This is a genomic window from Pseudoalteromonas sp. J2K-J979 (assembly GCF_058169715.2).
On record NZ_CM200281.1, the window covers coordinates 2,877,398 to 2,992,740 of the forward strand.

Here is a 115,343-nt window from a genome sequence, read left to right on the forward strand (position 1 = left end):
CCCTGCTATAGTATCCGACTGAGTGATTGATATAAATTCATTCTTGCTAAAGACTATATCTAGCGCAATATCGTGCCATTTATACCCTTTAGGGATGACAATTCTGTACTCTTGACTATCACTTTTGATGATGAGAGATACTTCCTTCCCTGTCCATACTCCAGCTTTTAAGAATAACGTTGCTAATTGACTTTTACCTGTGGAGTTAAGTTTAAAACTCAAGCTATTTTTATGACTAAACTCCACTGCAGCATACCCACCAGCAATAACATTTCCTTCATAAAGAAACTGAAAATCTTCAATGTTTGGGATCGTCAATGCCCCCTCTTTTATAATAAAATTAATGTCATCGATTGAAGAAACTGGATTATTATCATTAAAGGGAAGCCCACTTTTAAAGCTATAAAGTGAATTGTTAAATATTTCGACATTGGAGACATTCGTTATAAACTGGTGCGAAAATCGGACTTCTGGTGATTCTGGTTCTGGGCTTCCTGGCGTTACAAGATCGATACAAGACTGTGGAGAAAACACTTGGCCTGCGGCGTTAAAAACACCCACTTTATAACAGTAACTACCTGATTCTGTTACCTCTTGATCGAGATAGCTCTCTGAACCCTGAGGTAAAACAGCTATTGTTTTATACTTGTTCAACTCCTCATCTATTGCTTTTTTTTGGACAATAAATCCACTTTCATTTTCAGAGTTATCTTTCCAAACTAAGTTTATAGCCGCCAATAAATTGAAAGCAAAAAGTAAGCTAAGAACATAAAAAATATAGAGTATTTTTTTATACATTTTTATCCACTCCATTTATTCTCAAAATTCTTCCTATTAAAAAGAAGCATAAAATAAATATCACACTAAAGATAAAGACAAACACTAACCACTTGAATTTAAATGTTAAAAATATAAATTCACCCTTACACCTATTAAAAGTGATTCCGCACTATAGTGAATAAAATTTTTGACCACAAGCCACCAAAAATAATAAACACTGAAGAATTAAGCAATTATTTAAATTTTATCAACAAGTTAAATAGTTTTTCATACTATGGCAGCCTCATTTTCCGGCTTGTTTAACTTCCCAAATTAATATTGTCGAAAAAACATACAAAAATAAGGCGTAATTGCAATTAAATACCACAGTTGATTGTTTTATATACATATAAATTACTGGCTTGTTATATGCAAATAAAAATATGCCTAGGAAGTTAGGGCATCAACTTAATGTTTAATTTTTAATAAAGGAATAACATGAAAAATTTAACTAAAGCGATTACCTGTATTACAGGACTACTCTCTGCAAGTGCATTTGCAAGCCCACTCTCTACTCCTCTTCAGGATATAACAGGTCAAATTGATTTTACTGGAGGAGCTTTTATTACCCTACACAACGGTTCTATAACTGAGATTGATTTCATAACACCAACCGTTGAGGGTTCAACCACTTCCGGATCTTTTCTAAGTACCATAGGTCAAGCAGTAAGCTTTATCGATCCATTTTCTGTCTCAGCCCCAACTTCACAGTTATGGAGTGTGGGTGTATTCTCTTTTGATTTATTGAACATTGTTTCCAATCAAGTTGTCGATTTTAATAATGATGGAAATATAGATTATGCATTTATTCAAGGAACAGGAACCATAAATGGTACAGGATATAACTCAACTGAAGGACAATGGAGCTTTTCTACTCAAGGTTATAAATTAGGTGAAGGTGGTAAGTTCAGTTTTTCTTCATCAACAATACCTGAGCCCGCCACTATCGCATTATTCGGGATTGGATTAATTGGTTTTGGAGCTATAAGACGCAATCCTAAACAGGTATAAATAAAACCTAGAATAATATAGGGTAAGAAATATCTGCTTTTATTCTGTTCTTTTTTACCCTTTATCATGAACTCGACATTAAAAATGTGTATCGAAAATGTCGAACAAACTTACACCCTCATTAAATAACATAAAAAAACCCATAAAAAACAACACACTAAAAGTTGGCACAGGTATTGCTTGTACAGGGGGAAATTAATCTAGACGTACTTTAAGGGAATTAAATGAAAAACTTATTTACTACAATCGCAGCTTCTGCAACTTTACTATTTGCCTCTTCTGCATTTGCAAACCCAGTTTCAACGCCTTTGCAAGCCATTACGGGTCAAATTGACTTCACAGGTGGTGCTATTGTAAAACTTAGCGGTGGCTCAATTACTGAAATTGACTTTTTTAATCCGCAAGTTGAAGCTTCAACAACATCAGGTTCATTCTCTAGCGCTATCGGTCAAACGGTTGACTTTATAGATCCTTTTGTTGTAGCTACGCCTACAACTCAATTGTGGACAGTGGCTGGTTTTAGTTTTGATCTACTGGATATCTTAGTTAATAAAGAGGTTGACTTTGATAATAACGGGAAAGCTGACTATGCCATTATTCAAGGTTCAGGTATGATCCACGGTAATGGTTATGAATCAACTTCAGGTCAGTGGAGCTTCTCAACTCAAGGATTTAATGGTTTAGGTCAAGGTGGAAAATTTAGCTTTTCTTCTTCGACTATTCCTGAGCCAGCGACTATCGCTTTATTAGGTCTTGGTTTAGTTGGTTTTGGCGCGGCTCGTCGTAACAAAAAAGCTTAAACCGAACCTTAGTAAGCAATAAAAAAACCCGCTTTTAGCGGGTTTTTTTTATTCAAATTCATTACTGTAAAGCAATTCCTGCAAATGCAACTTGACTATAACCTTCAATATTTCCAACTGGTTTTATTAAAATCTCTGCATTTCCTTCAAATTCAACATCGAGCTTTATATAGTACCACCTATTGTTTTTCGGTAACTCAATCAATTCATCTACTCCATTAATACTCACGGTGAATGAACCTGAATTATCTGAATAGGCTCCAGCAAAAATATATACACTAGCAAAATTTACTTGATTTAATTCACTAGAAAGTTGGATTGATGTTTCATTCTCGACATTCCAGTCCATACTCCAATGCTCTAGAGCTGATATTTCATCACCACTTTGTATGCTAAAGTAACTATTTCTTAGCTTTCCTTCTCCTTCATAGTTAATTGAATTAACTTGAGCTAATGAGTCGGATTCATTTAATACATGACCTGAAGCTGTTACGTATTTAGACCCTTCGATGCTAATCACTTTATTAGTTAACAAATCGACTGATTGAAGAGAAGCATATGAGTAATCTGGTGCAGTGGCACCACTAGATTCGTTATTTAAAACAATTCCAGCAAACATTACACTACTATAACCACCAACTGAAGTATCTGGATTAACTTTAACTGTGACCGTTTCTTTATATTCAAATTGCACGGCCACGTAATACCACCGATACCCTTTCGGTATCTCTATTTTCGTTGTTTCTGAGCCAGCAGTCACACTAAAACTTGTCACTTCAGAATCCCAAACACCTGCCATCATATAAAGTGTTGCCGTCTGAGAAGCTCCATTTCCTGTAAGTGTAAACTCTAGTGAATTATCAATATGAAACGGCATGTGAGCATAGCCATTTTCTAATTCACTCCCATGATCCTTAAAGATAAAAAAGTCTTTATCATAACGTTTCAATGAGCCACTATTTATATCAAAAGCCACGTTATCAATAGCCTCACTACTATATTCTGAGTTATATGTATAACCACTTTTAAAACTATAAAATTCCTTACCTGATAATTCGATCGCTTCAGGTTTAGAGATTAGCTCATAGGAAACGGCTGCAATCCCCCCCCCTTCTACAGGTGGCAAGGTTGGATCAATTGGTGCTTCTGATGAAGATGCCTCAGCGCACATTTCATCAGAAATAGCTTGCCCAGCTTGATTGTAAGCACTAACTCTGTAGCAGTAAGTCTCACCTTCAACAACTTCAGTGTCTTTAAAGGCTGATGTATTATCAGGTAACTGGACTAGGGTCTGATAAATAGAGTCGGACTCTAATTTTCTGTCTATTATGAATCCAACTTCATTATCTGAGTTATCAAACCAAGAAATTGTTAACTCCGTTGCAAATGCATTAGTAAAAGGAGCAGCTGCAAGTAATGTAAAAGTTGGTAAATAACGAGAAATAGCTTTTGGTAAGAAAATCATTTTGTACCTCCACAAAATTGATAATTCAGAAGCCATCTCAATATTGAAATTATACGAATAGGTGGAGGAGTGAGTATGTTCATCGCCTCGGCAACCCCGCTGCCTTGGATAAAAATCTTTAGGCCGGTAGCTTTGCGTATTAAAGTTTCCTTTAACTTGCCCTTTTCTAGCTCACAATATATAGACTCTGAATTATTTACTTAACGAATATACTCTTAGTAAATTCGCTCTGTTAGTAACTAATCATTAGTTTCTGAGACAACTTTATTACAACAAAAGGATTAGCGCAAGTGCAAAATTAAACTTTTTTACTAGTATTTTAGTCTGGGATTACAAAAAAAGATCTAAGTACTTTTTAGGTTTAACTTTTTTAATTTGAGGGCATCACTAAATTAAGCTTTTTAATCGGTGTTAAGCGAGACAAATGTGGAGAATATATTTTTGCGCCTTTTAATAACTCATAATTGGTTTCCTAAAAACTGAATAGTGAAAAGAGAACCAGAGGCGACTACTAAATATTTGAGAGCTAAAAGGGTGCAGATAGAGCGCCCTTCTTTTTAAAAATACATTACCAATCAAGTTGCTTTGAACAAACAAAGCCGCAAAAAAGCAGATGTTTCATATAAACTCGGACGTAATTTAACGCCAGTAAGGAGCTTGCTTTTGTGTAACCAACCGACTTTGCTCCATTGCGGCTATTAGGTTATCTGTTTTTTGCCCAAGCCATGTTTGAATTTGTAATAAGTCATCATCTTCTTGCTGATCACATAACTGCTTTAAATAATCTAATGTACTTAATTCATCAATTCCTTCGATGATATCAAACCAAGGACTGCGAAACTCATCGCGATTTTGTTTTGAAAATAGTGCACCTAAGCATGCACCACTGAGTAAATTACGTTGTAAATGCTGTTTTTGCGCTAAGTAATCTTGAGAAGTAAACTCATCACTAGCAGGAAATAGCGTATTCATTTCTTGCCAATCTTTTTCAAATAACCGTGCGGCAATATCGGCCACTTTTTCTTGTGCTGCTAGTTCTTGGCCCGCTGACCACGTTTGTCGCCACTTCCGATCCACTAAAAATGTCGTTAAATCGAGAATCAAATTGTTATAACGTGGAGATTGAAAAATTGCTTTGATGGCTGCAATTCGCGGTCGTTGTTGTCTTAAATCAGTGATCATACTCTCAAGGGTCGGAGCTTTACTTATTTTTTTATAAAAAACATGCTTCTTTGATGTGAATGTCTTAATTTGAATCGCCGTTTCAACCCATGAAAAGCTGTGTAACAGCCATTTTAATTCTTGACGTAAATGTTCAGTGCTGTGCTTATCAACAACACCTTCAAACAACCAAAATGCATGGCGAATTAAGCTGATACCATCAATCATGCGTTTTAAAGTTTTAAACTTGGCATCCTCGAAATAACACTGCTCGTGTTTTTGCACAAAGGCTATCGCATAGTTTAAACACGCGCTAAACGCCTGCTCTTGATTCATATCTGACTTCAAAGGCACAAAATTGATGTACTTATCTGCTTTTAGGGGCTTTTTGTCTGCAAGCATATATCCCCGCGCAGCTTTACTATATAAACCTAACCGCACTTCTTGACAGTTAATCAGCTGTTTAGCAAGAGCAAACACATCACTGCGTTGACCCTTTTTAAGTTCCATTTCAACTTCGCAAATTGCTTCTATTTGACCACTAGCATTAATCTCACCTTTGTCTAACACCACCTCTATTTCCGAACCATTGTCTGTTTCGATCAGCCACGTTCGACGAATAAAGTGAGTACTAAAAATCGGGTACAAACTAGGGTTAATCGACTTAACTTGCATACCATGCGGCCAAATTGACTCAGGAAAAGCCTGTAAATCTGGGCGTTTATTTTCTAATGGAAGGTTATACTCTGGCCGTTGATGCAAGCCTCCAACAACTTGCCCTGCTAGTTTGATGGTTTGCTCGCACTCATCATCACAACAGCGTGTACGTAGGCCAATATCCAATGCGCGAAGCTCTCTGCTAGGAGTATCAAAGTACGCATTCAGTAAATTGCGAGCGGGGTAATTCGTTACTTTTTTGGAAAACTGAGTAATTAACGCGGGTAATTGGGTTATCACTTTTTCTGAAACGAGAAATTTCAGTTCTATCTCTGTATCCATAGAGGTTAGATAGCTTTTTATTAATTCATAGAAGTGTTCAAAATAACTATCCCGATGGCAGATTGCAAATTTTTTACTTAAATTGCCTTCAAACGAGACTCATTGCTTCGATAACTTGCTATTACAGTGGGAAATTCATACTATTTGTTTGCTAACAATCATAATTAATTATCAAAGGTTTGGGATGTTTAAACATTTATTATTTATTGCCGCATTAACCATAACACCATGGGCTACGCAAGCAGAAACAGACGCAGAAAACACTCCCACAGACCAAAGCGTTTATATTATTGATGATTTATATGTGTATATGCATGCAGGTGCAGGTAAAAACTTTCGGATCTTAGGATCAATTACAGCAGGAACTAAAGTGAGCCAGTTGGCACTTGAAGAAGGTTATGCACAAGTTAAAGATGACAAAGGTCGCACAGGATGGGTCGATCAGCGTTTTATTACCAAGCAACCCGGTATGAGCGTTGAAATTGTGGCGTTAAAAGATAAGCTAATGACCAATGAGCAGTTACTTGCTAGCAATGCTGATATCGTTCCGCAATTACAAGAAGCCAATACACAGCTTGAGCAACAAAATGCACAACTCAGACAAAAACTAACCGATGCACTGGCACAAAATCAGCAGCATTCACAACAACAAATACAAAATAGCGAAAAAGAGAAAAAAGAATTATTAATGTATGGTGCGGCGATTGCTTTTACTGGACTATTGTTTGGTATCATTATTACGCTTATTTTATCACGTCGCAGACGTCACGATGGCTGGGCATAAAAGTCATTTATTCCAATAAAAAAGCGCCGCTGGTGCTTTTTTATTTTGGTTTACAACAATAGACCGGCATCTTTTTTGACTTTTTCAATAATCATATATGTGTAGTTTGTCGCCACACCTGGGATATCAACTAATTTACCCAATACCTCTCGATATTGCGCCATATCCGCAACCCGTATCTTTAACAAATAATCAAATCCACCTGCAACCATGTCACACTCAGCGACTTCTGGAATTGTGAGTATATGTTTTTTAAAGTCTTTGAACACATCGGTGGTTGATTTAGCTAAAGTGATTTGGACATGGGCCATTAAACCTTGATTAAGTTTTTCAGCATTTAAAACCGCGCGATAGCTTTCAATAAACCCGTCTTTTTCAAGGCGTTTAACTCGATCTAAACATGGACTCGGACTCAAATTAACTTCTTTTGCCAAGTTCACATTTGATAATTTTCCGTTTTTTTGTAACGCGTCTAAAATAGCGAGGTCTATGCGATCTAATGCACGGCTGACTTTCGGTTGGCTCATGGCAGTATTTTATGCTGTTAAAAACTAAATATGCGCTGTAATTTACGGTATTTTGGCAAAATTAACCAGCATGTTCTGATGTATATTATATAGAATGCGGCTTTAATTTGTTTGGCTCCATTTTTGATTTTTGAGGGTTTGCAATGCTTTATAACGGTGATTTAACTACACAGTGTCCGATCAGACAGAAGATCCGCGACTTCTATCGCATCGATGAAAATGAAGTAATTGATTATATTTTACCACTTGCAGAAGTGGGTGTGACGGCTCGAAGCCGTGCCTGGGAGCGCGCCCGACAACTTGTTGTCAATATTCGTGAAGATCAAGAAGGACAAGGCGGTGTTGACGCCCTGCTCAATGAGTTTTCTTTATCTTCCGAAGAAGGGGTTGTATTAATGTGTTTAGCCGAAGCATTGCTTCGAGTGCCAGACAAACAAACTCAAGAAAGCCTAATTCGCGATAAATTAGCGAATGGTGATTGGAGCTCTCATTTAGGCAACAGTGAATCATTATTTGTTAATGCTTCAAGCTGGGGATTACTATTCACTGGTAAAATGGTCAACTACTCAGATAAAAGCAAAGATGATCAATTTGGTGTTTTGAAAAAAACACTGGGTCGTTTAGGTGAGCCTGTCATTCGTAAGTCTGTTCAGTACGCAATGAAAATCATGGGTAAGCAGTTCGTAATGGGCCGCACCATTGATGAAGCGATTGAGCGTGCGATTGAAAAAGAACAAAAAGGCTATGTTTATTCATACGACATGCTAGGTGAAGGTGCCCGTACTCAAGCGGATGCTGATCGTTATTATCAAAGTTATGTCAATGCAATTCACGCCATCGGTAAAGCTGCGAATAAACGCGGCCCGATTAAAAGCCCAGGTATTTCTGTTAAATTATCTGCTATTCACCCCCGTTATGAATTCACTCACAAAGAGCGTGTCATTACAGAACTAGTACCAAAATTAAAAGCCTTAGCCTTAATAGCTAAAGACTACGACATTGGTTTTACAGTCGATGCCGAAGAAGCAGAACGTTTAGATATATCATTAGACATTATCGAAGCTGTCTTCTCTGATCCAGATTTAGGCACTTGGAATGGCTTTGGTTTAGCCGTTCAAGCTTACCAAAAACGTGCCACATTTGTGATTGAATGGTTAGTTGATTTGGCCCAACGTGTTGGACGCAAACTGATGGTCCGTCTTGTTAAAGGTGCCTATTGGGATAGCGAAATCAAAAACAGCCAAAAAGATGGCTTAGAGCATTTCCCTGTTTTTACACGTAAGGCAACCACTGACGTATCTTACAAAGCGTGCGCAATGAAATTAATGGCAGCTCGCGATGTGATTTTCCCTCAGTTCGCGACACACAATGCATATACAGCAGCGACAATTTTAGAAGTGGCTAAAGGCGACTGCGAAGGGTTTGAGTTCCAACGTTTACATGGCATGGGTGAATCACTCTTCGACCAGATTGTGACACAAGATAAAGTACAATGTCGCGTGTATGCGCCTGTCGGTCAGCATGAAGACTTACTTGCTTATTTAGTCCGCCGTTTACTTGAGAATGGCGCTAACTCATCGTTTGTTAATGCCATCGTTGATGAAAGCAAACCTGTTGAATCATTATTACCAGATCCGGTTGAAACCCTGCAAGGCTTAAGCAATAAATACAATGGTCAAATTTCTTTACCTATTAACATTTTTGGTGATGAACGAGCGAACTCTAAAGGCATTGACCTAACTGATATTAACCATATCACACCGTTCAAAGCGAATTTAGATCAATGGTTAAGCGACAACTTGATCAGCGAACAAAGTATTCCAGCTGGTGCACTACCAGTTAAAAACCCGGCAAATCACAACGAAATCATTGGCCATATTGCATTGCAAGATGAGACTCAAATGCGCCAATTAATCGAAAAGGCCGAGGCTCAACTTGCTGACTGGTCTGAAACTCCAGTTCAAGAGCGAGCAGACATTCTGCGCCGCACAGCCGATATCCTTGAACGTCATCGTGATGAACTGATCGCTATTTGTATTAAAGAAGCCGGTAAAATTCCTCAAGACGGTGTAGATGAAGTTCGTGAAGCCGTTGATTTTTGTCGTTATTATGCTGCTCGCGTTGAAGAGTTAGCCAAAGACGAGCGTTTTGAAGCCCGCGGTGTCATTTTATGTATCAGCCCGTGGAACTTCCCTCTTGCCATCTTCTTAGGCCAAGTTGCTGCGGCAATTGTGACGGGGAATGTCGTCATTGCCAAACCCGCAGAACAAACAAGTTTAATCGCCTTACGTGCCATTGAATTAATGCAGACAGTTGGTTTACCAAAAGATGTTGTCCAAGCAGTGATCGCAAGAGGCTCTGAGGTAGGTAAAGTGATCGTGCCAGATCCGCGTATTCAGGCCGTGATGTTTACTGGCTCAACAGAAACAGGCACGCGCATTTCACAAACTCTTGCTGAGCGAGATGACATTCAGGTACCACTTATCGCCGAAACTGGCGGTCAAAACTGTATGATTGTTGACTCGACAGCTTTACCTGAACAAGTCGTTGATGATGTGATTGCATCAGGGTTCCAAAGTGCTGGTCAGCGCTGTTCTGCATTACGTGTTTTATTTATTCAAGAAGAAATTGCAGATAATGTGATTCGCATGATCAAAGGTGCAATGAGTGAACTTCATGTCGGTGATCCTGCCATGCTTTCAACTGATGTTGGCCCTGTTATCGATCAAAAAGCCCTGAACGCGCTCAACGAGCATGTAGAATACCTAAAAGGTCGTGCAACGCTGCATTATCAGTGTGAATTACCTGAAATGGGCGAAACCGGCCACTATTTCTTCGCGCCTCGTTTATATGAAATCAGCGATTTATCAGTGCTGAAAAAAGAAGTATTTGGTCCATGTGTGCATGTGATTCGATTCAAAGGCGAAGAGTTAGATAATGTTATTGATCAAGTCAATGCCACTGGCTTTGGCTTAACGATGGGCATTCACACGCGTATCGAAGCGCGAGCTGAATACTTAGCAAAAATGTCGCGTGCAGGTAATATCTATGTAAACCGTAATATGATTGGTGCGGTCGTTGGTGTGCAGCCGTTTGGTGGCCGTGGATTATCTGGTACTGGCCCTAAAGCTGGCGGTCCTAACTATTTAACCCGTCTTGTCAAAGAAAAAGCATCGCCAGTTAACGTTCAAATGACTGATTTAACAGCTGATGAGTTGGAAACGCATCACTTCCCTGGTGCCATTGAGCAAGTCAATCAAATCATGCAGAAATCACTCCGCGATGAGAAAATTTGGCGTGCAACCCCATTAAATGACCGTATCTCAGTGGTCCGTCAATTATTAGCAAAAGTCGCCACGGTTGACATCGTAAATGAGCTTGCCGATGACTTAGCAGCCACTCTTGCCGATGCTCGTAGCCAGCTTAATCGTGTTGAAAAGCGCATGAAGAAAGCAAAAGTATTGCCAGGGCCTACAGGTGAATCAAATATTCTGTATTTAGAGCCTCGTGGTTGTGTTGTGTGCTACGCCGATAAGAGTACTTCATTTAATTTCTGGGTCTTATCAATCATCACCGCTCTTGCTGCAGGTAATACGGTTATCACTGTGGCTTCTGAGCTGTTTTATGATGAAGCATCAGCTTTCAAAGATAAGTTTATTTCTACAGGTGTTGCCGAAGGTGTTTTCCAAGTTGCTAAACCTAATCAGTTACAAGCAATTTTGGCACATAGTCACTTAGCTGGTGCGGTTGTTGCGGCTCGTTCGTCTCGCTTGGGATATTTTAGTAAGCAGCTAGCAGCCAGAACCGGTGCAATTCTGCCAGTGATCAGTAGCGAATATTATGACACGCTAATTTCTCGTCTGATTACTGAGAAAACAATCAGCATTGATACTACAGCATCAGGCGGGAACACCTCGTTAATGACGCTAGCTGTTGATGATGATGAATAATTAACTTACTGAGTTAGTAAGCTAAAGGGTGCATTTGCGCCCTTTTTTATTGCCCATTTACCATTTTAATTTTTTAAAGCCCTAGGTTTATCTGAGGTTTATTGCTAATTTTAAATGACTATCTGTTTTAAGTTTGAAGTGATGATTAAGAAAATTGCCATTAAAAATCTAACTCCTGGCATGTTTGTCCACAGTGTGACTAAACAACAAGGGCAGTTTAAAATTAAAAATCAGGGCTGGGTACGCACCCCTGAGGCGATTGCTCAATTACACAAAGCCGGCATATTAGAAATTGAAATAGATACAGACAAAACATTACCTACACACTCACAAGAAGCAACACCGACTTTATCAGAAGAACAAACATCCAAAGAGAGTCAACGCTACGACCCCACACAGTTTAGTGTCAGTGTCTCAAGCGAGCTTAGCAAAGCTGAAAAACTTTATACCGAGGCTAAATCGCTACAAAAAAAAGCCATCAAATCCATCAAAGCAGGCAAAAAAATCGCTCTTGGCCCATTTGAAGAAGTTGCGGATGGGTTTATTGATTCTGTGTTTCGAAATCAAGATGCGCTTGCTTGCATGACCCGTATCAGAGAAAAAGATGCGTACCTTCTAGAGCACTCAATTAATGTATCGGTTCTAATGACTATTTTTGCCAAGCATCTGCATATTGATCGTGACATCATGCATCAATTGGCGACTGGAGCTCTGCTTCACGATATTGGTAAAATTAAAATTCAAGATGAAATTCTCAATAAACCAGGTAAGTTTACTGATGATGAGTACACACTCATGAAAGAGCATGCTCGCTTTAGCAAAGAAATTCTTGAAGAGTCGGGTTTATCAGGTATTGCTGTGGACATTGCAGCTTACCATCATGAACGTTTAGATGGACTTGGTTACCCATTTGGACTCAAAGGAGACGATATCCCTCAGCATGTCCGCATGATTGCCATTGTTGATGTATATGATGCCTTAACTGCAAAACGTGTCTACAAAGACGGTATGAACCCCATCAATGCATTCAAAATCATAAAAGATGACTCGCCTCACTGTTTTGATACCGACCTTGCCAATCAATTTATTAAATGCATTGGCATTCACCCTGTGGGCACCTTGGTAAAATTAAAAAGCCAGAAACTTGGCATTGTATCGCAAAGCAACTTCGATAACCCCCTTAAGCCATGGGTTAAAACATTTTACAGCGCAAAACACCATCATCACACTGAAGTAAAAGACATTAATTTAGCTGATAAACATAACCAAGATGAGTTAGAATCAGCGATTAAACCTGAAGATTTCGCAATTGATTTAATGCGATTTTTTAGGAACTCCATCTTAAGCTAACAGTGTAAACCCATGAACTCATTCGAACGCGTATCCATCACTAAATTAACCGTAGGTAGTTATGTTGAAAAAGTCACCAAGCAGTTAGGTGATATTCGGGTCGTGCAAACGGGCTGGGTAAGAGATAAAAAAGCAATTAAAGATTTGCAACAAAAAGGGGTCATCGAGGTACTCGTTGACCCCTTTCGCGCTTTAAAAGAGCAAGAAAAATCGCGAGCACCAGTGATTGAAAAAGCACCGAAATCTAAACATCACCATTTCAGTGACGAGTACCCCCATGCGCACAGTATTTATGTTCATTTAGAGCAAGCTATGCTCAACCTAGAAGAGCGCGTGTTATCTTTTCAACCAATCAACATTGCTCAATTAGCTCTGCTTGCTGAGCAAATAAATGAATCAATCACACGCCAACCCAGCACCTTGTTATGTATCGCGAACATCTGCTCTGTACCTAATTCAATCATAGGACACAGTATTCGTGTCGCGATTTTAGCGATGGTCTGCGCTAAGCTGTTAAAGCGACCTAATAACGAAGTTCAAGCACTATTTATGGCGGGCTTACTTCATGATTTAGGCAAATATAAACTTGCCGAACAATTTCAGCGCCAAGATCACTTGCTCAACCCATATTTAAAAATTCAGCGTCACAAGTATTGCCAGTATACCCTCCACATACTCAACTCCAGCGGTGGTGCATGTGAGATCACTCTGTCACTATGCCAACAACAGCTTGAAAGAGAAGACGGCTCAGGGGTCCCTGAGCATTTTAAAAACAATCAACTTAGTACAGCACAAAAGCTCTTTGCTATATGCGACACATTTGACTCTCTGCATTTTGGTTTTGAAGGAGAAAAGCCATTCCCAACCCCTACAGTCTTTAAATATTTATTAAAACATGCGCCGAGTTTATTTTCTGACATCTTGGTCAAAAAAATTATCCAAGCCATCGGCTTTTACCCTCCAGGATCCTTAGTCCAACTAAAGTCCGGTAAAGTGGGTTATGTGAAATCGTTTAAAGAAAACAATCCCCTACAACCTATCGTACATTGCTTTTATAACAGTAAAGGGAAACATTACACGCAAGTTCACGACGTCATCATCGCCAAAGAGTTCAGTGACGATTTAATACAAAGCAATATTTTTGCCCAAAACTTGAATATCAAACTTTCTGATCATTTATAAACATCAAGCCAGTGTAACCCCTATAAGGTTAACGAAAATCCTGCATCGCAGCTAAGCTAAATTGGTAACCATCCATGCTCATTACGGTTTGCTCTGGTGCGATTTCAATAATTGTTAGGTTATCGAACACATCCCCCTCATAGAGATCATGGTTATTGATTCTGATCCAACGCTTATCTGCTTGCGTCGCATAGATATGAGCTTGATAACGAAGAGCTGGAACACGAGCCAAAATCACATCGGGAAGTAACTCCAGAGGCTGAACCCTTGATGAGGTAGTGCTAGCTTGCGTTACATCATACGCTGGTTGATTTTCTGTTTGTGCAACCGCTTGAGCAAATGCCGCTTTCAAAGTATCAGGTATCGCCGCTAATTCTTCTGCAGGGACGCTCGAAGGTTGTTCAAGCGGTTTACCGACCACTTTATATTGACTGTAATCTTCTTCAGGCTCTTCAGGCTGCTTGATTGGCTGCGCAACTATTTCACGTTGAATTTCTGGTTCCGGATTAAGCTCAGGAGCTTTTTGTTCCATTATTGACTCGACATGAGCCACCGTCGAGGATGGAGTCAAATCAGCGCGTGTCGGGGCAATTATCGGTTTATCTTCTAAAGCTTGCCGACTCATCGACCACTCTTGGTACCATTTACCTGCTAAAAAACCTACGATGAGTGTCAGCAGCAAACCTAATGCAACAACTAAACGGCGGTAAAATTGCAAATCTTTTTGTTGCGAGTATTGCGCTTGAGCCGCCAACCCCACTTGCGCGCCACCTTGTTCATGGCTCGATTGTTTGAGCGCATCTAATAAATAAGACATAAAAACCTTTCGTTAAATAACAAATGACAAAACAAACCCACAGGCCGCAACAATACTAAACCACAGCGCCCAAATTAGTGTGCGACTCGATGTTTTCTTCGGTGCGGAGAGTTGCTCTGGAAGGACTTCTTTGGCTGATAGCAACACAATTTTTTTATTCACACAAGGTAACTGAGCAGAATAAGCCCCCATCAAAGCTCGATCACATAGCAAATTAATCAGTCGTGGGATCCCAGCAGTTAATTGATGGATTAATTTAATCGAATTCATTTCAAATAGCGACGCTTGGCACCCAGCTTTTTGTAAACGATGTTGTATATAAGCAAAAACTTGTGCTTCATTGAGAGGCAAAAGGTGATAACGCGCCGTAATACGCTGTGCCAACTGTCTTAAATCATTTCGCTTTAATAGTTGTTGCAATTCGGGTTGTCCGACTAAAATGATTTGTAGTAACTTTTTAGTATTGGTTTCAAGGTTAGTTAACAATCGCAACTGCTCTAACACTGCAGCCGACAAATGCTGCGCCTCGTCAATAATGAGCATAGTATGGCGACCCGCTTGATGATTTTTAACCAAGCGATTTTTTATTTTATCGGTCAAATCTTTCAAACTCGTGTCCGATTTTTTATAACGAATCTTCAGCTCATCGCAAATACTCGCCAGCAGCTCGAGTTCATTTAAAGTGGGGTTTAGGATGAAGGCCACTTGAGTCGTATCCGTCAGCTGAGACAACATGCAGCGTGTCACTGTTGTTTTTCCCGTCCCTACTTCACCCGTTAATAATACAAATCCACCTGCATCCCCAAGCCCAAAAGTTAAATGGGCGAGCGCTTCTTTATGACGATCACTCAAAAACAAATAATCTGGGTTTGGCGCGATTGAAAATGGCTTTTCGGTTAACCCAAAATAGCTTAAATACACCTCATTTATCCCCTAAAATATCAACGCTCTTATGATGGCAAAAAAATCACCAAGTTAAAACCAATAACACTATGTTAAAATATGGTCATGATTGAAAAGTAATAAGAATATTATGCAGATTTACTTAGTCGGAGGTGCGGTACGCGACAACCTACTCAACCGCCCTGTGACAGAACGAGATTATGTCGTCGTTGGCGCGACAGCCGATGAAATGCTAAAACAAGGCTTTACGCAAGTTGGCCGTGACTTTCCGGTATTTCTTCATCCAAAAACAAAAGAAGAATACGCACTCGCGCGAACGGAACGTAAAAAAGGCCAAGGTTATACAGGTTTTATTTGTGACTTTACGCCCAACATAACCTTAGAAGAAGATTTGATCCGTCGCGACCTCACCGTCAATGCCATCGCGCAAGCACCTGATGGCCAACTGATTGATCCCTATAATGGACAAGCTGATTTAAACAACCGCATTTTACGTCATGTATCTAGCGCTTTTGCCGAAGATCCGCTGCGTATTTTACGTGTTGCCCGCTTTGCCGCCCGTTATCATTATTTAGGTTTTACCGTCGCACCTGAAACAATGTACTTAATGCAACAGATGGTCAACCAAGGTGAAATTGCTACATTAACACCTGAACGAGTGTGGATTGAGTGGGAAAAATCCCTAAAAGAAGGCGCGTTCCCGATTTTTTTATCTGCTTTAAAACAAACCGGGGCACTCGCTGTAATCTCCCCTGCTTTAGACTGCTTTTGGAACCTTGAACAAGAACGCCACTTCATGGAAAAAATACAAAACAGCCAACAGTCAATCGCTCCCGAGCAGCTATTTTCATCGATTACCTGCATACTGACGGCTGATGAATTATCTCAATTAAAGCAGGCACTGAAGCTACCAAATAGTTTCTATGAGCTCACTGCTCTTGCTCATCAGTTTGAGTCGATTTTTGAAAGTACTTCTCCTAGTCCTGAGCACGTACTGACTTTTTTTAATACGATTGATTTATGGCGAAAACCAGAGCGATTGAGTTATTTAGTGGCTGTTTTTAAACTCAAAGCCACGACACCTAGCCCCCATTTTGAACAATTACAAGCAGCAGCTATAGCTGCGCGTAATATCAATGCCCAATACTTCATCCAACAAGGGATCACTGGCGCAGCAATCAAACCTGCGATGGAAACCGCTAGATTATCAATTATTAAGAATGCATAAAAAAAGCCTGCAAGACATCACTTGCAGGCCTTAACCTATTCACAAAGGGTTATCAAGTTGAAAAATATAAAAAACCAAACAAGCCCACACCCAGTACTAAACGGTAAATAACAAATGGCAGCATGCCCATCCGCTCAATCACTTTCAAGAAGAAATATATACACGCATAGGCGGCCACAAAAGAGAGCACTGCACCTAATACAATTGCCGTCCAATCAATCACGTCATCGCCGGTTGAAAGCTTATAGATATAATAAGAGCCTGCAGCAGCAATAACAGGAATAGACATCAAGAATGAAAAACGGGCCGCACTTTGCTTGTTTAACCCAAGTAATAAACCAACCGTCATCGTGATACCTGAACGTGATGTACCAGGGAATACCATTGCAACCACTTGTGATAAACCAATTAAAAGCGCACTCATCCAATTAAGTTGGTAAATTGATTTTATCTGCTTGCCTTTAGCATCGGCGTACCAAAGCAATAAACCAAACACAATAGTTGTAGTAGCAATGATCCAAGCGTTACGCGAGTAGCTTTCAACAAAATCTTTAAAAAAGTAACCAATAACCAGCGCAGGGATCGTGGCAATAATGATCCACCACCCCAACTTGCTATCATCTGTTTTTCCTTGTGCGCCAAACGATTTAAACCACGCACCTAAGATATCAACGACTTCTTTACGAAAGTAAATAACAACCGCTATAAGTGTCCCCACATGCACCGCAACATCAAACGCGGTTCCTTGGTCTTGCCTTCCTAAAATTTGCGAAGGCAAAATGAGATGAGCAGAGCTCGATATAGGTAAAAACTCAGTTAATCCTTGCACTAATGCTAAGACAATGATTTCAATAATACTCATACTGCAGGTAACTCCACTTTCCATAGTTTTTGTTGTGTTTTATCGTATGCCTGCCAAATGTCGGCTATACGTTGCTTTACAACAGGGTGAATAAATTCTGGTGCGACTTCGGCCAGCGGCCATAAAACAAAGGCATTTTTAGTGATTTCATCGCGCGGTAATTGCGCCGGGGAAGAGCAAATAACATCATCATAAAAAAGCAAATCAAGGTCGAGTGTCCGTGGACTAAACTTTTTATCGTTTTCAGTCCGGCCATGATCACGTTCGATTTGTTTTAGCAGCCGACATACTTCGTGTAACGTCAACTCAGTAGTTGCGCCAATCACAGAATTGTAAAAGTTGTTACCACAAAAACCGATAGACTCACTTTCGAACACAGAAGAATAGACCAAATCATGAAAATGCTTATTAAGCACTGCGTTTGCTGAGCGGATATAATGCGCTTTATTAATATTAGAGCCTAAGCTTATAAAAATAGCGGCCATTTAAGCAGGCCTAAAACGCGTAATTTCAACACCAACCGTTTGCGCAGCTTGAACGGCTGCCGGTTTGCTCACTCGGATTGTCACCTGCTGCACATTGAATTCAGTTAAAATAATGTTCGCCAGCTGTTCAACTAAAGTTTCGAGTAACTCAACAGGCTTTGCTGTAGTATGGGCGATAATTCGCTCACTCACGACAGCGTAGTCAACAGCATCATCAATATTATCAGACTGCGCAGCTGTGCGAATATCGGTCAGCATCTCAACATCAAAAAATAAATCCTGTTTACTTTCTTTTTCAAAATCGTAGACACCAATGATAGTGTTTACTTGCAATTGCGATATAAATACTTTATCCATAGTAAAGATGCTCGAACTTGTTGCTGGTCGGATACCTAATTGAAAAAAAAACCAGTACCCTTCACCGGAATAATATCAGCGGCAGATAATAGCCCAATTTTGCTGATTAAAAAATAAGGATCACAGTGTTAACAGGTGTAATGCTCATATTTGCCTATTTATTTGGCTCAATCTCTTCTGCAGTCTTAATAAGTCGTGTTTGTTCTTTACCTGATCCCAGAGAATTTGGTTCAAAAAACCCTGGTGCAACAAATGTATTACGTCTTGGGGGGAAACTCCCTGCTGCGCTTGTGCTTATTTTCGATATATTAAAAGGCACAATTCCCGTTTGGGGCGCTTACTTTTTAAAAATAGAACCGCTAATGCTCGGACTGATTGGCGTCGCAGCCTGTTTAGGTCACATCTACCCAATCTTTTTTCACTTTAAGGGCGGCAAAGCTGTCGCGACAGCCTTTGGTACTTTACTGCCAATAGGGCTATCCCTTGCTGGTCTATTAATTACGACTTGGATAGCAATTGTCTGGCTGACACGATATTCATCTTTAGCAGCTTTAATTACCGTGAGTCTCGCTCCATTTTATACTTGGCTAATAAAACCGCTTTACACTGTACCGGTCACCATGCTGGCTATTTTAATCGTGTTTAGGCACAGCGCTAACATTCTTCGTTTAGTCAAAGGTACCGAGCCAAAAATTGGACATAAAAAAGCTAACTGACTGTTAGCTTTTTTATGTTTCCGGTTTTTAAAGAGGAGGGAGTTCTTCTATTGACCAACGCGGCTTCACTTTGGTGTCTAATTCAGAAAACTGCCCAGCCTTGAAACGCTGCATCCCCGCATAAGCAATCATGGCTCCATTATCTGTACAAAATTCAGTTCTAGGATAAAAAACTTCACCTTGCATGCCTTGCATAATTTTAGCAAATTGCTCACGTAAATACGTATTAGCACTGACACCGCCAGCAATCACTAAACGCTTAATTCCTGTCTGCTTTAATGCTCTTTTACACTTAATAGCCAGAGTATCTATGACCGCTGTTTGAAACGCATGAGCAATATCAGCCTTGGTTTGCATATCATCGCCTTCAGAACGAATGGTATTAGCCGCAAACGTTTTTAAACCACTAAAGCTAAAATCCAAGCCCGGGCGGTCTGTCATCGGTCTTGGAAAAATATACCTTTTTGGTGTTCCCTGTTCAGCTAACTTAGCCAATAAAGGGCCTCCAGGGTAATCGAGCCCCAATAACTTAGCCGTTTTATCAAATGCTTCACCAGCTGCGTCATCAATTGACTCCCCCAAAATTTCGTATTCACCGATGCCAGCCACTTTAACAAGCAATGTATGTCCGCCAGAAACCAATAAAGCGACAAACGGAAACTCAGGGCGGTTTTCCTCAAGCATAGGTGCCAGCAAGTGCCCTTCCATATGGTGAACTGCAACTGCTGGGATCCCCCACCCGAACGAGAGTGCACGACCAATCGAAGACCCAACAAGCAGCGCCCCGACTAAGCCTGGTCCAGCAGTATATGCAATAGCATCTATATCAGTCGCAGTACATTGTGCTTCATTTAAAGCTGCCGTTATTAAAGGCAACGTTTTACGGACATGATCTCTTGAAGCGAGTTCAGGTACCACCCCGCCATAATCAGCGTGTAGCTTTACTTGGCTGTAAAGTTGATGCGCTAATAACCCTTGTTCATCGTCATAAATTGCAATGCCTGTTTCATCACAGGAAGATTCAATTCCTAAAATACGCATCAATAAAACTCCTAAACAACCCGATTAAATGCTTACACATGGTTAAAATATGGTATTTTACGCATAGAATCGTAAAACAGAGCGCCAATTTTACTGACTTGGCGGAATTTTACTAGCTTTGTTATAATTATTCTTTACATTGCGGCTTGCTTCGGATTACAATGCCGCACCATTTTTGAACTAGACGGCCAATTGTTGGCCACATGAGTCAAACTCATTTAGTTAGTAGGTGATTTTTTAATGCCAGTAATCAAAGTAAGAGAAAACGAACCGTTTGACGTGGCTTTACGTCGTTTCAAGCGTTCATGTGAAAAAGCAGGTATCCTTTCTGAAGTTCGTAGCCGCGAATTTTATGAAAAGCCAACAGCAGAGCGTAAACGTAAGAAAGCAGCGGCAGTAAAACGCCACATGAAAAAGCTTTCTCGCGATAACGCACGTCGCGTTAAACTTTACTAATTTAGTCAGGTCTTGTATTTAATGAGTCTATTGACCCAATTAAAAGACGCACAAAAAGATGCAATGCGTGCTAAGGATAAAATTACCCTTGGCACTATTCGTATGGCATTAGCTGAAATCAAACAACGCGAAATTGATAATCAGATAACTTTAGATGAAGCTGCTATAACTTCAGTTATTGTGAAAATGGTGAAACAACGTCGCGATGCTCACGACCAATATATAAATGCTGGACGTGAAGATTTAGCACAAACTGAAGCAAGTGAAATCAGTGTACTCGAAGGCTTTTTACCAAAACCTTTAAGTGAAGAAGAAATTCTTCAGCTAATTGACCAAGCAATTTCAGATTGCGGTGCATCCGGAATGCAAGACATGGGTAAAGTTATGGGCTTAATCAAAAGCCAAGCCGAAGGTAAAGCCGATATCGGTAAAATCTCAGGCTTAATCAAGCAACGATTAAACACATAATAAAGTAGCGATACTGTTACTGAACCGAGCCTAGTGCTCGGTTTCTTCGTTTTAGGCTCTTGTAGATCCCAATCTCAAATTCCGTTATTCTTGCAACCAACTTCATTTGACTGAAACTTCTATGGCCGGAAAAATCCCACGTAGCTTTATTGATGATCTACTCGCACGAACAGATATTATCGATTTAATCGATGGTAAAGTCGGTCTAAAAAAAGCGGGTAAAGATTACCAAGCGTGCTGCCCATTCCATAATGAAAAAAGCCCCTCTTTCACTGTTTCACAAGATAAGCAGTTTTATCATTGTTTTGGTTGTGGTGCGCATGGTAATGCAATTTCGTTTATGATGGATTACGAAAAACTTGACTTTGTTGATGCCATTGAAGAGTTAGCATCCATGTTGCATATGGAAGTTCCGCGAGAAAACACCCATGGGCAAAGTAACAAACCACATGTCAGTGCAGAACAAAAGCGCTCTGATTATGATCTCATGTTACAAACGAGTCAATTTTACGAGCATCAACTTAAACGTCATGAGAATTCAAAGACCGTCATTGAGTACTTAAAAGGGCGCGGGCTTTCTGGTCAAACAGTCAAAAAATTTATGATTGGCTACGCCCCCAGTGAGTGGAATGGGCTGTGTAAACATTTAGGCCGGACGACTTCACAAAAAAAGCAACTCGTTGAGTTGAAACTGGCAAGTGAAAAAACACCAGGCCGACAGTTTGACTTTTTCCGTGATCGCCTAATGTTTCCTATCCGTGACAAGCGCGGGCGAGTGATTGCATTTGGTGGCCGTATTTTACAAGGCGATAACGGTCCTAAATACTTGAACTCACCTGAAACGCGCATTTTTCACAAAGGCTTTGAACTTTACGGGCTGTATGAAGCAAAACAAGCATTTAAAAAACTAACACAAGTCATGGTTGTTGAGGGCTATATGGACGTAGTTGCCCTTTCTGAACAAGGGATCGAATATGCAGTTGCAGCACTGGGTACTGCAACAACGAGCGAACATATGCAGACTTTATTTCGTACCACAGACAAAGTCATCTGTTGTTATGATGGCGATCGAGCCGGTAAAGATGCTGCATGGCGTGCACTTGAAAATGCCCTGCCTTATTTAAACAACGGCAAAGCACTGCAATTTGTTTTTTTACCTGATGGTGAAGATCCGGACTCCTTAGTTCAAAAAGAAGGTAAAGAATTATTTGAACAACGTTTAGCGCAAGCATCCGACTTTAGCAAAGTGTTGTTTGAACGACTCAGCTCTGACATTGATATTGCCACCGATGCGGGTAAAGCAAAGCTAATGAGCTTAGCCCTTCCCCTGATTGAAAAAGTTCCCAGTGACTTTTATCAAGAGAACTTACTTGAGAAACTCGCTCGCTTGATTGGTAGAACGCGTGAGCAACTCAATCAAAAGCTTAATAACCCGCGTCAGCAACAATCCGTACAAAGTAAGTTTAAAATGACACCAATGCGCATTGCCATCGGACTATTGCTTCAACACCCACATTTGGCCAAAACAATTCCCCACTCGCCTGAATTAGTTGAGCTAAATTTGCCTGGCTTAGCTTTATTTAAAAGCCTACAAGCGCTTTGTTTAAAACACACACACATCAACACCGGTCAAATCTTAGAGTTGCACCGTGATACACCGGAATTTAAAGCCTTATCACGCTTAGCCGGATGGCAACATCAAATTGCAGAAGAGCAATTGGCAACTTATTTTCAAAATACATTTAAATTTATTGAAGATCAGTGTTTAAATCATCGCCTCGAGACCTTATTAATAAAAGATAAAACGCAAGGACTGAATAAAGAAGAGCGACTCGAATACTCGCTATTAACCCAAGCGCTTAAAGGCGCTTAAAAAAACTAACAGCAACCGGTGAGCTAGCCAGAAAAAATACTTCGTGTTATAATGCTCTATTCATCGCGTCGCACTTGAACTAATTTCCGAGCTGACGCCTGCAGTGTCAACTTTTCAAAGTGGAAGAGAACATCTCTATGGAGCAAACTCCTCAGTCACAACTAAAACTCCTGATTCAAAAAGGTAAAGAGCAAGGCTATTTGACGTTCGCTGAAGTGAACGACCACCTTCCACAAGACATTATTGATTCAGACCAAGTTGAAGATATCATCAGTATGATCAACGATATGGGTATTCAGGTTAGCGAAAATGCACCTGATGCCGATGAGTTGATGATGCAAGAAACAACAACTGATGAAGATGCAGCAGAAGCTGCTGCAGCAGCACTTGCTACTGTAGAAAAAGAAATCGGTCGTACTACCGATCCTGTGCGCATGTATATGCGTGAAATGGGCACCGTTGAGCTTCTAACCCGTGAAGGCGAAATCCAAATAGCCAAACGGATAGAAGAAGGCATTAACCAAGTACAAATTTCCGTCGCTGAATACCCTGAAGCTATCACCTACCTTCTTGAACAATGGGATAAATACGAAGCTGAAGAGATTCGACTAAGCGATATTATCTCAGGGTTTTTCGACCCTGATGAAGAACAAATCCCAATTGCAGCCACTCATATCGGTTCTGAACTAAATGCAGAACAGCTTAAAGATGAAGATGCGGATCTTGATAGCGATGACGATGACGATGACGATGAAGAAGAAGTCGACACAGGTCCAGATCCTGAGGAAGCGCGTGAAAACTTCGAAAAACTGCGTGAGCTATACAATAAAGCACGTGATATCTTCGAAGTTAAAGGGCGTACTCACCCTGATGCAAAAGAAGCGATCACAGAAATTGGAGAGCTTTTCCGTACATTCAAATTAATGCCTAAGCAATTTGATCGTATGGTCAATAACATGCGTGAAATGATGGACCGCGTTCGTGTACAAGAGCGTTTAATCATGAAGCAAGCATGCCAAATAGCCAAACTTCCAAAGAAAACCTTCATTAAACATTTCGCGAATAATGAAAGCAACGGTGAATGGCTAGAAATCGAAATCAACGCTGGTGAAAAGTACTCTGCCAAACTTGAAGAATGTCGCCCAGAAATAGAGCGTAGCCTAAATAAACTGCGTAGCATGGAACAAACCACCGGTTTAAGCATTGAGCGCATTAAAGATATCAATCGTCGAATGAGCATCGGTGAAGCGAAAGCCCGCCGTGCAAAAAAAGAAATGGTTGAAGCGAATTTACGTCTAGTAATTTCAATTGCAAAAAAATACACCAATCGAGGCCTACAATTCTTAGATTTGATTCAAGAAGGTAATATAGGCTTGATGAAGGCGGTGGATAAATTTGAATACCGCCGAGGTTACAAATTCTCGACGTATGCAACTTGGTGGATCCGTCAAGCTATAACCCGCTCTATCGCGGACCAAGCACGTACTATTCGTATCCCTGTGCATATGATTGAAACGATCAATAAACTGAATCGTATTTCTCGCCAAATGCTTCAAGAGATGGGTCGTGAGCCTAATCCTGAAGAGCTCGCTGAGCGTATGATGATGCCTGAAGATAAGATCCGTAAGGTATTAAAAATTGCAAAAGAGCCAATATCAATGGAAACCCCGATCGGTGATGATGAAGATTCTCACTTAGGTGATTTCATTGAAGATAGTACCATCGAGTCACCCATTGATTCGGCAACGATGGAAAGCTTAAAGGGCGCCACTCACGAAGTATTAGCCGGTTTAACTGCTCGTGAAGCAAAAGTATTAAGAATGCGCTTTGGTATCGACATGAACACTGACCACACATTAGAAGAAGTGGGTAAACAGTTTGATGTAACTCGTGAGCGTATTCGTCAGATAGAAGCAAAAGCGTTACGTAAATTACGCCACCCTTCTCGTTCTGATTTATTAAAGAGCTTCCTAGATTTTAAATAAATCGCCTAGCTCAACACTGATTATAAAAGGCCGCTTTGCGGCCTTTTTACTTCATTCATTTTTTAAAAGGTCACCCACATGGCTTGGATCCAAATTCGTATCAATGCAAATAAAGAAAACGCCGATAAGATCAGCGATTATTTAATGGAATGTGGTAGCGCTTCTGTCACTTTCATTGACGCTAAAGACACTCCCATTTATGAGCCTCCGCTTGGCGAAGTCACATTATGGGCAGATACGACAGTGATCGGTTTGTTTGATGCCAGCGAAGACATGCAAGCTGTAGTTGGCTTTTTATCAACACAACCTGAGTTATCAGAGCAGTTTGTTTATAAAATTGAACAATTAGAAGATAAAGATTGGGAACGGGAATGGATGGATAACTTCCACCCGATCAAGTTTGGCGAACGCTTATGGATTTGCCCAAGTTGGCGCGATATTCCCGACCCGACTGCGGTCAACGTATTACTGGATCCGGGTCTGGCTTTTGGCACAGGAACACATGCCACCACCGCATTATGCCTTGAATGGCTTGAAAGCCAAGACTTAACCGGTAAAACAGTTGTCGACTTTGGCTGCGGTTCAGGCATTTTAGGCATCGCAGCTATTAAGCTTGGTGCTAAACGCGTTATTGGCATTGATATTGACCCACAAGCATTAGCAGCAAGCATCGATAATGCTGAACGAAATAATGTCGCCGAACAACTCGAAGTCTATTTACCGCAAGATCAGCCTGAATTTACTGCTGATATCATGGTTGCAAATATTCTAGCGGCTCCATTACGCGATCTCCATACGGTCATTTTAAGCTTGCTAAAAGCTGGAGGTGGCCTAGCACTATCTGGAATCCTTAATGAGCAAAGCCAATCCGTTGTTGACGTGTATCAAGAACATTGTCAGTTAGACCCTGTGGCAGGAAAAGGTGAGTGGGTTAGAGTCAGCGGTCGCAAACACTAAATAGGCTTTTAATGCCGACTTTGCTTAATTCAGTAACAGGTCGGCATTTCCTTATCGTATTTTTTTTAACCATAAAAATGAATCTCTCAACCGGTTAGAAAAAGTCAATACATAAAGTTTAAAAAAAAACACTTTTGTTCAATTTATAGCCTTTGATTTTTGCGAAAAAAAACGTAAACTTAGCGCCCCTTAAATAGAGGCCTTTTAAAGCTGTGCGTATCGGTCCGTATCAATTAGAAAACAATGTGATTGTAGCGCCTATGGCGGGCATCACTGACAGACCATTTCGTCAACTATGTCGTCGCTTAGGTGCAGGCTTAGCAGTGTCTGAGATGCTGTCTTCTAATCCAGATGTGTGGAAAACTGAAAAATCGATGAGCCGAATGGATCATTCTGGCGAAACCGGTATTCGGTCGGTGCAGATCGCGGGTGCTGATCCGGCACTCATGGCACAAGCAGCTCAATTTAATGTGGCTAATGGCGCTCAAATTGTTGATATCAACATGGGATGCCCAGCTAAGAAAGTGAATAAAAAACTTGCAGGTTCTGCATTGTTACAATACCCGGATTTAGTAGAGGAAATAGTTCAAGCTGTCATCGGTGCAGTGGATGTTCCTGTTACGCTTAAAATTCGCACCGGTTGGGATACCGATAATCGTAATGGTGTTGAGATTGCAAGAATAGCTGAACGCAATGGTATTGCTTCACTGGCTGTTCATGGGCGCACAAAAGCGTGTATGTACAAAGGTGAGGCTGAATATCAAACCATCAGGGATATTAAGCGTTCAGTGTCTATACCAATTGTTGCCAATGGAGATATTACATCACCAGAGAAAGCAAAACAGGTATTAGACTACACGGGCGCAGATGCCATCATGATTGGAAGAGCAGCACAGGGTCGTCCTTGGATTTTTAGGGAGACCGCTCATTATCTGAAAACAGGCGAATTACTCCCTACTCCTGAAATAGCAGAAGTAAGAAGTATTTTGATGGAACACATTGCAAATTTGCATGAGTTCTATGGTTCAGTAATGGGGCCGCGCATAGCTCGAAAACATGTGTCCTGGTATTTGCAAGCTCATGATAAGGAAGGACAGTTTAGGCGAGTATTTAATGCACTTGAAACAATTAACCAGCAAGTTTCAGCATTAGACCAATACTTTGAAACACTAGCAGCAAATTAAGAAAGAGAAAGAATACAATGTTCGAACAAAATGTGACTTCTCCATTTATCACAAACCCACATGTTCAGTCACACGAAAAACCGCAACCATTACGCGATGCAGTTAAAAAAGCTGTGCATCACTACTTGAAACAGCTTAATGGCCAAGACGTGCAAGACGTTTATGACCTTGTTCTTTCTGAGCTTGAAGCGCCATTACTTGAAGAAGTAATGACTTATACCCGCGGTAACCAAACTCGTGCGGCGATTTTATTAGGCATTAACCGTGGCACACTTCGCAAGAAGTTAAAAAAATACGGCATGAACTAATCACCCAGCAGCTTAGGCTGCATAAAAAGCACCCTCGGGTGCTTTTTTGTTACACAGATTTATACTTGTTCAAAAAGACCAGCGCTACTGGAAACAACTGTTAATGTTTAGCTTTTTTTGCTAACTCTATAATTTGAGGTAATCAAAACTACAATGGATACACTTCGTCCTATTCGCCGCGCACTCTTAAGCGTGTCAGACAAAACCGGTATTGTTGAATTCGCACGCGCACTTGCTGCTAAAGGTGTTGATATTTTATCAACTGGCGGAACCTGTAAGCTTTTAGCCGATAACGGCATTCAAGTCACAGAAGTATCTGATTACACAGGTCACCCTGAAATCATGGATGGTCGTGTTAAAACGCTTCACCCAAAAATTCACGGTGGCATCTTAGCTCGTCGTGGTACAGACGAAGAAGTGATGGCACAAAACAACATTTCAGAAATTGATATGGTTGTTGTCAACCTTTACCCATTTGCAGCAACAGTTGCTAAAGAAGGGTGTAGTTTAGAAGACGCGATCGAAAACATCGATATTGGCGGCCCTACAATGGTACGTGCTGCAGCTAAAAATAATAAAGATGTCACTATCATTGTAAATGCTGGCGATTATGACCGTGTCTTAGCCGAAATGGACGCTAATAACGGCGCAACAACATACAATACTCGGTTTGATTTAGCCATTGCAGCATTTGAACATACAGCGCAATACGACGGTATGATCGCCAATTATTTTGGTACTAAAGTGCCTGATTACAGCGAAAATGCCGCCGAGCATCCAGATTCTGCGTTCCCTCGCACTATCAATTTCCAATTCAAGAAAAAGCAAGACATGCGTTACGGTGAAAACTCTCATCAAAATGCTGCATTTTATGTTGAAAATGATGTTGCGGAAGCCTCTGTTGCGACCGCAAAACAATTACAAGGCAAAGCGCTTTCTTACAACAACATCGCCGACACTGATGCCGCGCTTGAATGCGTAAAAGAGTTTGCAGAGCCAGCATGTGTTATCGTAAAACATGCCAATCCTTGTGGTGTATCTGTGGGTGGTACTATTTTAGAAGCTTATGAGCGCGCTTTTAAAACAGACCCTACATCTGCATTCGGTGGCATAATTGCCTTTAACCAAGAATTAGATGCTGATACTGCAGAAGCGATTGTGTCTCGTCAATTTGTTGAAGTGATTATCGCCCCTAGCGTCTCTGAAGAAGCGGCACAAATTGTCGCTGCAAAACAAAATGTACGCTTATTAGAGTGTGGTCAATGGTCAGGTAAAACAGCTGGTCACGACATCAAACGTGTTAATGGTGGCATTCTTGTTCAAGACCGTGACCTCGGCATGGTGACACAAGGCGAATTAACGGTTGTTTCTAAACGCCAGCCAACAGAACAAGAATTAAAAGATCTGATGTTTAGTTGGAAAGTAGCTAAATTTGTTAAATCAAACGCAATTATTTATGCACGTGATGGCATGACTATTGGTGTAGGCGCGGGTCAAATGAGCCGTGTTTATTCAGCTAAAATCGCTGGTATTAAAGCGGCTGATGAAAGCTTGGAAGTAAAAGGGTCGGTGATGGCATCTGATGCCTTCTTCCCATTCCGTGATGGTATTGATGCAGCAGCTGATGCAGGTATCACAGCCGTTATTCAACCAGGTGGTTCAATGCGCGATGATGAAGTAATTGCTGCAGCTGATGAGCATGGTATGGCCATGGTCTTCACTGGTATGCGCCATTTCCGTCACTAATCGACAATCGAACATGGAAAGCTGGGCATTGCTCAGCTTTTCATTATCATAAGTTATTCGTTTAAACACTGTTCGAAAAAGTGATAGCCTGTAAAGTTTTTTCTGCTATTTTTGTTAGCATAAAAATGATAACAATTGAGAGTTCCAATGATGTTACGCTTTAACACAGCGCTTAGTGCAACATTCGCTTTAGTTTTAACAGCTTGTGCCAGTACAGATATCAATACCTTACTCACCGATGCAAGCCAAGATAATACACTTCGAAGTAGCGAGAATCGTGCTCGTGATAAATACCGTCACCCAATCGAAACACTGACATTTTTTGGCTTACAACCAACAATGACAGTGGTTGAAATTTGGCCTGGGGGAGGGTGGTATACAGATATTCTTGCTCCAACCCTTAAAGGACACGGCCAGTATTACGCAGCGCACTTTCCTGCTGATTCGCAAGTGAAATTTTATCAACGCGCATTACAAAACTTTGATGATAAGCTCAGAAGTAATCAAGCTTTTAGCAGTGTTAATGTTTCTGAGTTTTACCCTGGCACTCACCATTCCATTGCCCCTGCTGGCAGTGCGGATATGGTGCTGACATTTAGAAACTTACACAATTGGTATATGCAACGTGATTTAGAAGGCGTCAATAACGCATTCCAAGCTTTTTACACGGCGTTAAAACCGGGTGGAATTCTTGGAGTAGTCGATCATCGCTTACCTGAAGAACGAGATGAAAAAAGAGCAAAACGCTCTGGCTATGTTAAAGAAAGCTGGGTTATTGCCCTTGCAGAACAAGCCGGCTTTGAACTTATCGATAAAAGTGAAATTAACGCAAATCCACTTGATACTGCAGATCATGAAAAAGGGGTATGGACCTTACCTCCCCGCCTAGCGCTTGGCGAGCAAGATGCCGAAAAATACCGCGCGATAGGTGAAAGTGATCGCATGACACTCAAATTTAGAAAACCAGATAACAAATAGGGATCTCCTTGTGAATGTACTTGTAATTGGTAGTGGTGGTCGTGAACATGCACTGGCATGGAAAGCGGCACAATCAACAAAAGTAAATAAAGTATTCGTTGCTCCTGGCAATGCAGGCACTGCGCTTGAATCAAAGTTAGAGAACGTTGCAATTGCTGTTGAAGACTTAGACGGATTGCTCGCCTTTGCTCAAAAAAATGCAGTTGCATTAACAATTGTCGGCCCAGAAGTGCCATTGGTGATGGGTGTGGTTGATAAGTTCCGCGCCGCAGATATGGCTATCTTTGGTCCAACGGCAGGGGCTGCACAACTTGAAGGCTCAAAATCTTTTACAAAGGACTTTTTAGCTCGCCATAACATTCCAACGGCTGACTACCAAACGTTTGAGCAAATCGAACCTGCTTTGGCATATTTAGCTGAAAAAGGCGCACCTATCGTAATCAAAGCCGATGGTTTAGCCGCTGGTAAAGGTGTGATTGTTGCGATGACCGAAGCAGAGGCGGAAGAAGCAATTCGCGATATGTTAGCTGGTAATGCATTTGGTGAAGCAGGAAGCCGAGTTGTCATTGAAGAGTTTTTGACTGGTGAAGAAGCCTCATTCATTGTGATGGTGGATGGTAAAAATGTATTACCATTTGCGACGTCACAAGATCACAAGCGCGCGTATAACCAAGATCAAGGTCCAAATACAGGTGGCATGGGTGCGTATTCTCCTGCGCCTGTCGTAACAGATGAAATCCACCAGCGCATTATGAATGAAGTTATTCATCCAACTGTTGAAGGAATGGCTGCAGAAGGCTACCCTTATACAGGCTTTTTATATGCAGGTTTAATGATTGATGCAGATGGCACACCTAAAGTGATTGAATACAATTGTCGCTTTGGCGATCCTGAAACTCAGCCTATGATGCTTCGTTTACAGTCAGATCTAGTTGAGTTGATAGAAGCTGCTAATCGTGTTGAGCTCGATAAAACGACCATTGAATTTGACTCTCGTGCTGCTGTAGGGGTTGTCTTAGCTGCTGCGGGTTATCCTGGTGACTATCCTAAAGGTGATGTTATCTCTGGACTAAAAGTTGACTATGCAGATGGCCACAAAGTCTTCCATGCTGGCACCAAGCAAATCGGCGAAGACGTAGTCACCGCAGGCGGTCGCGTATTGTGTGCGACAGCACTTGGTCATACCGTGACACAAGCACAGCAAGCAGCTTATGAGCTCGTAAAAGAAATTAACTGGCCGGGCGTCGAATACCGCACAGATATCGCTTATCGTGCCATTGAGCGTGAAAGAAGCTAAAAGCCAAATAACAAGCTTTTATTAGGGTGCTGCCAGGCACCCTTTTTTTATCACAGCCCTTTCCTATTGTCATTTCAGTCTGTACCCGTCTACACTTGGCATTGCTATTCATGTAAATGTTAACGTTAGAGTTTTAATGCCATTATCCAATTTGACTAAATACATAGTCCCTACAGGGATCCTCTTTACCTTGTGTATGTTAATAAGTGTCATGGTCGGACATATCGGTGATCCAACTCAGCGTACTATTAACCGCACCCAAATCATTTATACACAAACAGCCTTTCATATTGATTCAGACAATAAACTGAGCCTTAATGATCATCTAAATGATCCTTGGTTAATGGTAAAAGATGACTGGCAGAACATTCCTTGGAGCTTTGAACAGCACACATACTGGCTAAAAATAACACTAACCAGTCGTGATAAAATTGATACACTCTTATTTGCACACTTTGATAACCCCATGCTTGATGAACTTGATGTCTACCAGATAGATGAACATAAAAATATCATCAAACATGTGGAATTAGGAGACATACGCCAAGGACTTACACTTGCACAGCGCAGTATTCCAACATTTGACTTCCTGTTACCTACCGACAGCAGTACTGATTTATACATCCGTATTAAAACCACAGGGATTGCCAAGACACCAATTAAAATTTACAACCAAGATGAATATGTACGCTTAAAAGAAAAAATTCACTTAATTTGGGGGATTTTTATTGGTATTTGCGTGATGATTGCGTTGTATAACCTCGTACTCTTTTTTGCCATAAAAGACACCGTTTATCTATTTTATATCGGCTACATCATCTCAGTATTAGTTTTAATGGGTGTTGTATTAGGGTTTGGCCACTATATTTGGCCTGCCCCAATCATGGCGTTTATCCATCAATATGTCATCGCCAGTAATTTTTCCATTGCCATCTTCTCATTATTATTTGCCCTATCCTTCTTGCGTTATCACAGTCACAAAGGCCGCCTTTACCAGATATCACGTGGATTTTTAATCATTATGGGATTATTAACTCTGCTATCTTTTTGGTTGCCTGAATATCAAGCTGCCCCCTTATTTTTTAGCTGCTTGGGTATTTTATACTTTTTAAGTTTTACTTTGATAGGCTATAAAATCAGACTTGGATTCCGATGGGCTAAGTTTTACATTATTTCGTGGATCCCGTTAATCTGCACCGCTCCGATTCAGCCATTGATGCTCACTGGTAAAATTGAATACACCTTTTTGACCAGTTACGCTTTTTTAATTGGTGTGTTACTCGAAATTATTTTAATGGCGATGGCACTAGCAGACAGAATGCGACACCAAAAAGAAAAAGCTCTTTTCAATGCGACGCACGAAATCACCACTGGTCTACCCAATCTAAATCAGTTAGAGATCACTCTTGAGTCTTTGCAATCTGAACAGAGAAAATTCAGTCTATGTGTAATTGAAATTTCAAACTTCAACTCTATAGCTCCCTATATCAGCAATCAGGAAACCGATAAATTAGTACTTAAAGTGGTGGATGATATCAGTGCACAAATTAACTTAGATCGCCGTTTTATCCCATTTGAGCATAAACATGGCCACCCAATAAAAGTCGCCAAAGCTCGCGATGGGGTGCTCGCTATATTGGCACACCGCTTTATTAACCTTCAAGCATTACAATTACAACTTGAAAAAATGCAGCTGACAATCAACAAAGATCTCACTCTCAGTGGGTTATTTATCAATCTTGATACCCACATAGGTGTTTGTGACCACCCAGCGTCCGAAACCTTAGTTTCGCACATTATTAGCCAAAGTTTTCAGGCTCTTGCACAAGGAAAAAGAGCCGGTAAAGAAATTTGTATTTATGCCGAAGATGAACACTTTAATGTTGCCCAGCGACTTACATTAGCAACCGATTTACAGCAAGCTATCCGAAATAATCAACTCGAACTCTATCACCAGCCACAAATTAACCTGAGTAACAACACAGTTGCAGGCTCTGAAGTCTTGCTACGCTGGCAGCACCCAACTTTAGGCTTTGTGCCTCCTGATCAGTTTATTCGCATAGCTGAAGATACAGGCGTAATAAATGAGCTCAGCTTATGGGTCCTTGGCACGACATTTAAACAACTAAAAGAGCTTATCTCACATGGCTTCAACGCTCACAAAATTTCAATTAATATCAGCGGGAAAGACATCACGATGCGTGGTTTTCTTACCAAAGTGACCAATCTAATGGCCGAACACGATATTCCAGCCCATTTGATCAACTTGGAGCTGACTGAATCTGTGATGGTCAGCGATTTCGAATTACTCAGTGAGTTAATGAAAGCCTTTGCAAATATGGGCGTCAATGTATCTGTTGATGATTATGGAACAGGTTATTCTTCGTTAGCGTATATTTCGCAACTGCCATTCAATGAACTTAAAATTGATAAGAGCTTCATTATCGATCTAGTTGAGTCTCCTAGAAATCTAACCATAGTCAAAAATACAATTGATATGGCCAAGCACTTAAACCTCACCGTTGTCGCTGAAGGAGTGGAATCACATTTAGTTGAGCAAAAGCTCAGAGATTTTAATTGCGACATCGTACAAGGCTATCACTACAGTAAACCGCTGCCATTTCTGGACTATCTCGCTTGGTTAGACAACTATCGAAAGCACGCAATAAACCAAGTTTATTAATCGAGAATTTGCTAGTATGGTTGCTTGATTAAAAGGGGCCAATCAATGCAAGGTACATTAAGAAAACTCAAATCCAGTTTAACAACACCTATCCAATACCAACTACCTATCGGTGAACAATTCGTCGATTTAAATCCTTTAATTGGTAAACCGCTCACATTAAGCTTTACTGGCAATATTTATTGCAGTCATTGCGCCAAAAAAACGAAAAAGAGCTATGCGCAAGGGCATTGTTTTGTCTGTATGCGTAAACTGGCCAGCTGTGATATGTGCATTATGAAACCAGAAACATGTCATCATGCACAAGGCACATGCAAAGAGCCGCAATGGGGCGAAGAAAACTGCATGATCCCACATTATGTATATTTAGCGAATACATCAGGCTTAAAAGTCGGAATTACTCGCCATACCCAGATCCCGACACGTTGGATTGACCAAGGCGCCACACAAGCACTACCTATCTTCAAAGTGCAAACTCGCTTACAGTCGGGTTTAGTCGAGGTCGCGTTAGCAGAGTTTATCGCGGACAAAACTAATTGGCGAAATATGCTTAAAGGCCAAAATGATGTCATTGACTTAAAGGCTGCCGCCAATGAATTAATCCCACAAATTCAAGACAAATTAGACGAACTCGCCCAACTATTTGGTGCAACTGCGATAGAAGTGCTTGATGAAAACGTAGTTGATTTAAACTACCCTGTTCAAGTTTACCCTAAGAAAATTAGCTCATTTAATTTTGATAAAGATCCAAGTATTTCAGCGGTATTACACGGAATTAAAGGCCAATACCTAATTTTTGATACCGGTGTAATAAATATCCGCAAGTTCACATCTTATGAAGTCAGTATCGACTATTAATTGCAATACTTTGCACCTGAGTGAACTAACTAGCGCTCACTCAGGTGCAAACACTTAAAACGATGATGATTATCACCCGTATCGCGATCTCCCAATTAGTACAGAGCCGATGCCGATATTAAGGTACTGCCATCAAGTTTAAGCAAAAAAACATGGCTAACTTTTGCAAAATTGACGTATAGTAAATTGAATAAACCTAATCTTTTTCTCTATTTACTATCGCGAATCGTACTAACAGGAGTATTCATGCCCAGCTTTCCAATATTATGTTTTACTGTCGGCTTTGATGAAATTAGCTATTTTGCAAAACAGACTACGCTGAATGAATACCTAGAAAGTCTACCAAGGAGCATGCACCTAGATTTACGCTTAGTTTGTCAAAATGGGATGGAATACGATGGTGAATTTAATCCTCTTGGACTGGTGCCTCTTGAAGACTTTAGTCATAAAGTCAAACACACCTTAGTTTTAGAAGGTCAATGCTGCATTGATAAAGTGAAGCTCAATGATTACGACCAAGGCTTTGCGCTCTTAGCTGAGTTTGCCCAATAATAATCACCCGTGCGCCAGAGTTTTTATATGCTCCGTCACACTACGACCTAGAGAAGATAAATCATAACCGCCTTCAAGCATTGATATTACCCCTTTACTGGCACAGGTTTTACTCAGTTGTATGACTTGTTCTGTAAACCAAGTATAGTCAGCTTCAACCAGGGTCAACCCCCCCATATCGTCTTCTAAATGAGCGTCAAAACCAGCACTGATAAAAATAAGCTCAGGACGGAATAACGTTAGCGCTGGCAACCAGCTTTGTGTCATGACCATACGTAATTCATCCCCCCCTTGGCCTGCAGTTAATGGGGCATTGAGGATATGTGTCGTACTATCTATTGCGGTATTCGGATAAAAAGGATGTTGAAACCACGAGCAAAACATCACTCGTTCATCTCCAACAAAAATATCTTGTGTACCATTCCCATGATGAACATCAATATCTAAAATTGCGATACGTTCAATACCTGCATTAAGTGCATATTGAGCCGCTATCGCCAGATTATTCACCACACAAAACCCCGATGAGGCGTCTTTATTTGCATGATGCCCAGGCGGTCTAACAGAACAAAAAGCAGCATCAAGTTGGCCTGACAACACTTCATCGACAGCTAAAATTCCCGCTCCTACAGCTCGCTCTATTGCTTTAAAGCTATCAGGGCATAACCATGTGTCTCCATCTAAGTCTTGTAAGCCATCAAGGGGGATATTAGCCATAATATGCTTGATATGATCATCACTATGCACAAGCCCGATATGTTCCAAAGTACCTTTAGGCGCCAGTTTATGCTGCACCTCTAGATCAACACCTGACGCTAACAGTCGATCAGAAATAGCATCTAGCCGTTCTGGGCATTCTGGATGATCTGCTGTCATTTTATGTTTTCGGCAAGCTGGATGAGAAATGATCGCAGTACGCATGATGATTCCCTAAAGAAAGTTGAATTATGAGACATGCAGTTAATGATCAACATCTAAACTGAGATAAACACAGTGAAAACATTGAATATCTACTTGTTAAAGAGTAACAAAGCCATCATAAGATGGCTTTGCTACTTTGGTCGGTTATTAATTGCTTTATTTGGATTTTACTTTTAAGCGCAAATTATGAAAATCAAAGCTGAAATCAGTAACTGCAGGTGCGACAGCACGCATTGTAACGCCTTTTACCGTGTTATCCGCATTCAGTTGAAACTCTACAAACGCATCAGCTTCTAGTAGTTTCTCATCCCAACGAGCAATGAACGCATTGCCATTATAATGCTCCAAAGTGCCCTTTAAACGCGCGGTATGAGTGAAATCAATTCTCAAGCCGCCTGTTTCATCGGTAATCGTTACATCACCATACCAAGCATCATGATAGGTATTCGCGTAAATAGCATTAGGCAAGGCTGCTTGTTTGTCTTTCACTGCAGCTAATTGAGATTTGGCATAGGCTTTTTCTTTACCCTCAAAATGTTTTACTGCGAGTTCTTCAACCCAGTCTTTATCTTCTAACCCTAGCGCATCTTCAAGAACTTCATGAGTAATTGCAGATAGCGCGCTAAACGCCTGTTGATTTGATAATATGACAATCCCAAGCTCTTTTTCAGGTAATAGCGTCACTTGTGAGACCATCCCTAAGATCCCGCCGCCATGGGCCATTTTTTTATAGCCATGATAATCTTCTATGCTCCAGCCCAGCCCATATCCTCGAAACTGCTGTCGATACGCATCAAATGCTTTCTGCGACGCCTTACTGGTAATATGTAGATGCCACATTTCTTGTTGTGATTTTTCACTAAACAACGCTTCACCACTGGGTAGCTTCCCTTCATTAAGCTGCACACGTAACCAATGACTCATATCAGCAACACTGGATGCAATCGCGCCAGCACCACGAAAGTCTTCAAGGTAATTAACAAAAAATGGTGTTAACTTCCCCTCCATCGGAATATGTCCAGTCGCCCAATTACCATTGCTTTTTGGAATACGTGAAAAGCCCGCTTTTGAGTCATTCATCGCCAAAGGTGCCAGTATGCTTTGCTCGATAAAATCTTGCCAAGGCAACCCTGATACACGTGCAACCACTTCACCAGCGGTCACAAACATCAAATTGTTATAAGCATACTGGCTTCGAAAGCTTGAATCAGGCTGTAAATGCTGCATCCCCGCTAGGATTTCATTGACCGTCTTATCGGTATCAGGCCAAATGAGTAGATCGCCCTCGCCTAACCCTAAGCCACTGCGGTGGCTTAATAAGTCCCGAATCCGCATTTCACGGGTCACATATGGATCAGCTAAACGAAATTCAGGAAGATGATCAATAACACGGTCATCCCAGCTCAGTTTTCCTTGTTCAATCAACATCGCCAACGCAGCACTTGTGAATGCTTTCGTATTTGAGGCAATACCAAATAAAGTATGTTTAGTAACCGCTTTTTTTGTATCTATATGCGCTACACCAAACCCTTTAGCCAAAATAACCTGATCATTTTGTACGACAGCAACGGCCATTCCCGGAACATTAAAACGCGCCATTGATTTTTCAATCACTGCTGAAATTTTATCTGCATCGACCTGCGCAGCACTATTGAAAGACAGCAATCCAAAGCCAATAGCTACGGCTAAGAAACATCGTTTCATGGTATTTCCTTATTTTTTATTTTTATGAATGGAAAACTCTCGTTCTGCACGACCTTCATCAGGATCTGATTTGACCGGCTGACGTTTTATGTTCGCAATATACTCTGCGGGTAGCTTGGCTTCTTCTGCCCCTGCAACTACGTGCTGTAAGTACCAATCGTAAGGTCGCAGCGAATTATCCAACGTATTTGCCACATAACAATACGCATCAAACTCTTGATTGTTATGTATGGCCGTTATTCGTGCTTGAGAGTAACGCGCTCCCTCGATTCCATCAAGGACCGCTTTTTCATCCTCGTTAATCTCATATAACACCCCGTACAGAATATCCTGAGCATTACCAGTATAAAATGCATCACACTTCCCCGAATCATCAACCCCCATTTTATGATAAGCCAATTGATAACCTGTAACAGTCGCAACCCCTATATGAGTTGCATTAGGCAAACGAGCAAATAAACGCTTGGTTGACATATTGGAACCATATGCCAAGTTATAATAGGTTTTCATGACCACACAACCCTTACAGCTAACACTAATAGAATTACGCCGATTGCACGATCAAACCAATGACCACTGCGCAAAAAAAACCGACGTACGGCTGACTTACTTAATACCAAAGATAAACCTGAAAACCACACCCATGTTGCAAAAGCCATATACACACCATAAGTAGCCTGAACAGTGACAGGTGTCGTCGATTCAATCCCCAAAGTAAATAACGACAAGAAAAAAAGCGTTGCTTTTGGGTTTAACGCATTGGTTAAAAAGCCCTTTATAAAAGAGCGCTTCACTGAGTCAATTTGTAATACGGGGGCTCCTTCTTCATCCAACTGAGTCTTTGCCGTTGCTTGTAATGCTTGAACAGCCATAAAGGCCAAATAGGCCGCTGCGAGGTATTTCAGCCAATTAAAAAGCGTTTCGGATTGCGCAATAACAAACGCGACACCTAATAGGCAATAAGTTACATGGACTAAAATACCTAGCCCAACGCCAGCACTGGCAAATAAAGCGTTGCGCCTCCCATAACTGATACTTTGCTTTAAAATAATCGCAAAATCAGGCCCTGGACTGGCGACAGCAAAAAAATGCGCTAACGCAATTAAAATAAATTCATCAAGATACGCCATGCGCACTCACTTTATCTAATAAAGCTAAAAATACTGGCTCTGGACTTTGCGCTAACCGACCTTCAATTTGTTTCATCGCTCTTTTATACTGGCCGCGCAGATGAGGCTTTAATTGTGCTGCCACTTTACGCTCATCAACCCCTTTGAGCGTCGACACTAACGCTAAACACATCAAGTTCTCTGTTTCTGGTAAACTCGCTTGCCTATTCGCATACGGGTTATAACAAGAGCCACACCCACCTTTAAATTGATATGCGGTATTACTGAGCATCACGCCAAAACCTAAGAAATGAGCTAATAAGTCAGTCGCTTGAGGTAAAAATGCTTCGCCTCCGGGCGGCAATACACCTTTTTGCTTAATTAAAATCATAGCCATCGCCTGCGCAAAACTAGCGACCAAATCTTGAGGTTGATTTATCTGCTGAGGGTTAAACGAAATTAGAATAGGCTGATTGACTGGCACGACTAATTGGGCAAAATCCCCTCTACTTGCGCCAACAAAGTGCATTTTCGGGAACGCATTAGGTACCATTTGATTCGGCGCAACCAAACGCAGCGGCCAATGCTGCATTCCCGAATACTTTACTACTTGAGCAAACACTTGCTGTGCCATGGCATCGATTGAACTGACTTGACCAGGAAAATATTGATTAGTCGGCAAGACCACTTGCGTTTGTTCAATAAAAAAATGACCATCAAAATGCTCAAAGGCCCAAACAAATGTATCCATTATCCATTGAGCTTCATTCTCACTGAGTAACGGTTTTGATTTAAAGGTATCGGTTAAAAAAGACAGCATGATTTCCAACTATTAAAAACTTTAAGGATGGCAGTACTACGTATCAACAATTAAAAAGTATACGATTGTATCATGACTATTGTTGATTAACCTGATGCGCCTGCGCCCATTGCCATGCCTGTGTGTTGTACAAAGGCACAGTCGATAACGCATGATGATGACTGCCACTGGACTCTTTGGTTGAATACGATAAATACATCAACGTCCGACTTGGCGAATCATAGATACGGCGCACCTTTAGACTTTTAAATAAAATACTTTTAGACTCTTTAAAGACAATTTCTCCGTCTTTTGAAAAATCGATTTTAGCCATTTGCTCAGCAGTGATCGGCCCTGTTTGGCGACAGGCAATCGACATATCTGAAGGATCAGCAAAATCTAAGTCCGCTTCTATATGACTAATGTGGCAGGTGATACCTGGCAGTTTAGGGTCTGTTTTAGCTTTAATCACTACATCTTTAGTGGTAAACAACCCCAAACTGACTTTTCCAGCATCGTCAGCGCACCCAGCGACTGATAACAGCACCCCACCTAATGCCAGTAATTTCACTTTCATATGTTAGTACCCTTTATAGAAAAATAATCCAGATAGAGCATCATAAAGAGGAAACACTGTAAAAATCAATAAAGATTAGTTAAATAGCGCCAAAGCAAGTAAAAAAGTATGGAGCACACCATTAAAAGCTAGATTTTGCCGAGAAGGTGCCTTGAAGAATAAACAGTGAACAAATCAACTTCTTTATAGTAATAATGTAAACGGTCACAAAATTTAGGCATAAAAAAACCTAGCCTTAGCTAGGTTTTTTCTTCAAAGATAAAAATCAATTACTTGATTTTAGCTTCTTTGAAAACAACGTGCTTACGGATTTTTGGATCAAACTTTTTGATTTCCATTTTTTCCGGCATGTTGCGCTTGTTTTTGTCGGTAGTGTAGAAATAACCAGTACCAGCAGTAGAAACTAAACGGATTTTATCACGCATGACTCAATCTCCTTAAATTTTTTCGCCACGAGCACGGATTTCGGTAAGAACCGCATCAATGCCTTTTTTATCAATAATACGCATACCTTTAGTGGTAAGACGTAATTTTACAAAACGGTTTTCGCTTTCAACCCAAAAACGGTGAGTTTGTAGGTTAGGTAGGAAACGACGTTTAGTTGCATTTCGTGCGTGTGAACGGTTGTTACCAACCACTGGACGCTTACCTGTAACTTGACATACTTTAGACATGTCTATATATCTCCAAAACTTTGCTCGAGCTAGATTTCCCTTAGGCCTTAAACGTATTATGCCCTGAGATAAATCGAAGGGCGCTCTTTATATAGCAAATACAGGCAAAGATCAAGGAAAGATATCTATCGACGCTCATATGTGTAAATTTGATAGCGGCCAATTATAGTGATCCAATGACCGAAGTGAAAGCAAAAACTGCAGTTAATTTAAACTAATTTAAAAAAAAGATGAAAAATCACAACTTGAAGCTCATTCACAGTAGAGTTTAGCGATTAAAAAAGCAACTATTCGATTTTCAGACCATCAAAAACCACTTAATCCGGCTTTAAATGTTCAAAAAACAAACACCGAAAATCATCTAACCTACTATTTATATTTCCCTAAAAACTAAAAAAGTGGCCTAAGCCACTTCTCTTTGTAATCCGAAACTAATTTTAACTTGATGTGCCTCTTGCAGCACTTGCTGAGCATGACACACACATTTACCGCACTGACTTCCGACACCCAAACAATTGCGTAATTCGCGCATTGATTGCACCCCGTCATGGACTGCTTGGTTAATTTTTTTGTCTGTGACCGCATGGCAAATACAAACGTACATAAAATTCTCAGCAAGATTAATTTCCAGCTTTAAATTTTAGTTTAAATGACAATGATTTTCAATAACATTAAGATCCAATAAAACAAACAGTTAAAACTTTGTCTATTTTTACCTCTTCTAATCGAGCTTTAAAAGTCAAATTAACCCTCGTTCAGCAAAAGAAATCACCGATACATCAGCCACAATAAGGTGGTCTAATACCGGCACATCAATTAATGCTAATGCTGAGACTAATTTTCGCGTAATCGCTTTATCTGCTTCACTGGGCTCTGCCAATCCTGAAGGATGATTGTGGGCAAAAATAACAGCGGCCGCATTCTGCTGTAACACCGCTTTAACTACCTCTCTTGGATAAACGCTGGCACTATTAATCGTGCCATAAAATAAAATCTCTTGATGAATCAATCTATTTTGATTATCAAGAAACAGCACCATAAATACTTCTTGTTGACGAGACTTAAGCTCCAAAGACAAATAGTGGCGCACATGTTCAGGCGAATTAAATACAGTATTACGCTGACATGATTCCTGTAAAAACCGCTTAGCTAATTCCAAAACAGCCTGAAGCTGCACATATTTAGCCTCTCCTAACCCCTTAACTTGGCAAAAATCCACTAACGAGGCATTAAAAAGTCGTTGCAAACTTTGATGCGTGCATAATGTTGCTTCTGCTAATTCGATTGCATTCATTCCTGCAATGCCCGTGCGAAAAAAAATTGCCAGTAATTCAGCATCACTTAATGCTTGAGGGCCTTGTTGCAATAATTTTTCGCGAGGACGTTGTTCGGACGGTAATTGAGTAATTTGCATAATCAGTCCTTGAAAAAGATCACGATTCCTACCTGTTTTAAAACGCATTGCCAATAAAACGATTTAATACATTCAGTTTAGTGATAAATTTGCTTGCTGTCGCAAGCAAACGTAAGATTATGCTAAGTGATGTCTCGCACTGACTTTTCAGTTGCCAATAAATAAAAGTAACCCTATGAGCCATAAAAAAATTCTTCTTGCCATCACCGGTGGTATTGCTGCTTATAAATGTGCGGAGTTAGTGCGTCGTTTAAAAGACCACCAGCATAATGTGAAAGTTGTTATGACCCAATCAGCCCATGCGTTTATTACACCTCTGACCTTACAAGCTGTGTCAGGCAACCCTGTTTCAGATTCATTGCTCGACCCCAGTGTAGAAGCAGCAATGGGGCATATTGAATTAGCAAAATGGGCCGATCTTATTTTAGTCGCGCCAGCGACCGCCAATACCATCGCCAAAATGGCTGCAGGTCTTGCTGACGACTTGCTCAGTACTTTGTTACTTGCCACACCCAATCCTGTTGCAATTGCACCCGCGATGAATCAGCAAATGTGGGCACACAGTGCAACACAAGCAAATTTAATGACGCTTAAGCAGCGCGGCATTTCTATTTGGGGGCCCGCAAGTGGTGAGCAAGCTTGTGGTGATATCGGCTCCGGACGAATGTTAGAACCCAATGAGTTAGTTGAACTGTGTAATCAAGCCCTCTGTCCCGAGCAAAAACACCCACCTATTCTTGCTGGAAAAACAGTCACGATTACTGCAGGTCCAACCCGAGAGGCACTTGATCCGGTGCGCTTTATTAGCAATCACAGTTCAGGAAAAATGGGCTACGCTCTGGCTAATGCTGCACTACAACTCGGAGCCAAAGTTAATTTAATCTCTGGGCCAGTCAATATTCAGGCGCCACAGCATGCAAAGTTATTTCACGTAGAAAGTGCGCTAGAAATGCATCAATTTGCACTCAAATTAGCCACAGAGTCAGATATTTTTATAGGCTGTGCCGCTGTCGCTGATTATCGTTCTGCGGATTTACAAACACAAAAAATCAAAAAGCAAGGCGATGAAATGACTCTGACTTTAGTAAAAAACCCAGACATTATTGCTGATGTAGCAGGACTTACTCATTCACGCCCTTTTACTGTCGGTTTTGCTGCTGAAACCCAAAATGTAGCTGAATATGCACGCGGTAAACTTACCAATAAAAAGCTCGACATGATTTGTGCAAACGATGTGTCAAATCAAGCCATCGGTTTCAATTCCGATCATAATGCCTTAACAGTGTACTGGTTTAATGGTCAGCAAAACCTTGGTCTACATAGTAAAGAAGCGCTTTCATTATCAATTATGAACCTAATTTCCAGCCGACTAAAAGGTTAGGCAATTACAGCACACAAGGCTGGAAACCAGCGCGATAAACAATTACTATGCTGGAACAAAAATGCGTTTGAACAGCAAAATAATTATAAGAAGTAAGGGATAGAGCATGCCTGCAACAAAGCGTAGCAATCGGAAAGAGCAAATCCTTCAAGCATTAGCACAAATGCTTGAAACAAGCCCAGGCCAGCGGATCACGACGGCAAAACTCGCCGCTGAAGTGGGCGTCTCTGAAGCCGCTCTTTATCGCCATTTTCCAAGTAAAGCTCGGATGTTTGAAGGGTTAATTGAATTCATTGAAGATACACTGCTTTCACGTATCAACATTATTTTAGACAATGAAAAAGATACACAAGGCCGCATTTATAACATCGTATTATTGCTCCTTAATTTTGCAGAAAAAAACCCTGGCATCACCCGTATTTTAACGGGTGATGCGTTACAAGGTGAGCAAGAACGTTTGCGTGAACGAATTCAAAGCTTATTCGAAAAACTTGAAACTCAGCTAAAACAAGTTCTTCGAGAGCGAAAATTACGTGAAGGTAAAACCTTTAGTATCGATGAAGCGCATTTAGCCAATTTAATGCTCGCGTTTGTCGAAGGAAAAATGAATCAGTTTGTCCGCTCTGATTTTAAAGCTAAACCAAGTAGCCAATTTGACAGCCAGTGGTCACAACTTTCCCTCGCCTGGCACTAGTTAATTAAGTGCGCATCTTACCTTCTAAGGTGCGCTTCCCACTCTTTATCGTAAAAAATTGCTGCCTATCGCTTTAACGAATATGCTGAGCTGACTCCTTGATATGGTTCATCATAACGTTTTTAAACAGGTAACAGTATGAAAAGAATGGTTTCCCTTATGACTGCGGCGGTCATAACCAGCATCAGCGCACCCGCATTCGCACAAAAAACCCTGAGCTTTACAGATGTATTTGATTTCAAAAAAGGCAAACACCTCACTTTGAGTGAAAACGGAGAGTTTGCCGCTTTGAGCGCAACCCCTTATCGAGGCGATGCGGCCGGTCATCTTTACCAACTCAGTACCAACACACTTATTGCTGACATTCCAAATGGTACAAAACCGCAATTTAGCAAAAATGGCCTATGGGTTGGGTTTACTGTACAGCCTGATTTATTAACAAAAGAAACGTCGAGCGCAAAAGAAAAAAAGACTCTCAAAAATCAGTTAGTCCTCATCAACACTCAGACTCAACAACAGCTGCGCTTTGAAAATGTGACAGACTTCACCCTTAGCGATAACGGCCAATGGTTGGCTTTTCGTCAAGACTCTCCTGAAGACGAAAAACAAGCTGACCAAGATGAAATCAAAGACACTCTAGCCTTTGACATCGATGCAGAGCAAACATCTACTGCCCAAATAAAGCCCGATAAAAAAGATAAATCGTTTGTACTTAAACTCGTTAATTTAAGTAACCAAACAACCCACACTATCGATTCAGTGTTTAGTTATGCACTCTCTCCAAAAGACAATGGTATTTTAGTAAGTCAAGTTAATAAAAATGGTGAGAGTAATCAAATTGCCTACTTGGAATTAGGCGAACACCTAACGCAACATGCCCTGATGACAGAACCTGGTATCGTCGCAACACAAATTAAGTGGCACCCAACAGCTAACCACGTCGCTTTTTATGCAGGAAACTATGTCAATGATGATCAGCGCCGCCGACAACATTTGTTATACCTCTGGCAGCAACAGAGCAACCAGCTCACGACCATCAAACAGACGGAAAACTGGTTTAGTGGAAAAACAGCTTCATTAGAATGGTCTGAACACGGCGATCGCCTCTATTTTGAAAACCGCCCTAACTTAGCACAAAAAAAACCTGAAAAAGAATATAAAACAGCCGAGGACTTACGTGATTTTGACACTATTCGCGCGCAAAAAGGGCTCAAAGTTTGGCATCATCAAGATGAGCAGATAAAAACGCGCGAAAAAATTCAGTGGGATAAAGAAAACAAAAACCGGCACTACCAAGCTGTCTATCACCTAAATGGCCAAAAAGTTGTCCAACTGAGTTCTCCATCACTTGAAGATCTGAGCTTGCATACAGAAAAAGAGTTCTTACTAGCATCAAGTAGCACACCGTATCTCAATAAAGTGATGTTTGATGGGTTTTATGCCGATTACTACGCTATTGATACCAAAAACGGTCAACAACGCGCTATTGTAAAACAAAGTAGGACGCGTCCCACTCTAGCGCCTAATGGACAGTTTGCTGCATATTTTCAAAATGGTGATATACAACTTAAACAGTTAACAAAACAATCTGTTACTAACTTAACGCAAAATATCGACACTACGTTTGCAGATGATCAACATGACTACCCAACCCCTGTACCGGGCTACGGTTTTGCAGGTTGGTCGGCAGATAGCAGTCAAGTACTTGCCTATGGGAAATATGATATTTGGGCCTTTGATGTCAATACGCAGCAAGGTCAGCGCCTCACGCAAGGTTATAAAACTAATACTCGTTACCGTGTGGTGAACTTAGATAAAAGCCAAGTCGGCTTTAACCCAGATCAAACCTTGGTACTCAGTGCACATAACCTCAACACCAAAGAAACAGCGATTGCGACTCTGAATTTACAAGACCAAACATTCAAAACAGTCCTAAGCGGAAAAAAACGTTTTGATGTGGTAAAAAAAGCAAAAACCGCTGACACCTTATTGTTTACTCAGCAGACTTATCATCAGTTCCCTGATTTATGGCAAACAAACTTGGCGTTTAATAAACCCAAACAACTGACTAACCTCAATCCGCAACAAGCGCAATTTGCATGGGGAGAAAAACCAGAATTAGTGCAATACAAAGGCTTTGATGGTGAAGATTTACAAGGTGTGCTGATTAAACCTGCGGGCTATAAAAAAGGCGACAAAGTACCGGTAGTAATTTACTTCTACCGTTACATGAGTCAGCGTATGTATGATTTCCCTGCAATGGAGCTCAATCACCGCCCAAATTTCCCGATGTTTACATCAAATGGATATGCCGTTTTCTTACCTGATATCCGCTTTGAATTGGGTCATCCAGGAAAATCGTCTACCCAAACGATGATCAATGCCGCACAAAAATTAATTGATATCGGTGTGGCTCATCCCGATAAAATTGGCTTACAAGGTCACTCTTGGGCGGGCTACCAAAGTGCATTTATGATTACTCAAACAGATATGTTTAAAGCCGTTGTTTCCGGTGCCCCCGTTTCTAACATGACCAGTGCCTATAGCGGTATTCGTTTAAAATCGGGTTTAGCCAGACAATTTCAGTATGAAACCGGACAAAGTCGCATAGGCAAAAGCTTATTTGAAGGGCTTGATTTATACATTGAGAACTCACCGGTCTTTTTTGCAGATAAGGTCAATACCCCCATTTTAATGATGTTTGGTGATAAAGATGATGCGGTTCCATGGCATGAAGGCGTGCAATATTATTTAGCACTGCGCCGTGCAGAAAAAGACGTAATATTTTTACAGTACGAAGGCGAGCCACATCACTTAAAACAATTTCCTAACCAAGTGGACTTCTCTATTCGCATGATGGAGTATTTTGATCACCACCTAAAAGGAAAACCTGCACCACAGTGGATGGTAAGAGGTGAAGCCTACACTCCTGAATAATAAACACCTCAAATAAAAAATGCCGCATCAAGCGGCATTTTTTATTTCTATTTAACCTCAGATCTGCATAAGAATTAAAGCCGAGTCACTTTTATACTCGGCTTTTTAGTCTGAAAAGTATAGGCAATTAATCCAGCCATTAAATTAACCATAAATGAGATGCAGCTGCGGTGCCTTGTGTGGTCTATTTGAGCCATATTTTTCAGCTGGTCGAAAACTGTTTCAATGATGAAACGCTTTGATAACATCGCTCTATCCCAAGATGATATTGGCTGACGTTTCATATTACTTCGTTGACCTGTAATAAAATCAATGCCTTGCTCAGCAAGTTCCGCTTTTAAGTTTGCAGATACATAACCTTTATCAGCGTATAAACTACCTGTAACATTATCAACCATATCTAATACCGGCTGTCTATCATCAACATTCCCAGCTGTCACTTTTACAGCTAATAAACCCCCTTCATCATTCATGATGAGGTGAAGTTTAAAGCCATAAAACCAGCCCATTGTTCCTTTGCCTCGTTTGGCTTCTCCCGCGAAAACTTGGTGACGAGGAATACGCATGTTGTGACACACCTTGAGAGAAGTGGAATCGATAAATGCAATGCCTGTTGGTTTATCAAAGCGCTGCTTCAGATAGCTACACAGAGCAGGTAACGTGGCCTGAAGTAACTTCAACATACGTGTATAACTGACTAAATCAGGAAAATAATGTCGCCAATACTGACAAACAAATTTGGTGTAGTAAGTTTTAAAATCGCGATAACCTGATTGATGAAAAGCAATTAATATAGTCATCACTTCGCTAGAGGATAGTCGAGATGGCTTAATGCGTTGCTTTTCACCTGATTCTATTAGGTGTTTAAGCCATTGAGGTTCAAACAATAAACAAAAATCATCGACATCTACGTAAATTGCATCTAAGTTATTCATGCCCTTGCCTCGGTAATCTTATGTTTCTTGGTCGAAAGATCTGATCACCGCAAGGGCATTTAGTTCCATTTCTTATGTGCAGCTCAGGTTATTTAAGCAACCTCTTACTTAGCTCGTTGACGATTATCACCGACTCGAGGTTTGGTATTGGCTTTTTTAAACTGACTAAAGCCCGTATGGCGGGTAAGCGCTGGCCGACCTTTTGAATTGGCTTTTGCTTTACCTGATTTACCGTTTTGCATTTTCTCTTGACGGCTTTCTTCTGGCACAAGGCAGTGCGGACCATTTCCTATCAGCTTAGCTTTACCCATTGCACGTAATGCTTCTCGGATCATCAGCCAGCCAGCAGGATCATGGTAACGAAGGATCGCTTTATGTAAACGTCGTTGTCTCGCTCCTTTTGGCACCGCGACCACATCTTTGTTATTTTTGATGTTTCGTAGTGAATTCATTTCTGTATGGTAAATAGTGGTTGCATTTGCCATCGGTGATGGGTAAAAGTTTTGCACCTGATCAAGCTTGAAGTCATTTGATTTTAGCCAAAGCGCCATATTGACCATGTCTTCATCTGTGGTTCCTGGATGAGCCGAAATAAAATAGGGGATCAAATACTGTTTTTTACCCGCCTCTTTGGAGTACTTATCAAAGAGCTCTTTAAATTTATCGTAAGCCCCCATACCCGGCTTCATCATTTTCGATAACGGTCCATCTTCAGTATGTTCTGGTGCAATTTTTAAATACCCACCGACATGATGACTCACCAATTCTTTAACGTAACGCGGATCTTCTACTGCTAAATCGTAGCGCACGCCCGAGGCTATTAATATTTTCTTTACACCTTCGACGTCTCGCGCTTTACGATACAAATCAATGGTTGGCGTGTGGTCAGTATCCATATGTTTACAAATATCAGGGTAAACACACGATAAACGCCGACAGGTACTTTCTGCTTTTTTGCTCTTACAACGCAACTTATACATATTGGCTGTCGGACCGCCTAAATCAGAAATGACCCCCGTAAAGCCCGGCACTTTATCGCGAATTTGCTCGATCTCATTAATGATCGATTCTTCTGAACGACTTTGAATAATGCGACCTTCATGCTCAGTGATCGAGCAAAAGCTGCACCCACCAAAACAGCCTCGCATAATATTGACTGAGGTTTTAATCATTTCATACGCAGGGATTTTTGCATCACCATAGCTTGGGTGTGGAATTCGCTGATAGGCCAAACCAAACACTTCATCCATTTCAGCTGTTTCAAGTGGGAAAGCCGGAGGGTTGACCCAAATAGAACGATCGCCATGACGTTGGAATAACGCACGAGCACAACCTGGGTTGGTTTCTTGATGCAAAATACGTGATGCATGTGCGTACAAAGGCTTGTTAACGCTGACTTGCTCAAAAGCAGGCAGTTTAACATAGGTTTTTTCCCAAGGTTTAGGCCGGGCTGGCTGAACAATAATAGGCTTAGCTGCTTCTTGCTTTAAATCGATGCCCGCTTGCTTAAATTCAGATTTACTACACCCCACATCATCCGCACCGTAAGGATTCGGAATAGGGTCAATTTTACCAACCTTATCTATTGCCGTTGAATCAGACCCTCGCCAACCTGGCAAAGGTTCTTTGCGAATAACCGCAGTACCACGGACATCTTGAATATCAGCAATAACCTCGCCTTTTGCGATGCGGTGCGCGACTTCAACTAATGGGCGTTCTGCATTTCCGTAAATAAGAATATCGGCTTTAGCATCAAAAATGATGCTGCGGCGCACTTTTTCAGACCAGTAATCATAATGAGCAATGCGGCGTAAGCTCGCTTCAATACCTCCAATCACAACCGGCACATCTTTATAGGCTTCTTTACAGCGCTGAGTGTAAACCAGCACAGCTCTGTCTGGGCGTTTTCCACCAATATTACCTGGTGTATAAGCATCATCATGACGCATACGTTTTTCTGCGGTGTAACGGTTAATCATCGAATCCATGTTACCCGCGCTGACGCCGTAAAATAAATTAGGCTTCCCCAAACTCATAAATGCATCTTTAGAATTCCAATCTGGCTGCGCAATAATACCAACTCGAAAGCCTTGCGCTTCAAGTACTCGACCAATCACTGCCATACCAAAACTAGGATGATCGACGTAGGCATCACCGGTCACTAGCACAACGTCACAACTATCCCACCCTAGTGCATCCATTTCAGCTCGAGAGGTTGGTAAAAAGTCAGCTGTGCCATAGCATTCAGCCCAATATTTAGGATAGGAAAAGAGTCCGCGTTCAGCAGAAAGTGCAGCCATAAAAGCCCCTGAAACAAAGAAAAAAGCGCTCTAACAATATTAAATACACTCACACTTAATCTGCATTAAGTGATGAGTTAAACATCCATTTAAATATTTAAGAGAGAGTCAGAAACAAGCCGAAAATAAGAGGCGGGATTATACCTGAGTTTAACACCAATTAAAATTGATTAAATATTAAACACTCGTTTTATAAAGTCGTTACTTACAGTTTTTGATAAATTGGTGCAATTGAGTTGCGGGTAGCGGTTTTGAATACATAAAGCCTTGTGCTTCTTCACAGCCAGCTTGGATAAGGTAGTCAGCTTGTTGCTGCGTTTCAATTCCTTCGGCAATAGTATTGAGGTTCATTTTCTTACCGAGTGCAATAATCAGTTCTGCGATTGCACCTGCATCTGGATTTGGAATATCTTTGATAAATGCGCGATCTATCTTAATGCGATCAAGAGGGAGTTTTTGTAAATAGCTCAGTGAAGAAAAACCAGTGCCAAAATCATCAATCGCGATTTCAATCCCTAATTCTTTGAGCTCTGTCAGTACTGCAATAACAGCGCCTGGGTCATCCATCACGATGCTTTCCGTTACTTCTAACTCCAAAAAACCTGGTTCAATTTGATGATCATCAAGAATGTTTTTTACTTGTTTGACAAAGTCTATGTTTCTAAATTGCGGTACCGACACATTAACAGCCATACGAATTTTCGTGCCTAATGCCTCTAGATGTTTTTGTTGTTTGCATGCCTGCTCAAGCACCCACTGACCTATATCAACGATTAAACCTGAGTATTCTGCTAAAGGAACAAACACTGCAGGTGAAATAAACTGACCATCATCGGTAGGCCAGCGCAATAAGGCTTCACAGCCTATAATTTTAGACGTCGACAGTTCGATCTGGGGTTGATACCAAACTTGCAATTTTCCTTCTGAAAAGTCTTGCCTTAATTGACGAATGATCCCTAACCGCCAAGTCATTTGCTCTTCCATCTCAGGCAAGTAAAACTCGTAATTAAACTGTGCCTGTTTCTTGGCTAAGTTTAAGGCGATATAGACACTTTTTAATGTTTGCAAGCCAGAAACATTAAAATGCTCTTCATCACAGATACCTAAGCTAAAGCTGACCGGCAAGAGGTGTTCTCCGGCTCGAAATGGTAAGCTTAACAATTGATTAATGTATTGAGGGGTAATAACTTGATGCTCAATCACAATTGCAAAAACATCCGCACCGATACGTGCAATAATATCCGCCTGAGGCAACTCCATTTTTAAACGAGTAGCAACCGCTTCAAGCAGCATGTTACCAACATCTTGCCCTAGCCCATTATTGATGTCCGAAAACTTTTCAATATCAATTAAATATAAACGGTGGCCGCAGCTTTTACGTTCAGCAAAGCGTCCTATTTTCTCAACAAAATCTGTGCGGTTAGATAAACCAGTTAAACCATCTGTGTAAGCTGCATCCCTTAAGCGGTTAAATAATTTAACATTATCAAAACCGACGCTTACATTAGTTAAAAATATTTCTGCTAATTGCAATTGAGCTTGGCTTGGCGGCACCGACACTTCGATGTAAATAGCTGCATTTCGACCACTACAGGGGGTTAAAAACGTGATATCAAATTCAGTTTGTTGATGCGCAGCATGTAATAAACAATTTTGAACTTGATGAATAATTCGGCCGTTATCTAGCTGTTCAATACCTTGCGAAAAATAGTTTTCGTATTCACTCGAACCACCTAATACAGTGACTTCATTTCCGTTACTCAGCTTGCCACATAACACTCCCGAAGCAGGAGTATTAAAAATGACGGATATTTGTTCAATCACTGCGCTTGAAAACGCTTCTATATCGTTTATTCCTAGAATAGCCTTAGAAGCAACGATTACTTGCTGTAAACCATCACTTTGCTTGGCCATTTCACAAAGTTGCTGATACGAACGAATTGCCGTAATAAGTGATGTAACAAGCTTACTGCGTGTTAATTCTGTTTTTGTTTTATAGTCGTTAATATCATATTCACGAATCACACTTTCTTCAGGCGCATACCCTGGTTGGCCTGTACGTAAAATAATGCGTACATTGTGATTATTGAGTTCTTGCCTAATTTTTTTTACAGCGATTAAACCTGCATCATCCGACTCCATAACCACATCGAGCAGAATAACGGCAATATGAGAGTTTTGTTCTAAAAAGCTAACAGCCTCAACACCGGAATAGGCATGATGAAAACGTAGAGGTTTATCCCAAAAAAGAACGCCTGATAACGCAAGTTGTGTGACAGAGTGAATTTCAGGATCATCATCAACAATCAATACATCCCAATACTCAGAATGTAGTATTTCTTGCTCAGGTTCATCTTCGCTTAGAAATAAAAATCCTTCGTGTTCAGTCTGAGTCATAGCGCTCCTAGGCACAAAATTTTACTATAGCAGTAACTAGAATAAAGCCAGTAATAGATCGTAGTAAGTATATTAATATGATAGATAAAGGTTATCTGCAATCATTATAGTTGAATCTCAATAAAAAAAAGCGGATAACTTAAAACTAAGTTGGATTAATTATCTCTAATCAACTTTTTATACACAAAACCTGTAAAAGGATGTAATTTCTGCTCATAAATAAAACAATAAGGCTGCCACTAAACAATGCTTAAAAAGACCCTCCGTTTTGGAACAATCTTGATCATTGTCGTATTAGTTGTTGGTTTTTTTTTACCCACCCAGTACGCCATCAAGCAAGATATTACTATCAACGCTAACCCATCATCAGTTCATTACTGGACAGATGATTTAAAGCAATGGCCAAACTGGCAGGCATGGCATATTCTTACGCCACAGTTAGCGTTTATATATGGTGAAAAAACAAAAGGGGTTGGAGCCTTCCTAGCTTGGCAAGGTAAACAAGTCGAAGGTGAGCTAACAATCTCACGTATTAATAGCCAGCAGATTGACTATAATATGCTGTTTAATAATGAACATTTAGCTTTTAGCCAGTTAAATTTCTCAATTGTAGGCCCTACAAAAATGAATGTTTCTTGGTCTATCAGGGGAGAAATTAACACCCCGATTTTGGCTGGCTACTTAACTTTATATTACCAAATTGCGCTGGCACAGGCACTTGAATTAGGGTTACGAAATTTAAAAGCTCAAGCAGAAATAACCCAAAGTGAACTCACTCGCACAAGCAACATAAAACCTTAAAACCGGATGAATTATGAAAATATCTGCGGCCAACGACACGCTCGCCCATATTATTAAACGTAAACTTGGAAATCCGATAGTTAAAAATAAATCAGCGGCTTCGCAATCACAAGCAACATCACCTAACTCAGTCGGTCAACGCCAAGGCGTCATCCCTCAGTACAGTATAAACACCCAAGAAACATTACAACAAAGAGCCGCAAAAAGACGTCAATTGACTTTACTTAGGCAACAGCAAAACATCGAAACAATCATGGCTCTCGCTATTGAATATTGCCCACATGTAAGTAGTGATAGTGAGCCAGACCCTGATTGGATAGAACGCTTTATCGGACTTGCTGAAGATACATCAAACCAAGCGATGCAAATTTTGTGGGCTAAAATTCTAGCCGGAGAAACAGTTAAACCTGGGACATTTTCTTATAAAAGTTTACTAACACTGAAACAAATGACACAAAAAGAAGCTGATGCCTTACAAAAAGCAACCAGTCTAGCAGGCCGTTCTCCGATAGATAACAGCAGCTTAATCTTACTTGGCTATTACAACCGCCCAAGTTTACTCAACCTATTTAAGTTAAAAAGCAACGCGCACTTAAACCTCAGCAAATGTGGTTTAAGCTTCCCTAATGTGCTGACTTTAATGGATATTGATGTTTTATATCAACAAGAAATCGAAAGTACAGAGCTCAATATTGGCCAAAATTACCAACTGATTTTTAAAAATTCAGAGTTAACGCTAAAAGCAAAACGCAATGGGTTAATTTTAAACTACTATAAACTCACTCAAACTGGAGAAGAATTAACCACACTCTCTCAAGTTCATCTCAACCCACAATATAAACTCCAGTTGGAACAAGTTCTAAATAGTGACTTTGAAGTCTGTTGGGAGAAATAAAGTCACAATAACTGGCAATAAAAAAGCTGCCGTAGCAGATTTTTAGATATGATTTGTGCTCAAATTATTTAAAAATGCACTTGAAGACCCGCAAAAGGACCCTTTACTTCAAAATCAGTATAGATATCATCAAGATCGTCAAGTTCAAGCACTAATGAGCGGTAGCCGACTTTAACCGCCACATCAACCGCCATACTGTCAATAAACTCCCAGGCAACCCCAAATTGATAATCCTGCACTTTACTATCGCCAACAGAGAGTAAACTACCTTCTGCGAACACAAATAAACCTGTAAATGGTAAGCCTACTTCCGCTGCAGCATATGCCATAGGCACATAACCTGAAAAATCAACTGTTTCACTGACGATACCCAATGATTGCTCTTGACCTGAGACCACAAGAGAGCCATCAAATTGTTTAGCATTCAAACCTAAATCAATCGCGACTAAATCATTATCGAATATCTCGTAATACAAAATAAGGTCATTGTGCGTCAAGTCAGCGACTGTATTTGCCTTTGTGCCTACTTGGAAAACAGTGTCACCAAATTCAAACCCTGACGTTAAAATAGTACTTCCCATTACCTCAAGTTCATTATGTTTGATTTTGATATTCGGTATCAGTGGGATTGGATGCTCTAATGCGACATAAAAATTAGTGAGCGTTTCATCTTCAAAAGTGAAATTCTGTAAATCACTATTTTGTGAAAAACCCCCCGTAGTTTCAGCTTGCCACACTTCAGCGCCCGCATAAATACCAAAAATCATGTCGGCGTGAGCGAGAGGCGCAACACTTGCTAATGCTAAGGCTGCGGTTATAAGTCGTTTTTTCATTCTTTTATCCCTGGGCTAAAAGCTCGGTAAGTTCAATTAATGCAGCATTAGCGCGTGAAATATAATTAGCCATAACCAACGAATGATTAGCCACAAGACCAAAACCACTACCATTTAAAATCATAGGGCTCCAAACCGTCTCTTGCGTAGCTTCAAGTTCACGAATAATTTGCTGTAAGCTAATCTTAGCATTTTTCTTTTCTAAAACATCAGCAAAATCATACTCTACCGCTTGCAAAAAATGCAATAAAGCCCATGAAGCACCGCGAGATTCATAAAAAACATCATCGATTTCCCACCATGAAGTTTTTATCTGGTTAGCTTGAGGCGAAAACGTTGCCTGCTTTGCTGCGCTATCTCCAGCTAAGTCAGTATTTAAACGGTCTTGTCCCACACTCGCACTCAAACGCTGACTTAAACTTCCCAAGCGCTTTTCGGCTTCTTTTAACCAACCTCTTAAATTGTCCGCTCGGGCGTAAAATTGAGCATTAGAATTGCTCGTATTAGCTATATCGCTACGATATTGCGCCAGAAAATTAATCCCCTTTCGATATTCGCTCTCTGCACTTGGCCATGCCCAAGCATCTGAATTGATATTAAATTGTGGCTGAGCCTGTTTTAGCATTGGGTGTTCTGTCGATTGTGATTGTGATCGACTAAGATCCTTACGCATTGAAAGCGCCAAGTCTCGACTCATTTCTAACGCACCGTACTCCCAAGCTGGAATATTATCCATCAACACAGAGGGGGGCATAATATCATTTGATAAATAGCCGCCAGGCTTTTCAAGTAATGTATTCATCACTTCAATTAATGCTGTTGTCGTCGTATAACCAACCACCAGCCGCTCATTGTTGATTGCAGCTTGCTCTGTCGCTATGGCTTTAATATCAATGTGTTCAGGTTCAAAACTCCAATAGACTGCAACGGCATAATTTAAAATCAAGAAAGCTAGAATAGCGGCTATGATTTTCCCTTTATGTTGATTCATACACACTCCTAATGATGATGACTGTGATCGTGAGTCTCACGCATCAAAGAAACCACTTGCCCTTGTGAGGATAAATGCTCACCATTTTTAAAAATAAATACCACTGTTTTCTGCTCAGCTGAGTTAACCTTCTTTTCTGGCTCAAACAGCATTAAATGTAGACCACCTGGCTCGAATGTAACACTTTGCCCTGCAGGTATTTCAAGTGACGCTAATTGCGACATTTTCATCATTCCATCTATCAATTGATGCTGATGAAGCTCAGTGCGACCAATGCCTTCTATTTTCACACTGACCAAAATACGCGGTATTTCACTTTTATTGCTCAAAGTAAAATACGCGACACTACTACTAGCACCCGGAATAAATTCCCTTAATTTAAGATCGGTGACATCTATCGTACTGGCTTGAACGTGACTCACAAACAAAAAGCTACAAATCAAAGTGATTAATTTCATTAGAATTCCCTCTTTTTTGAAGCTGTTATCATACAACAGCATCATGAAAGCTGCATCTAACAGTTATACTCTTTGTGGCTTTTTCTCAGCAACTAATAACCAAATAACGATTCCAAACAATATAAAAGGCCAAAATATAGCAACACCACTTATTAACAATGCTAAGCCCACAACAAAAATACTAGCGCAGACAATACCTATGACTCCAACTGTAAAAAACACCCCCAGTGCAATCACAGCAAAAACAATCCCGATGATTACAACGAGACCCCACATTGACTCAAAGAAACCGTGATGCAAAAAATGATCATCAACCTGCCAAGCCCAAGAGTAATCATTGAACACAACTTCGGTCCCATTAAACAATAAAAATAACGCTAAACAACCAATAATAAATAATAACTTCATTACGCCTCCTCATTTCATCCTTGGATAAATCAAGGATGAAATCATGGCTAGCCATTAATAATAACGCGCTGGCAATATCATTGCTGCGACGAAATAAGCAATTAGTACAGGTACAGGGAACACAAAAAATAAAATTAAGGCTACTAAGCGTGTTGACCAAACAGGCAAATCATGACCATTCGCTAATCCAGCACAGACCCCTGATATTTTTTTATTTAACCGATCTTTATAAAATGCACTTGAGCTCTCAAACCTATTCATACTCTTTCTCCTTTAAATGAGCGGCTTATTTAGCCGCTTTTTTACTCTTTAACTGAGCCAACTCGTTTTCAATATCTTCATTGATGCTAAGTTCGTTAAACTGCTGAGCTAATGTCGCACTCGAACCTAATTCATATGATTCGACCTTGGCCTCTATCTCATCCACCTTGCGTTCAATCACATCAAATCGCGATAACGCATCAGCGACTTTGTCACTTTGAAGTTGAGATTTGACTTTTAAACGCGAAGACAACATCTGTTCGCGTTGCTGAAACGAATCTCGCTTAACTTTTGCTTGAGCAAGCTTTTCATTTAGTCGAGTACAGTCAGCAGTTAGCTTTTCTAAGCTTTCATCAAGACGTGATAATTCACTTGAGAGCCCTTCAAATTTCATTGTAACTTGCTGCTTTTCAATTAATGCCGCTTTAGCCAAGTCATCACGGCCCTTATCAACCGCCAACTCAGCTTTTTCTTGCCAATAACCTTCTTGTTTTTGGTAATATTGTTCTTTACGTTGTAATTCTTTTTTCTCAGCTAACAGCTTCGCTGAAGTACTTCTCACTTCAACGAGTGTTTCTTCCATTTCTTGGATCATCAAGTTCACCAACTTTTCTGGATTTTCAGCTTTGTCCAGTGCAGCAACTACATTCGCTTGTACAATATCGGTAATACGAGTAAAGACACCCATAGTGTTCTCCTTAATTTAATGTCGTTTAATTGTCTTACTCCATAACACTTACAATCGATATGCCAACACTCAAAATATATTTTAATTGCTTTAAAAACATAAAGTTAAGAATGTTTGACTTTTATCTAAAAATATTAAAAATAAAATAAAAACCAAAAAATAGTCTTTTTGACCAATCAAAACATAAATTAACTAAATCAAAATTGATGATGAATTTGAAGGGTTTAACCGATTGGAATTTACAAAACGCAATAAATGAACAAGAGGAAGATGATAGCTATAAGTAGAAATTGGAGGGAAGCATGAGCCTGTTAAACCTGAAGCAAAATAATAACAGGTTAATAATGTTAATTTTTATCGAAAAAGGACGTAGACTGAAAAACATTTACCCCAATAAAAGTAAGCATCAAACTAATAACGGGTAACAGAAATAACATAAATAAAGGGATTTGATACATGATGACAACCAATTTATTAACTCTTTGAGCTAACATAATTGATTTTTTCATTCGATTTCTATCATTATGACCAGCGGTCAATTTCAGTGATAAGCGGTTAATTAGTACGAGAAATGCCGTTCATAAGCAAATAAATATAACGACTAAACTGCACACCAAAAAAAGTGATCAATAAACTCAAAACAGGGATCAGCAGTATATTCAATAAAAACAATGGCTGGATCATGCGTCTTCTCCTTCTGAATTATTATTGTCGATTCGACTTACTTGCTTACATGACGAGCTCGGTTCAGAAGAATGGTTTTCAAAAGATTGAATGAGTGAAGGTGCCGGAAAACCAGCTAGCGCAAACACATTTGACGCAATAAGAGTAAGCAGTGCAATAATATGAGTTAACTTAAACATCCTTATCTCCAAAAATTAAGTATCAATGTTAATGAAGATGTTTATTACAAGTCATATGCCAAGTTTAGGGATACAACCCAACCAATTGATAGTAAATGATTTTATAAGTTAAGAATAAAAAAACAGACTAGTTTGAAACAAAAAATAACAACTATTTTATCAATTTGACTAATAATTTGGTATTTTCACACCCTGCTCATCCCGAAATCGGGAGGCACAAATCCCGATTTCAGAACAGCTAAAATAAATTAAGTTTCGCTCACAAAAGCCAAAGCCTGTTCCATAACTTCAATCCCAGCTTCCTTTTTATGGCCATTTTCAGATAAATGTCGACGAAATGCCCGGCCTCCCGGCACCCCTTGGAAAATACCTAGCATATGCCTTGCTATATGCCAAAAATTGGCTCCTTGGGTCATTTCATCCTCAAAATAATCATACATAGCCCTAACCGATTGGTGACGGGTAATCACCTCTTTAGGTTCATCACCATAGATCAGGTGATCCACTTGTGTTAATAAGTAGGGATTAGCATAAGCCTCCCGACCCATCATCACACCATCGATGTGTTTCAAGTGTTCTAGACTTTGTTCGAGTGTTTTCACGCCACCATTGATAGAAATGTGGGCTTGCGGATAATCGTGTTTAAGCTGGTAAACACGTTCGTAGTCAAGCGGTGGAATATCGCGGTTTTCTTTAGGGCTTAATCCATTTAACCATGCTTTACGCGCATGAATAATGAAATCTAAACAACCGACTTCAATATTGGCTTCGATCAATTTGCATAAAAATTCATACGAGTCTTGCTCATCAATACCAATCCGTGTTTTAACCGTAACCGGTACCTGAGTATGTTCCTTCATTGCAGCTACGCAATCGGCGACCAAACTAGGTTCAGCCATCAAACACGCACCAAAACGTCCATTTTGGACACGATCGGATGGGCAGCCTACATTCAAGTTTATTTCTTGATAACCTCGTTCATCAGCCCGCTTAGCACATTCAGCCAACGCGTGCGGATCTGAACCACCCAACTGCAACGCAACAGGTTGTTCATTTTGATTAAAATGTAAGTAATCTCCGCGACCATGTATAATCGCCCCTGTCGTGACCATCTCAGTATACAAAACCGTATGTTGTGTCAATTTACGATGAAATGTACGGCAGTGTCTATCAGTCCAATCTAACATGGGCGCAACGGAGAATCTGCGATTTAATTTTTTTTCAGCCAAAACAACAAACCTTTATATAAGATCATAAGCTTACAGATTTTTATATAAATTAATCCACTCGCCCAAAATTAGGATAATTAGCCCTAACGAACTGTACATGTCTTCTTAGGTGAAACAACCTCCCCTGATAAGACACCCACTAATTAGGAATAAAGCACCTTATTATATCACCTCCAAATAGACAAAGAGAAATTGAATTAGAGGTCTCGTGCTTACTGGGGCGTAAGGATTTGCCGTTGGTGAATTGATTAACAGTAAACGTATGGGTTTGATACATTAAATGAATCCAGACCAAAGCCTGTTGGCTCATTGATTTTCGTTAATCCGCTAACAAAACCTTCTTTTGAAGGTACTCAAAGGTTTTTGATCTAAACGACTAGACTACAAAACCGCACTAAACATGTTTATGCTGAGCGTACAATCTTGCATTATTAGTTTTTATGTTAAAAAAAATAAAAACAATCAATTAAAATAAAAAGCGCAGCAAGGTCTGCTGCGCTATTAGCTATTTATAACTCATTTAAGTTATTAAATATTGTGTAAAAGAAGGCGATTGATTTGGCGTATTCATCAACTAAAATTCGCTCATTTACTCCATGAAAGCCTTTAAACTCTTCGGTGTTTTCTAACTGAATTGCTGTGATTGTATAAACATCTGGTGCAAAATCACGCGCTTGGAAATGCTTAGAGTCAGAACCTCCCACGACAAAGAATGGTGAAACAATTAAATCATTCCCCCATGTTTGGCGGATCGTTTTTTCAAGCATTTTGTATCCAGGGCCGTCCGCATCTGCAATATTAGTCGCAGGTGTAGAGGCTGAGATATCCTTTATTTTGATTCGATCATCGCCAATCGCTTTTTGGATATGTTCAATAATCACTTCTGGAGTATCCCCAGGCATCGGTCGGAAATTAACCACTGCGCTTGCTGAAGGCGGTAAGACATTATCTTTTATACCTGCATTAAACATCGTTACCGCTATGGTTGTATGAAGCATTGCACGCGTCACTTCATTCCCCGCCATTAAATCGATAAACTTTTTCTCAAGCTCGGTGATTTCACCATCTTTACCAAACGCAACTGCTGAATACAGCGGATGATGCTCTTCATCTAATTCTGGTCCCATGTACTCGTATTGCGCTCTGACTGCAGGGTGAATTCGATAAGGGAACTGTGCTTTTTCTAATTTAGTGATCGCTTCTGCAAGAATGCCAATATTAGATTCTTCAAGCGGCATTGAAGAATGCCCACCAATGCCATGAATTGAAAGCTCTAGACTCACAAAACCTTTTTGCGCAATACCTATAAGGGCTGTATTTTCTTTAATACCAGGGAAAATACCTGGTGTTAAAGGAGCAGATTCATCCATCACAAATGCAAATCGTTCGATGCCTCGCTTTTCTAGCACATCTGCAATATGTTTAGCCCCCTCAGGACCACCAACTTCTTCATCGTGTCCAAATACAAAATAAAGAGTTCGCGAGGGTTTCCAGCCTTCTTTAATACGCATTTCAGCTGCTTCAAAGATTGCATGTATTTGATTTTTATCATCTAAAACACCACGTCCCCAAATATACCCATCTTTAATCGTGCCAGCCCATGGATCTTCACTCCATTCATGGCGAGACTCTTCTGGCACAGGCACAACATCCATATGCGCATAAAACAGTGCAGGTTGTAATGATGGGTCGGTCCCTTCCCACTTATACAATAAACTGAATGGACGTGGCTCACCTAGCACTTCACGTTTTAAGTTTTTGTGAACATTTGGGTAAGTTGACTCTAGGTAAGAGTGATAATCTAGAAATGCTTTTTTATCAAAGTCATCACGATCTTGGTTTGAAATAGTCTTAAATGTCACTGCTTTTGATAAACGTTTTGCTGCAGCATCAATATCGACCTTAACCTCGATTTGTTCAACACCGGTCATTTGTTTCGATGTAAACGCTTTTTTTTCATCAGCACACGCTGATACACTGACCGACAGCGCGATTGCTGAAAATAAACTAGTGACTAATTTAGTGTGTTTATACATGGTAGCTCCTTGTTTTCCTTTTTCATAACGATTAAGTCCCAATTACAAGTTATGCTTATCTAAAAATTTCATTCATTAAAAAGTATAACGTAACATGGCTTGAACTCGCCTTGCATCACCTTCTAACTCATTGATATTAAAGCGATCACCCCACATATACTCGATCCCCATATCAATATACTTATCATATTGATATATCAAGTTAACATGCGCTATCGCACTTTTTTCAATATCACTTCCGCTCCGTTGATATGAGGGAGTAACATCAAGCCAAGCATAACCAAGCGTACTATTGAGCGATGGTGTGAAATGATGGGTATAACTGCCTGCAAGCGTTAAATGTTTGTCGGTATTAATTTTACCATCACGGGATAAGTTAGCTCCCGAACCTTTTCCGGCAAGGCCCAAAACGCCTTTTGCTGAACCATCACCATGGGTAATCGCTACACGCAAGTTATGCTGATCAAATATTTTATAATGCCCAGAAAGGGATAGTACCCACCCGAACGCCGAGTCATCGTCAATATTTTCTTTACCATCCCAATAAAGCTCCATCGCCTCGCCAGCGAAATTAATGTGCCCATTTTCATGACGATAACTTAGCCTAGAGGTCAAAACTGGCAGCTTATTCTTTTCGGAACCTGCAAGATTGTATGGATTATCTATATTCGTATCGGTTGGTGCTTCAATAGAAGCGGCATATTCTAAAGAGCTAGATATAGTTTTTGTCCAACGCACTTGATTTCGACGCCCACCATAAAGAGCCTCACCAAATGCAAAATCAACAAAATAAGGTATAGCGCTTAAATCGGTTATATTCGTCCAATATTGGCCAACAATAAACTCATCTTTTTCAAAGAAAAAATGCCTCAAACGGGGTGCGTTATTACTTTCATCGTAGAAATCCATTTCAATATGAAAGCGCTGTACTGAGTCACTGACATTTCGCTTAACATCAATAAAGAAGCGACTTTCTTTACCATGCATCGAAAAATAACTACTGGAGTTAAAGTCAGAATCACCTTCAACAGGAATACCCGACATTAAAAATTGGTGTTTATTTCGGGTACCATCAAGGTCGTAAATTAGGTCAAGCTTTGCATACCCCCCCATAGTAACCTGGTAAGGTGCATCTGCATTTGTCAGTGAAATATCCGCTAATGCAGGTATAGAGACACTTGCTATTAAAGGGATTAAAAACCGTTTTTTCATTTTAATATCCTTTGTTACCAAGGTAATGGAACAACAGGTGCTATTTGGAAGCGGATTTGGAATTGAGGACCAAACGCATCGGGTTGTTCAACATAATGCCAATACTGCAAACTAAACTTCCATGGCGTACTATCTAGCACCATTGTTTTTGATAAGCCAATACCTACAGGAAAGGTAAGTCCTTGACCACTTTCAGCATTATGATTATAAGTCCAAGTTGGTTGCGCTTGAACTTGCCAGCCATCTTGAAGGTTTACCGTATAGAAATATTGCCCACCTGTAATGCTAGTATCAAATGAGTCCTCACCTGCAACATCCCATTGATGAGTTACTAGCGCACCAACAACAAACTTTTCGCTTGCATAACCAAGTAAAAATTCAGGCCCAAGTAAGGTTTGGTCGAGTGACAAATTGTCTTCTGTTGCTGTAGGTAAAGTACCAACTATTCCACCGATTGCCATCACACCATTTGAAAACGTTTTTCCCACTGCCACATCAAATGAAATATCACCTAATTCAACACCTTCATTTGAAAACGACAATTGTTGATTATCATCCATCCCAAATACTGGCTGTTTAAAAATTACAGGCACCAATGGCCTAAAAAACAAATTCATTGAATCATTGATTTTATAAGGTAAAGAAGGTTGAAAGCTAAGCTTTACTGCAGACTGACTATCCGCATTTGGCAAATCACCTTTATAGTTGATGTAGTCTAGAGGAAATGCCAAGACCCCGAGGGTAGTATTGGGATTGGCTAATTCTTTGGCTATTTCTTCAGCAGTTGGTTTTTTTGCTTGCTCACCAGCAAAAAGTGAGCTGCTAAGCCCCAGCGCTAAACAGATACCCATTTTCGTAAATTTCATGATAGCTCCTTTTATAAAAAACTCACAAATATAATAACATACAATATAATATATACAGGTTTCATTACTGATAAATTAATCGTTTTATTCTAAGTTGTTAGAACAAAAGACACCTGTTTCAGCTTTGTCATACAATAAATCAAAATGCAGCGCTTGCTAGTTTACTTATTTAAGCCTATTAAATACGCCAGTTATTACACGATACACCGACATCGTAACTGATACATTGACTTGAATCAGATATTAGAGCTACATAGCTGTCGTGTTGAAACCTTAGTGCTGAGCATCTAAAAAACCAGTGCGTCTGCATTGATTGACTAACCGCGACTCATCTCCCAAAATTTTTAATCCTTTTAAACCAGTAGAGAACCGGCAAGATCACCATATAAAAGCACATTCATAAACGATAATCATTTTTATTGGTTGAAAATTATCAACCCTATCACGTATTTTTCCTCGATTAGAAAGCCTCAATATCCACTATCTATAAACCTAACATTATTGCTAGGAACGCCATCAGCCTATGTCGTTACATTGAAGCGAATAGGTGTTGTTATGCACTTTCTGAATAGCGCATTGTCATCTTTCTTTTCTCTGCATCGTCTTCTGATTCGTGCAAAAAGGTGACCCATTGCACTATGCCCACCTTTTAATTAAGGTTAAATTCAGGTTTAGATGAAAATTAGGTACAACAAATACCCCCTTGCAGGGCCCATAATGTAGGGTTGATACATCAAATTCACCATCAAATGGGTCTATTAATTGGGAAATCACTGGAGCAGCACAAAACACAGATGTGTAGATAATAAATGCAGACAAAGTAAATTTTTGTGCAAAAAAATACATTAGATCAATCCATTGAGCTTGATAACTCCCATCCTACCCTATGTAAACTCGCTTCAGCAAGTCCATTTAGTTCGAAAAATAAGCTCTAGCGCAACTTTTATTCGTGATTGAGGTTAGTTTTTAATAGTGCAATACAAGACTAATAAAAATTCTATGTTAATATAAAAATCTGAGTTTAAGGATGTTTAATGATGGCAATAGAAAGCTTAGTTAATAAAGCAAAACAAGTCTGTGAGAATAAAAGTACCCGCTTCACGCCTATCCGCGAAAAAGTGTTTCGCCTGTTAGCAGAAACACAAGGAGGAGTTGGCGCTTATGATTTGTTAGAGCAGTTAAAAACTACTGAAGCAAATGCAAAACCTGCTACTATTTATAGAGCGCTGGATTTTTTAGCCGATATGGGTTTCATTCACAAGATCGAAAGTACCAATGCGTTTATGCTTTGCCATCACTTTGATCACATTCACCCGGTACAATTACTTATTTGCGAGCAATGCGGGCATGTTGAAGAACTTCATTCAACAGTCATTTCGCATGAATTAAACAGCCAAGCAGTTGAGTTCGGTTTCAAAGTTAATGCTCAAACCATAGAAGCTCGTGGAACATGTAAAAACTGTTCAGCATTATAAATCAGCTATTTAGATTTGCATTACGCTTATTTTGAGTTAAAAATATAACTGTTGCCTTTGGATAAATTTAAAAATTAATTGGATTTCATATGAACGTAGAATTCATCAACCCCTTTTTAGCTTCATTAATGAATGTTTTAAGCACCATGGCACAAACAGAATTAAAACCAGGTAAACCGCAAAGAAAGCAAGGTGAAGTTGCTCAAGGTGATGTCTCAGGATTAATTGGTATGGTTGGCGCACAAACAAAAGGTTCATTCTCAATAACTTTTGATGAAGGGCTAGCGTTAACAATAATGGAACGCATGCTTGGAGAGCGACCTGATAGCATCAATGAAGAAGTTACAGACATGGTTGGCGAAATCACCAATATGGTGACTGGCGGTGCAAAAAACTTACTCGGCGAAAAAGGCTACGAGTTTGATATGGCGACACCAATTGTTGTATCCGGAAGCAATCATACGATCACGCATAAATGTGATGGTCCTAAAGTATTGATCCCATTCACTTCAGATGCAGGCAATGCCAATATAGAAGTATGCTTCGATAAAATATAATTTAGTATTACGATGTCATGGTTTGAAAAAACAGTCATTCTTAAGCCCCGGGCTAGGGGCTTTCATTTAGTTACTGACGAATTACTCAATCAACTCCCCGAGTTAAACAAATATAAAATAGGCTTAGCTCACTTTTTTATCCAGCATACATCAGCCAGTTTAACAATTAATGAAAATGCCGATCCTACTGTGAGAATAGATCTCGAAAGTCATTTCAATCATTTCGTACCTGAAAGAGCAAGTTATTATCGCCATGATTACGAAGGTGATGATGATATGCCAGCACATATTAAAGCAAGCTTATTAGGCGCTAGTGTATCAATTCCAATAAAGGACGGGCAATTACAGCTAGGGATGTGGCAAGGGATAGTGTTGGGAGAACATCGTGATTGTGCCGGTCAACGCCGTATTGTTATTACTCTAAATGGCCAGTGACTCAGCAATAAAATAATCGTGTAAAAATAGAAAAAGCCAGTAAAATAATTTACTGGCTTTTTAATTGATAGTTATTTTTTACTGTGCATTTTAGAGATGCGCTTTCGTTGCCTTTGCTGAGACAGTGTCATTTTATTAATGCGACCAGCAAACGGGTTATCCCCTTCTCTAAACTCAATCTTAATCGGCGTCCCCATAATTTTTAACGCTTTACGATAGTAATTCATTAAGTAACGTTTATAGGAATCTGGTAAGTCATGTACTTGGTTACCATGGATAACGATGATTGGTGGATTATAACCGCCTGCATGGGCATACTTCAGTTTAACACGACGACCGCGAACTAGTGGCGGCTGGTGATCAGCCTGCGCCATATCCATAATGCGTCGTAGCATTGCTGTCGAAATACGTTTAGTCGCTGATTCATATGCTTCGTTGACCGAATCAAATAAATGACCCACTCCGGTACCATGAAGAGCCGAAATAAAGTGGATGCGCGCAAAGTCAATAAACCCTAAACGACGATCGAGTTCTGTTTTGATGCGTGTTTTGACGTACTCATCGAGCCCATCCCATTTATTCACCGCAAGAACAATAGAGCGCCCAGCATTAAGTGCAAAGCCCAATAAACTCAGATCTTGATCACTGATCCCGTCTCGAGCATCTACGACGATTAACACGACGTTTGCATCTTCAATCGCTTTTAATGTCTTAATAACCGAAAATTTCTCAACAACATCACTGACTTTTTTACGCTTACGAACACCCGCGGTATCAATTAAAACGTACTCTTTTTCATTGCGAGTCATCGGAATATAAATTGAATCTCGTGTCGTTCCTGGCATATCGTACACAATTACACGTTCTTCACCCAAAATGCGATTGGTCAAGGTCGACTTACCAACATTTGGACGACCTATGATCGCCAGTTTTATCGGCTTGTCTGCAAATTCATGATGAATATCGGGTTCTTGCCCTTCTTCATAAAACTCATCGAAGTGCTCAAGCTCGGGCTCTTCTTCTTCAACGCCATGAATTCGCGCAAACTCTTCAATCACAGGCTGTAAGGCTGTTTCAAGTAACTGAGTCACGCCTCGGCCATGAGAAGCTGCAATTTGATGAACTTCACCTAAAGCTAATTGATAAAATTCGGCACAGCTTGAGTCTGCATCTAAACCGTCAATTTTATTGGCAACCAAAAAAATGCTTTTCTCTTGCTTACGAAGGTGGTTCGCGATTGCTTGATCTGCAACGGTCATCCCAGCGCGGGCATCAACAAGAAATAAAACAACGTCGGCCTCTTCTATCGCTAACAGCGATTGATCAGCCATTTCTGTTTCTATTCCCTCTTCTGAACCGTCAATTCCGCCAGTATCCACGACGATAAACTCGTATTCATCATACTTTGCTTGGCCATATTTACGATCACGAGTTAGACCTGGAAAATCCGCTACAAGCGCATCACGAGTACGAGTTAAACGATTAAATAATGTGGATTTACCAACATTTGGTCGCCCCACTAGAGCGATCACCGGAAGCATAAACAACCCCTTATAAAAACAACAAAAGGCTTCGCGACGCGAAGCCTAACATACCAATCACTTTAACTAAGTTAGCAATAACTGCTATTTGCTATTAAATGTGATTGGTATCAACATAATAACAACTTAACTTTATGGCGCTGAAATGGCGCTAACTTCACCGTCACGGGTATAGATAATTAACTTATCTTGCGCGACTAATGGCTCGATAAAAAAGCCTGAGCTATCAAATTCAGCTCGAGACACTAGCTCACCAGTTTGCTTATTAAGCCAGTGCAAATTACCTTCTTGATCACCGAGCACCAAATAATTACCAAATACTGCTGGGCCGGTTAAATACCAACCATTCAGTGCTGGCTGACTCCAACGTTCAATCCCTGATGATTTATCAAGAGCATACACAGAACCATTGCTATCAACTAAATATATATTTTGTAAATCAACGGCAAGCTCTCTGTAGCCGCTGTATTCGCGCTTCCAAACCACATTGCCTGAGCGAATATCAATTGCTGCTAAATTACCATTATAGGCGAGTGAGAAAACTTGGCTGCCCACAACAACTGGCTGTGTATCCACATCGACTAAACGTTCGAATTCAGATGCACCTTTGGCTATTGCTACATCCGCTTTCCAAGCAGCAAAACCGCTTTCAGAAATCAAAACAGACAATTTACCACTTTCTTCACCGACCAAGACACCACCATTAGCAGCGACTGGCGAACTCATTCCACGAAGTGTTAAAGCTGGAACCTCTTGCTCATAACTCCAACGTAACTCACCGGTGTCAGGGTGGAGTGCCACCAATTTACCTGAGCCTAAATTTACAAAAATTAAACCATCTCCGGCTGCAGGGCGAGATAACGCTTCACCCGGCACTTTTACTCGCCAAGCGATATCGCCCGTTTCACGATCAAGCGCGATTACTTCACCATGTTCAGAGCCAATAAAGACTTTACCGTAAGCTTGTAAAATTCCACCTGACAACTTGGCACTGTCATCATCTTCCCACGGCCAAAATGCAATATTTTTTCGTGCATCTTGCTGCCATTTAACTTGACCATCAGCAAGCGATAATGCACGAATTTGCCCATAACGAGCAGCAACATACACAGTATCTTGGTAGCTTGCAGGAGACAAGCGAGAGAAATAATGCTCTACACCATCTCCGACTGTGGTTTGCCATACAACATTGGTTTCAAATTGATTGACGATTTCAGGTAAAACCAACTCTTCTTCATCATCACTCGATGAGCAACCCATTAATGACGCCATGCACAATGCAAGAGTCGCCATGGTAATTTTTTTCATGGCACGTACCTTAGGCTGCTGGTGCAGCAGCTAAATCATCCAATTTCATTTGTAATGTGGCGTTATTAGTCAATCCACCTGCATCTGCCGCACTTTGATAAGCGGCACGAGCTTGGTCTTTATCACCTTGGGCTAAATACACATCCCCTTTTAATTCAGCAACGGCTGCATTAAAGGCTTCTGGCAGCACTGTTGATAATGTTTTTAATGCCGCATCGTACTCTTTTAACTCAAGCTCAATTCGGGCAATGCGGGTAGTTGCAATAGCGGTTAATTCCGCGTTTTTACTATTGGTGGTGATCCACGATAGTTTTTCTTTTGCAGTTGAAAAATCAGCGTTTTCTACCGCTTCTTTAGCTGCAACAAACGCCGCTAATACTGCATAGCTAGAATCTTGATGGTTTTTAATAAACTCATCTGCACCCGCTAATACATTGGTCTTTTGTTCAGCATCCGCTTGCACTAACTGAGTAAATGCATCTGATGCAGCTTCAGCTGTGGTCACTTGATTTTGGTTATATGCTTTCCAGCCATAAAGGCCACCTAAACCTAGCACGACACCTAAAACTAACGCAGTACCGTTATCACGAAAAAAACTCTTGATCGCTTCTGCTTGTTGTTCTTCTGTTGAATAAATTTCCATTTTTCACCTCTTATATCAGGTCGGCTAATAAAGTAATGGCTTGGCTTAACTCTAAAGTTTGTTGGTCTTTGTGTTCTCGTAAATATTTGACCGTTACAACACCCTGAGCTAACTCATCATCACCTAAGATTAGGGCAACAACTGCATCACTTTTATCAGCACGTTTTAATTGTTTTTTGAAATTACCACCACCTGCATGCACCATAATGCGAATGCCCGGTATTTGTTCTCTTAATTGTTCAGCTATCACAGGCGCTTGAATGCTTGCTTTGTCACCCATAGCTGCTAAATATACATCAGCGTTACGACGCACCTCACCGACACAATTGAGCTCTTGAAGTAACAAAACTAAACGTTCCATTCCCATTGCAAAGCCAACAGCTGGTGTTGCTTTGCCACCTAATTGCTCGACTAACCCATCATAACGACCACCGGCGCAAACTGTACCTTGCGCACCTAAGCTGTCAGTCACCCATTCAAAAACAGTACGGTTATAATAATCTAATCCACGCACTAGCTTTTCATTAACCTGATATTCGACGCCAGCCGCATCTAAACGTTCACATAAATTTGCAAAGTGTTCAGCAGACTCTGTGTCTAAATTTTCAGATAACTTAGGAGCATCAACTAAAATGGCTTGAACTTGAGGATTTTTACTATCGAGTACGCGCAGTGGATTTGAATACATGCGACGCTTAGAATCTTCATCTAAGTGCTCTTGATGCGCTTCTAAATACGCAATCAAGGTTTGACGATATTGTTCTCGCGCCTCATTAGAGCCCAATGAATTGAGTTCTAAACGAACATAGTTAGAAAGGCCAAATGCTTTCCATAGTCGAGCAGTCAGTAAAATCACTTCGGCATCAATATCAGCCGTGGCAATACCAAAAGCTTCTAAGCCAAACTGATGAAATTGACGATAACGGCCTTTTTGAGGGCGTTCATGACGAAACATCGGGCCCATATACCAAAGACGTTGCTCTTGGTTATACAGTAAACCATTTTCATTGCCAGCTCGTACGCAAACCGCGGTCCCTTCGGGACGTAATGTTAAACTGTCACCATTTCGATCTTCGAAGGTGTACATTTCTTTTTCAACGATATCGGTCACTTCACCGATCGAACGTTTAAATAAATCTGTTGATTCAACAATCGGAAAGCGGATCTCTTGATAACCAAAAGAGGCGACTGTTTCACGTAACGTTGCTTCTACCTTCTGCCATACTTGGGTATCACCTGGCAGGCAGTCGTTCATCCCTCGGATTGCTTGAATTTGTTTGGCCACAGATTGTCCTATGAATTACTTGTTAACTCGATTACACGCCAAGACAAGGTTAATTTTTGCGCTTACTGCGACAACTTGCCTTCGCTCAAAGTAGAGAATTATAACGATCTAGACTAAAACGTAAACGACAAAGCTCGCCTTTGTCGTTTTATTTGCGTTTTACTCGACGATTTTGATATCAATTGGGCTTTGCTGCTCTTTTTTAGCTAAATACGCTCGTACTTTCTGCTCTAGTTGCTCTGCTGCATTGTCATTATCAATGCGTTCTTTTTGTCGCTCACCATTTATATACAAACCAGAACGACGATTGGCTCCCGCTAATCCGACATCACTAATCAATGCTTCACCTGGGCCATTTACTACGCAGCCAATCACAGACACTGTAATTGGGGTTATAACATCTTCTAAGCGCTCTTCTAATTTATTCATTGTCGCGACCACATCAAACTCTTGACGGGAGCAGCTAGGGCAAGCAATAAAGTTAATGCCACGAGAACGGATCCGCAGTGACTTTAAAATGTCAAAACCCACTTTGATTTCTTGTACCGGATCAGCCGCTAACGAAACGCGTAGTGTATCGCCAATCCCTTCAGCTAATAACATCCCAAGTCCAACAGCCGATTTGACAGAGCCTGATCTGAACCCACCCGCTTCAGTAATCCCTAAATGTAACGGTTGATCGATTTCTTTCGCAAGTAAACGGTATGCACCCACAGCTAAAAAAACATCCGATGCCTTCACGGACACTTTAAAATTATCAAATTTTAAACGCTGCAAAATATTCACATGTCGCATCGCTGATTCAAGTAAGGCTTCTGGTGTGGGCTCACCATATTTTTCTTGCAAATCTCGCTCTAAAGAGCCGCCATTGACACCGATACGGATAGGGATATTGCGTTCACCCGCCGCATCAACTACCGCTTTAATCCGATCTTCACTGCCAATATTACCTGGATTAATTCGCAAACAATCAACGCCATATTCAGCCACTTTTAAGGCAATACGGTAATCAAAATGAATATCTGCCACGAGTGGAATATCCACTTGCTGCTTAATTTTACGAAATGCTTCTGCGGCATCCATTGTCGGTACGGACACACGTACAATATCAGCTCCAGCAGCTTGTATTGCTTGGATTTGTTTAACCGTAGCATCCACATTCAACGTGTCAGTATTAGTCATGGACTGAACGGCTATAGGCGCACCATCACCAATTGGTACATCACCGACATAAATGCGGCGCGATTTTCGTCTAATAATCGGAGACTCTGAAAACATAGCAACTACTCGGTTAAAGGGAGATTAAACTTAGCAAGTCGGTTTGTTGGAAAATCCGAAATATCAACCGCTTGACCATTTAATTCAATATCGACTAGGTGATGTTTGCCTAACACCACCGAAAAAGGGGCTTCGCCAGTCACCGTCATGGTGTAACCTGCTTTCTTCACTCCAAAAGCGACTCTCGCAGCTGAGGCATCAAAAATTTCGACCCAGCTATCCCCTCGAAAATGCATCACGATTTGGCTTAAGTCATCATCTTGTTCAACGGAATCGCTTGTTTGAGGAGCTGTAGTGACTGATTGTACAGCAATGATTTCAGCCGGTTTGGCTTCTAGCGTTACAGGCTTTGAAGAACTAAATGCTTCATCACGGGCATTAATAATATCATCCGGTACTTTCGCCGAAGGATCGACAAGTAGCTTTTGCTCTACCGTATCTTGTTCTTCTTCAACTAACGACTCATCTAAGATTTCATCGTCACTTTCAGATGTTTCAACAACGCTTTCAATCTGCTCAGCCGTCGCTGGCAGTTCAACTGGTTGAGCTGGTTCTCTATTTTGCCACCACCATAAAACCGTTAATCCAATGACTAACACTAACACAGCGTAACTGACAAACATTAAGCGGTTATCGTGCGCTTCTTTTTCTGTTCGACGGGAAAAACTTTGCATTTTGGTTGCGGCAGGTACACCAATTTGCGCTTCATATAGGGTCAGAAGGTAGCTCTCATCTAAATCTAAAAATTTACAATAAGATTTAATGTATCCCTTTATGAATATCGCAGGCCCCAAACTATGCAGTTCGTTATTTTCGAGTGCAACAAGCTGAGCTGATGTTAAATTCAACCGTTTAGCAAAATCACTTACCGAGATGCCCGCAGCTTCTCGCCCTTCAATTAAAAATTGCCCAACCAATGGTAAGTTAGGTTCAATGTCTTTGTGTTCAGCTACTTCTTTTTCTTTCATAATGAGTAAGTTTTAGGATCCACTAATAAAATTTTTCGCCCCGGAGTAAGGTGCTCTTCAAAGCTTAATTCATTCCACTCCAATAGCTTTTTCATCAAAATATTGTACTTAACTGAAATGCCAAATAAAGTATCTCCTTCTACAACACGGTGATAGACATTTGGATCATTAAGGTACACTCTCGTTCCTGCGTTGACTTGATCACCTTGTGTTAAGCCATTCCATTCGAGCAGTTTTTGTAATTTAACATTATATCGCACTGAAATACTGAATAGCGTCTCGCCTTTTTTAACTTCGTGGAATGGTAACTCAATAAGTCCGAGTGCTTTTCTATCGGCAATCGTTTGCTCAATCACCGGGTTGCTAATAGCTGGAAGAGCTACAGGGGTTACCACTAATTCTTTATCATCGAGCTCTTGAGAGTGCTCAACTTCCTGCAGTTGCGCTTCAATAAAGGGCTGCAACGGCTCTTTCGCTATCGCATCCACTTTGATTAAAGGGGCATTAACAGGTGTAGGCTGATCAGATGACTCAACCTGCGTTTCATCTGGAATTGGAGATTTACGCTTAATAATCTTAATTTTTGGCTGCTCAACCTGACGGACCACTGTTTTTTGAATCTTACGTAGTTCGCTCTTACGATATTGCTGGCGTAATTGCTCAAACTCACTGTCTTCGACTTTATTTTCACGCACGATCAAGGCTTCACGTGACGAGAAATAAGTTTGCTGCAATGTCCTAGCGGTGGTTTCTGCCTTTTGAATATGCCCCATTTTATTGTCAATTAAATAAGACAATAATAACGAGCGTGAAGATACACGGCCGGCATCTTCATATCGAGCTAATAAATCTTGCGCCTTAATTAAGTCACTTTTTGCATAATACAGCGCAGATAAATTGATTAAAGATGAGCTACGCAGTGGGCTGTGTTTAACCGATGATTCTAAATACTCTTGCGCATCCGAAAATTCATCGTTTTCGATCGCACACAACGCTAAATTTTCATAACTTTCAGCCACTCGGATATAACTTGGAATTGCGATAGCAGCTAATAAATACTCTTGTGCTTCATCATATTGACCATTCCCACATAAAAAGACCCCGTAATTATTCAGCGTATTAGGGTCATTTGGTGCAAGGTCAATTGCACGTAAGTAACTTTTTTTCGCTAGTTCAATTTCACCTACAGCCGAATAATAATATGCTGTGGAGTAATGAACCTCTGGTAATTTAGGCGCAAAAACAGCTGCACGCTCAAGGTTATACTTGGCCTGTGAGCTATCACCCGTTGATAAATATTTGAGCGCTAAAGAGATCCGTGTTCTGGCCGCATCCTCATTATTAATCCGTTTTTCCACAACGGGTTTATCACTGCCTAAGTAAACACTTTCAGTTACACATCCTGTCATTGCTAGCATGCCAGCAACTATTAATAAATGTCGCATTACCTATCTCTTTTATTTAGCCGAAGCTTAAGTTTAACCTAATCGCTTCTGTATTCATCTATTTATTTGCAAATAGCTTGGAGTATCATTAGCTTAAAAAGTTCGATATTAGTGTTTAGGATCAGAAACTAGGTTAACCGAAATCGCATTATCTTGTTGGATTTTACGTTTTGCTAAACGCTTTGTTCTATCAACCACATCACCCACCAGTTGACCACAAGCAGCATCGATGTCATCACCTCGCGTTCTGCGAACGATACAGGTAATGCCTGCCGCCTGTAAAATTTTCGAAAAACGATCAATACGGCTATTACTAGAGCGACCATATTCGTTTCCTGGGAAAGGATTAAATGGGATCAAATTTACTTTTGAAGGCGTCCCTTTAAGGGTTTCGACCAGCTGATGCGCTTGCTCCATACTATCATTGATGCCATCAAGCATCACATATTCAATGGTGACATCTTTATTGGCTTTAGAACCATCAATATAACGACGACACGCCGCTAAAAACTCTTCTATTGGGTATTTTTTATTAATCGGCACAAGTACATCACGTAGCGCGTTATCAGGAGCATGCAGTGAAATCGCAAGCGCTACATCAATTTTTTCTTTTAAAATATCCAATGCAGGCACGACGCCTGAGGTACTGAGCGTGACACGACGTTTTGATAAACCAAATGCCCAATCATCCATCATTAACTCCATGGCCGGCACCACGTTATTAATGTTAAGCAAAGGCTCACCCATCCCCATCATCACCACATTGGTAACAGGTCGACGCGTGCTATCGCCATAAAGGCCAATATCTTTGGCGACACGCCACACTTGACCGATGATTTCAGAAACTTTGAGATTACGGTTAAAGCCTTGTTGAGCTGTTGAGCAGAACGTACATTCTAGTGCGCAACCCACTTGTGATGACACACATAATGTCGCGCGCTCTTTTTCTGGGATCCATACAGTTTCGACTTCTTGACCACCATCGAGAATCAAGGCGTATTTAATGGTGCCATCGGAGGCCACTTGCTTGGCTGATATTTCAGGTGCGCGAATTTCACATTCGCGATGTAAGCGGGCTTTGAGCTTCTTATTGATGTTGCTCATATCATCAAAGTTATCGACGCCAAAATGGTAAATCCATTTCATTACTTGATCACCACGAAATGGCTTTTCGCCAAACGAGACAAATAGCTCGCGGATCCCTTCGCGATTTAAATCAAGTAAATTAATTTTTTTAACTGTCGCACTTTGCGTTGCAACAGGAACCACTTTTTCAGCTTCGCTCATTAAAGAGACCTCGACCACTTTGATAATACGTAATGCTAGCTCACACAAGCATCTTGATAACACTGCAATGTGCTTAACTAAGTGTACGGATTAGATACAATTACTTAAGCATACTGACAAGAAAAGGGCGCGAGGCCCTTTTCATACTGCTTTATATCGCAACAATTTGATTAAATGGAATAAATTCCAATCAAATATTAACGAGTACGTGGGCAGATTTCTTCGTCAGAGAAGAAGTATGCGATTTCACGTGCTGCAGACTCAACCGCATCTGAACCGTGAACAGCATTTTCATCGATGCTATCTGCGTAATCTGCACGTAAAGTACCCGCTAACGCTTCAGCTGGGTTAGTTGCACCCATGATTTCACGGTTTTTAAGAACAGCGTTTTCGCCTTCTAAAACTTGAACCATAACTGGACCAGAAGTCATGAAAGAAACTAAAGCACCAAAGAAAGGACGCTCGCTGTGCTCAGCGTAGAAACCTTCAGCTTTCTCTTGAGAAAGGTGAACCATTTTAGATGCAACGATTTTAAGACCTGCAGACTCAAAACGGTTATAGATTGCACCGATGTGGTTTTTAGCAACTGCGTCAGGTTTGATGATTGAGAAAGTACGCTCTAAAGCCATCTTTATGCTCCAAATTAATTGTGTAAATAGTTTAAATTCAACGGCGGCGGATTATACGCTTTTTCTTTACAAAAGCCTATTAAAATCGCGCAATAAAGATCCAAATGATCTGCCGCAACAGTCTAAACACCGCCAATGACATTTTTGTGGATCCCGCCAAAGGCACCGAAGATTGATCTCAATCAACAAATCTCAACGCCGGTTTTGCTACATTCGCCCCCTTTTAACCACCCATGCCTTGTGGCGCACTTTTAATCATGCAACTGACCAAGACTCAGTTCGATGTATGAGGAATGACCATGTCATCAATTTTAACCCCAGGGTTTACCCCAGAATTACTCTCACCTGCGGGCAGCCTAAAAAACATGCGCTACGCGTTCGCTTATGGTTCAGATGCCGTTTATGCCGGACAGCCCCGTTATAGTTTGCGGGTACGCAATAATGAATTTGATTTAGATAATTTGGCATTGGGAATTAAAGAAGCGCACCAACAGAATAAAAAGCTCTATGTGGTCTCTAACATTGCCTCTCATAACGCCAAAGTAAATACCTATTTGCGCGATATTGAGCCCGTTATAGCGATGAAACCCGATGCATTGATTATGTCTGATCCCGGTTTGATCATGCTGGTGCGTGAAAAATGGCCTGACATGCCTATTCACTTATCTGTCCAAGCGAACGCGGTTAACTTTGCCACAGTGAAATTTTGGGCCAAACAAGGCATTGAGCGCGTAATTTTGTCTCGCGAATTGTCTTTAGAAGAAATCGGCGAAATCCGCACCCTTTGCCCTGAAACAGAGCTTGAAGTCTTTGTTCATGGCGCATTATGCATGGCGTATTCAGGGCGTTGTTTGCTCTCTGGTTACATCAATAAACGCGATCCTAATCAAGGCACTTGTACCAATGCCTGCCGCTGGGAGTACGATGTAAAGCCAGGTAAAGAAACCGAAACGGGCGAAATGGTGCATCAGTTTGATCCCAAACAAATTATTCCAACCTTGGGTACTGGCGAACCTAGCAAAGAAATTTTTATGCTTGAAGAGCAAGGTCGCCCAGGTGAATACATGCCAGCGTTTGAAGATGAACATGGTACCTATATCATGAATTCAAAAGATCTCCGTGCCGTGCAATATGTTGAGCAACTCACCAAAATGGGTGTGCATAGTTTGAAAATCGAAGGCCGCACCAAATCATTTTATTACGTTGCCCGCACTGCACAGGTGTATCGTAAAGCCATAGATGACGCGGTCGCAGGTCGTCCGTTTGATATGAATTTACTAGGCAGTTTAGAGAATTTAGCCCATCGCGGTTACACTGAAGGATTTTTAAAACGCCACAATCACCAAGCGTATCAAAACTATGAGTACGGCCATTCTGTTTCAGATCAGCAGCAATTTGTGGGTGAAATACTTGGCCGAAACCAACACGGCTTAGTCGAAATTGATGTTAAAAATAAGTTCTGCACTGGCCACTCACTTGAGTTAATGACACCGCAAGGGAATATAAACTTTACTCTTGAGCATATGGAAAACAAAAAAGGCGAGCGTATAAACGATGCCAAAGGATCGGGCCATATCGTGCAGATCCCTCTTCCTGAAGACATTGATTTAAGTCATGCTTTGCTAATGCGTAATCTGGACGAAAATCAAGATACACGTAACCCATTTAACACACACGCAATCAGTGTCTAACGATGGCGCTTTTAATCAATACTAAATGCATCAACTGTGATATGTGTGTGCCTGAATGCCCTAATGAAGCCATTTATATGGGCAAAAAAATTTATCAGATTAACCCTTCAAAATGCACAGAATGTGTCGGCCATTACGATACGCCGACGTGTGTTAGCGTCTGTCCGATTGATTGCATTAAACCCGATCCAGCTCACCGAGAATCCCTCGATGAGCTAGCGCAAAAATTTGTTGCGTTAACAACAGACTAAAAACGCTCCAAAGAATATAGCATTCCTGCTCGCCCATCATCCAGTGGCGCGATCAAACAACGTATTGCGATAAAAAGCAATCCGACCAAGCAGCTTTTTAAGAAGCCTAAAAACAAAAAAGTCAGCCTTCTTAACAAGATGGCTGACTTTTATCAGACTTAGGTTAAATGATCATCTATTTAAATAAAATAGCCTGTAAAGTCTCGGTTTTTTCTACTAAATCTCGGTACAACGTAAATTGGTTGCGGGCACGATCGAGGTTATGGCTGTCATACTTAGTGCTAAAGTAATTATCACCATCGATAAAATCAGTCAAAAAGCGCACGCCTATCATAAATGTCATGACTTTAGCGCCAAGCCAAAAACTTTGCTTTTCTTGCTCAGTGATAATGCCATCTAGAGGCGCAACATAGCCATCGACAATTGCTTGGAAAATTTCTTCACGCACTTTGACTCGATCAAGATTCGTTGAATCTTCAGCCTCTGGTGAACAGAAAGTCCGTACCATATCACCAAAATCAAACATCCAATAACCCGGCATACATGTATCTAAATCAATCACAGCTTTTGCTTGTTGTGTTTGATTACAAAACAACATGTTGTTTATTTTCGTATCGTTATGACAGGCTCGAACAGGTAAAATATCGACCAATTCAGCAAGCTCACTTAACAATTGTGACTGCGCTAAGCAAAAATCCACTTCTTGCTGACAAGACACTAACCGGCCAACCGGATCAGCATTGACGACACGTTTCAGTGCATCTAAACGCATTGTTAAGTTATGAAAATCAGGAATGACTGAATGTAAATTACTAGCATCAAAGTCTTCTAATGCAGCAGCAAATTGACCAAATGCATTAGCTGCTATTTCAGCTTGCTCTTGGTTGGCCACTACATCTTCTGAATAACTGCGGCCGATAAATTCCAGCGCCCGCCAGCTCTCACCTTCAATTTCAACTACGTAGTCTTCTTTAGTTGTTGGTACGTGCTTAATAATCTCTAACTGATATGCCTGTTGATCTTTTTTATCACTTAAGTGAATTTCGATCTGACGAGCGTTATTGACCAGTGCGATGGGGTCTGGAAAAACATGTGTATTGAGCTTTTGTACCACGATATTTTTTTCAGGAGACTTTAACAAAAGAGTCGTGTTAATGTGGCCATTGCCAATCGGTTTAATACTGACATCATCTTGACTGAGACCAAAATGTTTTGAAAGGATTGTTGCTTGTTTTTGATACATCGTGTTGTTCTCTTTTTTTTCAGTTGTTAACAACTGAATCCCTGAATAGATATTCTAGCTGAGCACTGACAGCCGCTAATTCATCCCGATAAGTCACCCCGAGCCACTTATCTTGCGCAGTCAGCACATTCACCTTTTTACGGCGGTGCGAGAGCGCATATTGAATTTGATCGGGCAGATAATACTCGCTTTTGACAGCGTTGTCAGCAACTAGTAAGAAGGTATTAAAATTTTCATCCAATATCGCGAAAATCTCGTCATTCACAGCCCAGCATGTCATTGAAACCAGTGCCGATACATTAAGCTCAGTTCTGACTCCTTGCGGGCTAATCCCACTCAGTTTTGTTTTTTGCAATGTAATGTCGAGGTATTCATCCACTTGATTTAAGTAACCCGCTTCATCAAGTTGACATACTCCACGATTGACGCCGCCCTGATTCGACAAAGTATGCATTATCGGATACGCGAGCATCGCCCAATCTTCAGAGCCTTGCGCATGTAGAGCAAGTTGTTTAAACGCATTTGGACCATAATAATCATCGGCGGTAATGATGATCATCTTTCCAGTGACGAATGGCCGTGCTGCCAATAACGCATGGCCTGTACCCCATGGCTTCTGGCGGTTAAAGCTCAACTCCACGAATTGCTTCGGCACATCTGTAATCGCTTGAATGGCTATTTCGACCAGTAAATGCTCAGGTAACCGCGGGATAATTTGGCTCTCAATTAAGGGCTTTATCTGCTGATTAACAACTAACACCACCTTATGAATATACGGTGCCGCATCAACGATGCTTAGCTCCATAATGGTGCGATTTAACCCCTCAATTTCGGCGAGCTGTTTTGCGCCACCAAAGCGCGTCCCCAAACCAGCAGCAAGTATAACTAAGGTAAGTTCTGAGTGTTGTTGCATGATGACCTTTGACGACCCAAACGTCTAAGCTGAGGAAATAAGGGCAATTATTGTACGCATCTTTACAACAATATACTATTTTTAGTTAGTCTAAAAAGACAACATTTTGATTTAAAATAAATTTAAGTAATATTTAAACACAGATATTTAACTTGTAGGTATTCATCTAACCCCATTTGGCCACCTTCACGGCCAATCCCTGAGTGTTTGATCCCGCCAAACGGAGCGATTGGATTTGATATTAACCCTTCGTTAATACCGACCATGCCAAAATCAAGCCCCTCAGAAACACGTTGCATCTGATTGATATTCTCAGTATAGAAGTAAGCCGCTAAACCATAATCGGTTTCATTGGCCATGGCCAGCGCTTGAGCCTCACTTTCAAAGGTACTCAAAAGCACTACGGGTCCAAATAATTCCTGATGATAAATCGCCATATTTGGGCTGATATTACCAAGCACCACAACCGGAAAAAAGTGATTCGCTTGCTGTTTAGCCTGTTCAAACTCAGCTTGACCAAACACAAAGCATCCGCCTTCATTAAGGGCTTGTTCTACTGTGCTGATAAGTCGCTGTTTAGCTGCTGTGGAAATCAACGGCCCAATGTGGTTGCTCGGCTCAAAGCCTGATCCAACCCGCAATTTAGCCACTTCTGGCAAAAGTTGTTTTAGAAATTCAGCATAAATTGACTTAGCTACTAATACGCGATTTGTCGCGACACAGGTTTGCCCTGCATTACGCAACTTACTCGCCAATAATCCTGTGATAGCGTTTGCTAAGTTCGCAGTTTCAAACACTATAAATGGTGCATTGCCGCCTAACTCCATTGATGAGCGCTTCACTGAGGCTGCAGCCTGTTCCAATAACACTTTACCAACCAGAGTAGAACCGGTAAATGTGACTTTCTTAACCCGAGGATCAGCCAGTAATTGGCTGACAACCTCAGGGGCTTGTTGAGTCAATAACACATTAAATGCCCCAGCAGGGAAACCCGCCTCTATTGCTAAGTGCGCTAATGCCAGTGCCGACAAAGGAGTCAGTTCAGATGGTTTTAAAATAAAACTGCAACCGGCCGCAATCGCAGGCGCCACTTTTCGAGTAATCATTGCAACCGGAAAATTCCAAGGCGTAATCCCTAACACCACCCCGACAGGCTGTTTAATGGTGCTGAGCCGCTGATGCTGATTATTGCTAGGGATCACTTGCCCATAACTGCGCTTTGCTTCTTCTGCAAACCAACGGATAAACTCAGCCCCATATGTGACTTCACCTTTCGCTTCTACCAAAGGTTTTCCTTGCTCTAAAGTCATTAACTCTGCCAACGCATCACTGTGGGACATCACTAGTTGATACCAGCGCATAAGTAGATCACTGCGCGCTTGGCTATGCATTACTTTTAGTTCTTCAAACGCCGTCTGCGCTGATTCAAGGGCTAATAAAATACCTTGCTGATCGACACTGCTAACATTCGCTACCACTTTATCAGTGGCGGGATCGGTCACGGAAAATGCTTTATCGCTACTATATGCTTGATTGACAATAATCGAATCGGTATATATTAAAGACTGACAGAGGTTGTAAGGTATATGTAAGTTCATTTTCTGAGCGAGTATTTGGATTGAAGCTGACTGTATAATAATCACAAATAGCAAGGTGTAAACTAAAAACACCCTATTAATTTATATTCTTAACGTTAAATTAGTATTGAATACTGCATTCAGTAGCCCATCACTCGAACGATTATTTCTGGCGGTATAGCATCACTTTATAAAAAAAGCTGGGACTAAAACGAACCCAGCTTTTAATTATTTGTTCAGAAATAGTTACTTTTCATTCAGATTGGACTTTAATTGTTTACTGAATAAAAGCCTTAGTATAAACCAAGTCATTAAGGTTATAGCAAATATGATCACATCGATCTCAGGTGGAGCAGATAAACAGAACCAAAAAAGAATGAAGAATGTAACCCCCCAAGAAACTCTAGTGATTGGTATCACTTCAATCTCAAAAATTCGGTATAATTTCACTAACAAAAAGTCAATTATCAGCAAACCTAAATTGACGCCTAATGAAATTAATATCCATTTCTCAAGCATGATTCTAATTTGCCCAACATACTTGCTGAGCAACTAAGTTGCCTGCAGAGCCCGTATAAACGGTTTTACATATTTTTCCAGATCCACCGCTCCCTGCTCCAGCACCAGAATTTGCATTTCCACTAGTCCCTCCTTCACTTGAGTTACCTGAACTAGAAGATGATGAACCTGAACGGGAGACAGAGATAAGTTCACCAGCCTTAAGGGTAACAGTATCACCAGCCTTTAAACCACCACTTTTTATTAAGTCAGATATTTGTTTACCAACAGGAAAAAGGCCCCCAGCTGTAAGCAAGCCTGCTATGTATTCATTGGTAAATTTTGTAAATAATCCAGCAAACTTAACTGAAGGTATTGCTAAAAGCAGAGTTACTGTGAAATCTATACTTGTATTTTTTAAGTCGATAGCGGATTGAGATACTTGATACGAAATTTCCATATTATTTAGGTATTTTGATAACTCCGCTAATTCTCTTTTTTCTTGCCATTCCTCACAAGTAAAATCTCTATCCGCTTCACAAGTAAGCGACCCATCCATCACATTATTCAACTCAGTATTGAGCGGTTTTGGTGCGACTTCTTGGGCTGCTAAATAGTCATAAATAGTGGTTTCAAGTACAGAATCCCCATTGAACAACACTGTGATCTTTTGGTATTGATGCGCAAAAAGTGTACGCTGCGCTAGATATTTTCGAATCGTTAACTCTGGTTGTTCGCAGTCTTCAAAGCACACTAAAGTGATATCTTGGTTTAATAACTCATGCTGAGTTTGAGCATTAACAAAAGGAGATAAAAGTAAGGCCAAAGGTAAGAATAATTTTTTCATTTTCATTTTCATTTTAATTGGATATTAATTGAAATATCCCCCACAAAAATAGTACCCCTTTTACACCGATTATAGAAACTAAAAAAAGATTCATTGTAAATAATTGTTAATACTAATAAAAAACCGCTTTGCAGCGGTTTTTTATTAGCATCATTTAAATCGATAAATTTAATGATCTTCGTTAACAATATTTAAATTGTATTTAGGAATTTCGACCACTAAATCTTCGTCTGCAATAACGGCTTGGCAGCCTAAACGCGATTCAGGCTCTAAGCCCCATGCTTTATCAAGCATATCATCTTCAAGCTCATCACTTTCTTCAAGTGAATCAAACCCTTCACGCACAACAATATGGCAAGTGGTGCACGCACATGACTTTTCACACGCATGAGGAATTGAAATTTTATTTTTAAGTGCAACATCAAGCACTGTTTGTCCACTCTCAGCTTGGATCACTGCACCATCTGGGCATAACTCACCATGAGGAAGGAAAATAATTTGTGGCATATTAAACCTCGTCTACCGACTGCCCTTGCAGTGCTTTTTTAATGGATGCATCCATACGTAATGATGCAAAATCTGAACTAGCTTTATCTACTTTTTCTATCGCATTTTTAAGCGCATCTGGTGTTGTGGCTGTTTCGTAACATGTGACCAACTCTGCTATTTCACTTCGAAGTGCTGCTAAATCAGTTTCATTGAGTAAGCCACTGTCTTCTTCCAGTGAGGCATTTAACGATTCAATCACTCGAAGCGCTTCGACCTGTTGCTCTTTTAACATACGCGCTTGCATGTCTTCTTTAGCGAAACTCATCGAATCTTTTAGCATTTTGGTGACTTGATCATCCGATAAACCAAACGAGGGTTTCACTTGGATATCAGCTTGCACACCCGATGATTTTTCCATGGCTGAAACACTTAAAATACCATCCGCATCAACCTTAAACGTCACACGAATATGCGCCGCACCCGCTGTCATGGGTGGAATGCCTTTTAGGCTGAATTTAGCAAGCGAGCGGCAGTCAGTCACCAACTCTCGCTCTCCTTGCAATACATGCAATGACATCGCAGTTTGGCCATCTTTAAATGTTGTGAACTCTTGTGCTCGTGCCACAGGGATAGTGGTGTTACGCGGAATAATTTTTTCAACTAATCCTCCCATTGTCTCAAGCCCCAGAGATAAAGGTAAGACATCTAGTAACAACATGTCAGAGTCAGGCTTATTGCCAACTAACACATCCGCTTGAATCGCGGCACCAATAGCGACAACGCGATCAGGGTCTATTGATGTGAGTGGCTCTTTATCAAAAAATGCGCCGATTTGCTCTCGCACAATCGGCATACGGGTCGAACCACCGACCATCACAACCTGAAGGATCTCTTCTTTTTCTACATCAGCATCTTTCAAAGCGCGGCGACAAGCACGTAAAGTTTGTTTAACTAAAGGCATCGCAAGCTCATTGAATAATGGCTTATCCACCACGACTACATGCGATTGACCATTAAACTCAAGCCCAACATTAATGGAATTGTAGTTGGTAAGCGCTTCTTTACAGGCGCGCGCTTTGTTACTAAATAAACGTGATGTTTTTGCATCAAGCTCTGTTACACCGGTTTGTTGCTTAAAATGCTCAACCAACAGGGCATCAAAATCATCTCCCCCTAGGCTTGAATCTCCACCTGTTGCAAGGACTTCAAAAATCCCTTTATGGAGGCGCAAAATAGAGATATCAAACGTACCGCCGCCTAAATCATAAACGGCAATCAATCCTTCTTGACCTGAATCTAATCCATAGGCTACGGCCGCTGCTGTTGGTTCATTTAATAAACGTAAAACGTTCAGACCGGCTAATTCAGCCGCATCTTTAGTGCCTTGGCGTTGTGCATCATCAAAATATGCAGGAACAGTAATCACCGCCCCTAAAATATCATCACCAGCAAATGAATCGGTGGCGCGTTGCTTCAATACTTTTAAAATTTCACTTGATACTTGAATGGGATTGACGTCACCTTGGCGTGTATGAATCGCTAAACTCCCTTGCTGCTCAGATAACTGATAAGGCAACTCTGGGTAGCGAGCTTGAACATCTGCCAGTGATTTTCCTAAAAAGCGTTTAATTGAATACAAGGTATTTTCAGGATCGGTAACCGAGTGTTGCTGCGCTGTCGCGCCCACTAAAATCCCTTGTTCACTGTACGCCACCACTGAAGGCAACATACTTGAGCCTGTCAGATCAGATAAAACTTTTGCCTGACCGCTTTGAACTGTTGCCACTAAAGAGTTAGTAGTACCTAAGTCAATACCTATTGCTAATTTATGTTCGTGAGGTGCCGCGCTCTGCCCCGGCTCAGCTATCTGCAATAATGCCATAATGTATTTTTACTCTTTAGTCTTCAAATAATGAATCTTCAATGCGTGCTAATTCGTCTTTCAATTTATATATAAACTTTAATTTACGTACCACATCTGCAGCCTGCTCGAGATCATTTAATTCAGTGCTGTTGATTAATGCAAGTAACTGCTGATTCAATTCGACCTTTAAAATTTTAATGTCATTTTCGAATGCAGTAATGGCAGCATCAGGATCGGTGGCTGTGGGTAAATCTTCAAGCGCCTCGCGTAATTCCATTTGCTGCATTAAAAACAACGGATCTTGGAGTGTTTGCTGCTCTGCTCGAATATCCACACCGCGTTCAGCCAGCATGTACTCTGCGCGTTTGAGCGGATGCTTTAAGGTCTGCAGTGCGTCGTTAACTTCGGCCGCTTTTTGCACCGCTAATCGCTGCTCTTTTTCACTATGATTGGCGAACTTATCTGGGTGGATCACTTTTTGAAGTTCGAGGTAATGAGCATTTAACACGGTTAAATCAATTTGATAATTAACAGGTAATGAAAAGAGTTCAAAATAACGCATTAACTTTATTACTTCCTATTTCAAAAAGGACAAAGCCCTAACCTTAGGGTGAGGGCTTAATGACATTGGCTGTTGATTAGGTCAATTTAAACAGTGAAACTTTCACCACAACCACACTCACCGCTTTGATTTGGGTTATTAAACTTAAACCCTTCATTGAGGCCTTCTTTGACAAAGTCGAGCTCAGTGCCATCGATATAAACAAGGCTTTTAGCATCAACAATCACAGTCACACCATCTTTTTCAAATACTTCGTCGCCTTCGGCTAATTCATCTACGAACTCAAGTACATAAGCCAGACCTGAACAGCCTGTCGTCTTGATCCCAACTCGTAAACCAATCCCTTTGCCACGGTTTTCTAAAAAAGTGCGAACGCGGTTAACCGCTGAATCTGTTAGTGTGATTGCCATAAAAATCTCTTATTTACCGTGCTTACTTTTGTAATCTGAAATTGCTGCTTGAATGGCATCTTCAGCCAAAATCGAACAGTGAATTTTTACTGGTGGTAGCTCTAATTCAGCGCTGATATCGGTATTTTTGATTTCAGACGCTTGGTCAAGCGTTTTACCTTTAACCCATTCAGTTACTAAAGATGAAGAAGCAATTGCACTTCCACAGCCATAAGTTTTGAATTTTGCATCTTCAATGATGCCATCTTCAGAGACTTTAATTTGCAGTTTCATTACGTCACCACACGCAGGTGCTCCCACCATGCCTGTTGCTACTGACGGATCGTTTTTATCAAATGCACCCACGTTACGTGGATTTGCAACATGATCTAATACTTTATCGCTGTAAGCCATTTTTAATTACCTCAATACCTGCTATTCGTGCAAAGTGTGACCATTGCTTAATCACACCGTGTTAGGTTTAATGGGCAGCCCACTCAACCGAGTCTAAATCAATCCCGTCTTTAAACATCTCCCAAAGCGGTGACATTTCACGAAGACGACTGATTGACCCTTTAATTAGGTTTACTGTGTAGTCAATTTCTTCTTCAGTGGTAAAGCGACCAATACTGAAACGAATTGAACTGTGTGCAAGTTCGTCATTACGGCCTAATGCACGTAATACATAAGACGGCTCTAAACTTGCTGATGTACAGGCAGAACCAGAAGAAACAGCAATATCTTTGAGTGCCATTAACAGTGATTCACCTTCAATGTAGTTGAAGCTGATGTTTACAATACCTGGGACTGACTGGTCTTGGGTACCATTGAAATACACTTCTTCAATATCCATCACACCATCAATCAAACGCTGACGCAGCGTTTCGATACGAGCGTGGTCAGCTGAAAAATCTTCTTTTGCGATACGGAATGCTTCACCCATACCAACTATTTGATGAGTCGCTAAAGTGCCTGAACGCATACCACGCTCATGACCACCACCGTGCATTTGCGCTTCTAAACGTGCTCGTGGTTTACGGCGTACATACAAAGCACCAATCCCCTTAGGGCCATAGATTTTATGAGCAGAGAACGACATAAAGTCGACTTTCAATGTTTGTAAGTCAACATCGATTTTACCTGCGCTTTGCGCACCATCAACATGGAACATAATCTTGCGTTCACGGCACATTTCGCCAATTTTGGCGATATCTTGTACGACACCTAACTCATTGTTAACATGCATAATGCTGACAAGCACAGTATCATCACGCATCGTTGCAGCTAACTTATCTAAATCAAGCAAGCCATTGTCTTCTACATCCATGTACGTCACTTCAAAACCTTGACGCTCTAATTCACGGCAGGTATCTAAAACCGCTTTATGCTCTGTTTTAGCAGTGATGATGTGCTTGCCTTTTTTACTATAAAAATTCGCCGCACCTTTAATGGCTAAGTTATTTGATTCTGTTGCACCTGAAGTGAACACAATTTCACGGGGATCGGCATTGATCAGCGCCGCAATATCATGGCGCGCTTGGTCAATAGCTTCTTCTGCTTGCCAACCGAAACGATGCGAACGCGAGGCTGGGTTACCAAAGTTACCGTCCATTGTCAGGCATTGCATCATTTTTTCTGCAACACGAGGATCGACCGGTGTTGTGGCAGCATAATCTAAATAAATTGGTAACTTCATATTTCTTTGTGCTCCAGTCCTGCTTAGAGTTGACAGCTTACTTGAATATTCTCTAACTGTTTGAGCGCCTCTTGGACTGATTTGTCCTGGCGAATAGCCACTTCTTGCACGTCACCTTTGGCAACGAGCTCAGCTAAAGTAATATTATTTAAAAAATCTTCGATTCGAATACTTAAATCAGTCCACAGTGAATGTGTCAGGCAGCGTACACCTTTTTGACACCCGCCTTCACCATGGCAACGCGTGGCATCAACCGATTCATCTACGGCACTTATTACATCACCCACTGAAATTTCGCTAGCTTCTTTACCGAGTAAATAACCACCGCCAGGACCTCGAATAGAACGTACTAAACCTTGCTTACGTAAACGAGCAAATAATTGTTCAAGATATGAGAGAGAGATTTCTTGGCGTTCTGAAATTTCAGCTAAACACACAGGGCCAACATTGGTATGTAGTGCGACATCAAGGAGAGCAGTAACTGCGTATCGTCCTTTGGATGTTAACTTCATGTTGACCTCACTGATAAGTATATTAAGAGCGCGAATTTTAATAACCTGACTAAAAGAGTCAAGTATTATCTGTTCTAGCCACTATTACCCGACTAAAACAGTCAAGTATTCCATAACAGTGATTTTATATACCTGACTAATTTAGTCAAGTATTATCCTGCAGCTATTTCGCTATATGAAAATCGTAAAGGTTATATCTTTGGATCAAATTGATTGAGGTCTCGCTGACGCTGCTGTTTTGCCATGCGCTCAGCATTGCAAAAATCTTCATCATCTAAATTAAGCTCTGGTAATTGTTGCTCACACACATCGGCACCTAAGGTGTTGAGAGCTGCACTCATTTCATTAATTTTCGCATCAAGTAAATGGATATGATCTAACATTCGTCCAATGGAGTTTGCGACGGGATCTGGGTTATCAGCCGACACTGCGTACGCATCAAAGCCATACTTTTCTGCAATGGCTGCCCGTTGCTGGCTTGCTTGTGCATCCGCTTCGCTGATGGCCTTAATTTCTTTTACTATTCGCCCTGGGATCCCCACAACAGTGGCTTGGCTCGGCACATTTTTTACCACGACCGAGTTTGAACCGACCTTAGCGCCTTGACCGATTTCAATCGGCCCTAAAATCTGCGCTCCAGCTCCCACAACGACGTTATCACGCAGTGTCGGATGTCGCTTTCCTGCCTGCCAACTTGTGCCGCCAAGCGTTACTCCATGATACAAAGTGACATCATCACCAATCTCAGCTGTTTCACCAATCACAACGCCCATGCCATGATCAATAAAACACCGCCGGCCAATAGTCGCACCGGGGTGAATTTCAATGCCTGTTAACCAACGTGCAATCGTTGAGCATGTCCGTGCCAAAAAAAACCAGCCCGATCGCCATAATTTATTATTAAGACGGTAGCACCACAATGCATGTAACCCTGGAGAATTAAAAAATACTTCCCAAAAGTTTCGCGCGGCAGGATCGCGACTAAATACACTATTAATGTCTTCTTTGATTCTATCGAACATACTTTTGGCCTTTGCTTGCTATTCTGGGCTACCAGAGCGTATGCATGAGACAAAGATTTACTGCAAACATCGAGTCATCCAATAGCGATAACGGGTTGTTTGCACGCCTTTACGCCTCACTATTTATCAGACTCTGGTTTATTGAGTTGTTTGTCTAACTTATCAACTGACGTCAACATACCGCGTAAAATATTCAGCTCCATCTCTTCAGGACGAGCCCGATTGAATAATCTACGTAATTTAGTCATCACCATGCCTGGATGTTGCTTGATGATAAACCCGGTTTTTTCGAGTGTTTTTTGCAAGTGCTCGTAAAATAGCTCTTGCTGTTGAGAGCTAGGATAAACGGTTTCATCTTCAACAGTCGGTTTATCTTGCTGTTGCAAAAAGGCCATTCGCGTTTCATAACAAAGCGTTTGCACTGCCATTGCTAGATTTAAAGAGCTATATTCTGGATTAGCTGGGATACATACATGATAATGACACATTTGTAATTCTTCATTGGTCAATCCACTATTTTCACGCCCGAACACCAATGCAACAGGTCCGTTTACAGCTTCATTAATCAGCTTTTCACCACACTCACGGGGTTCAACCATTGGCCAAGATAATGTGCGTGAACGGGCGCTTGTACCAATCACTAACGAGCAATCGGCAATTGCTTCTGCCAGTGTGTCAACCACAACCGCATTACCAAGAACATCTGTTGCACCGGCAGCCAGAGCCGATGCATGGCTATCGATTTGATTAACCGGATCAACCAAATACAATTTAGAGATCCCCATGGTTTTCATTGCGCGCGCAGCCGAACCAATATTACCAGTGTGCGAGGTATTGACTAAAACAATTCTAACTTCGTTCAATAACATTAACTTAAATACCCTAACTAAAATTTCTCTCTCAATTCTAACACAAGGCTATTGTAAACCACCAAATAGAATCGCCCCTCAATAACTGATAACAACACCTGAGCGAACAAAAAACAACCAAAATAAAAATCGCTTTATGGTTTACTTTGCAATAAAAATCGCTAGAATACGCCGGCTGAAATGATTTGAATTTGTTCTTTTACAACCTATAGGTAATTCTATGCATCCAATGTTAAACATTGCGGTTCGTGCTGCGCGTAATGCTGGTAAAGTAATTCTTCGCGCTTGTGAAGATTTAAGCAAACTTGAGATAACTCAAAAAGGCACTAATGACTTAGTGACTAATATCGATAAAGAAGCTGAAGCAGTCATTCGTGACACAATTTTAAAAGCCTATCCAACACATTCTATTGTTGGTGAAGAACTCGGTGAACACAAAGGAACTGATAGCGATAACCTATGGGTAATCGATCCGATTAACGGCACTACTAATTTCGTTAAAGGATTACCTCACTTTGCAGTTTCTGTTGCATTAAAAGTAAAAGGCCGTATCGAACAGGCTGTCATCTACGATCCAATTCGAGGTGAAGTTTTCTCAGCTAGCCGTGGTCAAGGCGCACAACTCAACAGCAAACGTATTCGTGTTACTAAATCAAATGAATTAGCAGGCACAGTGTTAGCGACTACAGCACCGTACCGCCACAAACAACATCTTGAGGCGTATAGTAAAGCTTATAATGCTTTATTTGTTCACGCGACAGATATCCGTAATGCCGGTTGCCCTGCACTTGATTTAGCTTACGTTGCTGCGGGCCGCTCTGATGGTTACTTCGCAATTGGCTTAAAACCATGGGAAAGTGCTGCTGGTGTCCTTATTCTGAAAGAAGCGGGCGGCATGGTGGTTGATTTTGCCGGTGGCAACAACGCTGAAGTTAGCGGAAATATCGTATGTGGTGCACCGAAACTATCACAAAGTATTGTGAAAGAAATGCGTCCTCACCTAACAGAATCATTGTTACGTTAATAAATTACTGTTAGCTGAACATTAAAAAAGAGCCTGTCGGCTCTTTTTTAATGTTTGTTATTTAATAGATACCACAACTCCTGTCGCGCTAGCGGCGTGGTATCAGGCAAGTTAGTATTTTCAAGTTCAAATACCTGCCGAGAGTTTAAATCCAGCTGCATTAAAAAGTCAGCAAAATACAGATCAAAAATTCGATTGAATTCACCATTTTGATGCATCAGATTTAATCCTTTTTCTAAAGCTTGAGCCAATTCAGGTTTATCTTTATTTACAAAAAAATAAAAGGCTGTCGGGTATTTCAATATCAAATGCGGCTCAATCATCAGTGGTAAAGACTCTCGCACTGCTAATTCCGATTGTACCTCAATCACAGAGCGCGGAAAGTAATCACCTCGCCCACGCACGAGTAAACCAAACATACTTTCATAATTAACATGAGGCATCACTGTAAACCCGTTCTGAGTCAAAATTTTAGTATCTGGCCAATCATGCCCCTGCAAAGCGCGAAGAGGCTTAAGTTGCTCTGACGTTTTAATCTGTAAAAATTGCTCAACTCTCGCTTCGTTAATGAGTAAAACTCGCCAACCTATCAAACCTTTAAATAATGGAATACGAATAGGGATTGCAAGCTGTTCTCTGGCTGAGCTGGTCATACTCCAATGGATATCAACTTTGCCCTGGCTTAACATTAATAACGTACGTTGTTGATGAGGGTGCACTTCAATGTATTTAAATTCTGCTGGGTACTGTGCGGTTTTAAGCGCTTGAATTAACATCTTCGAAAGGTAATCATCTCGCTGATATAACACCCGCTGTTCTTGAGCGACGTTGACTACCGTTGCGTGTACCACAAGGCTATTAAACGCAACCATGAGCGCTATTACTGCGAAGATGTTTCTTATCATACCCGTTACCTTGCCCCTATCTGCTAGACAAAAATTAACCTGTTGAAAGGCAAAGGTAAAGGAGTATTTAGTCTAATTAATCCCACTAACACGCTCAACATCCATTGAAGGCGCTGATGGCTTGCGTCGATGACATGTGAATAAATAACTTTGTCGGTAACGTTTGGCTTCTTTTTTAGCATCTGTCGCTAACGCCGCAACTTGGTGGCTATTTTCGCAATAGCGTAAATCGGGGTTAACTAAACCAATAGAAAGTGTAAGTAAAGGGACAAATTGCTTTTGCCCTTCACGATTCGTAGCCCAATAACCGCCAGCCTCGATATGCGCGGGAGTAAAAAACGATTGCGATTGGTGCGCAAACTTTTCAATGATATTACGACATATCTGTTGGGCGCCATCGTGATCAAAAATTACCATAAAGTCATCACCGCCAATATGGCCAACAAAACCCTGACTAGACTCAGTACATTCTCTAATCACGTTGGCCAACAATTTAATCACGGCATCACCACTGGCATAACCATATAAGTCATTAAATTGTTTAAAATGATTTAAATCAACATAAGCTAAATGAAACGAAGTTTGATGTTTTATTCGCTGCTCAATCGACTCTGTAATTGCTACATTGCCTGGCAGCATTGTGAGCGGGTTGGCATGCTGAGCATGGCGAATCTTTTGATCTGTAATATGTTTCAATATCTTTCGTAATGGGACTAACCCCCGATACTCGCCATATTCAGTGACCACAATATGGCGACGAATATCAAAATCAAAATCGGTTATTTGCTGGCTAACTACATCGAGAGACTGATGTGTATCCACAACTAAAGGCTGTGGTTCCATCACTGTCAAAACACTTTTTTTGCCATACAGAGCTTGGCCATATGGCGCTGCAAATATTTCAGCTAATTGGTCTCGGTGGATCATCCCTATTGGTTGGTTAAGCACATTTAGCACAGCTAAACTCGTTAGGCTTTTATCTCGTTCAAAGTTGCTTTGCACTTGTTGACATGAACACGAATCCAATAGTGTTGGGCATGATTCGACCAAGGATCCAATCAATTGGTAGTTATCAAGTTGACTGGTCTGGCTTTGAAACTTCGCATGATGAAATAAGTGCTGATTAAACGTTCTGGAAGGGGAATCTGAAGGCCGCTCCAATAAATAGCCTTGAGCAAAGACAATCCCTAACTCAAGCAAGAGTTGCAGCTCATGATCATGCTCTATCCCCTCGGCGATTACCGCTGTGTTGGTTGCTTTTGCCAGCTCAATAATAGACTTTAAAAACTCCTTCTTTACCACGCTTTGATGACAATGATCGATAAAATACTTATCTATTTTAACGATATCGGGATTCAGTTCTGACCATTTTCTAAGCCCAGAGTGCCCAGCTCCTAAATCATCAATCGCAATGGTAAACCCTAAATCACGATAATAAGCTAGGGTTTTCTGTAGTAATTGTGGGTTATCGACTTCATGCTGCTCAGTGACTTCAATCACCACTTGTGACGCTTTGAGTCCATAATACTCAATCAGTTGAAGGGTCTCTCCTTTTTTATGACATGGATCCAAGAGAGTCCGAGGGCTCACATTTAAAAACAATTGTCCCTGTAACTGTAGCTTGGCGAAGTTTTTAATTGCAGTACGTCGGCATAATAATTCTAACTCAGCCACTTTTTCGAATTGCTCAGCGGCTTGAAAAAGCTTAACCGGCATTTCAAAATCATGCCCTTTAGGGCCTCGAGAGAGCGCTTCATATCCTAAAATAGTTTTGTTTGTTAAATCAAAAATGGGTTGAAACACTGTACTAATTGCTTGTTCAAACAACAATTCTGTAAGCTTCTGCTGGTCCGAAACCCTCATTACCTATTACTCCTACAACTGTAATGAAAGCCGAATGTAGCAGTTGATAATGACAGTTTTATGGCAAAAAAAAGAGCCTCTTGGCTCTTTTCATTTCATCGATAAAGTAATTAACCTTTTCCTAACACACTCTCAACCTGAGAGAAGTGCGCGAGAACTTCTATTAGCTCATTTTCGGCCTGAGCTCGCAAAGCAGGATCACTCAAGCCTAGTTTAGCGATTGCTTGGACCGTTGCAGGATGAACCAGTAAATCTTTGGCGTGATAACAATTAGGATCGCTAAATTTAGGTAGCTTCCCATCAGCATGATAACCACTTTCAATTTCTTCTAATGGTAAGGTATGGATAGTATCTGCTGCTGCACTTAATGCACCTAAATATTCCTGACATTGAGGATATGCAACAACAAAATCTTCAATAATCACTTTTGAAATATCTACAAGCGTTTTGGCATGCTGCTCAACTTCGCCATCTTGCTGCGCAGATTTAATCAGCGCGACTAATTCTTTTGTCGCTGTTTTATAGATATCGAGTTGAGATAATTGATTTATCTGCTCGGTACTCGCGACTGGGGTTGGTTCACTACAGGCTGTTAACGCCATAGCAACTAACACAGGTAACAACTTTTTCATATTGGCCACTTAATCTTATTGAGAACTATTTGCATTATTGCAAATAAATTACTTATTTGCACTCACTAAATATCAACAATAGATAACATATTTAGCTTTGACGAACATAAAAAATGCCACTTCGATGAAGTGGCATTTTAGGACAAACTTAAGCAACGACCTTACGGCATGTTGTCAAATTCAGCCCCTTCTTTTTCAACTTCGACAGGGATCAAATCTTCTTTACTAATCCCCATACTGATTGCGACAGAGCTAGCCACATACACAGATGAATAAGTACCAATGAAAACACCAAACAGGAGCGCAGTTGCGAAACCATGAATGATCTGACCACCCCAAACAAACAGTGCAACCAAAACAAGTAACGTGGTAATTGAAGTCACTAAGGTACGGTTTAATGTTTGCGTTAAAGAAATATTGATAATTTCGATGGTATCGTCGATACGTACTTTGCGGAAGTTTTCGCGAATACGATCAGAAACGACAATCGTATCATTGAGCGAGTAACCTATCACCGCTAAAATCGCAGCCAAAACGGTTAAGTCAAATTCAAGACCTAAAATCGAGAATAAGCCCATGGTAATAATAACGTCATGAGCAAGTGCTGCGACCGCGCCGACCGCAAAACGCCACTCAAAACGCATTGCAACATAGATAAGGATACAGATAAGGGCCGTTAGCATAGCGAGTCCCCCTTGCTCTTTTAGATCCTCACCCACACTTGGGCCAACAAACTCGATACGACGCATTTGCGCAGTAGGATACTCAGTTTGTATCGCCGCCATCATGTCATTACCAATCATAGCAGCAGACACTTCTGCACCTCGGGGCGCTAAACGTACCAATACCTCTTGGCTTGAACCAAATAACTGCACTGACGCATCAGCAAAACCATTCGCAGCTAAAGCAGCACGGACTTTATCGATTTGAGCTGGCTGTGAAAAGCCAACCTCAACCGCAGTACCGCCGGTAAAATCAAGTCCAAAGTTTAAGCCGCGGACTGACATAGACACAATCGACGCAATAATCAGTAGCGCTGAAAATGCCATGGTCAATTTGCGGATAGCCATGAAATTTAAGGTATCTTTAATTCTTAATAATTGCATCATCGATCCTTAAATAGATAAGTTATCTAGGCGCTTACCACCTAGCACTAAGTTGATTACAGCTCGTGTACCAACAATCGCTGTAAACATCGAGGTGACAATACCAATTGCCAACGTGACCGCAAAACCAGCAATCGGACCTGTGCCTACGGCAAACAAAATAATGGCCGCGATAAGCGTAGTGATGTTCGCATCGAAAATAGTGCTAAAGGCACTGTCGTAACCAAAATGAATCGCCTGTTGAGGACTGCGTCCTTCGGCTAGTTCTTCACGGATACGTTCAAAAATCAGTACGTTTGCATCAACAGCCATACCAACCGTTAATACAATACCGGCAATACCTGGTAGCGTAAGTGCCGCACCTGGAATTAACGACATCACTCCAACAATCAAGACTAAGTTTGCAGCCAATGCTAAATTCGCCACCAAACCAAAGCCTTTATAGTAAATAAGCATAAAGATCAGTACAAAGATAAAACCAAGTACAACCGCCGTTAAGCCTTTTTCAATATTTTCAGCACCTAAGCTTGGCCCAACTGTGCGCTCTTCAACAATTTGAATTGGTGCAACAAGGGCACCTGCTCGTAGTAACATACTCAAATTGTGCGCTTCAGCCGGATTATCAATACCAGTAATGCGGAATGAGCGACCTAAGCGAGCTTGAATCGTTGCCACATTGATCACTTCTTCAATCTTGATTGGCGGCAGTGCTTTACCATTTTCATCCACTTTACCTGACGGTTTGTATTCAGTGAAAACAGTTGCCATACGTTTACCGATTGCCCCTTTGGTAAATGCAGCCATTTTTGAGCCACCTTTACTATCGAGTGAGATATTCACTTGAGGACGTTGATATTCATCCATGCCTGATTGTGCGCCAGTAATGTGCGTACCGGCAAGAATAAGGCGTTTTTTCAATAATACTGGGTAACCTTGGCGTGCCATGATAATTTCAGTACCTGGTGGAACTCGCCCAGCGGCTGCATCACGCACATCAGCCGACTCATCGACCTCACGAAATTCAAGGGTCGCAGTCGCACCCAAAATTTCTTTAGCACGAGCAGTGTCTTGAATGCCCGGTAACTGAACGATAATTCGCCCAGCAGCTTGCTGACGTTGAACAATTGGTTCAGCAACACCTATTTGATTCACACGATTTCGAATAATGGTTTCATTTTGCTTGATAGCATAATCACGAGTGGCTTGTACTTTTTGCTCGCTCATGCTCGCAACCAAACCGAACTCATTACTGCGATCATCTGCGAAAATTAAATCACGGTAACGGTCTTTTAAGAAACGCTCGGCTTCATCTTTTGTTTCTTGGTCACGTAAAACAATTTGAATTTCAGCAGAACCAGTTACACGGCGCACTGTTTTGTAGCGGATTTTTTCTTCACGCAGGTCGCTTCGGAAATCTTGATGCATTTGCTCAAGCGTATTTTCCATCGCGGTATCCATATCCACTTCCATCGTGAAGTGAACACCACCGCTTAAGTCGAGACCCAACTTCATTGGTGCACCACCTAAGCTTTTTAGCCACTCAGGGGTTGAAGGTGACATGCTAATCGCTGAGATATAACCGCTACCTAAGCTATCACGTAACAAATCTTGCGCTTGTAATTGCGTTTCGACACTTTTAAAGCGAACCAATACTTGATCATTTTCAAGTGCGGTTGATTTAACGTCTAAATTATTTTCTTTTAATACGGTATTGATTTTATCTAATACAGCTAAATCAGCGCTTGCTCCACGAACCCCTGAAACTTGTATGGCCGGATCACGGCCATACATATTAGGAGTGGCATACAACAAGCCTGCAGCCAATACTACCAAAACCAATAAGTACTTCCATACTGGGTACTTATTCACGGTTTACGTCCTTTCTTTTTGTTTTTATAACGCTTTCATTGTGCCTTTAGGTAAAACAGCTGAAACTGCTGCTTTTTGCACTGTTACTTGAGTTTGATCGTTCAGAGCAATCACAACAAAATCTTTATCATCAGCAACTTTTGAAATCTTACCCACTAATCCACCTGTAGTCAGTACTTCATCACCTTTGCTTAATGCACCCATTAAATCTTTGTGATCTTTAACTCGCTTAGCTTGAGGGCGATAAATCAAGAAATAAAACACTAAGCCAAAAATGGCCAACATGATTAACATTTCCATACCACCACCTGCTGGAGCGGGTGCATCTGCAGCGTAAGCACTTGAAATAAATAAACTCATAATTTCCTCTTAATACTAAAATTTAAATTTTTATTTGGTTTTAAACTTGTTTTAACTCAGGGACTGGCTTACCAATTTTCCCATAAAAATCAGTAACAAATGCATCTAATTCACCCGCAGCTATCGCATCTCTTAACCCTTGCATAATGCGCTGATAATAACGCAAGTTATGAATGGTATTAAGGCGCGCACCTAAAATTTCATTACATTTATCTAAGTGATGTAAATACGCACGTGAATAGTTTTTACATGTATGGCAATCACACTCGGCATCCAACGGACTCGGATCTGTTTTGTGTGCTGCATTACGAATTTTTATCACACCATTGGTAACAAATAAATGACCATTTCGCGCATTTCGGGTTGGCATGACACAATCAAACATATCAATGCCACGACGCACAGCTTCAACGATGTCTTCTGGTTTACCGACTCCCATCAAATAACGAGGTTTATTTTCCGGCATTTTGTATGCACAGTGATCAAGAATATTGACCATGTCTTCTTTTGGTTCACCAACCGATAAACCACCCAGCGCATAGCCATCAAAGCCAATATCTTCTAAACCTTGTTGAGAGACGGCACGTAATTCGGGGTACATCCCGCCCTGAATAATACCAAATAAAGCCGACGGATTATCGCCATGAGCGTCTTTTGAACGTTTCGCCCAACGCAGTGATAACTCCATCGAATCTTTTGCTTCTTTTTCTGTCGCAGGGTAAGGCGTGCACTCATCAAAGATCATCACGATGTCTGAACCTAAATCACGCTGAACTTCCATTGATTTTTCTGGTGACAACATGATTTTTTCACCATTGACTGGTGAACGGAATAACACACCTTCTTCGGTAATTTTACGTAAATCACCGAGGCTAAAAACTTGGAAACCACCTGAATCTGTCAAAATTGGCTTATCCCAATTCATAAATTCGTGTAAATCGCCGTGCTGTTTAATGATATCAGTGCCTGGACGCAGCATTAAATGGAAGGTATTACCTAAACAAATGTGGGCGCCTGTCTCTTTGACTTCATCAGGGGTCATGCCTTTGACTGTGCCATACGTACCAACAGGCATAAATGCCGGAGTTTCAACCACTCCGCGTTCAAAAATCAACCGACCGCGGCGTGCTTTGCCATCAGTACAATCTAATTCAAATTTCATAGTAACCTCATGCGCCGGAAAAACAGTCCGACTAAATCTCGCTCAATCGGGCAAAATCCGATGATTAAGCCAACAATTCGCGTTAAAAATAATCGAGCGATTCTACATGGTTTGCAAATTTATTGCTATTGATATGAGGCCAAGCTCAAGGATTTAAAGAGGCTTAAAGGAAGTATTTACCAAGTGGCATTGCACCACTTGGTCATCATAAGTCCGTAACTTATTTTTGGTTTATCGGGCTTAGCAACATCGCATCGCCATATGAAAAGAAACGATATTGCTCTTGAATCGCAACTTTATAGGCATTCATGATGTGATCTTGACCAGAAAAAGCACTCACCAGCATGATCAACGTTGACTCTGGTAAGTGAAAGTTAGTGATCATCATATCAACCACTTGGAATTCATATCCCGGATAAATAAAGATATCTGTATCACCAAAATAGCTTTTTAATGGCCCGTTGGATTGTTTTGCTGCAGATTCAAGAGAGCGCACAGAAGTTGTACCGACTGCTATCACTCGGCCACCGCGAGCTTGAGTTTTGGCTATAGCCGCAACCACTTCATCAGGCACTTCGATGTATTCAGAATGCATAATATGCTTGTCAATACTATCAACACGCACTGGTTGAAAGGTTCCTGCGCCAACGTGCAAGGTTATAAACGCCATCTCTATGCCTTTGGCTTTTAAGTCTGCCATTAATTTTTCATCAAAATGCAAACCTGCCGTTGGCGCGGCAACCGCCCCAGGCTTTTCACCATAAACGGTTTGATAACGCTTTCTATCTGCGTCATTATCTGGGCGATCGATATAAGGCGGTAACGGCATATGCCCTATGCTTTCAAGAACATCGAGTACATTTTTGTCTCCATGAAACTTCAGCTCAAATAATTCACCATGGCGCTGAACCATGGTTGCTTTAGCACTGTTCTCAAGCGTTAGAACCGCCCCTTCTTTAGGGGATTTACTTGCTCGTACATGAGCAAGTACACTGTGCTCGTTTAATACCCGCTCAACTAGCACTTCAACTTTACCGCCGGACTCCTTTTGGCCAAACATGCGCGCAGGGATCACTTTGGTATTATTGAACACGAGTAAATCGTCAGGAGTAATAAAATCGATAATGTCACTGAATACATGGTGCGCAATTTCACCTGTATTGCCATTCATTTTCAGTAAACGACTACTTGTACGCTCTTCTTTTGGAAAACGAGCAATAAGCTCATCAGGCAAATCAAAGCTAAAGTCAGCAACGCGCATTTTATACATCCTCATAGGTTAAAATCGCGCCAAGTCTAGTGACTCAAAGGGTCTAAATCAAGTTAATTGCGTCCTAAGCGCATTAGGCTTGTCTGAGAGCTAAAATAACATTAATCTAGTTAGGCTCATTGCTGCCAAATTTGTGGTTAGGCTAAATCGAGGTTTAATGAATGTCAGGTCAGCTTAAGCTGTTATTAATTAATTCAAATTTAAAACAACGCAATTTAATTAAACGTGCTTTGTTGCCATTAGATGTATTTGAATTACTCGAAGTACGAGATAGCCGTTCGGCCTTAACCCTCTTAAAACAAAATGCTGTTGATCTCATTATTACTGGATTAGACATTGGGAAAATTGACGGCTGGCGCTTTGCTCGTATGGTTCGCTCAGGGCTGTTAAAAACTCCAAAAAATACCCCAATTCTGCTCACCCCCCCAACCTACTGTGAGCGTATAGCAGAAACCACCGCACGAGCGTACGGAATTGATGCGGTGTTGCCCTATGAGCAAATTAACAAATTACCGCGAATTTTGGCCAATGTATTATCGAGCCATTTAACAAAAAGTAGTCGCTTAGAATTATTACTTGTTGAGCCTAATGAGCAAGATGCCGAAGAAATTGGTTTTTACCTTCGCGAATCATTCCAGATTACCCATGTAAAAGATGCGAGCACTGCAATTGATTTATTTCACCAGCATCATTTTGCGATTGTATTAATTGATACCATTCATGATAGTTTAGATGCGCAAGCGCTAGGCCAACGCTTGCTAAGTGACAAACCGAATCAAGCGGTGGTAATGATTATCGAAAATCAAGAAGCCGACTTTGCTGAGCAATTATTGTTATCAGGTATCACTGACTTCGCCCGCACTCCTTATAATGAATCTTTATTAAATCGAATCTGCCATCAAGCCGCGCGTCGTGAAGACTTTATGGCGAGCTATGCCGAATTTGCCGAAAAAGTAGAACAACTAAGCCACAGTCAAAGTCGCTATAAAGAGCTTTACTCAGCACACCAGCGCATTTTACTGCATTTAAATACGGTCGTCCTCGAACTCGATTCTGATGGAGAAATAATATTTATTAATCCCGCATGGGAGCACCTCACAGGCTTTTCACTTAAAAAAGTGATGAATAAACCCCTGCAAGACTTCTGTAAACCAGAGTTTAGACTTTTAGTTGCACAAAATATCGAGCAAATTCTACACGGTGCATTCGAGCAACAAAAAATTGAACTCGAGTTAGCACACCAGCAAGGGCACCATATTTGGGTTGAGTGCCGAATGCAGTCGATTTACGCTAATAAAACGATTGTCGGGGCAACAATCAGTATCGATAATATTCATGAACGAAAACAAGCAGAGTTACAACTGCATCATCTAGCACACCACGACACCTTAACAAAATTGCATAACCGCTATTTCTTTGATCTAAAGCTGAATCAACTTTGCCAAGAAACTGCGAATAGTACAGATCAGCATGCTCTTATTTATATCGATTTAGACCACTTTAAAGTTATCAATGATAGCCAAGGCCATCAGCAGGGTGATCTCGTTCTAAAACAAATAGCTAAAACCTTCCAAAAAAACCTGCATGAGGGCTGCTCTATTTGCCGCATTGGTGGGGATGAGTTTGCAGTCATTGTTGAAAAAACGGAACTTCTTGATGCACATTTACTCGCGGAACAATTGTGTCATGCTGTCGAAACCTACACATTTCATGCGCCCGGCCAAGAATATTCGATTAGCTGTTCAATCGGCTTAACGTTAATAAATGCCGACAACTGTGATGCGAGTGAATGCTTGAAACAATCTGACATTGCCTTATATGTAGCAAAAAACCGTGGACGTAATTTGGTTCATTGTTATACAGACCAAGACGTTGATAGTAATAAAATGCTCGCAGATTTAGCTTGGGCGCACCAAGTGCGAAGTGCAATGATAAATGATCAACTGGAGATTTTTTTTCAACCCATCTGGGGTTTTAAAGAGCAAAAAGTCGCCTACTTTGAAGCGTTATCGCGTCTTAGAGTTAACAATGATCTTGTATTCCCCAATCATTTTATTCCGTCACTTGAACTACTCTCCGATATTCATTTGCTTGATCATAGCGTTGTGAAACAAGCTATAAAATGCGTTGGAACCACACCAACGCTAAATAAAGTCGCGATAAATCTATCCGCCCAAGCCTTTAGTGATGATGACCTATTGACGACGATTGAAACCGCTCTTAATCATTACCAAGTGGATCCAACACGAATTGTCTTTGAAATCACAGAATCTGCCAGTATTAGTAATTTAAGTGCCACTCGGATCATGATCGAAAAGCTCAACCAGCTTGGTTGCAGCTTCTCAATAGATGATTTTGGCACTGGATTCAGTACATTTAGTTACTTAAAACAACTACCTGCCAGCCAAGTTAAGATTGATGGTTCATTTGTTAAAGATATGATCAACGACCCGATTGATTTAGCGCTAGTCAATGCCATTAAAGACATCAGTCACTCTCTCGATAAAACCTGCGTAGCTGAATTTGTCGAAAACAAAGAAACCTTTGATTCACTAAAGGAAATCGGTGTGGATTATGCGCAAGGTTACTTTATTTCACGCCCTATTCCTTTTGATAAGTTGGCTGAAAAAATAAAAATAATAAATACAGGTAAAACATTTAATTAACAAAAAAAACGCTTAAATTCGCACTGTAATACTGCGGATCATGTATGCTCCGCTATACTCAAGTTTATGGAAAAATCAGTTAATAGAACAGAAGTGACTCTGACCTAGTACGCTAGAAAACTATTAACATAGTAAAGAGGGAAACATGATGAGTATTTTTGTTAGCTTATTAATCATTTGTAATCTTTTAATCGCATATTATTGTTATATCAATGCAAAAACAAAAGGTTACCACATCAAAGTTTTTACCGTTTTAGGCTTTATTCCGTACTTCAACTTAGTTGTTCTAGTCTACTTACTATTTTTACCTAATCTAAAAATCGATAACAAATTAAGCGCGACAGTATAAACCTTACCCCGAGATTTAAAGCCGCATAAGGCGGCTTTAAATCAACTTAGCTTGTCATTTTGAATTAAAATTCATATCTTTTAGCTGTTGCTAATAATGCATGTTTATCTATTTTAGTCACCACACAATTGTGAATATCTTTTTTATTAAATACATAAATAATGTCCGCATTTTCTTGCCCCGCTTTAACTAGAGTAAAGTTTACAAATTCATCTTCTGGTAAATGCTTCAACCCTGCTCCGTAGTCACACAACATCGCAGAGAGGGTGTGCTCAAATAGCTTGATAGAAGTTTGTCTCTTTTTCGTTTGTTCTTGCTGTTGCTGTAGTTTGTTTTTAGTCGCTTTTGCTTTTAAATCTTGTTTTTCGCTTTTTAAAACTGACTTTTGTTTTTCCAATTGAGCCACTTGTTGCGCTAATTCAGCTTTTCGTTTTTCTAATTGCTTAATATCCGCTTTTTCGGACAAGCGGCGTTCCAGCTCAACATCTCTTTTTTCTCGCTCTAAGGAACGTATATCATGCTCAATTTCTCGTTCGTTATCTGCCAGCTCTCTGAGCTGCTCACTCACTTGCTGGATCGATTCCATTGCCTTTTCTAAAGACTGCTTCGAAATCGCTTCAGCGTGCTCTACAAATGCATGATGGTCAAAATCACTGGCATCAAAATCTAACCATTCACCCATATTTAAATCCGATCCTGAGAAGGTAAAATGTCGTTGAGTAAACGCTCGTGAGTGAATGGTAAAATGAATACCTTGCCCGGCCAAGTAACTACTTTTTAGTTCCCGAATCGCCACATTATTATCAGCAGTAACCGATGCTTTTAAGATATTTTCCATAATATGAATTTCGCGTTTTAATGGAGAAAGATCCAAAGCGTCATTCGCCACCCCTGATGTACTCAATAGGCCTAAACTTAATAAGCTTATGATTAATTTCATTTTTGTTCTCCGGTTAATAAATTAGCCACGGCATGGCGATCTTGAAACTCAACTTGCTCAGCCAAATCGTTGAGCTGGAGTTTTATTAATTGCTGATCTTGTGTTCGTTGCGCATTAAGAAAATCCACTAAAGCACTGAGATCCTCTCTACGTTCTTTGCGTGTTGTATCAATCGTTTGTTGTGCTAATTGCCAACTTTGTTGCTGATTGATTTTTTGCGCCTCAATAAGCATGTCTTTTAATGACGCTATTTGCGCTGCTTGTGATTGCGGGTCGACCAATGTGTGAGTGGAATTAAAACTAATAACCACACCTTGCTCAGAAGTCGACACCTGTATATTCAACAAAAAAAATGCCATCAACATCAGTGAACACGCAATCAGACCACGTTGGAGCCAACTCATCAGGTCTTGTGTCGGTTTTTCAAACCATGTCGCCTGTTTATCCCAGCTGGGTATGTGCTCATTTTGATACCGTGAATTCATTGACTGCATGGCTTTTGCTAGGCGAACTCGCTCTGAAAATTCAGGGGTGGCTTGCAATGCCTTACTATTTTGCTCACTTAACTCACCTGTGTTTAGCCATTTTTCAAAGATTGATTCGAGCTGTTCATTCGACATTGTATTTCTCCAATACAGGTTTTAAATTTGATAACCCTGCGTAAAATCTGGATTTGATGGTATTTGTAGATACCATCAGTTGTTCTGCTATCTGTTCAAACGTGTAATGCTGAAAAAATTTAAGTTCGATCACTAAACGCTGCTCATTTGATAAAGTCTGCAATGCAACGATGACAAATTGGTTATGCTGTTTACCTTGCAAGCACTGTTCAGGGCACGAACTCGAGCTCACGTCATGTAGCTGCTCAACCCCATCATATTGCTCGTATACTTTTCGCTTTCGATAAAACTCGACACAGCGACGATGCGCAATCCGAATCAACCAAGTTTTAAAGCTACTATCAAAACGAAAGCTCTCAAGACTTCGATACACACTAATAAACACTTCTTGCATCAAATCGACTGCATCTTCTTGATTACCAAGCATTCGCAAACAATAGTGATAAACGGTTTGTTCATGCATCGAAACAAGCTTAAACCACGCTGATTTATTGCCTGCCTTAGCTTTATTGATTAATCCTTGTTCTGATTGAAAAAACACTTCATTTCCATCTATTTTTTATACTTAGTCGAGGGACTTTTTTAAAAAGTTTATTTTGTTGAAACTTTTGTTTTTAAACTAGACTTAATAAAACTAAACAAGCTTATAACTTATTAGGATATTTGTTTATGCCAACTACACTGGATATGGCAAAAGTTGAATCAGCCCTCGAAGGCTTTACTATCCCTCCGCGTCCGGAAATGCTCAAACAAATTCAGGCAGAAATTGCACAAGACACGCCTAATATTAAAAATATTGCAGCCTGTATTAACCAAGATGTCGGTATAGCCGGCTTTACTCTCAAGGTCGTCAACTCCCCGTTATTTAGCCTCCCTCGTAAAATTTCGACCATAGAGCATGCCTGTATGTTTTTAGGGCAAAAACGCTTAATTAAGTTAGTTAACAGCATTGTATTACGCTTTACACTCAGTGATGGAAATGAAGATATTTTTACCCAGAAACTCTGGAACAGTGCCACTAAAATTGGCAATGCATCTATTGCGTTAGCGCAATACTTAGAGCTAGGTAATGATTTTGCTGATGACTGTTACACAATAGGTTTATTTCATAATGCAGGGATGGCATTGATGCTTTCTCAGTCCCCTAAATACCCTGAGATCGTGCGAGAAGGCTACCAGACAGGTGCTATTATCGGTGAATATGAAGAGCAGCATTTTGATACTTCCCATGAGTTGCTTGGTTTTTTAATTGCTCAGTCATGGGGTCTCGAATACCACATGTGTAACGTTATCGCTTATCATCATAGTCCAAACATTATGTTGGCCACTGGAGAGCAATCAGAAAAAGAGATGTTTGCAATTTTAAAGTTGGCCGAGCACATGACAGGAAGCACTGAGCTTTTGTTTGGTGTCAACCCAGATCCTGAATGGGAAAAAAATGCAGTACAAATTCTCGATGTACTGCATTTAGAAGATTTTCAATTGCTTGATCTGGGTGAAGTATTACATAACGCTGGTATTGATAATATTTACCATGTTTAGGCGATTACTTGGCCTCAAGCGCACACTTTTTCTGAAAGAATGGCCCAACTTTTTCACTAAATAGGCGAAAGTCTCGGATCCGACCGGTAGTCTTTCGCCACAGTAGACCGATATCACGATAGGCATCATCTTGAGCTGGGATGACCCGCATTGGTTTATGATTTAAAATTCCAGCATTAATCGCTAACTGAGGTAAAAAAGTCACCCCTAATTGATTTTCAACCATAGTTAACAAAGTGTGTAAACTGGCAGCTTCAAACGGATTAATACACTGATCTTGTGTCAGGTTACAAGCACTAATCGCATGGTCAGATAAGCAATGCTCTCGCTCCAACAAAAAAACACTCGACTTAGGTAACAAATTAAAGTCATGGATATCCTGACCAGCATCATACTTTTCATGCATTACTAAACTGAATCTGTCATGTGATAAAACTTGAGTGTGGTATTTGTCTGTATTAAACGGTAACGCTAATATAGCCAAGTCCACTTGGCCCTTCTCTAGTTTATCGAGTAAACGTTCGCTGGTATCTTCTATTAATACCAGCTCAAGTTGCGGAAACTCTTGCTGACAAAAACAATACAAGTCAGCCGCAATAAAGCTGGCTATTGTTGGGATCATACCTAATGTTAACGTGCCTGAAAGTGGCGACAAAAAGCTTTGAGTCAATTCCTTTAAACTCATCGTATCGTCAATTATTTTGCGTGCTTTTTCGACCACCTCTTCACCAATCGCGGTAAACATAAAGCTGCGATTCTCGCGTTCGATAAGTTGACAGCCTAAGTTTTCTTCCAATGTTTGAATAGCACTACTTAACGTGGATTGCCCGATAAAACAGGCAGATGCTGCACGCCCAAAATGCTGATGCTGATGGACAGCAAGAAGGTATTGCAGTTGTTTGATGCTAGGAAGGTGGTTCATCGTTAAAATTGATTATTAATTAAATTTAATACATAAAAACAAATTAAACAGCTAAATGCAAGTGAATACTCTAATGACATGCCTATAGTAACAGGCTACTCAAAGCTCACCATCGCGATGGTATTTTACTGAGCAAACATAAAAAAAGGCCTCAATACAAAACCGTATTGAGGCCTTTTCAAGCTAAAAGTCTGTGATATTAGTCCTAATGACTACAAGCCAAACAAGGCCACTAATATATAGTATATAACAATAGCTAATACTGCACCGATAGGCAAGGTCACAACCCAAGAGATTACAATATTGCGAACAACCCCCATATTAAGGGCCGCAATACCGCGTGCCATACCGACACCCAAAACCGCACCAACTAAGGTTTGAGTGGTTGAAATTGGCAAACCTGTACCAGATGCAATGACCACTGTTGATGCAGCGGCCAACTCAGCAGCAAAACCACGGCTTGGCGTTAGGTGTGTAATGCCTTCACCGATTGTTTTAATCACTTTTTTACCTAAAATAGCTAAACCGGCAACAATACCGAATCCACCCAATGGTAGAATCCACCAAACCAATTCAGACTTCTTAACGATTTCACCGTCATGCTGCACGATACTCACAACTGCAGCTAATGGCCCAATTGCATTAGCAACGTCATTCGAACCGTGGGCAAAAGCCATACAGCACGCTGTAAGAACCATCAGAACCGCAAATACGCGTTCAACATTCGTAAATTGCATGTCACGATCAGCTTCTGGATCCATTTTTAAACGAGAAATAACCACAGCACCGATAATCGCGACAATCACAGCAATTGCGATTGAAAGTAAATATCCTTCCATCGTGCCTAAATTAATTCCGATGTGCTTCAAACCTTTCTTGATTGTCACAAGAGACATCACGAAGCCCGCTAAGCCCATATAAATCGGCACATAACGCTTTGCATTTTTAAGCGGTGATTCAGTATCAAAAATAAGCTTTTGAGCACTCATAAAGATTAAGTAAGCAATAAATCCAGAAATTGCAGGGGTCACAACCCAGCTACCAACAATTCCTAATACTTTGCCCCATTGAACAGCTTCAGTGCCAACAGCAACAACGGCAAAACCAATAATGGCACCGATAATTGAGTGAGTAGTAGAAACAGGCCAGCCCAAAACTGAGGCGACTAATAACCAAGTACCCGCGGCTAGCAATGCTGCGATCATTCCGAGTACAAGTAGTTCTGGTATTTCGACAAACATTCCTGAGTCGATGATACCTTTACGGATCGTTGATGTAACTTCACCGCCGGCTAGATACGCACCAGCAAATTCAAAGACCATAGCAATTAAGATTGCTTGTTTAATCGTAAGTGCTTTTGAGCCGACTGATGTGCCCATCGCATTTGCAACGTCATTCGCGCCAATACCATAAGCCATGATAAAGCCAACAATTGCGGCGATAATAACTAATGTAGTGCCGTAGGATGCAATGATATCCATTGAAAAACCTTTTTTTGCTTTAATTTAAACGAGTTGGATTAACGCGCTAACATAAGTTCTAAACGAGAACCCACACGCTCTGCAATGTCAGCTAACTCACCGACCCATTCAATGATTTTGTATAAAAACATCACATCAATTGGGTTAAGTTCAGCTTCGATTTGACGAAGTTTACGGCGCAAATTAATTTGCAAATCATCCGTATCTTGTTCAATTGCATCTAACTCAACCAACATTTTTTCAACTAGTTTTACTTCACGGCCACGGAAGCCTGTTTCAAGTAACTCGTCTAATTCATTGATTGCTTTAGAAGCCTGCTTTGTTGCATCAACACAACGTTTTAGATATGCAATAAAATCCGTTTGAATTTCTTTAGGAATATCCATTTCACGGCCAATAACACGGCCTGCGATATCTTTGGCTTTATTTGCTATTTTATCTTGCTGAGTGACTAATTCTAATAAATCAGTACGCGCAACAGGTAAAAATAAACCATGTGGTAATTGCAAACGAATATCGCGCTTCATCGCATCGGCTTCACGCTCTAGCGTTCTGATTTGAAGACGAATTTCTTCTGCTTGAGTCCACTCTTTGTTAAAAACATGCTCAAAAAAATCAACCAAAATCGCACTTGCTTGATGAACTTTTTTGATATGCTCTTCCATTGGCTGTATAGGTGATTTTGCAAAGACACCTAAAAAAGCATTACCAGACATAACTTACCCTTAAGTAACTAGTAGTTTCGCAGCGCTGAATTTTACAGTATTACTGCTGATTGTGAACGACTTTTCTTATCGTTTAAAACCAAAGGCACGATTGCCTTATTCAAAAATGCTGCGATAAAAGATTAATAAAAATTTAAAGCTATATTTATTATCAACTTAGCTCATTAAATCTCGTTCGATATCATCTTGAGATACATGTCGAATATCTTTGCCTTTTACAAAGTAAATGACATATTCCGCTATATTTTGACAACGATCACCAATCCTTTCCAGTGAACGCACAGACCATACAAGGTTCATGACCTTAGGAATAGAGCGAGGATCTTCCATCATGTAAGTCATAATTTGACGCGTTAAGGCTTCATATTCACGATCAACTTTAGCGTCTTCTTTGTGTACCGCAAATGCAGCATTCACATCCATGCGAGCAAAGGCATCTAGCACATCATGCAACATCTTCGAGACCTGGCGGCCCATATTATCAATATTGACTAATAAATCTTGTTGCTCATTATTGAATGAATCCAAAGCTACTTTAGCAATGCGACGTGCTTCATCGCCAATACGCTCTAAATCTGCAATTGTTTTTGCGATTGCGACCACTAATCTTAAATCACTAGCGGCAGGCTGGCGCTTTGCAATAATGCGCGTACACTCTTCATCAATACTCACTTCCATCGCATTGACTTTAAAGTCACCTTCTTGGACTTTTCGCGCTAAATCAGCATCATTATTTAGTACTGCATCAAGCGCTGAATTAAGTTGCTGCTCAACCAAGCCACCCATGCTCAACACATGATTGCGAACATTTTCGAGCTCTTGGTTAAAGTTCCCCGAAATGTGTTTATGAATATTATGTTCCATTAAAATTTCTCACTTAACTCTGTAGTCCGACCACTCACCTTCTAACTCACAGCAAACTAACCGTAGCGACCAGTAATATAATCTTCTGTTTTCTTTTTCGATGGCGTGGTAAATAGTGTATTAGTATCTGCGTATTCAATCAGCTCACCCATATACATAAACGCGGTTTGATCTGACACTCGCGCCGCTTGTTGCATGTTATGAGTAACAATTACCACAGTATATTTATCTTTTAAATCATTTATCAGCTCTTCAATAACCAATGTTGAAATAGGATCGAGTGCCGAGGTTGGTTCATCAAGTAACAAAACTTCAGGCTCGATAGCAATCGAACGCGCAATCACCAAACGTTGCTGCTGACCACCTGACAAACCAAACGCACTATCATGTAGACGATCTTTGACCTCATCCCAAATAGCAGCACCGCGTAATGAGCGTTCAACAACTTCGTCTAATTGACGTTTATCTTTAATACCCTGTAAGCGTAACCCATAAACCACGTTTTCATAAATCGATTTTGGAAAAGGATTAGGGCGTTGAAATACCATACCGACATTACGACGAAGTGCAGCAACATCAACGCGCTTGTCATAAATATTTTCATTGTGAAGTAAAATCTCCCCCTCTATGCGGCATGAATCAACTAAGTCATTCATACGATTGATGCAACGCAATAAAGTTGACTTACCACAACCTGATGGGCCGATAAACGCCGTCACTTGCCCTTTAGGGATTTTCATTGAAACATTACTAAGCGCTTGTTTATCACCATAAAACAAATCTAAGTTTTTAATTTCTAACGCCGTCTGCTCTGGAGATAAGTTTTCCAGATCTAATTTCAAGTTGGTTGCAGATTGACTGACTTGTGGTGCTACTGTAATCATTAAAAGTTACCTATTTAAAATTTGATACTGGATTAGTGCTCTAAGGCTCTAAACTTTTCACGTAAGTGGTTACGAATGCCGATAGCCGTAATATTTAGTGCAATAATCACTGACACTAATAAAAACGCCGTCGCATAAACAAGAGGTCGAGCCGCTTCAACATTCGGGCTTTGGAAGCCCACATCATAGATATGGAAACCTAAGTGCATAAATTTACGATCAACATGAATAAACGGGAAATTCATATCCACTGGTAATGTGGGTGCCATTTTTACCACCCCGACCAACATCAAAGGTGCAACTTCACCAGCTGCGCGAGCAACCGCTAGAATCAACCCCGTCATAATTGCGGGGCTGGCCATGGGCACAATAATACGCCATAACGTTTCGGCTTGTGTCGCCCCTAATGCTAACGAACCATGACGCACCGAGCTCGGAATACGCGACAAACCTTCTTCAGTTGACACAATCACAACTGGTAACGTTAAAATAGCCAGCGTCAACGCCGACCAAATAACACCAGGAGTACCAAACGTTGGGCCTGGTAAAGCTTCTGGATAGAAAAGTTGGTCAATACTGCCACCCAACATATAAACAAAAAAGCCTAAACCAAACACACCATAAACAATCGAAGGCACACCTGCGAGGTTAATAACAGCAATACGGATCATCTTAGTGACTGCATTTTTAGCTGCATATTCATGAAGGTAAATCGCTGCTACCACACCAAATGGCGTGACTATTACAGCCATCAGCATGACCATAAAGACAGTACCGAAAATAGCAGGAAAAACCCCACCTTCAGTGTTAGCTTCACGCGGATCATCAGCAACAAACTTACCTAACTGCACAAAGTAATGGCCTAATTTGGCAATAAAGCTCATATCGTTTGCAAACGTTACATCCAACACTTGATATAGTGGCAATGTTACCAATTCGTCGCGCATGTCACGGACAATAACCTGATCACGCTTTGCTTGATCTCGCAGTGCAAACAGCTCTTTTTCCAGAACCGAGTACTCTTGCTTTAAAGTTTCTCGGTGTTGCTGAAGCTCTGCTTTGCGCTCCGCGGTTAATTCATCTTTAAGCTCTAAAGCCCGCTCTTTTAGGCGAATGCGCTCAAGCTCATAATTGATGTGACCAATCGGCCCATTTTGCAAATCAAGCGCTTCATCATTTAAATCAACCGCACGTTCAACTAATTCATCCAACTTTGCAAGCTTGTCAGTCGTAACGGGCTGACCATTTTCAACCACAGATTCAACGTAACCATAGAAATTACCATTTTTGCTACGCTCAAACATGGCCAAACCTTTCGGTGTGGTCTGTTTGACGATATCTGTCGATAATAACCAACGAAAATCTAAATCCACATATTCACGATTACCGGTTTTTATTAACACACGCTCAATGGTTTCTTCTTGATGGCCTTTTAAATCAATGCCCGCTTCAAGTAAGCGAGACGTTGGGACAAACTCGCGATCGTAAATCTCACCAATCACACGCACTTTGCCCGTCGCATTCTCGAGATCAAACTGATAAATAGCAGAAGGCCAAAAGAAACTTAACCCGCGCCACGCGATGAGCGCTAAAAGTCCCAGTACAGAAATCAAACTAATACTAACTGCACCGCCTGTCATCCAGATCCATGGAGAACCTGACTTAAACCATAACTTCATCTGTCATGCCTCCAATTAAAG

The 115,343-nt window shown here is 40.7% G+C and carries 110 protein-coding genes and 1 riboswitch (2 of these 111 running past the window's edge); of the genes, 35 read left to right on the forward strand and 75 right to left on the reverse strand.

From position 1 onward, the window contains the following. Nucleotides 1-798, reverse strand: the 5' portion of a protein-coding gene (locus AC3KVK_RS13170; RefSeq protein ID WP_518526915.1) for a hypothetical protein. The gene continues 546 nt to the left of window position 1, outside the view; only the first 798 of its 1,344 coding nucleotides appear in the window; the start codon lies at nt 796-798; its stop codon lies beyond the left edge, outside the window. 459 nt (nt 799-1,257) lie between these two features. On the opposite strand from AC3KVK_RS13170, the gene AC3KVK_RS13175 reads away from it, so the two are divergent. Next, the gene (locus tag AC3KVK_RS13175; protein WP_490311629.1) at nt 1,258-1,830 is read left to right on the forward strand and encodes a PEP-CTERM sorting domain-containing protein; all 573 of its coding nucleotides are present in this window, start codon (nt 1,258-1,260) and stop codon (nt 1,828-1,830) included. Nucleotides 1,831-2,054: 224 nt separating this feature from the next. After that, complete coding sequence (locus AC3KVK_RS13180; RefSeq protein WP_490311630.1) at nt 2,055-2,630, forward strand: PEP-CTERM sorting domain-containing protein; 576 nt, start codon at nt 2,055-2,057, stop codon at nt 2,628-2,630. Between the two features lie 61 nt (nt 2,631-2,691). Here the strand turns inward: AC3KVK_RS13180 and AC3KVK_RS13185 are convergent, their stop codons facing one another. Both AC3KVK_RS13185 and AC3KVK_RS13190 read right to left on the reverse strand, forming a co-directional pair. Beyond that, nucleotides 2,692-4,095: a hypothetical protein gene (locus AC3KVK_RS13185; RefSeq protein WP_490311631.1), complete on the reverse strand. Its 1,404-nt coding sequence runs from the start codon at nt 4,093-4,095 to the stop codon at nt 2,692-2,694. An 86-nt stretch (nt 4,096-4,181) separates the two neighbouring features. Then, a riboswitch (cyclic di-GMP riboswitch) is annotated at nt 4,182-4,266 on the reverse strand. A 468-nt stretch (nt 4,267-4,734) separates the two neighbouring features. Beyond that, nucleotides 4,735-6,255 carry a CYTH and CHAD domain-containing protein gene (locus AC3KVK_RS13190; RefSeq protein ID WP_490311632.1) on the reverse strand — a complete coding sequence of 507 codons (1,521 nt, stop codon included), beginning with the start codon at nt 6,253-6,255 and terminating at the stop codon, nt 4,735-4,737. Between the two features lie 184 nt (nt 6,256-6,439). Here AC3KVK_RS13190 and AC3KVK_RS13195 point away from each other — a divergent pair, with 184 nt between their 5' ends. Continuing rightward, a complete protein-coding gene (locus AC3KVK_RS13195) occupies nt 6,440-7,039 on the forward strand; it encodes a TIGR04211 family SH3 domain-containing protein (RefSeq protein WP_490311633.1) in 600 nt (199 codons plus the stop codon). A 50-nt stretch (nt 7,040-7,089) separates the two neighbouring features. Here AC3KVK_RS13195 and AC3KVK_RS13200 read toward each other — a convergent pair whose 3' ends face one another. Beyond that, nucleotides 7,090-7,566 carry an Lrp/AsnC ligand binding domain-containing protein gene (locus AC3KVK_RS13200; RefSeq protein ID WP_490311634.1) on the reverse strand — a complete coding sequence of 159 codons (477 nt, stop codon included), beginning with the start codon at nt 7,564-7,566 and terminating at the stop codon, nt 7,090-7,092. A gap of 143 nt (nt 7,567-7,709) precedes the next feature. Between AC3KVK_RS13200 and putA the strand changes: the two genes are divergently transcribed. The 3 genes from putA (at nt 7,710) to AC3KVK_RS13215 (ending at nt 14,048) form a co-directional block, all read left to right on the forward strand. Further along, the gene (gene putA / locus AC3KVK_RS13205; RefSeq protein ID WP_490311635.1) at nt 7,710-11,516 is read left to right on the forward strand and encodes a bifunctional proline dehydrogenase/L-glutamate gamma-semialdehyde dehydrogenase PutA; all 3,807 of its coding nucleotides are present in this window, start codon (nt 7,710-7,712) and stop codon (nt 11,514-11,516) included. A gap of 144 nt (nt 11,517-11,660) precedes the next feature. Then, entirely contained in the window at nt 11,661-12,866 is a 1,206-nt protein-coding gene (locus AC3KVK_RS13210) for a cyclic di-GMP phosphodiesterase (protein WP_490311671.1), read from the forward strand. A gap of 12 nt (nt 12,867-12,878) precedes the next feature. Then, the gene (locus AC3KVK_RS13215) at nt 12,879-14,048 is read left to right on the forward strand and encodes an HD-GYP domain-containing protein (protein ID WP_490311636.1); all 1,170 of its coding nucleotides are present in this window, start codon (nt 12,879-12,881) and stop codon (nt 14,046-14,048) included. Nucleotides 14,049-14,076: 28 nt separating this feature from the next. On the opposite strand, the gene AC3KVK_RS13220 is transcribed toward AC3KVK_RS13215, so the two are convergent. Continuing rightward, nucleotides 14,077-14,865, reverse strand: a complete 789-nt coding sequence (locus AC3KVK_RS13220; RefSeq protein ID WP_490311637.1) for a general secretion pathway protein GspB — start codon at nt 14,863-14,865, stop codon at nt 14,077-14,079. Nucleotides 14,866-14,877: 12 nt separating this feature from the next. Next, nucleotides 14,878-15,786, reverse strand: coding sequence for an ExeA family protein (locus AC3KVK_RS13225; protein WP_490311638.1), 909 nt, complete (start codon nt 15,784-15,786; stop codon nt 14,878-14,880). 112 nt (nt 15,787-15,898) lie between these two features. Between AC3KVK_RS13225 and AC3KVK_RS13230 the strand changes: the two genes are divergently transcribed. Continuing rightward, nucleotides 15,899-16,996 (forward strand): tRNA nucleotidyltransferase/poly(A) polymerase-related protein, encoded by a 1,098-nt coding sequence (locus AC3KVK_RS13230; RefSeq protein WP_490311639.1) that lies wholly within the window; start codon nt 15,899-15,901, stop codon nt 16,994-16,996. A gap of 52 nt (nt 16,997-17,048) precedes the next feature. Here the strand turns inward: AC3KVK_RS13230 and AC3KVK_RS13235 are convergent, their stop codons facing one another. Genes AC3KVK_RS13235 through folB form a run of 3 tightly spaced genes read right to left on the reverse strand, consistent with a single transcriptional unit; the run spans nt 17,049 to nt 18,700 of the window. Further along, nucleotides 17,049-17,858 (reverse strand): undecaprenyl-diphosphate phosphatase, encoded by an 810-nt coding sequence (locus tag AC3KVK_RS13235; RefSeq protein WP_490311640.1) that lies wholly within the window; start codon nt 17,856-17,858, stop codon nt 17,049-17,051. After that, nucleotides 17,855-18,343 carry a 2-amino-4-hydroxy-6-hydroxymethyldihydropteridine diphosphokinase gene (folK, locus tag AC3KVK_RS13240; protein WP_490311641.1) on the reverse strand — a complete coding sequence of 163 codons (489 nt, stop codon included), beginning with the start codon at nt 18,341-18,343 and terminating at the stop codon, nt 17,855-17,857. Before folK ends, AC3KVK_RS13235 begins: the two co-directional genes overlap by 4 nt. After that, nucleotides 18,344-18,700 (reverse strand): dihydroneopterin aldolase, encoded by a 357-nt coding sequence (gene folB, locus AC3KVK_RS13245; RefSeq protein ID WP_490311642.1) that lies wholly within the window; start codon nt 18,698-18,700, stop codon nt 18,344-18,346. 125 nt (nt 18,701-18,825) lie between these two features. Here folB and plsY point away from each other — a divergent pair, with 125 nt between their 5' ends. Next, nucleotides 18,826-19,416, forward strand: a complete 591-nt coding sequence (plsY, locus tag AC3KVK_RS13250) for a glycerol-3-phosphate 1-O-acyltransferase PlsY (RefSeq protein WP_490311643.1) — start codon at nt 18,826-18,828, stop codon at nt 19,414-19,416. A 27-nt stretch (nt 19,417-19,443) separates the two neighbouring features. Here the strand turns inward: plsY and tsaD are convergent, their stop codons facing one another. Next, on the reverse strand, nt 19,444-20,457 hold the full coding sequence (gene tsaD, locus AC3KVK_RS13255; protein WP_490311644.1) for a tRNA (adenosine(37)-N6)-threonylcarbamoyltransferase complex transferase subunit TsaD: 1,014 nt from the start codon (nt 20,455-20,457) through the stop codon (nt 19,444-19,446). A 240-nt stretch (nt 20,458-20,697) separates the two neighbouring features. Here tsaD and rpsU point away from each other — a divergent pair, with 240 nt between their 5' ends. The 13 genes from rpsU (at nt 20,698) to AC3KVK_RS13320 (ending at nt 35,802) form a co-directional block, all read left to right on the forward strand. After that, nucleotides 20,698-20,913 (forward strand): 30S ribosomal protein S21, encoded by a 216-nt coding sequence (gene rpsU / locus AC3KVK_RS13260; protein WP_086744548.1) that lies wholly within the window; start codon nt 20,698-20,700, stop codon nt 20,911-20,913. A gap of 21 nt (nt 20,914-20,934) precedes the next feature. Then, entirely contained in the window at nt 20,935-21,381 is a 447-nt protein-coding gene (locus AC3KVK_RS13265; RefSeq protein ID WP_490311645.1) for a GatB/YqeY domain-containing protein, read from the forward strand. A 121-nt stretch (nt 21,382-21,502) separates the two neighbouring features. Then, nucleotides 21,503-23,254 carry a DNA primase gene (dnaG, locus tag AC3KVK_RS13270; RefSeq protein ID WP_490311646.1) on the forward strand — a complete coding sequence of 584 codons (1,752 nt, stop codon included), beginning with the start codon at nt 21,503-21,505 and terminating at the stop codon, nt 23,252-23,254. 137 nt (nt 23,255-23,391) lie between these two features. Then, complete coding sequence (rpoD, locus tag AC3KVK_RS13275; RefSeq protein ID WP_490311647.1) at nt 23,392-25,239, forward strand: RNA polymerase sigma factor RpoD; 1,848 nt, start codon at nt 23,392-23,394, stop codon at nt 25,237-25,239. A gap of 78 nt (nt 25,240-25,317) precedes the next feature. Further along, complete coding sequence (gene prmA, locus AC3KVK_RS13280; RefSeq protein WP_490311648.1) at nt 25,318-26,196, forward strand: 50S ribosomal protein L11 methyltransferase; 879 nt, start codon at nt 25,318-25,320, stop codon at nt 26,194-26,196. 212 nt (nt 26,197-26,408) lie between these two features. Beyond that, a complete protein-coding gene (gene dusB, locus AC3KVK_RS13285; RefSeq protein WP_490311649.1) occupies nt 26,409-27,380 on the forward strand; it encodes a tRNA dihydrouridine synthase DusB in 972 nt (323 codons plus the stop codon). A gap of 17 nt (nt 27,381-27,397) precedes the next feature. Next, nucleotides 27,398-27,688: a DNA-binding transcriptional regulator Fis gene (fis, locus tag AC3KVK_RS13290; protein ID WP_002957804.1), complete on the forward strand. Its 291-nt coding sequence runs from the start codon at nt 27,398-27,400 to the stop codon at nt 27,686-27,688. A 153-nt stretch (nt 27,689-27,841) separates the two neighbouring features. After that, the gene (purH, locus tag AC3KVK_RS13295) at nt 27,842-29,434 is read left to right on the forward strand and encodes a bifunctional phosphoribosylaminoimidazolecarboxamide formyltransferase/IMP cyclohydrolase (protein WP_490311650.1); all 1,593 of its coding nucleotides are present in this window, start codon (nt 27,842-27,844) and stop codon (nt 29,432-29,434) included. A gap of 147 nt (nt 29,435-29,581) precedes the next feature. Continuing rightward, a complete protein-coding gene (locus tag AC3KVK_RS13300; RefSeq protein ID WP_490311651.1) occupies nt 29,582-30,412 on the forward strand; it encodes a class I SAM-dependent methyltransferase in 831 nt (276 codons plus the stop codon). A 10-nt stretch (nt 30,413-30,422) separates the two neighbouring features. Next, nucleotides 30,423-31,709, forward strand: coding sequence for a phosphoribosylamine--glycine ligase (gene purD, locus AC3KVK_RS13305; protein ID WP_490311652.1), 1,287 nt, complete (start codon nt 30,423-30,425; stop codon nt 31,707-31,709). A 136-nt stretch (nt 31,710-31,845) separates the two neighbouring features. Continuing rightward, a complete protein-coding gene (locus AC3KVK_RS13310) occupies nt 31,846-34,392 on the forward strand; it encodes an EAL domain-containing protein (RefSeq protein WP_490311653.1) in 2,547 nt (848 codons plus the stop codon). Nucleotides 34,393-34,437: 45 nt separating this feature from the next. Further along, nucleotides 34,438-35,250 carry a DUF2797 domain-containing protein gene (locus AC3KVK_RS13315; protein WP_490311654.1) on the forward strand — a complete coding sequence of 271 codons (813 nt, stop codon included), beginning with the start codon at nt 34,438-34,440 and terminating at the stop codon, nt 35,248-35,250. Between the two features lie 246 nt (nt 35,251-35,496). Next, nucleotides 35,497-35,802, forward strand: a complete 306-nt coding sequence (locus AC3KVK_RS13320) for a DUF4144 family protein (protein WP_490311655.1) — start codon at nt 35,497-35,499, stop codon at nt 35,800-35,802. A gap of 3 nt (nt 35,803-35,805) precedes the next feature. Here the strand turns inward: AC3KVK_RS13320 and AC3KVK_RS13325 are convergent, their stop codons facing one another. The 10 genes from AC3KVK_RS13325 to radC all read right to left on the reverse strand — a co-directional run bounded on the left by AC3KVK_RS13325 (nt 35,806) and on the right by radC (nt 43,000). Next, on the reverse strand, nt 35,806-36,723 hold the full coding sequence (locus AC3KVK_RS13325) for a histone deacetylase family protein (protein WP_490311656.1): 918 nt from the start codon (nt 36,721-36,723) through the stop codon (nt 35,806-35,808). A 156-nt stretch (nt 36,724-36,879) separates the two neighbouring features. After that, the gene (locus AC3KVK_RS13330; protein ID WP_490311657.1) at nt 36,880-38,427 is read right to left on the reverse strand and encodes a serine hydrolase; all 1,548 of its coding nucleotides are present in this window, start codon (nt 38,425-38,427) and stop codon (nt 36,880-36,882) included. 9 nt (nt 38,428-38,436) lie between these two features. Continuing rightward, a complete protein-coding gene (locus tag AC3KVK_RS13335; RefSeq protein WP_490311658.1) occupies nt 38,437-38,937 on the reverse strand; it encodes a gamma-glutamylcyclotransferase family protein in 501 nt (166 codons plus the stop codon). Beyond that, the gene (locus AC3KVK_RS13340; protein WP_490311659.1) at nt 38,934-39,557 is read right to left on the reverse strand and encodes a LysE family translocator; all 624 of its coding nucleotides are present in this window, start codon (nt 39,555-39,557) and stop codon (nt 38,934-38,936) included. The genes AC3KVK_RS13335 and AC3KVK_RS13340 overlap by 4 nt, the downstream gene beginning before the upstream one ends. Next, entirely contained in the window at nt 39,544-40,356 is an 813-nt protein-coding gene (locus AC3KVK_RS13345) for a hypothetical protein (protein ID WP_490311660.1), read from the reverse strand. The genes AC3KVK_RS13340 and AC3KVK_RS13345 overlap by 14 nt, the downstream gene beginning before the upstream one ends. Nucleotides 40,357-40,432: 76 nt before the next feature. Further along, nucleotides 40,433-40,912 carry a CreA family protein gene (locus AC3KVK_RS13350; protein WP_490311661.1) on the reverse strand — a complete coding sequence of 160 codons (480 nt, stop codon included), beginning with the start codon at nt 40,910-40,912 and terminating at the stop codon, nt 40,433-40,435. A gap of 269 nt (nt 40,913-41,181) precedes the next feature. Further along, nucleotides 41,182-41,337 carry a 50S ribosomal protein L33 gene (rpmG, locus tag AC3KVK_RS13355; protein ID WP_086744565.1) on the reverse strand — a complete coding sequence of 52 codons (156 nt, stop codon included), beginning with the start codon at nt 41,335-41,337 and terminating at the stop codon, nt 41,182-41,184. A 12-nt stretch (nt 41,338-41,349) separates the two neighbouring features. Then, nucleotides 41,350-41,586 carry a 50S ribosomal protein L28 gene (gene rpmB, locus AC3KVK_RS13360; RefSeq protein WP_086744566.1) on the reverse strand — a complete coding sequence of 79 codons (237 nt, stop codon included), beginning with the start codon at nt 41,584-41,586 and terminating at the stop codon, nt 41,350-41,352. 403 nt (nt 41,587-41,989) lie between these two features. Next, nucleotides 41,990-42,190 (reverse strand): bacterioferritin-associated ferredoxin, encoded by a 201-nt coding sequence (locus tag AC3KVK_RS13365; RefSeq protein ID WP_490311662.1) that lies wholly within the window; start codon nt 42,188-42,190, stop codon nt 41,990-41,992. A 135-nt stretch (nt 42,191-42,325) separates the two neighbouring features. Beyond that, the gene (radC, locus tag AC3KVK_RS13370; RefSeq protein ID WP_490311663.1) at nt 42,326-43,000 is read right to left on the reverse strand and encodes a RadC family protein; all 675 of its coding nucleotides are present in this window, start codon (nt 42,998-43,000) and stop codon (nt 42,326-42,328) included. Nucleotides 43,001-43,175: 175 nt separating this feature from the next. On the opposite strand from radC, the gene coaBC reads away from it, so the two are divergent. The 3 genes from coaBC to AC3KVK_RS13385 all read left to right on the forward strand — a co-directional run bounded on the left by coaBC (nt 43,176) and on the right by AC3KVK_RS13385 (nt 48,012). Continuing rightward, entirely contained in the window at nt 43,176-44,381 is a 1,206-nt protein-coding gene (coaBC, locus tag AC3KVK_RS13375; protein ID WP_490311664.1) for a bifunctional phosphopantothenoylcysteine decarboxylase/phosphopantothenate--cysteine ligase CoaBC, read from the forward strand. 106 nt (nt 44,382-44,487) lie between these two features. Further along, on the forward strand, nt 44,488-45,075 hold the full coding sequence (slmA, locus tag AC3KVK_RS13380; RefSeq protein WP_490311665.1) for a nucleoid occlusion factor SlmA: 588 nt from the start codon (nt 44,488-44,490) through the stop codon (nt 45,073-45,075). Nucleotides 45,076-45,213: 138 nt separating this feature from the next. Then, nucleotides 45,214-48,012, forward strand: coding sequence for an alpha/beta hydrolase family protein (locus tag AC3KVK_RS13385; RefSeq protein WP_490311666.1), 2,799 nt, complete (start codon nt 45,214-45,216; stop codon nt 48,010-48,012). A gap of 74 nt (nt 48,013-48,086) precedes the next feature. Here the strand turns inward: AC3KVK_RS13385 and AC3KVK_RS13390 are convergent, their stop codons facing one another. From AC3KVK_RS13390 to AC3KVK_RS13400, 3 genes are all read right to left on the reverse strand, one after another. After that, the gene (locus AC3KVK_RS13390) at nt 48,087-48,947 is read right to left on the reverse strand and encodes an IS982 family transposase (protein ID WP_248532008.1); all 861 of its coding nucleotides are present in this window, start codon (nt 48,945-48,947) and stop codon (nt 48,087-48,089) included. 104 nt (nt 48,948-49,051) lie between these two features. Next, nucleotides 49,052-51,247 carry a YgiQ family radical SAM protein gene (locus AC3KVK_RS13395; RefSeq protein WP_490312780.1) on the reverse strand — a complete coding sequence of 732 codons (2,196 nt, stop codon included), beginning with the start codon at nt 51,245-51,247 and terminating at the stop codon, nt 49,052-49,054. A gap of 201 nt (nt 51,248-51,448) precedes the next feature. Then, nucleotides 51,449-53,644: a bifunctional diguanylate cyclase/phosphodiesterase gene (locus AC3KVK_RS13400; RefSeq protein WP_490312779.1), complete on the reverse strand. Its 2,196-nt coding sequence runs from the start codon at nt 53,642-53,644 to the stop codon at nt 51,449-51,451. Nucleotides 53,645-53,890: 246 nt separating this feature from the next. Here AC3KVK_RS13400 and AC3KVK_RS13405 point away from each other — a divergent pair, with 246 nt between their 5' ends. Together AC3KVK_RS13405 and AC3KVK_RS13410 are read left to right on the forward strand one after the other, a co-directional pair. Then, nucleotides 53,891-54,445 (forward strand): SRPBCC family protein, encoded by a 555-nt coding sequence (locus tag AC3KVK_RS13405; protein ID WP_490312778.1) that lies wholly within the window; start codon nt 53,891-53,893, stop codon nt 54,443-54,445. A gap of 13 nt (nt 54,446-54,458) precedes the next feature. Further along, the gene (locus AC3KVK_RS13410) at nt 54,459-55,340 is read left to right on the forward strand and encodes a TIGR03899 family protein (protein ID WP_490312777.1); all 882 of its coding nucleotides are present in this window, start codon (nt 54,459-54,461) and stop codon (nt 55,338-55,340) included. A 68-nt stretch (nt 55,341-55,408) separates the two neighbouring features. On the opposite strand, the gene AC3KVK_RS13415 is transcribed toward AC3KVK_RS13410, so the two are convergent. The 12 genes from AC3KVK_RS13415 to AC3KVK_RS13470 form a co-directional block, all read right to left on the reverse strand. Further along, a complete protein-coding gene (locus tag AC3KVK_RS13415; protein ID WP_490312776.1) occupies nt 55,409-56,173 on the reverse strand; it encodes a TIGR04219 family outer membrane beta-barrel protein in 765 nt (254 codons plus the stop codon). A 4-nt stretch (nt 56,174-56,177) separates the two neighbouring features. Next, nucleotides 56,178-57,164, reverse strand: coding sequence for a DUF2333 family protein (locus AC3KVK_RS13420; protein ID WP_490312775.1), 987 nt, complete (start codon nt 57,162-57,164; stop codon nt 56,178-56,180). 8 nt (nt 57,165-57,172) lie between these two features. Then, a complete protein-coding gene (locus tag AC3KVK_RS13425; protein WP_490312774.1) occupies nt 57,173-57,622 on the reverse strand; it encodes a copper chaperone PCu(A)C in 450 nt (149 codons plus the stop codon). A gap of 63 nt (nt 57,623-57,685) precedes the next feature. Further along, on the reverse strand, nt 57,686-58,030 hold the full coding sequence (locus tag AC3KVK_RS13430; protein WP_490312773.1) for a hypothetical protein: 345 nt from the start codon (nt 58,028-58,030) through the stop codon (nt 57,686-57,688). A gap of 54 nt (nt 58,031-58,084) precedes the next feature. Continuing rightward, nucleotides 58,085-58,291, reverse strand: a complete 207-nt coding sequence (locus tag AC3KVK_RS13435; RefSeq protein WP_490312772.1) for a PspC domain-containing protein — start codon at nt 58,289-58,291, stop codon at nt 58,085-58,087. Between the two features lie 25 nt (nt 58,292-58,316). Beyond that, nucleotides 58,317-58,979: a phage shock protein PspA gene (pspA, locus tag AC3KVK_RS13440; RefSeq protein ID WP_490312771.1), complete on the reverse strand. Its 663-nt coding sequence runs from the start codon at nt 58,977-58,979 to the stop codon at nt 58,317-58,319. Nucleotides 58,980-59,534: 555 nt separating this feature from the next. After that, complete coding sequence (locus tag AC3KVK_RS13445; protein ID WP_518526916.1) at nt 59,535-59,663, reverse strand: hypothetical protein; 129 nt, start codon at nt 59,661-59,663, stop codon at nt 59,535-59,537. Then, a complete protein-coding gene (locus AC3KVK_RS13450; RefSeq protein WP_490312770.1) occupies nt 59,660-59,842 on the reverse strand; it encodes a hypothetical protein in 183 nt (60 codons plus the stop codon). The genes AC3KVK_RS13445 and AC3KVK_RS13450 overlap by 4 nt, the downstream gene beginning before the upstream one ends. 248 nt (nt 59,843-60,090) lie before the next feature. Next, nucleotides 60,091-61,071: a tRNA dihydrouridine(20/20a) synthase DusA gene (dusA, locus tag AC3KVK_RS13455; RefSeq protein WP_490312769.1), complete on the reverse strand. Its 981-nt coding sequence runs from the start codon at nt 61,069-61,071 to the stop codon at nt 60,091-60,093. A gap of 509 nt (nt 61,072-61,580) precedes the next feature. Next, nucleotides 61,581-63,107, reverse strand: a complete 1,527-nt coding sequence (locus AC3KVK_RS13460; protein WP_490312768.1) for a M20 family peptidase — start codon at nt 63,105-63,107, stop codon at nt 61,581-61,583. Between the two features lie 75 nt (nt 63,108-63,182). Next, entirely contained in the window at nt 63,183-64,319 is a 1,137-nt protein-coding gene (locus AC3KVK_RS13465; protein WP_490312767.1) for a DcaP family trimeric outer membrane transporter, read from the reverse strand. A gap of 14 nt (nt 64,320-64,333) precedes the next feature. Continuing rightward, complete coding sequence (locus tag AC3KVK_RS13470) at nt 64,334-65,185, reverse strand: hypothetical protein (RefSeq protein ID WP_490312766.1); 852 nt, start codon at nt 65,183-65,185, stop codon at nt 64,334-64,336. Between the two features lie 1,037 nt (nt 65,186-66,222). On the opposite strand from AC3KVK_RS13470, the gene AC3KVK_RS13475 reads away from it, so the two are divergent. The 3 genes from AC3KVK_RS13475 (at nt 66,223) to AC3KVK_RS13485 (ending at nt 67,652) form a co-directional block, all read left to right on the forward strand. Continuing rightward, nucleotides 66,223-66,660, forward strand: a complete 438-nt coding sequence (locus tag AC3KVK_RS13475) for a transcriptional repressor (protein WP_490312785.1) — start codon at nt 66,223-66,225, stop codon at nt 66,658-66,660. Between the two features lie 89 nt (nt 66,661-66,749). Continuing rightward, nucleotides 66,750-67,217, forward strand: coding sequence for a chemotaxis protein CheX (locus AC3KVK_RS13480; RefSeq protein WP_490312765.1), 468 nt, complete (start codon nt 66,750-66,752; stop codon nt 67,215-67,217). A 12-nt stretch (nt 67,218-67,229) separates the two neighbouring features. Continuing rightward, nucleotides 67,230-67,652: a secondary thiamine-phosphate synthase enzyme YjbQ gene (locus AC3KVK_RS13485; RefSeq protein ID WP_490312764.1), complete on the forward strand. Its 423-nt coding sequence runs from the start codon at nt 67,230-67,232 to the stop codon at nt 67,650-67,652. Between the two features lie 71 nt (nt 67,653-67,723). Here AC3KVK_RS13485 and der read toward each other — a convergent pair whose 3' ends face one another. From der to ndk, 9 genes are all read right to left on the reverse strand, one after another. After that, a complete protein-coding gene (gene der / locus AC3KVK_RS13490; RefSeq protein WP_490312763.1) occupies nt 67,724-69,193 on the reverse strand; it encodes a ribosome biogenesis GTPase Der in 1,470 nt (489 codons plus the stop codon). A gap of 132 nt (nt 69,194-69,325) precedes the next feature. Further along, nucleotides 69,326-70,501: an outer membrane protein assembly factor BamB gene (bamB, locus tag AC3KVK_RS13495; RefSeq protein ID WP_490312762.1), complete on the reverse strand. Its 1,176-nt coding sequence runs from the start codon at nt 70,499-70,501 to the stop codon at nt 69,326-69,328. Nucleotides 70,502-70,511: 10 nt separating this feature from the next. Beyond that, nucleotides 70,512-71,144 (reverse strand): YfgM family protein, encoded by a 633-nt coding sequence (locus tag AC3KVK_RS13500; RefSeq protein ID WP_490312761.1) that lies wholly within the window; start codon nt 71,142-71,144, stop codon nt 70,512-70,514. Between the two features lie 10 nt (nt 71,145-71,154). Then, entirely contained in the window at nt 71,155-72,429 is a 1,275-nt protein-coding gene (gene hisS / locus AC3KVK_RS13505; RefSeq protein WP_490312760.1) for a histidine--tRNA ligase, read from the reverse strand. Between the two features lie 159 nt (nt 72,430-72,588). Next, the gene (ispG, locus tag AC3KVK_RS13510) at nt 72,589-73,707 is read right to left on the reverse strand and encodes a flavodoxin-dependent (E)-4-hydroxy-3-methylbut-2-enyl-diphosphate synthase (RefSeq protein WP_490312759.1); all 1,119 of its coding nucleotides are present in this window, start codon (nt 73,705-73,707) and stop codon (nt 72,589-72,591) included. Nucleotides 73,708-73,712: 5 nt separating this feature from the next. Then, nucleotides 73,713-74,675, reverse strand: a complete 963-nt coding sequence (locus AC3KVK_RS13515) for a RodZ domain-containing protein (protein ID WP_490312758.1) — start codon at nt 74,673-74,675, stop codon at nt 73,713-73,715. Next, the gene (gene pilW / locus AC3KVK_RS13520) at nt 74,672-76,120 is read right to left on the reverse strand and encodes a type IV pilus biogenesis/stability protein PilW (protein WP_490312757.1); all 1,449 of its coding nucleotides are present in this window, start codon (nt 76,118-76,120) and stop codon (nt 74,672-74,674) included. The genes AC3KVK_RS13515 and pilW overlap by 4 nt, the downstream gene beginning before the upstream one ends. 108 nt (nt 76,121-76,228) lie before the next feature. Continuing rightward, on the reverse strand, nt 76,229-77,407 hold the full coding sequence (rlmN, locus tag AC3KVK_RS13525; RefSeq protein WP_490312756.1) for a dual-specificity RNA methyltransferase RlmN: 1,179 nt from the start codon (nt 77,405-77,407) through the stop codon (nt 76,229-76,231). 197 nt (nt 77,408-77,604) lie between these two features. Beyond that, on the reverse strand, nt 77,605-78,036 hold the full coding sequence (gene ndk / locus AC3KVK_RS13530; RefSeq protein ID WP_086744594.1) for a nucleoside-diphosphate kinase: 432 nt from the start codon (nt 78,034-78,036) through the stop codon (nt 77,605-77,607). Nucleotides 78,037-78,335: 299 nt separating this feature from the next. Here ndk and trhP point away from each other — a divergent pair, with 299 nt between their 5' ends. Beyond that, nucleotides 78,336-79,727, forward strand: a complete 1,392-nt coding sequence (gene trhP / locus AC3KVK_RS13535) for a prephenate-dependent tRNA uridine(34) hydroxylase TrhP (RefSeq protein ID WP_490312755.1) — start codon at nt 78,336-78,338, stop codon at nt 79,725-79,727. 2 nt (nt 79,728-79,729) lie between these two features. Next, nucleotides 79,730-79,978 carry a YfhL family 4Fe-4S dicluster ferredoxin gene (locus tag AC3KVK_RS13540; RefSeq protein ID WP_490312754.1) on the forward strand — a complete coding sequence of 83 codons (249 nt, stop codon included), beginning with the start codon at nt 79,730-79,732 and terminating at the stop codon, nt 79,976-79,978. A gap of 175 nt (nt 79,979-80,153) precedes the next feature. Here the strand turns inward: AC3KVK_RS13540 and AC3KVK_RS13545 are convergent, their stop codons facing one another. The 13 genes from AC3KVK_RS13545 to trmJ all read right to left on the reverse strand — a co-directional run bounded on the left by AC3KVK_RS13545 (nt 80,154) and on the right by trmJ (nt 92,459). Continuing rightward, nucleotides 80,154-81,221: a phosphotransferase enzyme family protein gene (locus AC3KVK_RS13545; protein WP_490312753.1), complete on the reverse strand. Its 1,068-nt coding sequence runs from the start codon at nt 81,219-81,221 to the stop codon at nt 80,154-80,156. Nucleotides 81,222-81,240: 19 nt separating this feature from the next. After that, on the reverse strand, nt 81,241-82,134 hold the full coding sequence (locus tag AC3KVK_RS13550; protein ID WP_490312752.1) for a nucleotidyltransferase family protein: 894 nt from the start codon (nt 82,132-82,134) through the stop codon (nt 81,241-81,243). Nucleotides 82,135-82,256: 122 nt separating this feature from the next. After that, nucleotides 82,257-83,732 (reverse strand): NAD-dependent succinate-semialdehyde dehydrogenase, encoded by a 1,476-nt coding sequence (locus tag AC3KVK_RS13555; RefSeq protein ID WP_490312751.1) that lies wholly within the window; start codon nt 83,730-83,732, stop codon nt 82,257-82,259. A 502-nt stretch (nt 83,733-84,234) separates the two neighbouring features. Then, complete coding sequence (locus tag AC3KVK_RS13560; protein WP_490312750.1) at nt 84,235-85,062, reverse strand: hypothetical protein; 828 nt, start codon at nt 85,060-85,062, stop codon at nt 84,235-84,237. Nucleotides 85,063-85,224: 162 nt separating this feature from the next. Then, a complete protein-coding gene (gene fdx, locus AC3KVK_RS13565) occupies nt 85,225-85,563 on the reverse strand; it encodes an ISC system 2Fe-2S type ferredoxin (protein ID WP_490312749.1) in 339 nt (112 codons plus the stop codon). Between the two features lies 1 nt (nt 85,564). Beyond that, complete coding sequence (hscA, locus tag AC3KVK_RS13570) at nt 85,565-87,427, reverse strand: Fe-S protein assembly chaperone HscA (RefSeq protein WP_490312748.1); 1,863 nt, start codon at nt 87,425-87,427, stop codon at nt 85,565-85,567. A 16-nt stretch (nt 87,428-87,443) separates the two neighbouring features. After that, complete coding sequence (gene hscB, locus AC3KVK_RS13575; RefSeq protein WP_490312747.1) at nt 87,444-87,971, reverse strand: co-chaperone HscB; 528 nt, start codon at nt 87,969-87,971, stop codon at nt 87,444-87,446. An 86-nt stretch (nt 87,972-88,057) separates the two neighbouring features. Then, nucleotides 88,058-88,381, reverse strand: coding sequence for an iron-sulfur cluster assembly protein IscA (iscA, locus tag AC3KVK_RS13580; protein ID WP_490312746.1), 324 nt, complete (start codon nt 88,379-88,381; stop codon nt 88,058-88,060). 9 nt (nt 88,382-88,390) lie between these two features. Beyond that, nucleotides 88,391-88,774: a Fe-S cluster assembly scaffold IscU gene (iscU, locus tag AC3KVK_RS13585; protein ID WP_086744604.1), complete on the reverse strand. Its 384-nt coding sequence runs from the start codon at nt 88,772-88,774 to the stop codon at nt 88,391-88,393. Nucleotides 88,775-88,841: 67 nt separating this feature from the next. Further along, on the reverse strand, nt 88,842-90,056 hold the full coding sequence (locus AC3KVK_RS13590) for an IscS subfamily cysteine desulfurase (protein WP_490312745.1): 1,215 nt from the start codon (nt 90,054-90,056) through the stop codon (nt 88,842-88,844). Nucleotides 90,057-90,079: 23 nt separating this feature from the next. Then, entirely contained in the window at nt 90,080-90,568 is a 489-nt protein-coding gene (iscR, locus tag AC3KVK_RS13595) for a Fe-S cluster assembly transcriptional regulator IscR (protein ID WP_193331218.1), read from the reverse strand. A gap of 191 nt (nt 90,569-90,759) precedes the next feature. Beyond that, the gene (cysE, locus tag AC3KVK_RS13600; protein ID WP_490312744.1) at nt 90,760-91,590 is read right to left on the reverse strand and encodes a serine O-acetyltransferase; all 831 of its coding nucleotides are present in this window, start codon (nt 91,588-91,590) and stop codon (nt 90,760-90,762) included. Nucleotides 91,591-91,709: 119 nt separating this feature from the next. Further along, the gene (gene trmJ / locus AC3KVK_RS13605) at nt 91,710-92,459 is read right to left on the reverse strand and encodes a tRNA (cytosine(32)/uridine(32)-2'-O)-methyltransferase TrmJ (RefSeq protein ID WP_490312743.1); all 750 of its coding nucleotides are present in this window, start codon (nt 92,457-92,459) and stop codon (nt 91,710-91,712) included. A gap of 220 nt (nt 92,460-92,679) precedes the next feature. Between trmJ and suhB the strand changes: the two genes are divergently transcribed. After that, nucleotides 92,680-93,483, forward strand: a complete 804-nt coding sequence (gene suhB / locus AC3KVK_RS13610; RefSeq protein WP_490312742.1) for an inositol-1-monophosphatase — start codon at nt 92,680-92,682, stop codon at nt 93,481-93,483. Between the two features lie 47 nt (nt 93,484-93,530). Here suhB and AC3KVK_RS13615 read toward each other — a convergent pair whose 3' ends face one another. From AC3KVK_RS13615 to queA, 8 genes are all read right to left on the reverse strand, one after another. After that, nucleotides 93,531-94,388: a substrate-binding periplasmic protein gene (locus AC3KVK_RS13615; protein ID WP_490312741.1), complete on the reverse strand. Its 858-nt coding sequence runs from the start codon at nt 94,386-94,388 to the stop codon at nt 93,531-93,533. 72 nt (nt 94,389-94,460) lie between these two features. Further along, nucleotides 94,461-96,251: a GGDEF domain-containing protein gene (locus AC3KVK_RS13620; RefSeq protein ID WP_490312740.1), complete on the reverse strand. Its 1,791-nt coding sequence runs from the start codon at nt 96,249-96,251 to the stop codon at nt 94,461-94,463. Between the two features lie 110 nt (nt 96,252-96,361). Continuing rightward, complete coding sequence (locus tag AC3KVK_RS13625; protein WP_490312739.1) at nt 96,362-96,883, reverse strand: hypothetical protein; 522 nt, start codon at nt 96,881-96,883, stop codon at nt 96,362-96,364. A 161-nt stretch (nt 96,884-97,044) separates the two neighbouring features. Then, nucleotides 97,045-97,989 carry a protein translocase subunit SecF gene (gene secF / locus AC3KVK_RS13630; protein ID WP_490312784.1) on the reverse strand — a complete coding sequence of 315 codons (945 nt, stop codon included), beginning with the start codon at nt 97,987-97,989 and terminating at the stop codon, nt 97,045-97,047. A 9-nt stretch (nt 97,990-97,998) separates the two neighbouring features. Further along, nucleotides 97,999-99,858 (reverse strand): protein translocase subunit SecD, encoded by a 1,860-nt coding sequence (gene secD, locus AC3KVK_RS13635; RefSeq protein WP_490312738.1) that lies wholly within the window; start codon nt 99,856-99,858, stop codon nt 97,999-98,001. Nucleotides 99,859-99,882: 24 nt separating this feature from the next. After that, the gene (gene yajC, locus AC3KVK_RS13640) at nt 99,883-100,218 is read right to left on the reverse strand and encodes a preprotein translocase subunit YajC (protein ID WP_086744614.1); all 336 of its coding nucleotides are present in this window, start codon (nt 100,216-100,218) and stop codon (nt 99,883-99,885) included. A 40-nt stretch (nt 100,219-100,258) separates the two neighbouring features. After that, nucleotides 100,259-101,380: a tRNA guanosine(34) transglycosylase Tgt gene (gene tgt, locus AC3KVK_RS13645; protein WP_490312737.1), complete on the reverse strand. Its 1,122-nt coding sequence runs from the start codon at nt 101,378-101,380 to the stop codon at nt 100,259-100,261. Nucleotides 101,381-101,600: 220 nt separating this feature from the next. Then, nucleotides 101,601-102,641, reverse strand: coding sequence for a tRNA preQ1(34) S-adenosylmethionine ribosyltransferase-isomerase QueA (gene queA / locus AC3KVK_RS13650; protein ID WP_490312736.1), 1,041 nt, complete (start codon nt 102,639-102,641; stop codon nt 101,601-101,603). A gap of 170 nt (nt 102,642-102,811) precedes the next feature. Here queA and AC3KVK_RS13655 point away from each other — a divergent pair, with 170 nt between their 5' ends. Together AC3KVK_RS13655 and AC3KVK_RS13660 are read left to right on the forward strand one after the other, a co-directional pair. Then, a complete protein-coding gene (locus AC3KVK_RS13655) occupies nt 102,812-105,316 on the forward strand; it encodes a two-component system response regulator (protein ID WP_490312735.1) in 2,505 nt (834 codons plus the stop codon). A gap of 148 nt (nt 105,317-105,464) precedes the next feature. Further along, nucleotides 105,465-105,665: a hypothetical protein gene (locus AC3KVK_RS13660; protein WP_490312783.1), complete on the forward strand. Its 201-nt coding sequence runs from the start codon at nt 105,465-105,467 to the stop codon at nt 105,663-105,665. Between the two features lie 64 nt (nt 105,666-105,729). Here AC3KVK_RS13660 and AC3KVK_RS13665 read toward each other — a convergent pair whose 3' ends face one another. Genes AC3KVK_RS13665 through AC3KVK_RS13675 form a run of 3 tightly spaced genes read right to left on the reverse strand, consistent with a single transcriptional unit; the run spans nt 105,730 to nt 107,766 of the window. After that, nucleotides 105,730-106,605, reverse strand: a complete 876-nt coding sequence (locus AC3KVK_RS13665) for a hypothetical protein (protein ID WP_490312734.1) — start codon at nt 106,603-106,605, stop codon at nt 105,730-105,732. Then, the gene (locus AC3KVK_RS13670; protein WP_490312733.1) at nt 106,602-107,225 is read right to left on the reverse strand and encodes a hypothetical protein; all 624 of its coding nucleotides are present in this window, start codon (nt 107,223-107,225) and stop codon (nt 106,602-106,604) included. The genes AC3KVK_RS13665 and AC3KVK_RS13670 overlap by 4 nt, the downstream gene beginning before the upstream one ends. Next, complete coding sequence (locus AC3KVK_RS13675) at nt 107,215-107,766, reverse strand: RNA polymerase sigma factor (protein ID WP_490312732.1); 552 nt, start codon at nt 107,764-107,766, stop codon at nt 107,215-107,217. The genes AC3KVK_RS13670 and AC3KVK_RS13675 overlap by 11 nt, the downstream gene beginning before the upstream one ends. A gap of 128 nt (nt 107,767-107,894) precedes the next feature. Here AC3KVK_RS13675 and AC3KVK_RS13680 point away from each other — a divergent pair, with 128 nt between their 5' ends. Beyond that, nucleotides 107,895-108,767, forward strand: a complete 873-nt coding sequence (locus AC3KVK_RS13680) for an HDOD domain-containing protein (RefSeq protein WP_490312731.1) — start codon at nt 107,895-107,897, stop codon at nt 108,765-108,767. A 4-nt stretch (nt 108,768-108,771) separates the two neighbouring features. Here AC3KVK_RS13680 and AC3KVK_RS13685 read toward each other — a convergent pair whose 3' ends face one another. The 7 genes from AC3KVK_RS13685 to AC3KVK_RS13715 all read right to left on the reverse strand — a co-directional run. Further along, entirely contained in the window at nt 108,772-109,689 is a 918-nt protein-coding gene (locus tag AC3KVK_RS13685) for a hydrogen peroxide-inducible genes activator (RefSeq protein WP_490312730.1), read from the reverse strand. A gap of 212 nt (nt 109,690-109,901) precedes the next feature. Beyond that, nucleotides 109,902-111,170 carry an inorganic phosphate transporter gene (locus tag AC3KVK_RS13690; protein ID WP_490312729.1) on the reverse strand — a complete coding sequence of 423 codons (1,269 nt, stop codon included), beginning with the start codon at nt 111,168-111,170 and terminating at the stop codon, nt 109,902-109,904. A 38-nt stretch (nt 111,171-111,208) separates the two neighbouring features. Next, on the reverse strand, nt 111,209-111,886 hold the full coding sequence (locus AC3KVK_RS13695; protein WP_490312728.1) for a TIGR00153 family protein: 678 nt from the start codon (nt 111,884-111,886) through the stop codon (nt 111,209-111,211). Nucleotides 111,887-112,051: 165 nt separating this feature from the next. After that, on the reverse strand, nt 112,052-112,759 hold the full coding sequence (phoU, locus tag AC3KVK_RS13700) for a phosphate signaling complex protein PhoU (protein ID WP_086744626.1): 708 nt from the start codon (nt 112,757-112,759) through the stop codon (nt 112,052-112,054). A 56-nt stretch (nt 112,760-112,815) separates the two neighbouring features. Next, entirely contained in the window at nt 112,816-113,643 is an 828-nt protein-coding gene (pstB, locus tag AC3KVK_RS13705) for a phosphate ABC transporter ATP-binding protein PstB (protein WP_490312727.1), read from the reverse strand. Between the two features lie 32 nt (nt 113,644-113,675). Beyond that, nucleotides 113,676-115,322: a phosphate ABC transporter permease PstA gene (gene pstA / locus AC3KVK_RS13710; protein ID WP_490312726.1), complete on the reverse strand. Its 1,647-nt coding sequence runs from the start codon at nt 115,320-115,322 to the stop codon at nt 113,676-113,678. Nucleotides 115,323-115,337: 15 nt separating this feature from the next. Then, a protein-coding gene (locus AC3KVK_RS13715; RefSeq protein WP_490312725.1) for an ABC transporter permease subunit crosses the window boundary here: on the reverse strand, nt 115,338-115,343 show its 3' portion. 2,229 nt of this gene lie beyond the right edge of the window; only the last 6 of its 2,235 coding nucleotides appear in the window; its start codon lies off the right edge, out of view; the stop codon is at nt 115,338-115,340.

What these genes read in the sequence shown, in the direction of transcription:
- rpmB (WP_086744566.1), bottom strand. Translation starts at nt 41,586, where the DNA reads ATGTCTAAAGTATGTCAAGTTACAGGTAAGCGTCCAGTGGTTGGTAAC.
- AC3KVK_RS13390 (WP_248532008.1), bottom strand. Translation starts at nt 48,947, where the DNA reads ATGAATAACTTAGATGCAATTTACGTAGATGTCGATGATTTTTGTTTA.
- AC3KVK_RS13400 (WP_490312779.1), bottom strand. Translation starts at nt 53,644, where the DNA reads ATGACTCAGACTGAACACGAAGGATTTTTATTTCTAAGCGAAGATGAA.
- AC3KVK_RS13190 (WP_490311632.1), bottom strand. Translation starts at nt 6,255, where the DNA reads ATGGATACAGAGATAGAACTGAAATTTCTCGTTTCAGAAAAAGTGATA.
- AC3KVK_RS13560 (WP_490312750.1), bottom strand. Translation starts at nt 85,062, where the DNA reads ATGAAAATGAAAAAATTATTCTTACCTTTGGCCTTACTTTTATCTCCT.
- yajC (WP_086744614.1), bottom strand. Translation starts at nt 100,218, where the DNA reads ATGAGTTTATTTATTTCAAGTGCTTACGCTGCAGATGCACCCGCTCCA.
- rlmN (WP_490312756.1), bottom strand. Translation starts at nt 77,407, where the DNA reads ATGAGCGAAGCTGAAAAAGTGGTTCCTGTTGCAACGCAAAGTGCGACA.
- AC3KVK_RS13410 (WP_490312777.1), top strand. Translation starts at nt 54,459, where the DNA reads ATGAAAATATCTGCGGCCAACGACACGCTCGCCCATATTATTAAACGT.
- ndk (WP_086744594.1), bottom strand. Translation starts at nt 78,036, where the DNA reads ATGGCTTTAGAGCGTACTTTCTCAATCATCAAACCTGACGCAGTTGCT.
- AC3KVK_RS13405 (WP_490312778.1), top strand. Translation starts at nt 53,891, where the DNA reads ATGCTTAAAAAGACCCTCCGTTTTGGAACAATCTTGATCATTGTCGTA.
- AC3KVK_RS13340 (WP_490311659.1), bottom strand. Translation starts at nt 39,557, where the DNA reads ATGGCGTATCTTGATGAATTTATTTTAATTGCGTTAGCGCATTTTTTT.
- AC3KVK_RS13315 (WP_490311654.1), top strand. Translation starts at nt 34,438, where the DNA reads ATGCAAGGTACATTAAGAAAACTCAAATCCAGTTTAACAACACCTATC.
- AC3KVK_RS13415 (WP_490312776.1), bottom strand. Translation starts at nt 56,173, where the DNA reads ATGAAAAAACGACTTATAACCGCAGCCTTAGCATTAGCAAGTGTTGCG.
- AC3KVK_RS13435 (WP_490312772.1), bottom strand. Translation starts at nt 58,291, where the DNA reads ATGAATAGGTTTGAGAGCTCAAGTGCATTTTATAAAGATCGGTTAAAT.
- pilW (WP_490312757.1), bottom strand. Translation starts at nt 76,120, where the DNA reads ATGCGACATTTATTAATAGTTGCTGGCATGCTAGCAATGACAGGATGT.
- trmJ (WP_490312743.1), bottom strand. Translation starts at nt 92,459, where the DNA reads ATGTTATTGAACGAAGTTAGAATTGTTTTAGTCAATACCTCGCACACT.
- AC3KVK_RS13195 (WP_490311633.1), top strand. Translation starts at nt 6,440, where the DNA reads ATGTTTAAACATTTATTATTTATTGCCGCATTAACCATAACACCATGG.
- AC3KVK_RS13680 (WP_490312731.1), top strand. Translation starts at nt 107,895, where the DNA reads ATGCCAACTACACTGGATATGGCAAAAGTTGAATCAGCCCTCGAAGGC.
- hscB (WP_490312747.1), bottom strand. Translation starts at nt 87,971, where the DNA reads ATGCGTTATTTTGAACTCTTTTCATTACCTGTTAATTATCAAATTGAT.
- iscU (WP_086744604.1), bottom strand. Translation starts at nt 88,774, where the DNA reads ATGGCTTACAGCGATAAAGTATTAGATCATGTTGCAAATCCACGTAAC.
- AC3KVK_RS13475 (WP_490312785.1), top strand. Translation starts at nt 66,223, where the DNA reads ATGGCAATAGAAAGCTTAGTTAATAAAGCAAAACAAGTCTGTGAGAAT.
- iscR (WP_193331218.1), bottom strand. Translation starts at nt 90,568, where the DNA reads ATGAAGTTAACATCCAAAGGACGATACGCAGTTACTGCTCTCCTTGAT.
- AC3KVK_RS13310 (WP_490311653.1), top strand. Translation starts at nt 31,846, where the DNA reads ATGCCATTATCCAATTTGACTAAATACATAGTCCCTACAGGGATCCTC.
- AC3KVK_RS13460 (WP_490312768.1), bottom strand. Translation starts at nt 63,107, where the DNA reads ATGTATAAACACACTAAATTAGTCACTAGTTTATTTTCAGCAATCGCG.
- AC3KVK_RS13350 (WP_490311661.1), bottom strand. Translation starts at nt 40,912, where the DNA reads ATGAAAGTGAAATTACTGGCATTAGGTGGGGTGCTGTTATCAGTCGCT.
- rpoD (WP_490311647.1), top strand. Translation starts at nt 23,392, where the DNA reads ATGGAGCAAACTCCTCAGTCACAACTAAAACTCCTGATTCAAAAAGGT.
- trhP (WP_490312755.1), top strand. Translation starts at nt 78,336, where the DNA reads ATGTCATCAATTTTAACCCCAGGGTTTACCCCAGAATTACTCTCACCT.
- AC3KVK_RS13590 (WP_490312745.1), bottom strand. Translation starts at nt 90,056, where the DNA reads ATGAAGTTACCAATTTATTTAGATTATGCTGCCACAACACCGGTCGAT.
- AC3KVK_RS13425 (WP_490312774.1), bottom strand. Translation starts at nt 57,622, where the DNA reads ATGAAATTAATCACTTTGATTTGTAGCTTTTTGTTTGTGAGTCACGTT.
- AC3KVK_RS13215 (WP_490311636.1), top strand. Translation starts at nt 12,879, where the DNA reads ATGAACTCATTCGAACGCGTATCCATCACTAAATTAACCGTAGGTAGT.
- hscA (WP_490312748.1), bottom strand. Translation starts at nt 87,427, where the DNA reads ATGGCATTATTGCAGATAGCTGAGCCGGGGCAGAGCGCGGCACCTCAC.
- AC3KVK_RS13695 (WP_490312728.1), bottom strand. Translation starts at nt 111,886, where the DNA reads ATGTCTGGTAATGCTTTTTTAGGTGTCTTTGCAAAATCACCTATACAG.
- prmA (WP_490311648.1), top strand. Translation starts at nt 25,318, where the DNA reads ATGGCTTGGATCCAAATTCGTATCAATGCAAATAAAGAAAACGCCGAT.
- AC3KVK_RS13220 (WP_490311637.1), bottom strand. Translation starts at nt 14,865, where the DNA reads ATGTCTTATTTATTAGATGCGCTCAAACAATCGAGCCATGAACAAGGT.
- AC3KVK_RS13385 (WP_490311666.1), top strand. Translation starts at nt 45,214, where the DNA reads ATGAAAAGAATGGTTTCCCTTATGACTGCGGCGGTCATAACCAGCATC.
- AC3KVK_RS13615 (WP_490312741.1), bottom strand. Translation starts at nt 94,388, where the DNA reads ATGATAAGAAACATCTTCGCAGTAATAGCGCTCATGGTTGCGTTTAAT.
- AC3KVK_RS13335 (WP_490311658.1), bottom strand. Translation starts at nt 38,937, where the DNA reads ATGAAAACCTATTATAACTTGGCATATGGTTCCAATATGTCAACCAAG.
- AC3KVK_RS13485 (WP_490312764.1), top strand. Translation starts at nt 67,230, where the DNA reads ATGTCATGGTTTGAAAAAACAGTCATTCTTAAGCCCCGGGCTAGGGGC.
- AC3KVK_RS13625 (WP_490312739.1), bottom strand. Translation starts at nt 96,883, where the DNA reads ATGAAAAAGTTGTTACCTGTGTTAGTTGCTATGGCGTTAACAGCCTGT.
- slmA (WP_490311665.1), top strand. Translation starts at nt 44,488, where the DNA reads ATGCCTGCAACAAAGCGTAGCAATCGGAAAGAGCAAATCCTTCAAGCA.
- AC3KVK_RS13450 (WP_490312770.1), bottom strand. Translation starts at nt 59,842, where the DNA reads ATGTTTAAGTTAACTCATATTATTGCACTGCTTACTCTTATTGCGTCA.
- rpsU (WP_086744548.1), top strand. Translation starts at nt 20,698, where the DNA reads ATGCCAGTAATCAAAGTAAGAGAAAACGAACCGTTTGACGTGGCTTTA.
- AC3KVK_RS13540 (WP_490312754.1), top strand. Translation starts at nt 79,730, where the DNA reads ATGGCGCTTTTAATCAATACTAAATGCATCAACTGTGATATGTGTGTG.
- AC3KVK_RS13515 (WP_490312758.1), bottom strand. Translation starts at nt 74,675, where the DNA reads ATGAAAGAAAAAGAAGTAGCTGAACACAAAGACATTGAACCTAACTTA.
- fis (WP_002957804.1), top strand. Translation starts at nt 27,398, where the DNA reads ATGTTCGAACAAAATGTGACTTCTCCATTTATCACAAACCCACATGTT.
- AC3KVK_RS13470 (WP_490312766.1), bottom strand. Translation starts at nt 65,185, where the DNA reads ATGAAATTTACGAAAATGGGTATCTGTTTAGCGCTGGGGCTTAGCAGC.
- pspA (WP_490312771.1), bottom strand. Translation starts at nt 58,979, where the DNA reads ATGGGTGTCTTTACTCGTATTACCGATATTGTACAAGCGAATGTAGTT.
- AC3KVK_RS13175 (WP_490311629.1), top strand. Translation starts at nt 1,258, where the DNA reads ATGAAAAATTTAACTAAAGCGATTACCTGTATTACAGGACTACTCTCT.
- AC3KVK_RS13690 (WP_490312729.1), bottom strand. Translation starts at nt 111,170, where the DNA reads ATGGATATCATTGCATCCTACGGCACTACATTAGTTATTATCGCCGCA.
- AC3KVK_RS13230 (WP_490311639.1), top strand. Translation starts at nt 15,899, where the DNA reads ATGCAGATTTACTTAGTCGGAGGTGCGGTACGCGACAACCTACTCAAC.
- AC3KVK_RS13555 (WP_490312751.1), bottom strand. Translation starts at nt 83,732, where the DNA reads ATGAACTTACATATACCTTACAACCTCTGTCAGTCTTTAATATATACC.
- AC3KVK_RS13180 (WP_490311630.1), top strand. Translation starts at nt 2,055, where the DNA reads ATGAAAAACTTATTTACTACAATCGCAGCTTCTGCAACTTTACTATTT.
- AC3KVK_RS13265 (WP_490311645.1), top strand. Translation starts at nt 20,935, where the DNA reads ATGAGTCTATTGACCCAATTAAAAGACGCACAAAAAGATGCAATGCGT.
- AC3KVK_RS13420 (WP_490312775.1), bottom strand. Translation starts at nt 57,164, where the DNA reads ATGAATCAACATAAAGGGAAAATCATAGCCGCTATTCTAGCTTTCTTG.
- fdx (WP_490312749.1), bottom strand. Translation starts at nt 85,563, where the DNA reads ATGCCACAAATTATTTTCCTTCCTCATGGTGAGTTATGCCCAGATGGT.
- secF (WP_490312784.1), bottom strand. Translation starts at nt 97,989, where the DNA reads ATGCAATTATTAAGAATTAAAGATACCTTAAATTTCATGGCTATCCGC.
- iscA (WP_490312746.1), bottom strand. Translation starts at nt 88,381, where the DNA reads ATGGCAATCACACTAACAGATTCAGCGGTTAACCGCGTTCGCACTTTT.
- pstA (WP_490312726.1), bottom strand. Translation starts at nt 115,322, where the DNA reads ATGAAGTTATGGTTTAAGTCAGGTTCTCCATGGATCTGGATGACAGGC.
- suhB (WP_490312742.1), top strand. Translation starts at nt 92,680, where the DNA reads ATGCATCCAATGTTAAACATTGCGGTTCGTGCTGCGCGTAATGCTGGT.
- AC3KVK_RS13445 (WP_518526916.1), bottom strand. Translation starts at nt 59,663, where the DNA reads ATGATCCAGCCATTGTTTTTATTGAATATACTGCTGATCCCTGTTTTG.
- AC3KVK_RS13550 (WP_490312752.1), bottom strand. Translation starts at nt 82,134, where the DNA reads ATGCAACAACACTCAGAACTTACCTTAGTTATACTTGCTGCTGGTTTG.
- coaBC (WP_490311664.1), top strand. Translation starts at nt 43,176, where the DNA reads ATGAGCCATAAAAAAATTCTTCTTGCCATCACCGGTGGTATTGCTGCT.
- tsaD (WP_490311644.1), bottom strand. Translation starts at nt 20,457, where the DNA reads ATGCGTATTTTAGGAATTGAATCTTCCTGTGATGAAACAGGCATTGCA.
- putA (WP_490311635.1), top strand. Translation starts at nt 7,710, where the DNA reads ATGCTTTATAACGGTGATTTAACTACACAGTGTCCGATCAGACAGAAG.
- folB (WP_490311642.1), bottom strand. Translation starts at nt 18,700, where the DNA reads ATGGATAAAGTATTTATATCGCAATTGCAAGTAAACACTATCATTGGT.
- AC3KVK_RS13330 (WP_490311657.1), bottom strand. Translation starts at nt 38,427, where the DNA reads ATGAAACGATGTTTCTTAGCCGTAGCTATTGGCTTTGGATTGCTGTCT.
- AC3KVK_RS13365 (WP_490311662.1), bottom strand. Translation starts at nt 42,190, where the DNA reads ATGTACGTTTGTATTTGCCATGCGGTCACAGACAAAAAAATTAACCAA.
- bamB (WP_490312762.1), bottom strand. Translation starts at nt 70,501, where the DNA reads ATGAAAAAAATTACCATGGCGACTCTTGCATTGTGCATGGCGTCATTA.
- rpmG (WP_086744565.1), bottom strand. Translation starts at nt 41,337, where the DNA reads ATGCGTGATAAAATCCGTTTAGTTTCTACTGCTGGTACTGGTTATTTC.
- phoU (WP_086744626.1), bottom strand. Translation starts at nt 112,759, where the DNA reads ATGGAACATAATATTCATAAACACATTTCGGGGAACTTTAACCAAGAG.
- AC3KVK_RS13320 (WP_490311655.1), top strand. Translation starts at nt 35,497, where the DNA reads ATGCCCAGCTTTCCAATATTATGTTTTACTGTCGGCTTTGATGAAATT.
- queA (WP_490312736.1), bottom strand. Translation starts at nt 102,641, where the DNA reads ATGCGCGTTGCTGACTTTAGCTTTGATTTGCCTGATGAGCTTATTGCT.
- der (WP_490312763.1), bottom strand. Translation starts at nt 69,193, where the DNA reads ATGCTTCCGGTGATCGCTCTAGTGGGGCGACCAAATGTTGGTAAATCC.
- AC3KVK_RS13235 (WP_490311640.1), bottom strand. Translation starts at nt 17,858, where the DNA reads ATGAGTATTATTGAAATCATTGTCTTAGCATTAGTGCAAGGATTAACT.
- ispG (WP_490312759.1), bottom strand. Translation starts at nt 73,707, where the DNA reads ATGTTTTCAGAGTCTCCGATTATTAGACGAAAATCGCGCCGCATTTAT.
- dnaG (WP_490311646.1), top strand. Translation starts at nt 21,503, where the DNA reads ATGGCCGGAAAAATCCCACGTAGCTTTATTGATGATCTACTCGCACGA.
- AC3KVK_RS13655 (WP_490312735.1), top strand. Translation starts at nt 102,812, where the DNA reads ATGTCAGGTCAGCTTAAGCTGTTATTAATTAATTCAAATTTAAAACAA.
- AC3KVK_RS13660 (WP_490312783.1), top strand. Translation starts at nt 105,465, where the DNA reads ATGAGTATTTTTGTTAGCTTATTAATCATTTGTAATCTTTTAATCGCA.
- AC3KVK_RS13325 (WP_490311656.1), bottom strand. Translation starts at nt 36,723, where the DNA reads ATGCGTACTGCGATCATTTCTCATCCAGCTTGCCGAAAACATAAAATG.
- AC3KVK_RS13670 (WP_490312733.1), bottom strand. Translation starts at nt 107,225, where the DNA reads ATGTCGAATGAACAGCTCGAATCAATCTTTGAAAAATGGCTAAACACA.
- purH (WP_490311650.1), top strand. Translation starts at nt 27,842, where the DNA reads ATGGATACACTTCGTCCTATTCGCCGCGCACTCTTAAGCGTGTCAGAC.
- AC3KVK_RS13185 (WP_490311631.1), bottom strand. Translation starts at nt 4,095, where the DNA reads ATGATTTTCTTACCAAAAGCTATTTCTCGTTATTTACCAACTTTTACA.
- AC3KVK_RS13685 (WP_490312730.1), bottom strand. Translation starts at nt 109,689, where the DNA reads ATGAACCACCTTCCTAGCATCAAACAACTGCAATACCTTCTTGCTGTC.
- pstB (WP_490312727.1), bottom strand. Translation starts at nt 113,643, where the DNA reads ATGATTACAGTAGCACCACAAGTCAGTCAATCTGCAACCAACTTGAAA.
- radC (WP_490311663.1), bottom strand. Translation starts at nt 43,000, where the DNA reads ATGCAAATTACTCAATTACCGTCCGAACAACGTCCTCGCGAAAAATTA.
- tgt (WP_490312737.1), bottom strand. Translation starts at nt 101,380, where the DNA reads ATGAAATTTGAATTAGATTGTACTGATGGCAAAGCACGCCGCGGTCGG.
- AC3KVK_RS13480 (WP_490312765.1), top strand. Translation starts at nt 66,750, where the DNA reads ATGAACGTAGAATTCATCAACCCCTTTTTAGCTTCATTAATGAATGTT.
- AC3KVK_RS13665 (WP_490312734.1), bottom strand. Translation starts at nt 106,605, where the DNA reads ATGAAATTAATCATAAGCTTATTAAGTTTAGGCCTATTGAGTACATCA.
- AC3KVK_RS13395 (WP_490312780.1), bottom strand. Translation starts at nt 51,247, where the DNA reads ATGGCTGCACTTTCTGCTGAACGCGGACTCTTTTCCTATCCTAAATAT.
- AC3KVK_RS13300 (WP_490311651.1), top strand. Translation starts at nt 29,582, where the DNA reads ATGATGTTACGCTTTAACACAGCGCTTAGTGCAACATTCGCTTTAGTT.
- AC3KVK_RS13620 (WP_490312740.1), bottom strand. Translation starts at nt 96,251, where the DNA reads ATGAGGGTTTCGGACCAGCAGAAGCTTACAGAATTGTTGTTTGAACAA.
- AC3KVK_RS13200 (WP_490311634.1), bottom strand. Translation starts at nt 7,566, where the DNA reads ATGAGCCAACCGAAAGTCAGCCGTGCATTAGATCGCATAGACCTCGCT.
- AC3KVK_RS13545 (WP_490312753.1), bottom strand. Translation starts at nt 81,221, where the DNA reads ATGTATCAAAAACAAGCAACAATCCTTTCAAAACATTTTGGTCTCAGT.
- AC3KVK_RS13345 (WP_490311660.1), bottom strand. Translation starts at nt 40,356, where the DNA reads ATGCTGTCTTTTTTAACCGATACCTTTAAATCAAAACCGTTACTCAGT.
- AC3KVK_RS13465 (WP_490312767.1), bottom strand. Translation starts at nt 64,319, where the DNA reads ATGAAAAAACGGTTTTTAATCCCTTTAATAGCAAGTGTCTCTATACCT.
- folK (WP_490311641.1), bottom strand. Translation starts at nt 18,343, where the DNA reads ATGGCCGCTATTTTTATAAGCTTAGGCTCTAATATTAATAAAGCGCAT.
- cysE (WP_490312744.1), bottom strand. Translation starts at nt 91,590, where the DNA reads ATGTTCGATAGAATCAAAGAAGACATTAATAGTGTATTTAGTCGCGAT.
- AC3KVK_RS13430 (WP_490312773.1), bottom strand. Translation starts at nt 58,030, where the DNA reads ATGAAGTTATTATTTATTATTGGTTGTTTAGCGTTATTTTTATTGTTT.
- AC3KVK_RS13500 (WP_490312761.1), bottom strand. Translation starts at nt 71,144, where the DNA reads ATGGAAATTTATTCAACAGAAGAACAACAAGCAGAAGCGATCAAGAGT.